Source organism: Aeromonas sp. 600948, from assembly GCF_049174875.1.
GTDB lineage: Bacteria > Pseudomonadota > Gammaproteobacteria > Enterobacterales > Aeromonadaceae > Aeromonas > Aeromonas veronii_A.
On the sequence record NZ_JAAKTY010000014.1, the window covers coordinates 1 to 108,789 of the forward strand.

The 108,789-nt window shown below is 59.0% G+C and carries 96 protein-coding genes, 1 tRNA gene and 1 riboswitch; of the genes, 57 read left to right on the forward strand and 40 right to left on the reverse strand.

The window, feature by feature from the left end; translation table 11 throughout:
• Nucleotides 1-198 precede the first annotated feature (198 nt).
• Nucleotides 199-708 (forward strand): VC2046/SO_2500 family protein, encoded by a 510-nt coding sequence (locus tag G5182_RS12915; RefSeq protein WP_216977409.1) that lies wholly within the window; start codon nt 199-201, stop codon nt 706-708.
• A 111-nt stretch (nt 709-819) separates the two neighbouring features.
• On the opposite strand, the gene hpf is transcribed toward G5182_RS12915, so the two are convergent.
• Nucleotides 820-1,158 (reverse strand): ribosome hibernation-promoting factor, HPF/YfiA family, encoded by a 339-nt coding sequence (gene hpf / locus G5182_RS12920; protein WP_005334257.1) that lies wholly within the window; start codon nt 1,156-1,158, stop codon nt 820-822.
• A 368-nt stretch (nt 1,159-1,526) separates the two neighbouring features.
• Here hpf and G5182_RS12925 point away from each other — a divergent pair, with 368 nt between their 5' ends.
• The 3 genes from G5182_RS12925 (at nt 1,527) to G5182_RS12935 (ending at nt 7,208) form a co-directional block, all read left to right on the forward strand.
• Complete coding sequence (locus G5182_RS12925; RefSeq protein ID WP_199415888.1) at nt 1,527-4,031, forward strand: putative bifunctional diguanylate cyclase/phosphodiesterase; 2,505 nt, start codon at nt 1,527-1,529, stop codon at nt 4,029-4,031.
• A 99-nt stretch (nt 4,032-4,130) separates the two neighbouring features.
• Nucleotides 4,131-6,032, forward strand: coding sequence for a transglycosylase SLT domain-containing protein (locus G5182_RS12930; protein ID WP_058058058.1), 1,902 nt, complete (start codon nt 4,131-4,133; stop codon nt 6,030-6,032).
• Nucleotides 6,033-6,209: 177 nt separating this feature from the next.
• Nucleotides 6,210-7,208, forward strand: a complete 999-nt coding sequence (locus tag G5182_RS12935; protein WP_164537168.1) for a LacI family DNA-binding transcriptional regulator — start codon at nt 6,210-6,212, stop codon at nt 7,206-7,208.
• A gap of 77 nt (nt 7,209-7,285) precedes the next feature.
• On the opposite strand, the gene G5182_RS12940 is transcribed toward G5182_RS12935, so the two are convergent.
• Together G5182_RS12940 and G5182_RS12945 are read right to left on the reverse strand one after the other, a co-directional pair.
• Entirely contained in the window at nt 7,286-8,350 is a 1,065-nt protein-coding gene (locus tag G5182_RS12940) for a 3-deoxy-7-phosphoheptulonate synthase (RefSeq protein WP_421231555.1), read from the reverse strand.
• A gap of 125 nt (nt 8,351-8,475) precedes the next feature.
• A complete protein-coding gene (locus G5182_RS12945) occupies nt 8,476-10,428 on the reverse strand; it encodes a TonB-dependent receptor domain-containing protein (protein WP_421254430.1) in 1,953 nt (650 codons plus the stop codon).
• A 266-nt stretch (nt 10,429-10,694) separates the two neighbouring features.
• Between G5182_RS12945 and G5182_RS12950 the strand changes: the two genes are divergently transcribed.
• From G5182_RS12950 to G5182_RS13000, 11 genes are all read left to right on the forward strand, one after another.
• On the forward strand, nt 10,695-11,843 hold the full coding sequence (locus G5182_RS12950; RefSeq protein ID WP_216979091.1) for an isochorismate synthase: 1,149 nt from the start codon (nt 10,695-10,697) through the stop codon (nt 11,841-11,843).
• Nucleotides 11,840-13,486 (forward strand): (2,3-dihydroxybenzoyl)adenylate synthase, encoded by a 1,647-nt coding sequence (locus G5182_RS12955; RefSeq protein WP_421254431.1) that lies wholly within the window; start codon nt 11,840-11,842, stop codon nt 13,484-13,486. Before G5182_RS12950 ends, G5182_RS12955 begins: the two co-directional genes overlap by 4 nt.
• Entirely contained in the window at nt 13,483-14,415 is a 933-nt protein-coding gene (locus G5182_RS12960; RefSeq protein WP_227340858.1) for an isochorismatase family protein, read from the forward strand. The genes G5182_RS12955 and G5182_RS12960 overlap by 4 nt, the downstream gene beginning before the upstream one ends.
• Nucleotides 14,412-15,179, forward strand: coding sequence for a 2,3-dihydro-2,3-dihydroxybenzoate dehydrogenase (gene dhbA, locus G5182_RS12965; RefSeq protein ID WP_227340857.1), 768 nt, complete (start codon nt 14,412-14,414; stop codon nt 15,177-15,179). Before G5182_RS12960 ends, dhbA begins: the two co-directional genes overlap by 4 nt.
• Nucleotides 15,180-15,305: 126 nt before the next feature.
• Nucleotides 15,306-19,295: an amino acid adenylation domain-containing protein gene (locus G5182_RS12970; protein WP_421254432.1), complete on the forward strand. Its 3,990-nt coding sequence runs from the start codon at nt 15,306-15,308 to the stop codon at nt 19,293-19,295.
• Nucleotides 19,292-20,161: a hypothetical protein gene (locus tag G5182_RS12975; protein ID WP_227340855.1), complete on the forward strand. Its 870-nt coding sequence runs from the start codon at nt 19,292-19,294 to the stop codon at nt 20,159-20,161. The genes G5182_RS12970 and G5182_RS12975 overlap by 4 nt, the downstream gene beginning before the upstream one ends.
• A gap of 269 nt (nt 20,162-20,430) precedes the next feature.
• On the forward strand, nt 20,431-21,519 hold the full coding sequence (gene pdhA / locus G5182_RS12980; protein WP_041209832.1) for a pyruvate dehydrogenase (acetyl-transferring) E1 component subunit alpha: 1,089 nt from the start codon (nt 20,431-20,433) through the stop codon (nt 21,517-21,519).
• Complete coding sequence (locus tag G5182_RS12985) at nt 21,512-22,498, forward strand: alpha-ketoacid dehydrogenase subunit beta (protein WP_227340854.1); 987 nt, start codon at nt 21,512-21,514, stop codon at nt 22,496-22,498. Before pdhA ends, G5182_RS12985 begins: the two co-directional genes overlap by 8 nt.
• Nucleotides 22,495-23,595, forward strand: a complete 1,101-nt coding sequence (locus G5182_RS12990) for a dihydrolipoamide acetyltransferase family protein (protein ID WP_227340853.1) — start codon at nt 22,495-22,497, stop codon at nt 23,593-23,595. Before G5182_RS12985 ends, G5182_RS12990 begins: the two co-directional genes overlap by 4 nt.
• A 208-nt stretch (nt 23,596-23,803) precedes the next feature.
• The gene (locus G5182_RS12995; RefSeq protein WP_005302803.1) at nt 23,804-24,013 is read left to right on the forward strand and encodes a cold-shock protein; all 210 of its coding nucleotides are present in this window, start codon (nt 23,804-23,806) and stop codon (nt 24,011-24,013) included.
• Nucleotides 24,014-24,103: 90 nt separating this feature from the next.
• Nucleotides 24,104-24,409, forward strand: coding sequence for a hypothetical protein (locus G5182_RS13000; protein WP_227340852.1), 306 nt, complete (start codon nt 24,104-24,106; stop codon nt 24,407-24,409).
• Here the strand turns inward: G5182_RS13000 and G5182_RS13005 are convergent.
• Entirely contained in the window at nt 24,396-24,644 is a 249-nt protein-coding gene (locus tag G5182_RS13005; RefSeq protein ID WP_005334209.1) for a TIGR02647 family protein, read from the reverse strand. The genes G5182_RS13000 and G5182_RS13005 overlap by 14 nt on opposite strands.
• A gap of 245 nt (nt 24,645-24,889) precedes the next feature.
• Here G5182_RS13005 and G5182_RS13010 point away from each other — a divergent pair, with 245 nt between their 5' ends.
• Together G5182_RS13010 and G5182_RS13015 are read left to right on the forward strand one after the other, a co-directional pair.
• Nucleotides 24,890-25,444 carry a hypothetical protein gene (locus G5182_RS13010; protein WP_227340850.1) on the forward strand — a complete coding sequence of 185 codons (555 nt, stop codon included), beginning with the start codon at nt 24,890-24,892 and terminating at the stop codon, nt 25,442-25,444.
• 156 nt (nt 25,445-25,600) lie between these two features.
• Nucleotides 25,601-25,993 (forward strand): DUF2750 domain-containing protein, encoded by a 393-nt coding sequence (locus G5182_RS13015; RefSeq protein ID WP_227340849.1) that lies wholly within the window; start codon nt 25,601-25,603, stop codon nt 25,991-25,993.
• A 94-nt stretch (nt 25,994-26,087) separates the two neighbouring features.
• On the opposite strand, the gene G5182_RS13020 is transcribed toward G5182_RS13015, so the two are convergent.
• From G5182_RS13020 to G5182_RS13040, 5 genes are all read right to left on the reverse strand, one after another.
• Nucleotides 26,088-27,938: an extracellular solute-binding protein gene (locus tag G5182_RS13020; protein ID WP_227340848.1), complete on the reverse strand. Its 1,851-nt coding sequence runs from the start codon at nt 27,936-27,938 to the stop codon at nt 26,088-26,090.
• A 129-nt stretch (nt 27,939-28,067) separates the two neighbouring features.
• Nucleotides 28,068-28,961, reverse strand: coding sequence for an EamA family transporter (locus tag G5182_RS13025; protein ID WP_216954125.1), 894 nt, complete (start codon nt 28,959-28,961; stop codon nt 28,068-28,070).
• A gap of 126 nt (nt 28,962-29,087) precedes the next feature.
• Nucleotides 29,088-29,834 carry a DNA-binding transcriptional regulator YciT gene (locus G5182_RS13030; protein WP_005344496.1) on the reverse strand — a complete coding sequence of 249 codons (747 nt, stop codon included), beginning with the start codon at nt 29,832-29,834 and terminating at the stop codon, nt 29,088-29,090.
• 94 nt (nt 29,835-29,928) lie between these two features.
• The gene (locus G5182_RS13035) at nt 29,929-32,361 is read right to left on the reverse strand and encodes a formate C-acetyltransferase/glycerol dehydratase family glycyl radical enzyme (RefSeq protein WP_227340847.1); all 2,433 of its coding nucleotides are present in this window, start codon (nt 32,359-32,361) and stop codon (nt 29,929-29,931) included.
• Between the two features lie 4 nt (nt 32,362-32,365).
• Nucleotides 32,366-33,262, reverse strand: a complete 897-nt coding sequence (locus G5182_RS13040) for a glycyl-radical enzyme activating protein (protein ID WP_216954122.1) — start codon at nt 33,260-33,262, stop codon at nt 32,366-32,368.
• Between the two features lie 128 nt (nt 33,263-33,390).
• Here G5182_RS13040 and fsa point away from each other — a divergent pair, with 128 nt between their 5' ends.
• Nucleotides 33,391-34,044, forward strand: coding sequence for a fructose-6-phosphate aldolase (fsa, locus tag G5182_RS13045; protein ID WP_421173088.1), 654 nt, complete (start codon nt 33,391-33,393; stop codon nt 34,042-34,044).
• A 125-nt stretch (nt 34,045-34,169) separates the two neighbouring features.
• Nucleotides 34,170-34,349 carry a hypothetical protein gene (locus G5182_RS13050; protein WP_216954119.1) on the forward strand — a complete coding sequence of 60 codons (180 nt, stop codon included), beginning with the start codon at nt 34,170-34,172 and terminating at the stop codon, nt 34,347-34,349.
• Between the two features lie 8 nt (nt 34,350-34,357).
• Here G5182_RS13050 and G5182_RS13055 read toward each other — a convergent pair whose 3' ends face one another.
• Entirely contained in the window at nt 34,358-35,557 is a 1,200-nt protein-coding gene (locus G5182_RS13055) for an HD-GYP domain-containing protein (protein WP_421254433.1), read from the reverse strand.
• 168 nt (nt 35,558-35,725) lie between these two features.
• Between G5182_RS13055 and rsuA the strand changes: the two genes are divergently transcribed.
• A complete protein-coding gene (rsuA, locus tag G5182_RS13060) occupies nt 35,726-36,418 on the forward strand; it encodes a 16S rRNA pseudouridine(516) synthase RsuA (protein ID WP_108542280.1) in 693 nt (230 codons plus the stop codon).
• A 17-nt stretch (nt 36,419-36,435) separates the two neighbouring features.
• Here rsuA and G5182_RS13065 read toward each other — a convergent pair whose 3' ends face one another.
• Nucleotides 36,436-37,335, reverse strand: a complete 900-nt coding sequence (locus G5182_RS13065; protein WP_108542279.1) for a DMT family transporter — start codon at nt 37,333-37,335, stop codon at nt 36,436-36,438.
• A gap of 156 nt (nt 37,336-37,491) precedes the next feature.
• Here G5182_RS13065 and G5182_RS13070 point away from each other — a divergent pair, with 156 nt between their 5' ends.
• Nucleotides 37,492-39,129, forward strand: a complete 1,638-nt coding sequence (locus G5182_RS13070; RefSeq protein ID WP_421173086.1) for a peptide ABC transporter substrate-binding protein — start codon at nt 37,492-37,494, stop codon at nt 39,127-39,129.
• A gap of 10 nt (nt 39,130-39,139) precedes the next feature.
• A complete protein-coding gene (yfcE, locus tag G5182_RS13075; protein WP_421173085.1) occupies nt 39,140-39,682 on the forward strand; it encodes a phosphodiesterase in 543 nt (180 codons plus the stop codon).
• Between the two features lie 36 nt (nt 39,683-39,718).
• On the opposite strand, the gene G5182_RS13080 is transcribed toward yfcE, so the two are convergent.
• The 3 genes from G5182_RS13080 to flgA form a co-directional block, all read right to left on the reverse strand.
• Nucleotides 39,719-40,135: a flagella synthesis protein FlgN gene (locus G5182_RS13080; RefSeq protein ID WP_040066163.1), complete on the reverse strand. Its 417-nt coding sequence runs from the start codon at nt 40,133-40,135 to the stop codon at nt 39,719-39,721.
• Nucleotides 40,132-40,452: a flagellar biosynthesis anti-sigma factor FlgM gene (gene flgM, locus G5182_RS13085; protein ID WP_005344518.1), complete on the reverse strand. Its 321-nt coding sequence runs from the start codon at nt 40,450-40,452 to the stop codon at nt 40,132-40,134. Before flgM ends, G5182_RS13080 begins: the two co-directional genes overlap by 4 nt.
• 92 nt (nt 40,453-40,544) lie before the next feature.
• On the reverse strand, nt 40,545-41,228 hold the full coding sequence (gene flgA / locus G5182_RS13090; protein ID WP_216954405.1) for a flagellar basal body P-ring formation chaperone FlgA: 684 nt from the start codon (nt 41,226-41,228) through the stop codon (nt 40,545-40,547).
• Between the two features lie 144 nt (nt 41,229-41,372).
• On the opposite strand from flgA, the gene G5182_RS13095 reads away from it, so the two are divergent.
• From G5182_RS13095 to mgtE, 14 genes are all read left to right on the forward strand, one after another.
• A complete protein-coding gene (locus tag G5182_RS13095) occupies nt 41,373-42,284 on the forward strand; it encodes a chemotaxis protein CheV (protein ID WP_005344523.1) in 912 nt (303 codons plus the stop codon).
• Nucleotides 42,285-42,303: 19 nt separating this feature from the next.
• Nucleotides 42,304-43,128, forward strand: coding sequence for a CheR family methyltransferase (locus tag G5182_RS13100; RefSeq protein ID WP_005344525.1), 825 nt, complete (start codon nt 42,304-42,306; stop codon nt 43,126-43,128).
• A 260-nt stretch (nt 43,129-43,388) separates the two neighbouring features.
• Nucleotides 43,389-43,787 carry a flagellar basal body rod protein FlgB gene (flgB, locus tag G5182_RS13105; RefSeq protein WP_005344526.1) on the forward strand — a complete coding sequence of 133 codons (399 nt, stop codon included), beginning with the start codon at nt 43,389-43,391 and terminating at the stop codon, nt 43,785-43,787.
• A complete protein-coding gene (flgC, locus tag G5182_RS13110) occupies nt 43,787-44,206 on the forward strand; it encodes a flagellar basal body rod protein FlgC (protein WP_005344527.1) in 420 nt (139 codons plus the stop codon). Before flgB ends, flgC begins: the two co-directional genes overlap by 1 nt.
• A gap of 15 nt (nt 44,207-44,221) precedes the next feature.
• Nucleotides 44,222-44,962 (forward strand): flagellar hook assembly protein FlgD, encoded by a 741-nt coding sequence (locus G5182_RS13115; protein ID WP_216954111.1) that lies wholly within the window; start codon nt 44,222-44,224, stop codon nt 44,960-44,962.
• A 10-nt stretch (nt 44,963-44,972) separates the two neighbouring features.
• A complete protein-coding gene (gene flgE / locus G5182_RS13120; RefSeq protein ID WP_421173084.1) occupies nt 44,973-46,331 on the forward strand; it encodes a flagellar hook protein FlgE in 1,359 nt (452 codons plus the stop codon).
• Between the two features lie 137 nt (nt 46,332-46,468).
• The gene (flgF, locus tag G5182_RS13125; RefSeq protein ID WP_005344530.1) at nt 46,469-47,215 is read left to right on the forward strand and encodes a flagellar basal-body rod protein FlgF; all 747 of its coding nucleotides are present in this window, start codon (nt 46,469-46,471) and stop codon (nt 47,213-47,215) included.
• Nucleotides 47,216-47,229: 14 nt separating this feature from the next.
• On the forward strand, nt 47,230-48,018 hold the full coding sequence (gene flgG / locus G5182_RS13130) for a flagellar basal-body rod protein FlgG (protein ID WP_216954109.1): 789 nt from the start codon (nt 47,230-47,232) through the stop codon (nt 48,016-48,018).
• 14 nt (nt 48,019-48,032) lie between these two features.
• Nucleotides 48,033-48,704: a flagellar basal body L-ring protein FlgH gene (gene flgH / locus G5182_RS13135; protein WP_421173102.1), complete on the forward strand. Its 672-nt coding sequence runs from the start codon at nt 48,033-48,035 to the stop codon at nt 48,702-48,704.
• A gap of 8 nt (nt 48,705-48,712) precedes the next feature.
• Nucleotides 48,713-49,810, forward strand: a complete 1,098-nt coding sequence (locus tag G5182_RS13140; RefSeq protein WP_227340838.1) for a flagellar basal body P-ring protein FlgI — start codon at nt 48,713-48,715, stop codon at nt 49,808-49,810.
• Nucleotides 49,811-49,853: 43 nt separating this feature from the next.
• Nucleotides 49,854-50,927, forward strand: coding sequence for a flagellar assembly peptidoglycan hydrolase FlgJ (gene flgJ, locus G5182_RS13145; protein WP_227340837.1), 1,074 nt, complete (start codon nt 49,854-49,856; stop codon nt 50,925-50,927).
• 3 nt (nt 50,928-50,930) lie between these two features.
• Nucleotides 50,931-52,934, forward strand: a complete 2,004-nt coding sequence (locus G5182_RS13150) for a FlgK family flagellar hook-associated protein (protein WP_337072996.1) — start codon at nt 50,931-50,933, stop codon at nt 52,932-52,934.
• A 4-nt stretch (nt 52,935-52,938) separates the two neighbouring features.
• Nucleotides 52,939-54,147 (forward strand): flagellar hook-associated protein FlgL, encoded by a 1,209-nt coding sequence (gene flgL, locus G5182_RS13155; protein WP_216954104.1) that lies wholly within the window; start codon nt 52,939-52,941, stop codon nt 54,145-54,147.
• Nucleotides 54,148-54,323: 176 nt separating this feature from the next.
• Nucleotides 54,324-54,493: riboswitch (M-box (ykoK) riboswitch) on the forward strand.
• A gap of 120 nt (nt 54,494-54,613) precedes the next feature.
• Nucleotides 54,614-55,957 carry a magnesium transporter gene (gene mgtE, locus G5182_RS13160; RefSeq protein WP_216954102.1) on the forward strand — a complete coding sequence of 448 codons (1,344 nt, stop codon included), beginning with the start codon at nt 54,614-54,616 and terminating at the stop codon, nt 55,955-55,957.
• A 62-nt stretch (nt 55,958-56,019) separates the two neighbouring features.
• On the opposite strand, the gene ppx is transcribed toward mgtE, so the two are convergent.
• The 3 genes from ppx to G5182_RS13175 form a co-directional block, all read right to left on the reverse strand.
• Entirely contained in the window at nt 56,020-57,510 is a 1,491-nt protein-coding gene (ppx, locus tag G5182_RS13165; protein ID WP_184232281.1) for an exopolyphosphatase, read from the reverse strand.
• Entirely contained in the window at nt 57,500-59,569 is a 2,070-nt protein-coding gene (gene ppk1, locus G5182_RS13170) for a polyphosphate kinase 1 (protein WP_139734028.1), read from the reverse strand. The genes ppx and ppk1 overlap by 11 nt, the downstream gene beginning before the upstream one ends.
• A gap of 74 nt (nt 59,570-59,643) precedes the next feature.
• Nucleotides 59,644-60,159, reverse strand: coding sequence for a glycine cleavage system protein R (locus G5182_RS13175; protein ID WP_227340834.1), 516 nt, complete (start codon nt 60,157-60,159; stop codon nt 59,644-59,646).
• Nucleotides 60,160-60,355: 196 nt separating this feature from the next.
• Here G5182_RS13175 and G5182_RS13180 point away from each other — a divergent pair, with 196 nt between their 5' ends.
• The 5 genes from G5182_RS13180 to G5182_RS13200 all read left to right on the forward strand — a co-directional run bounded on the left by G5182_RS13180 (nt 60,356) and on the right by G5182_RS13200 (nt 66,391).
• Entirely contained in the window at nt 60,356-61,234 is an 879-nt protein-coding gene (locus G5182_RS13180) for a DUF2726 domain-containing protein (protein WP_227340833.1), read from the forward strand.
• 268 nt (nt 61,235-61,502) lie between these two features.
• Nucleotides 61,503-62,924, forward strand: a complete 1,422-nt coding sequence (locus tag G5182_RS13185) for a sigma-54 dependent transcriptional regulator (protein ID WP_216954401.1) — start codon at nt 61,503-61,505, stop codon at nt 62,922-62,924.
• A 106-nt stretch (nt 62,925-63,030) separates the two neighbouring features.
• Complete coding sequence (locus G5182_RS13190) at nt 63,031-64,065, forward strand: sensor histidine kinase (protein WP_216954098.1); 1,035 nt, start codon at nt 63,031-63,033, stop codon at nt 64,063-64,065.
• 76 nt (nt 64,066-64,141) lie between these two features.
• On the forward strand, nt 64,142-65,485 hold the full coding sequence (locus G5182_RS13195) for a sigma-54-dependent transcriptional regulator (protein ID WP_227340832.1): 1,344 nt from the start codon (nt 64,142-64,144) through the stop codon (nt 65,483-65,485).
• A gap of 144 nt (nt 65,486-65,629) precedes the next feature.
• The gene (locus G5182_RS13200; protein ID WP_139472862.1) at nt 65,630-66,391 is read left to right on the forward strand and encodes a Nif3-like dinuclear metal center hexameric protein; all 762 of its coding nucleotides are present in this window, start codon (nt 65,630-65,632) and stop codon (nt 66,389-66,391) included.
• 109 nt (nt 66,392-66,500) lie between these two features.
• Here G5182_RS13200 and purN read toward each other — a convergent pair whose 3' ends face one another.
• Together purN and purM are read right to left on the reverse strand one after the other, a co-directional pair.
• A complete protein-coding gene (gene purN / locus G5182_RS13205; protein WP_227340831.1) occupies nt 66,501-67,139 on the reverse strand; it encodes a phosphoribosylglycinamide formyltransferase in 639 nt (212 codons plus the stop codon).
• Nucleotides 67,136-68,173: a phosphoribosylformylglycinamidine cyclo-ligase gene (gene purM, locus G5182_RS13210; RefSeq protein WP_227340830.1), complete on the reverse strand. Its 1,038-nt coding sequence runs from the start codon at nt 68,171-68,173 to the stop codon at nt 67,136-67,138. Before purM ends, purN begins: the two co-directional genes overlap by 4 nt.
• 176 nt (nt 68,174-68,349) lie before the next feature.
• Here purM and upp point away from each other — a divergent pair, with 176 nt between their 5' ends.
• The 3 genes from upp (at nt 68,350) to hda (ending at nt 70,950) form a co-directional block, all read left to right on the forward strand.
• Entirely contained in the window at nt 68,350-68,976 is a 627-nt protein-coding gene (upp, locus tag G5182_RS13215) for a uracil phosphoribosyltransferase (protein ID WP_005334115.1), read from the forward strand.
• Between the two features lie 150 nt (nt 68,977-69,126).
• A complete protein-coding gene (locus G5182_RS13220; RefSeq protein WP_040066189.1) occupies nt 69,127-70,146 on the forward strand; it encodes a DUF2066 domain-containing protein in 1,020 nt (339 codons plus the stop codon).
• Between the two features lie 102 nt (nt 70,147-70,248).
• Nucleotides 70,249-70,950, forward strand: coding sequence for a DnaA inactivator Hda (gene hda / locus G5182_RS13225; protein ID WP_013723920.1), 702 nt, complete (start codon nt 70,249-70,251; stop codon nt 70,948-70,950).
• A 105-nt stretch (nt 70,951-71,055) separates the two neighbouring features.
• Here the strand turns inward: hda and aceA are convergent, their stop codons facing one another.
• The 4 genes from aceA to G5182_RS13245 all read right to left on the reverse strand — a co-directional run bounded on the left by aceA (nt 71,056) and on the right by G5182_RS13245 (nt 75,179).
• Nucleotides 71,056-72,369 carry an isocitrate lyase gene (aceA, locus tag G5182_RS13230; protein WP_005344572.1) on the reverse strand — a complete coding sequence of 438 codons (1,314 nt, stop codon included), beginning with the start codon at nt 72,367-72,369 and terminating at the stop codon, nt 71,056-71,058.
• 73 nt (nt 72,370-72,442) lie between these two features.
• A complete protein-coding gene (aceB, locus tag G5182_RS13235; protein ID WP_227340829.1) occupies nt 72,443-74,050 on the reverse strand; it encodes a malate synthase A in 1,608 nt (535 codons plus the stop codon).
• A gap of 688 nt (nt 74,051-74,738) precedes the next feature.
• Nucleotides 74,739-74,879, reverse strand: a complete 141-nt coding sequence (locus G5182_RS13240) for a hypothetical protein (protein ID WP_005334106.1) — start codon at nt 74,877-74,879, stop codon at nt 74,739-74,741.
• A gap of 223 nt (nt 74,880-75,102) precedes the next feature.
• Nucleotides 75,103-75,179 (reverse strand) — tRNA-Pro (locus G5182_RS13245).
• A gap of 249 nt (nt 75,180-75,428) precedes the next feature.
• On the opposite strand from G5182_RS13245, the gene tadA reads away from it, so the two are divergent.
• The 9 genes from tadA (at nt 75,429) to G5182_RS13290 (ending at nt 86,551) form a co-directional block, all read left to right on the forward strand.
• Nucleotides 75,429-75,986 carry a tRNA adenosine(34) deaminase TadA gene (tadA, locus tag G5182_RS13250; RefSeq protein WP_408082950.1) on the forward strand — a complete coding sequence of 186 codons (558 nt, stop codon included), beginning with the start codon at nt 75,429-75,431 and terminating at the stop codon, nt 75,984-75,986.
• Nucleotides 75,987-76,190: 204 nt separating this feature from the next.
• On the forward strand, nt 76,191-78,428 hold the full coding sequence (locus tag G5182_RS13255; RefSeq protein WP_227340827.1) for an ABC transporter permease subunit: 2,238 nt from the start codon (nt 76,191-76,193) through the stop codon (nt 78,426-78,428).
• Nucleotides 78,429-78,460: 32 nt separating this feature from the next.
• Nucleotides 78,461-80,110 carry a phosphate ABC transporter permease PstA gene (gene pstA / locus G5182_RS13260; RefSeq protein ID WP_042012620.1) on the forward strand — a complete coding sequence of 550 codons (1,650 nt, stop codon included), beginning with the start codon at nt 78,461-78,463 and terminating at the stop codon, nt 80,108-80,110.
• A gap of 133 nt (nt 80,111-80,243) precedes the next feature.
• Nucleotides 80,244-81,062 carry a phosphate ABC transporter ATP-binding protein PstB gene (gene pstB, locus G5182_RS13265; RefSeq protein ID WP_005334102.1) on the forward strand — a complete coding sequence of 273 codons (819 nt, stop codon included), beginning with the start codon at nt 80,244-80,246 and terminating at the stop codon, nt 81,060-81,062.
• 85 nt (nt 81,063-81,147) lie between these two features.
• Nucleotides 81,148-81,858 (forward strand): phosphate signaling complex protein PhoU, encoded by a 711-nt coding sequence (gene phoU / locus G5182_RS13270; RefSeq protein WP_005334097.1) that lies wholly within the window; start codon nt 81,148-81,150, stop codon nt 81,856-81,858.
• Nucleotides 81,859-82,048: 190 nt separating this feature from the next.
• A complete protein-coding gene (locus G5182_RS13275; protein ID WP_216954078.1) occupies nt 82,049-83,368 on the forward strand; it encodes a hemolysin family protein in 1,320 nt (439 codons plus the stop codon).
• A gap of 19 nt (nt 83,369-83,387) precedes the next feature.
• Complete coding sequence (locus G5182_RS13280; RefSeq protein WP_069555291.1) at nt 83,388-83,930, forward strand: hypothetical protein; 543 nt, start codon at nt 83,388-83,390, stop codon at nt 83,928-83,930.
• A gap of 293 nt (nt 83,931-84,223) precedes the next feature.
• Nucleotides 84,224-85,126, forward strand: coding sequence for a homocysteine S-methyltransferase family protein (locus G5182_RS13285; RefSeq protein ID WP_227340826.1), 903 nt, complete (start codon nt 84,224-84,226; stop codon nt 85,124-85,126).
• 9 nt (nt 85,127-85,135) lie between these two features.
• A complete protein-coding gene (locus tag G5182_RS13290; protein ID WP_227340825.1) occupies nt 85,136-86,551 on the forward strand; it encodes a basic amino acid/polyamine antiporter in 1,416 nt (471 codons plus the stop codon).
• Between the two features lie 109 nt (nt 86,552-86,660).
• Here the strand turns inward: G5182_RS13290 and G5182_RS13295 are convergent, their stop codons facing one another.
• A complete protein-coding gene (locus G5182_RS13295; protein ID WP_216954072.1) occupies nt 86,661-87,500 on the reverse strand; it encodes a sterol desaturase family protein in 840 nt (279 codons plus the stop codon).
• A 168-nt stretch (nt 87,501-87,668) separates the two neighbouring features.
• Here G5182_RS13295 and G5182_RS13300 point away from each other — a divergent pair, with 168 nt between their 5' ends.
• The gene (locus G5182_RS13300; protein ID WP_216979056.1) at nt 87,669-88,460 is read left to right on the forward strand and encodes a substrate-binding periplasmic protein; all 792 of its coding nucleotides are present in this window, start codon (nt 87,669-87,671) and stop codon (nt 88,458-88,460) included.
• A 107-nt stretch (nt 88,461-88,567) separates the two neighbouring features.
• On the opposite strand, the gene G5182_RS13305 is transcribed toward G5182_RS13300, so the two are convergent.
• The 5 genes from G5182_RS13305 to G5182_RS13325 all read right to left on the reverse strand — a co-directional run bounded on the left by G5182_RS13305 (nt 88,568) and on the right by G5182_RS13325 (nt 91,366).
• The gene (locus G5182_RS13305; RefSeq protein WP_120414562.1) at nt 88,568-89,311 is read right to left on the reverse strand and encodes an amino acid ABC transporter ATP-binding protein; all 744 of its coding nucleotides are present in this window, start codon (nt 89,309-89,311) and stop codon (nt 88,568-88,570) included.
• Complete coding sequence (locus G5182_RS13310; RefSeq protein ID WP_265177235.1) at nt 89,295-89,417, reverse strand: hypothetical protein; 123 nt, start codon at nt 89,415-89,417, stop codon at nt 89,295-89,297. Before G5182_RS13310 ends, G5182_RS13305 begins: the two co-directional genes overlap by 17 nt.
• Nucleotides 89,401-89,523 (reverse strand): hypothetical protein, encoded by a 123-nt coding sequence (locus G5182_RS13315; protein WP_265328643.1) that lies wholly within the window; start codon nt 89,521-89,523, stop codon nt 89,401-89,403. The genes G5182_RS13310 and G5182_RS13315 overlap by 17 nt, the downstream gene beginning before the upstream one ends.
• The gene (locus tag G5182_RS13320) at nt 89,507-90,466 is read right to left on the reverse strand and encodes an amino acid ABC transporter permease (protein WP_019445267.1); all 960 of its coding nucleotides are present in this window, start codon (nt 90,464-90,466) and stop codon (nt 89,507-89,509) included. Before G5182_RS13320 ends, G5182_RS13315 begins: the two co-directional genes overlap by 17 nt.
• A gap of 99 nt (nt 90,467-90,565) precedes the next feature.
• Nucleotides 90,566-91,366: a transporter substrate-binding domain-containing protein gene (locus tag G5182_RS13325; protein ID WP_005334079.1), complete on the reverse strand. Its 801-nt coding sequence runs from the start codon at nt 91,364-91,366 to the stop codon at nt 90,566-90,568.
• Between the two features lie 520 nt (nt 91,367-91,886).
• Here G5182_RS13325 and G5182_RS13330 point away from each other — a divergent pair.
• Nucleotides 91,887-93,020: a GGDEF domain-containing protein gene (locus tag G5182_RS13330; RefSeq protein ID WP_227340823.1), complete on the forward strand. Its 1,134-nt coding sequence runs from the start codon at nt 91,887-91,889 to the stop codon at nt 93,018-93,020.
• 92 nt (nt 93,021-93,112) lie between these two features.
• Here the strand turns inward: G5182_RS13330 and G5182_RS13335 are convergent, their stop codons facing one another.
• From G5182_RS13335 to G5182_RS13370, 8 genes are all read right to left on the reverse strand, one after another.
• Entirely contained in the window at nt 93,113-94,447 is a 1,335-nt protein-coding gene (locus G5182_RS13335) for an MFS transporter (RefSeq protein WP_227340822.1), read from the reverse strand.
• 27 nt (nt 94,448-94,474) lie between these two features.
• Entirely contained in the window at nt 94,475-95,995 is a 1,521-nt protein-coding gene (uhpB, locus tag G5182_RS13340) for a signal transduction histidine-protein kinase/phosphatase UhpB (protein WP_227340821.1), read from the reverse strand.
• On the reverse strand, nt 95,992-96,582 hold the full coding sequence (gene uhpA, locus G5182_RS13345) for a transcriptional regulator UhpA (protein WP_005334071.1): 591 nt from the start codon (nt 96,580-96,582) through the stop codon (nt 95,992-95,994). The genes uhpB and uhpA overlap by 4 nt, the downstream gene beginning before the upstream one ends.
• A gap of 192 nt (nt 96,583-96,774) precedes the next feature.
• On the reverse strand, nt 96,775-97,170 hold the full coding sequence (gene rnk, locus G5182_RS13350) for a nucleoside diphosphate kinase regulator (RefSeq protein ID WP_005334070.1): 396 nt from the start codon (nt 97,168-97,170) through the stop codon (nt 96,775-96,777).
• Nucleotides 97,171-97,415: 245 nt separating this feature from the next.
• A complete protein-coding gene (locus G5182_RS13355) occupies nt 97,416-98,153 on the reverse strand; it encodes a substrate-binding periplasmic protein (RefSeq protein WP_158111102.1) in 738 nt (245 codons plus the stop codon).
• Between the two features lie 82 nt (nt 98,154-98,235).
• A complete protein-coding gene (locus tag G5182_RS13360; protein WP_227343074.1) occupies nt 98,236-98,922 on the reverse strand; it encodes a hypothetical protein in 687 nt (228 codons plus the stop codon).
• A gap of 72 nt (nt 98,923-98,994) precedes the next feature.
• Nucleotides 98,995-100,386 carry an alkaline phosphatase gene (locus G5182_RS13365; protein WP_127006774.1) on the reverse strand — a complete coding sequence of 464 codons (1,392 nt, stop codon included), beginning with the start codon at nt 100,384-100,386 and terminating at the stop codon, nt 98,995-98,997.
• 11 nt (nt 100,387-100,397) lie between these two features.
• Nucleotides 100,398-101,795, reverse strand: a complete 1,398-nt coding sequence (locus G5182_RS13370) for an alkaline phosphatase (protein WP_005334065.1) — start codon at nt 101,793-101,795, stop codon at nt 100,398-100,400.
• 323 nt (nt 101,796-102,118) lie between these two features.
• Between G5182_RS13370 and ylqF the strand changes: the two genes are divergently transcribed.
• Entirely contained in the window at nt 102,119-103,069 is a 951-nt protein-coding gene (gene ylqF, locus G5182_RS13375; protein WP_005334061.1) for a ribosome biogenesis GTPase YlqF, read from the forward strand.
• Nucleotides 103,070-103,228: 159 nt separating this feature from the next.
• On the opposite strand, the gene G5182_RS13380 is transcribed toward ylqF, so the two are convergent.
• The 3 genes from G5182_RS13380 to dinG form a co-directional block, all read right to left on the reverse strand.
• Nucleotides 103,229-104,125, reverse strand: a complete 897-nt coding sequence (locus G5182_RS13380; protein ID WP_227340820.1) for a histone deacetylase — start codon at nt 104,123-104,125, stop codon at nt 103,229-103,231.
• Between the two features lie 99 nt (nt 104,126-104,224).
• Nucleotides 104,225-104,884, reverse strand: a complete 660-nt coding sequence (locus tag G5182_RS13385; RefSeq protein WP_216954052.1) for a DUF2057 domain-containing protein — start codon at nt 104,882-104,884, stop codon at nt 104,225-104,227.
• 142 nt (nt 104,885-105,026) lie between these two features.
• A complete protein-coding gene (gene dinG / locus G5182_RS13390) occupies nt 105,027-107,099 on the reverse strand; it encodes an ATP-dependent DNA helicase DinG (protein WP_421254434.1) in 2,073 nt (690 codons plus the stop codon).
• Nucleotides 107,100-107,493: 394 nt separating this feature from the next.
• Here dinG and G5182_RS13395 point away from each other — a divergent pair, with 394 nt between their 5' ends.
• On the forward strand, nt 107,494-108,543 hold the full coding sequence (locus G5182_RS13395) for a porin (RefSeq protein WP_088869706.1): 1,050 nt from the start codon (nt 107,494-107,496) through the stop codon (nt 108,541-108,543).
• Nucleotides 108,544-108,789: the final 246 nt, after the last annotated feature.

Genomic DNA, 108,789 nt, shown 5'->3' on the forward strand with positions numbered 1-108,789 from the left:
GAAGGATTCGAACCTTCGAAGGCAGAGCCGTCAGATTTACAGTCTGATCCCTTTGGCCGCTCGGGAACCCCTCCACAAGTGCGAGGCGCATACTAACAGATCTTCCGGTTTTGTGAACCCCCAAGCAGGATTTTTCCATTAAAAGAATTGGATTTGTGGCCGATAACCAGTGAAATCGCCATTTTCGAGAGTTATCTCATGCTGCCCAGTTCAATCCGTAATCACCTGCTCGTCGATGAGGGCCAGTTGGGGCAGCGCCTCAACCGTGACCTGCAACATGGCGATCGGGCGGATTTCCGGTTGCATCTGGCCCTGCTGACCGACGCGGTGGAGGAGCAGCCCTGGTTTGATGCCAAACCGGCGGCCACTTCCCAGAGCCGTGACTGGCGTATGCACTTTGACCTGAGACCGGCAGAGGTGCTGGTGGCTGAAGGGGCTGGGAGTGACTGCAGTGCCATCAATGAGCGGTTGCAACAGGGGGGAAGCATGGTGGATGTGCGGCTCTGGCTGGCGCTGCAAACGCCGCCGCTGGCGGTCAAGCAATCCTTGCTGGATGAGGCTGTCTACGACAACCTGTCACCGCTGGCGCGGGAGCGGTTGCAAGGAAAGCTGGCCGATGTGCCGAGGCAGGAGGATCCGCTGGTATTGCTGCCGATCCTCGATCGTTTGCAAGAGGGGGTGGATACCCGGTTGCACTGGCTTAGTTGATGGCGCCTGTTCACTGGTGTAACGCGATGCTTGTCGGAAAATCACAGGCAACAAAAAGGCGGGTAACCCCGCCTTTATGCTCTTTGGAATTTTTAGCCTTGCGGCATGCTATCAAGCGTCAGCTTCATCCGGTTGCGGCTGCTCTTTGAGCGCTGCATTGGCACGACGGGCAATCGGCTTTTCGGTGTGACGGTTGAGTTGGCGCTCCAGTTTTTGCCCCAGTTCGTTGATGGCGGCGTAGAGATCCTCATGCTCTGCTTGGGCAAACAGTTTGCCGTTGGGGATGCCAGCACTGGCTTCGACAGTGAACATCAGACGCTCTTTGGAAACAATCACATGGGGTGTGATGAGAGGCACCTGAAGACGTTCGAGCTTTTCAAAACGGGATTCGATGCGCTCGCGGATAGCCGGGGTGATGTCGATGATTTTGCTGGTAATTTCGATTTTCATATTGGCCCCCTTCGGGTCGTCTTGCTTGTGTCTTCACCTTCAGATTACTCATTGGCAAAGATTGAAATGTGAGCCGTGTCACATAACCTTCCCTTGGCTATTCAGCAACTTATAAATTGTGATCTTTTCCGGTTTCGTGCCAAAAACAGCTTGAGCTCCATGAAACTGGCAGGCAGTATGACAGGAATAGGATCGTTTCTGTCCCTTCTTGGCAGCACTTCGTGTCGACCTCATGTCCGGTTTCCACTGCTTGATATCGCATGTTTGTACTCTTCCCTCGCAACCTCTGATCTGATGAGCGGATGCAGGGGGCGTTGCTATGCCTGATTGGACATCAAACGTGGTTGGTTGTTGTGTTGGAGTGGTAAATGAAGCAGCAGGCCACGCAAGTCATGTGGTTTTTCGATCGGCAACATGATCAGTGGAGTCTCTCTGATCAGGGGGCCTACCAGCAGTGGCAAGGGGAGGGCAATCATCCTTGGGCCGCTCGCCTGTTACCGGAAGATGAGGCAGGCTTTGCCGACTTTCTCGTCCGGCTTCATGAATCACATCTGCCTGAACAGTTTATTGGTCATCTGAAAGATGATCAGGGGCAGCTCAACCATGTGCTCTGGAGCGGTCAGTTTGTGCCTACCCAGCAGATCTGCTGTGGCTGGCTGGCCCCTCTTGATACCGCCAACAGTGCGGTCTCCTCTCTCAACCTCTCTTTGCCGTTGCTGCAAACCACCCTGCTCACCCAGTTGGCGCAGGCGCTCTCTGCCCGCACCGGGCTCGATTTCTTCAATACCCTGGTCAGCCAGCTGGCTCATATTCTCAAGGTGGATGCGGTCTGGGTGGGGGAGTTGTGCGGTGCCGACCGGGTCAAAGTGCTGGCTGCCGATGGGTTGTCGCTTAAAGACTACCCGCTGGCGGGCTCCCCCTGTCAGGAGCTCTACAAGCAAGGGGCCATCTGTTTCGAGGTGATCGACGAGTCGCAGGAGTATCAACCCTGGCTGGCGGCCGGGCAGACTTATTATGGTCAGCCGCTGTTTGATGCCAGAGGCCAACTTCTGGGCCATCTGGCGCTGCTCTATTCGGCCCCGGCAGATACCAGCAATCTCACCTCGGTGCTCAATACCTTCTCGGTACGGATGGTGGCCGAGCTGGAGCGCCTGCAATCCGATGCCCAGATGCGCCTCTCTGCCGTCGCATTCGAGACCCACGAAGGGATCATCATCACGGATCCGGGGTTCAAGATCCTGCGGGTCAACAACGCCTTCAGCCAGATCACCGGCTTTGACAGCCAGTCGGTGCTGGGCCTGCATCTGGAAGAGGATCTCTGGCCAAATCTGGGAGGGCTCGGTTACGAGCTCAACACCCTCAGCCGCTGGCAGGGGGAGACCCAGCGTCGCCATGTCGATGGTCACACCTATCCCCAGTGGGAGATAGTGACGCCGGTGCAGGATGAGAAGGGGGTGATCAGCCACTTTGTCATCTGCTTCGAGGATATCTCCGAGCGCAAGGCGGCCGAGCGGCGCATCCAGGATCTCGCCTATTACGACGAGCTGACCGGATTGCCCAATCGCCGTCAGCTCCACGAGACCCTGGTGCAGACCTTCAACGAGGCGACCCGCGACGGTCTGATTGGCGCGCTGCTCTTTATCGATCTCGACCACTTCAAGACCATCAACGACTCCCTCGGCCACGCCACCGGTGACTGGCTGCTCAAGGAGGTCGCCGCCCGTCTCAAACGGTTGGTGCGGCAAGGAGATTGCCTGGCCCGCCTCGGCGGTGACGAGTTTGTGTTGCTGTTGCCATCGCTCTCGGCCAGCCCGCCCCAGGCGGAGATGCAGGCCGATATCATTGCCGAGCGGCTCATCACCGAGATTGCCGCTCCTTATACCTATGTGGGGCAAGTGCTGCACATCGGCGCCAGCGTTGGCATTACCCTGTTTCCGGATCGGGAGCAGGGGGTCGATGACCTGCTCAAGCAGGCGGATACCGCCATGTATCAGGCCAAGTCCGCTGGCCGCAAGACCCGTCGCTTCTTCGATGCCTCGATGCAGCAGCAGGCGGATCGCCGTTTGCTCATTCACAACGAATTGCGCAACGCCCTCAGCCAGCAAGAGCTGACCCTCTACTATCAGCCCCAGCATATGGTCGATGGCGGCGATATCATTGGTGTCGAGGCGCTGATCCGCTGGCAGCCAGCCGGTCGCTCGCTGGTCTCGCCGGCCGAATTTATCCCCATCGCCGAGGAGACGGACCTGATTGTCGATATCGGCAACTGGGTGCTGCACGAGGCGTGCGCCCAGTATGTGCTGTGGGAGGAAAACGGCATCCACATTCCGCAGATCTCGGTCAACGTTAGTGCCAAGCAGTTCCATGCCACCGATTTTGTCGAGCGGATCCACGATGTGTTGGCGCAAACCGGCATGGATCCGGCCTGCCTCAATCTGGAGATCACCGAGTCCGTGGTGCTGGGTCATGCCGAGGACACCATCAGCAAGATGACCGAGCTCAAGGAGCTCGGCATCAGCTTTGCCATCGACGATTTTGGCGCCGGTTACTCCTCCCTGAGCTACCTCAAGCGGCTGCCTGCCGATGAGCTCAAGATCGACCGCTCCTTCATTCAGGACATCCCGAAAGATGGCGACAACATGGCCATCGTCGAGGCGGTGATCGCCATGGCGCGCCATATGGGGTTCAACGTCACGGCGGAAGGGGTGGAATCCCGCCAGCAACTGGAGTTTCTCAAGGCGCAGGGGTGCAGTTTCTATCAGGGCTATCTCGCCTCCAAGCCGCTGCCGGTGCCCTATCTGGAGAAATATGTACAGCGGCTGACCAGACCGGAGCAACTGCGTGAAATGCAGCTGAGCGAGGCAGAAAAATAGTCCTTGCTCCCCGCTGTAGCGCTGCCCGGCAACGGGTAGAATGAGAGGCAGTAGACCCACCGCCACCGGGCGGTGTATTGCCCTCAATGGAGATGCTCAGTGAAAGCTGTATGGGGAATTGTTTTGTCGGCGCTGTTCGTGCCGACCCTGATGGCGCAGACTGCCGACCAGACGCTCTACCGTCAGGCGTATGACGCCGTACGGGCCAATGATCAGGCCCGTTTCCAGCAAATTCGTGCCCGGTTGACCCATTACCCCCTGCTCCCTTACCTCGATTACTATCAGCTCGCCTTTCGTCCGGGGGCGGCGGATTACAACGATGTGACCCGCTTTATCCGCCAGCATGGAGATACCCCCCAGTCCAACCGGCTGGAGCGCAGCTATCTGACCTATCTGGCCCAGAGCCAGCAGTGGTCGCAGTTCCTGCGCTTCTATCCGGCCAAGCCGAGCTCCACCGATCTGCTCTGCATGCACTATCAGGCGCTCTATTACACCGGCAAGCAGAAAGAGGCGTTGCAGGGGGCGGGCAAGATCTGGATGAGCGGTCAATCCCGTCCCGATGCCTGCTCCCCGCTGTTCCAGCTGTGGCAGGCATCCGGTCAGCGAACCCAGGAGAAGATCTGGCAGCGGATGACGCTGGCGTTCGAGGCGGAAAACCCCAACCTGATCCGCCACCTTGGCGCGACCCTGGGTAGTGGCTTGCAGAGCTATGGCGATCAGATGGTGACCCTGTTCGAGCAGCCTGCCAAGGCGATGAACCCGGCCTATTTCAGCAGCAATCCCTACTCCCGTAAGCTGCTCTCCCTCGGTTTGACCCGCTATGCCAATCAGGAGCCGGAGTCGGTGCTGCGCCAGCTTGCGCTGTTTCGCAGCCGTTTCGGCCTGACCCAGGCCGAGGTGAAACCGGTAGAGCGTGCCATTGCCCGCCGCCTGCTGCTGGATCGCTCCATAGCCCAGCGCAGCTGGGTCGACAGCACGGTGAAAAAGCTGGCGGATCCCGACATTACCGAGCTGCGGGCGCGACTGGCCATCTGGGAGCAGGATTGGCGTGGCCTCTCCGGCTGGGTGAAGATGATGCCGATGGCCCGTCAGAAAGAGGATCGCTGGCGCTACTGGATGGCGCGCTCCCTTGAGGTGCAGGGGCAGCAAAAACCGGCGCGGGATCTCTATCTGGAGACCGCCAACCTGCGCGGTTTCTACGGCTTTATGGCCGCCCAGCGCACCGGCGTGCCCTATCGCATCAAGAACCAGAGCGTCAAGCATGTACCGGACTGGCGCACGGCCAGCCAGCGCTGGCCCTTCCTGTTGCGGGTGCGCGAATTGCTCTCGATGAACGAGATTGCGGCGGCCCGCTCGGAGTGGATCCACAACATGGATCGCAATCCGGTGGCCCAGCGCATCGAGTTTGGTCATATCGCCCTCAATCAGGGGTGGCACGAGCTGGCCATTCTCGCCAGCATTCGCGCCGAAGCGTGGGATGCTCTCGACCTGCGCTTCCCGCTGCCGCTCAAACGCACCTTCTCCCAGATGGCGCAAGAGCGCACCATGAACACCAGTTTGCTCTATGCCATCTCCCGTCAGGAGAGTGCCCTCTATCCGCTGGCCCAGTCGCCGGTGGGGGCGCGCGGTCTGATGCAACTGATGCCTGCTACTGCCAAAGAGACTGCCGGCAAGCTGGGGGTGCCCTATCGCAACGAGCAGCAACTGTTTGATCCGACGATGAATATTCGTCTGGGGAGCGCTTATCTCAAGCGCTTGCTGGATGTCTATGACGGCAACCGGATCCTGGCGGCGGCCGCCTACAACGCCGGGCCGGGACGGGTAAAACGCTGGCGAGAGCAGAGTGACAACAAGCCGATGGACGTGTGGGTCGAGAGTATTCCCTACAAGGAGACCCGCAACTACGTACAAAACGTGTTGTCGTTCGATCTCATTTATCAGCACAAGCTGCAGCAGCCGCTGCGCTTCATGTCAGAGCGGGAGCTCAATCACGCTTATTGAGTCGGGGGCCGCCAGCCGGCCCCTGTTTTCAAATTTCCCTGCTGCCGGGTATCATCGGGTAAGGTTTTGTTACCAAAGGAAACATGCCTGGTGACCTGGCTCCGGGAATTGCATCAGGCCGCAGGGTATACTCGGGCGTCGGCATCGACAGGTTCCCCCACAATAAAGGAATGGATAGTGGCAACGATTAAAGACGTTTCTCAGCTGGCAAATGTGTCTATCTCCACCGTGTCGCGGGTTATCAACAACACGGCACAGGTAGCACCGGAAAAGCGTGAGGCCGTACTGGCGGCCATGAAGGAACTGAATTTTCGACCCAACAGTTTTGCCCAGGCACTGGTCAGCAAGCGTTCCAACTGCATTGGCGTGCTGGTTGGCGACCTCTGCGGCGGCCCCTTCTTTGCCCAGATGATGCGTGGCATCGAAGCCATGGTCGATCAGGCCAACAAGTTCACCATCGTCATGTCTGGCAACCATGATATCGCCCGCGAGCGTCACGCCATTCAGGCGCTGCTGCAGCGCCAGTGCGATGCGCTGATCCTCCACAGCAAGGCGCTTCCGGACGAGGAGCTGAGCGAGCTGGCGGCAGGCTCTACCCCCATCGTGTTTATCAACCGTCAGGTGCCGGGCTTTGAGGATCGCTGCGTCTGGCTCGATAACCAGGCGGGGATCACCACCGCGTGCCAGCACTTGTTGGATGCCGGTCATCGCAACATCGCCTTTATCACCTCCGATGATGAAGAGTTTGTAGATGGTCAGCAGCGGATGGCCGGTTACACCCAGACCCTGGCCAGAGCCGGGATCGCCTTTGATCCTGCACTCGTCAGCCGCGCCTTTGCCGACGAAAATGGCGGCTATGTGGCGATGAGTGAACTGCTGGCCCGTGGTGTCGAGTTCACGGCCGTGCTCGGTTTCAACGACGGCATGGTGGCGGGGGCGATCTCTTGCCTGCTGGAGCGGGGTTACAAGATCCCGCAGCAGGTGTCGGTGGTGGGGTTCGACGATATCCCCTACGCCCGCTACATCTATCCCAAGCTCACCACAGTGCGCTACCCCATCGAGGAGATGGGCAGCCGCGCTGCTGAACTGGCGCTGCGCCTGCTCGATCACAAGCCGGTAGACGGCCTGGCGCTCAAGTTTGAAGCCCAGCTGGTGGAGCGTGAGTCAGTCGCCTGACGTGCGTCAAACAGTGAACAACAGTGTGGCCCCATCGGGGCCACACTGTTTTCTGCGTTATCTGAATAATCCGCCATTTATCCTGCCAGGGCGATCCGCTGCTGGCGGCGCGCCTCCACCCCTTCTGCCACCATATCGAGCAGTTGCCTTGTCTGTTCCCAGCCGATGCAGCTATCGGTGATCGACAGGCCGTAGCGCAGCGGTTTGCTGCCGATATCCTGACGCCCTTCACAGATAGAACTTTCCACCATGATGGCGGCGATGGCATGGCTACCAGCACCCAGCTGGTCGGCAATGTCACGGGCAACCAGCAGCTGGCGGGCATGTTGTTTCTGGCTGTTGCCGTGGCTGCAATCGATCATCAGGCGAGGGGAGAGATGATGCTGGCGCAGCAGCTCGCCAGCCTCTGCCACATGACTGCTCTGATAGTTTGGCTGGCGGCCACCGCGCAGGATCAGGTGGCAGTCGGGGTTGCCATGGCTGCGCACCAGTGCCAGCTGGCCATCACCGGAAGGCTGGGTATAGAGGTGGGCCGCCCGGCTGGCGAGGATCGCCTCGACTGCGATCCGGATATTGCCATCGGTGCCGTTTTTAAAGCCGATGGGGCAGGGAAGGGCCGAGGCCAGCTGGCGGTGGAGCTGGGATTCGGTGGTGCGAGCGCCAATGGCACCCCAGCTGATGAGATCCCCCAGATAGAGCATGCTGGTGAGATCGAGAAATTCGGTGGCACAGGCGAGCCCTTCCTGTCCAAGTGCAAGCAGTAACTCCCGAGCGTGGCATAGTCCCTTTTCAAGTTGATCGCTGCCATCGAGGTCGGGATCGAAGATAAATCCTTTCCAGCCGAGCGTCGTGCGCGGCTTTTCGAAATAGGTGCGCATCACCAGTTGCAGCTGCTCCCCGTATTGGCCCTGCAGTTCAGCGAGCTGGCCACCATAGTCGCGGGCGGCGGCCGGATCGTGAATGGAGCAGGGGCCGATCACCAGCAGCAGGCGGTCGTCCTCTCCCTGCAGAATATGGCGGGCTTGCTGGCGGCTGTGTGCGATTTGGCGAGCGAGCCGTGCCGGACAGGGTCTGGCCTTTAACATCTCGTCAGGGGTGGGCAGGGTGGCAAGGGGTGAAGCATTCAGAAGTGAGGTGAACATGAGCGATCCTGATGAAAATGGAAATCTGCATGCTCTTTGCTGTCCAGTGGGGATCTTCCCCTTATTCTCTTGGTTAACAGAGCGCGGGCATGGGCCCGCGCTCTGTTATATCAGTCTTGGCTACCTTAGAAGCGGGCTGAGCCGCTGACGTAGTAACTGCGACCCGGTTCGACGTTCTGGAAGACGGTGTCTTTCTCTTGCAGGCGCACGTCGGTCAGGTTGTTGATCCCCAGTCGCAGGTCAAAGTTCTCGGTGACCTTGAAGCCGGTGCCGAGATCGAAGGTCTGATAGCTGGGCAGCTTGTGCAGTACGACAACCTTGTTGACGGTCTGCTCGGCAAACTGGGTGCCGGTGTAGGTGGTGCCGACAAAGGCATTGACCCGCTCGGTGGCCTGCCAGGTGATCTTGGCATTGGCCTTGTGCTCAGGCCGCTCGGGCAGAGCCTGGCCCTGATCGCCTTCAGCCTTGAGGTAGGTGTAGTTGGCGCCGAGGTTGATATCGTCGGTCAGATTGAGCTTGCCGGTCAGTTCCAGCCCCTTGGTGGTGGCTTTCTCCAGGTTGTACCAGGTGCGGTCAGTGGAGTTCGGCAGCTGTTTGAAGGTGAGCATGTCGTCGATATCGGAGTAGAAAAGGGTGGCGCTGGTCTCCCAGATCCCTTGCCCTGCGATGACGCCCAGCTCGTAGTTGGTGCTGGTTTCCGGCTTGACCTTGTCGCTGCCATAGATGCGGCAACTGCCGCCGCAGCTCTCGATGCTGTAGCCATTGGAGTACTGGTGCGGTGCCGGCGCCTTGAAGGCCTGGCTGACACCGCCTTTGACGGTCACCACATCGTTCAGCTCGTACACCAGATAGCCGCGCGGGGTGAAGTGACTGCCGTAGATCTCGTGGTGATCGTAACGGCCGCCCAGAGTCAGGGTCAGGCTGTCGGTCAGGCCGATCTCGTCCTGAGCAAACAGTGCCTCTTGGGAGTGACTCTCTTTACCGCCGATATCCTTGTAGCTCACCGCATCCACCAGCTCCCGATCCAGATATTCACCACCCAGGGTCAGGTAGTGGTTGGCCAGCGCCAGGTTGGTGTAGCCCTTGAGGGTGAAGGTGTTCTCCTCCAGTTCGCGATGCTGCGGGGCCGAGTAGCTGGTATTGAAATCATCGATCTGGGAGCTTTCATAGTTGGCCATGACGGTGGTGTCACCCCAGCTCCAGTTCCCCTTGTGAGTCAGGCCAAACAGGTTGCGATCGTTCTGCTGCTGGCGGCTGTGCACCTTGTTGCCGGTCTTGCGGAAGATATCGAGGGGGCGCTCATCCTGGTTGTAGAGATAGTCAAACTCGAAGCGCTGCTGCTCATCCACCAGCCAGCTCAGGGTGGAGGCAAAGTTGCGGGTCTGCTTGGCTTCGATGAGCGGAATGCCATCGGCCGCTTCGGTGGGGGTCCAGGCTTGACGGTCATACACCTCGCCGTTCATCCGGATCAGCAGGTTGTCGGTCAGCGGGCCGGTAAAGCCCAGGTTGGTTCTGTGCTGATCGCCGCCATCCTTGCCCTCGATGGCTTTGAAGTCGGCATCGGCTGCCCCTTGCCAGGTTTTGCCCGGCTGCTTGGTGATGATGTTAATGACACCGCCGATGGCATCGGAGCCGTAAAGTGCTGACATGGGGCCGCGGATCACCTCGACCCGCTGGATCATGCCGAGGGGCACCGGGGTGTTGTCGAAGTTGCCGCCGCGCCACAGGGCATTGGAGGAGGAGAGGCGTTTGCCATCCACCAGCACCAGGGTGTACTTGCCGGACATGCCGCGAATGCCGATATCGCTGCGGCCATTGGTGTCAGCTTCAGCCTGAATGCCCACTTCGTGGCGCAGCAGATCTGCAAGGTCATTGACTGGCGCGGCGGCGATCTGTTCGGCCGTGATGACAGAGATAGAGGCGGGTGCCGATCGAGTATTGTGCGCCGTGGTGGTGACGGTGATCACCTCATCGGCTTGAGGGGGGTTGCTGGCGGCGATCGCTTGCTGGGTCAGCAGAGTGACGATGGTGGTGGCCAGCAGGCTGGGAGCAATAAAACGGGAGGTTGAGGATTTCATTATTTACATCTTCCATAACATACAAATGATAAGCGTTATCATTATCAAATTGAATTTGCTCCGATCGCAACTCTTTTTTATCGGCGAAGTTCAGTTTCGTTCGTCACCCGCTTTTGACTAAAAAGAAGTTAATGAAATTGATTCTCATTTGTATTGATCGTTTTTTCGCTCCTTGTTAGGATGCCGTTCACTCTGATATCTGGTGAGTCAAATGACTCACCTTAAGTCGTGTCAGGCAGTGATTCATTCCAAGGAGTAGCACCGTCATGTGTGACCATGCACTGGAAGGAGAGTGGCCCGCCACAGCGGTCGGGCTGGATAAAGTGTGCTGTTTTGCCAGCGGTGACAGGGTACTGGTCGCCTCCGGTATCCACGACAGTTTTACCGGCATCCCGCCGGAGAAGCTGCTCGCCCATCTGCGTCAGTTGCGCCAGCAGGGGATGGACAATCCCATCGCCATCGGCGCCATCCCTTTTGATACCCAATCCCCCTGGCATCTGGTGATCTCGGCGCAATCGCAGTGGGTCGCAAGGGATGCGCTGTTGCCCGCCCGCTGTTGTCAGCTTCGTGGTGAGGTGAGTGAAGTGACCGGCGCTGCCCACTATCAGGGAGCGGTGCGGGCGGCACTGCAGCAGTTCAGCGAGGGGCAGCTCGAGAAGGTGGTGCTGTCGCGCGCCATCGATGTGCAGAGCGCAGAGCAGACCTCCCCCGCACACGCCTATGGCTCTCTGTTGGCCCAGAATCCGGGCGCCTATGTGTTCCAGATCCCGCTGCCGGAGGGGGAGACCCTGCTTGGTGCGAGCCCCGAGCTGCTGGTATCGCGCAGCGAGATGGCGGTGGTGAGCAATCCGCTGGCGGGCTCCCGTCCGCGCCACGCGTTTTCCGATCAACAGGCGGCCAGTGCCGAACTGCTGGGGGCGCAGAAGGATCGCTATGAACATGCGCTGGTGGCCGATGCAGTCGCTGCGGCCCTCGCTCCCTTCTGCCGCGAGCTGGACGTCCCTCTGGAGCCGCAGGTGATCGCCACTCCTACCATGTGGCACCTCTCGACCCGCATCGCCGGACGGCTCCATGAACCCTCTCCCGTGCTGGCTCTGGCGCTGGCACTGCACCCGACACCGGCGGTGTGCGGCACGCCGCTCTCGGCAGCGCGTCAGGCCATCGCCCGGCTTGAGGGGTACGATCGCCGCTTCTACTGCGGCGCCGTTGGTTGGATGGATGCCGACGGCAATGGCGAGTGGGTAGTCACCATTCGCTGTGGCGTGCTTGCCGGCAGACAGCTGCGGCTCTATGCTGGCGCCGGGGTGGTGGTGGGCTCTTCGCCGGAAGCGGAGTGGCAGGAGACCGCCGCCAAGCTCGGCACCATGTTGCGTGCCTTCGGCCTCGAAAGCCGGGAGCCGGAGGTAACCGCATGAAGCCGCTGGTGCCCTTTACCCCCTGGCCCGCCGAGCTGGCAGCCCACTACCGGGCACAAGGGTGGTGGCGCGGACAACCGCTCATCGCCCTGCTCGATGAATCTGCAGAACGGTATCCCGAGCGCACGGCCCTGATCTGTGGCGAGCGCACCCTCAGTTATGGCCGGTTAAAGCGTGAGGTTGATGCGCTGGCGGCGCGGCTGGCGGCGCGCGGGCTGGGCCACGGCGATACCGCGCTGGTGCAGTTGCCCAACTGCGCCGAGTTCTATATCTGCTGGTTTGCCCTGATCCGCTGCGGCGTAGTGGCGGTGCATGCCCTCTACAGCCATCAGCGGCGCGAGCTGGTGGCCTTTGCCCGCCAGATTGAGCCCGCCTTGCTGGTACTCAGCCCCTCCCATCCCGGCTTTGCCGGTGAAGCGGGGAGCCTCGCGGCCCTTGATGAGCTGGTATATCCCCCCTGCCAGACACTGCTGTTCGAGCAGGCTGAAGGCTCCGATCTTCTGTCAGGATTTGCATGGCTTCAGCCTGAAACCGTGGCTCGTGCTGATGGTTCGCCCCTGACGGCCACTGCGCCGACTCCTACTCCGGCCGATCAGGTCGCCTTTTTCCAGCTCTCCGGCGGCAGCACCGGCACTCCCAAACTGATCCCCCGTACCCACGATGACTATGGCTACAGCGTGCGCCAGAGCGTAGCGGTGTGCGGTTGGGATGAGCGGGTGATCTATCTATGCGCTCTGCCAGCGCCCCACAACTTTCCCCTGAGCTCCCCCGGCGCACTCGGAGTGTTTTATGCCGGTGGCTGCGTGGTGCTGGCAAAGGATCCCTCTGCAGCAACCTGTCTGCCGCTGGTGCAGCGCCATCAGGTCAACTGGGCGGCATTGGTGCCACCGGCTCTGGCGCTCTGGCTGGAGGCGGCCAGCCACTATTCGCAGACCTCTCTGGAGTGTGTGCAGGTGGGAGGTGCGCGCCTCAGCCCGGCTCACGCCGAGGCGGTGGCGAGCCGCCTTGGTTGCCGTTTGCAGCAGGTGTTCGGCATGGCCGAGGGGCTGGTCAACTACACCCGCATCGAGGATAACCAGTGGCACATCGTCAATACCCAGGGCCGCCCGATGAGTCCGGGCGACGAGGTCGAGGTGCGGGGCAGCGACGGACGCCCCTTGCCAGATGGCGAGTGCGGCGAGCTCTGGACGCGTGGCCCCTACACCTTTCGCGGCTACTTCAAGGCTGGTGCCCACAATCAGCGGGCTTTTGATCGGGACGGTTTCTACTGCACCGGCGATCTGGTCTGCCGCTTGCCCGGCGGTCATCTGATGGTGGTGGGGCGCAACAAGGATCAGATCAACCGGGGTGGGGAGAAGATCGACGCCCTCGAGATTGAAGAGCTGTTGCTGACCCACCCGGAGGTGCGGCAGGCGGTACTGGTTGCCATGCCCGATCCCATGCTCGGGGAGCGCAGCTGCGCCTTTCTGATGTGCCGCGAGCCCCTCAATCTGCCCCGCTTGCGCCGTTTCCTGCGCGAGCAGGGGGTGGCCGATTACAAACTGCCCGATCGCCTGGTGCTGGTGGAGCAACTGCCCCACACCCCGGTCGGCAAGATAGACAAACAGAGGCTGCGCGAGCAGCTCGCCAAGGAGTGTGCATGACCATTCAATCCCTCGCCGCCTATCCGCTGCCTATCGCAGAGGAGCTGCCCACCGGGCGGGTGAACTGGCCCTTCGAACCGGGCCGGGCCGCCTTGCTGGTCCACGATATGCAGTACTATTTCGTCGATTTCTACGGGCCAGACAATCCGCTGATCAATCAGGTCATCGACCATATCGCCACCCTGATCCGTCAGGCGCGTGCTCTCGGCATGCCAGTGGTCTATACCGCCCAGCCCGCCGAACAGAGTCAGGCAGATCGGGCGCTGCTCAATGACATGTGGGGGCCGGGGCTGACCCGGGCGCCGGAGCGTCAACCCATCGTTCCGGCGCTGGCACCCGAGCCGCAGGATACGGTGCTGACCAAGTGGCGCTACAGCGCTTTTTGCCGCTCGCCGCTGGCAGAGCTGATGGCCGAATGGGGGCGAGATCAGCTGGTGATCTGCGGCATCTACGGCCATATCGGGGTGATGCAGACGGCGGTCGATGCTTTTATGCGCGATATCCGCCCCTTCCTGGTGGCAGATGCCATCGCCGACTTCTCCCGCGAGGATCATCTGTTGGCGCTCTCCTACGTCAGCCGCAATGCGGGTCGGGTGATTACCGTGGCCGAGGTGATGGCGGCCAGCAAACGCCCCCTGACTCGGGAGTCGCTACGTGCTCAGGTGTTGGTGCGGCTGCCCGCCGAGATGCAGCAGGAGCAGCCCACCGAGGATGACAACTTGCTCGACTACGGTCTCGACTCGCTGGCGGTGATGGGGCTGGTGGAAGAGTGGCGTCAGCAGGGGCTGGTGGTGGAGCTGGCCGAGCTGGCCCGCACGCCGACCCTGGCTCACTGGTGGGGGCTCCTCTCCCGTCAGCTTAATGTCAGTCAGGCCACGGCTTATCAGGTCAACGAAGATCACGTCAGCGAACCGGAGTGCACCCCATGAGCGAGTGGCAAGGCAGAACCGTCTGGGTAACCGGTGCGGCACAGGGAATTGGCCATGCGGTGGCACGTACCTTTGCCGAGGTGGGAGCCAGCGTGGTGGCGTTCGATTTGCAACTGGTCGAGGCGCTGCCCGGCAACGTGAAGGGAGTGGTAATCGATGTCAGCGACAGCGAGGCCGTGACCCGCTGCTGCGAACAGCTGCTGGACGAGGGGCTGGGACCCGATGTGCTGGTCAATGTCGCCGGCGTACTGGCGACCGGCAGGATCGATGAGGTAGATGACGCCCTCTTGCAGCGCACCTTCGCCATCAACACCTTCGCTCCTTTCTACCTGATGCGGGCTCTGACCCCCTGGTTTCAGGGACGGCGCAGGGGCGCCATCGTCAATGTCTCTTCCAATGCCGGTCGGGTACCGCGAGTGGGGATGGGCATCTATGGCGCCTCCAAGGCGGCGCTGACCAGCCTCACCCAAACGGCTGGGTTGGAGCTTGCCCCCTATGGGGTGCGCTGCAATCTGGTGTCGCCGGGCTCGACCCGTACCCCCATGCTGTACGGCATGTGGCAGGAGGGGGAGGCGGCGCAGCAGGAAGGAGAGCTGCGTACCATCGCGGGTCTGCCCGGGCAGTTCAAGCTGGGGATCCCCCTTGGCAAACTTGGGACCCCCGACGAGGTTGCCGCCAGCGTGCTGTTTCTCGCCTCCGATGCCGCCAGCCATATCACCCTGCAGGATCTGGTGGTTGATGGCGGTGCCACTCTGGGGGTCTAGCCCGCGCGCAGCCGATCTGGCAGGTGTGACACTCTACTTTATGGAGGAGGCCTGGCCTCCTCGCTTTTCAGCCATGCGGGCAGGAGCAACTCACTGCCCGCTCGATGTTTGCGCAAGGACATTTCCATGGAACAGACAATGGCGATGCGCGCCACCCATCAGCGTGGGGAGCCGCCGCGCTGGTCGCTTACCACCGCTCAGGCGGGCATATGGTTTGCCCAGCAAAAATATCCGCAGAGCCCCGCCTGCAATACCGGCGAGTACTGGCTGCTGGAGGGGGCGCTGGCTCCCCATCACTTCACCCGCGCGGTGCGCCAGACTATCGACGAGATCCCCGGTCTGCACTGCGCATTTGTGGCTACTGCCGATGGCCCGCAGATGGTGGCCAACCCCGCTTGCTGGCAGCTGGCAGAGCGGGATCTGCGTAGCGAAGCCGACCCGCTTGCGGCCGCGCAGGCCGAGATGCGTGCGCAGTTGGCCGCCCCCTTCAATCTGGCCGAGGGGCCGCTGTTTGCCACCACCCTCTATCGCCTTGGCGAGGGGCGGTGGGCCTGGTTTATCGCCGTGCACCATATCGCCATCGACGGCTTTGGCCTGAGCCTGCTCTGCCAGCGGGTGGCAAATTGGTATGAGGCGCTCTGTGCCGGCGAGCAGCCAGCCCCCTGCCGTTATGCGACCCAGCAGCAGCTGCTGGCCGAGGAGGTGGCCTATCAGGATTCGCCGCGCGCCGCGCGGGATCGCGATTTCTTCACCCAACAGCTAGCTGGGGTGGAGAATCCTGCGTCGCTCTCCCGCCGCTCGGCGCAAGGGCCGGGCCCCACATATCGTCTTGAGCAGCGGCTGGCTGGCCGCCAGTGGCAGGCACTGGTAGAGCGGGCGAGTCGCTCGGCCTGTCACCCCTACAGCTTGCTGCTGGCGGCAGTGGCCAGCTATGTGCAGCGAATGAGCGGCGCTGGCGAGGTGGTGCTGGGTATTCCGCTGATGGGGCGGCTGGGCTCAGCGGCGGCCGATACCCCTTGCATGAAGGTCAATGTGGTGCCCCTGCGCATCGAGCTGAGCGGCACCAGCCGGGTAGGGGAGTTGCAGGCACAGGTCGAGCGGCAATTTGCCGCCCTGCGTCGTCATCAGGGCTGCCGTCAGGAGTGGTTGCAACAGCGTCAGCCGGGCCAGCCGCTGTTTGGCCCTCAGGTCAATCTGATGCCCTTTGCCCGTACCCTCAGCGTTGGTGAAGGACACAACCAGGTTCGTGGCGAGGTGCAGGTGCTGGCGGCGGGGCCGGTGGAGGAGTGCGCCTTCTATTTTGCCGAGGAGGCAGGCGCGATGACCCTGACCCTAGAAGCACATCAGGGGCGCTTCAGCCAACAGGAGAGCGAACGTCATCTGGCCCGGCTAGTAGCCTATCTGGCGGCCTGGAGTGAGGCGGATGATGAGGCCCTGGCGGTGCGCTTGCCGCTGTTGCTGCCCTGTGAGCAGGTTGAGCTGGCGCGCTGGAACCAAACCGACCATCCGTTGCCGACCACCACCCTGAGCGCACTACTGGCCGAGGGGCTGGCGGCGGCAGATCAGAGCGTCATCGCGCTGGAGTGTGGCGCCGAGCGCTGGAGTGTGGCCGAGCTGCGCCAGCGTACCCGCCAGCTGGCCAGCTATCTGGCGGGGAGGGGCGTGGGCCCCGGTTGCCGGGTGGCGGTGGTGATCCCGCGCTCTCCCGAGCTTATTCTCGCCCAGCAGGCTATCATGGCGGCGGGGGCCGTCTATGTACCCGTTGATCCGGACTATCCGGCGGAGCGGATTGGCTACATTCTCGCCAGCAGCGATCCTGCGCTGGTGCTGACCAGTCGCACCTTGCGGATGCCGCTCGATGTGGTCGCGCCACTTGTCTGCCTCGATGCCCCCGGTGTGGCAGAGCAGCTGGCGACGCTAGACGTGGCGGCGATAGCACCTTGTGAGCTGCCAGCCCCCAAGCCGGAAGATGCGGCCTACATCATCTACACCTCCGGCTCGACCGGTCGGCCCAAAGGGGTGGTGGTGAGCCATGGCGCCATCGTCAACCGACTGCTCTGGATGCAGCACATGTATCCCATCGGCCCGGCGGATCGGGTGCTGCAAAAGACCCCGGCCGGTTTCGATGTCTCCATCTGGGAGTTTTTCTGGCCCTTTATGACCGGGGCGCGGCTGGTGCTCGCCAAACCGGGCGGCCACAAGGATCCCGCCTACCTTGCCGAGCTGATTGAGCAGGCCGGGATCACCACCTTGCACTTTGTCCCCTCCATGCTGCAGATTTTTGTCACTCAGGCCGAGCCTGCTCGTTGCCGCGCCCTGCGGCAGGTATTTTGCTCCGGCGAGGCGCTGCCCGCGGATCTGGTGCAGCGCTGGTATGGGATATTCTCAGCCCCCCTGCACAACCTCTATGGCCCGACCGAGGCGGCGGTGGATGTCACCTGGTATCCCTGCCGGGCAGACGAGGCGGTGACCAGCGTGCCCATCGGCTATCCGGTCTGGAATACCAGCATCCACATTCTCGACCCCTGGTTGCAGCCGGTGCCCCCCGGGGTGGCAGGCGAGCTCTGGATCGGCGGCGTGCAGGTGGCAGAGGGCTACTTTGGCCAGCCCGAGCTCACCGCCGAGCGCTTTATTGCCAACCCCTTCGGAGCGGGACGGCTCTATCGCAGCGGCGATCTGGCCGCCTGGCGCGAGGATGGCGCCATCGAGTATCTGGGGCGCCTCGATTTTCAGGTGAAGATCCGTGGCCAGCGCATCGAACTGGAGGAGATCGAGCAGGTGCTGCTGCGCCATCCCCGGGTGGCGCAGGCGGTGGTGCTGGCCCCTGAATTTGCCCCCGGCGATCGCCGTCTGGTGGCCTATGTGGTGACCGCAGATAGCAGAGAGCTGACGCTGGCCGAGCTGGCACCCGCCCTTGGCGCGGCGTTGCCCGACTACATGGTACCGGGGCTCCTGGTAAACCTGGCCAAGCTGCCGCTTACCCCCAATGGCAAGCTGGATCGCAAGGGGCTGCCGCTGCCCGATATGGCGTCGGCGGTCGGTCAGTCGCTGCCGAAAACCCTGCTGGAGGAGCGTCTCTGTCGCCTCTTCGCCGAGGTACTGGGGCTGGCGCGGGTCGGCGCCGACGATAACTTCTTTGCCCTCGGCGGCCACTCCCTGCTGGCGGCACAGCTGGTGGTGCGCATTGAAGAGTCGACCGGACAGACTCTCACTCTGGCCAGCCTGTTCGAAGCACCTAGCCCCGCCCAGCTGGCGCGCCGTCTTGGCGGTGAGCGGGAGGCCATGCCCATGCTGTTGCCCCTGCGGGCGCATGGTACGCAGTCTGGCACATCGTGCCCCACCCTCTTTTGCGTCCACCCCGCAGGGGGGCTCGGCTGGTGTTATGCGCCACTGGTGCCCCATCTGCCGACCGACATGGCGGTCTATGCCCTGCAGGCGCGGGCGCTCTGCCAACCGGATGCGCCGCTGCCCGCCAGTTTCGACGAGCTGGCGCTCGATTATGTGACCGAGCTGCGTCGTCAACAGAGCGAGGGACCCTACTGGCTGCTCGGCTGGTCCCTCGGGGGCATGCTGGTGCACCGGATGGCCGCCATGCTGCAAGAGCAGGGACAAGAGGTGGCCATGGTGCTGCTGCTCGATGCCTACCCCTGTCAGCAGTGGCAAACCCAGCCGTTGCCCGACGAGCAGCGGATGCTCGATGCGCTGCTGCGGATGGGAGGCATTGCGGTTGCGGACGATGCGCTCGATTCCCTTACTCGTGACGAGGTGGTGGCCCGGCTGGGGGCAGAGGGGAGTGCGTTGGCCATGCTCGACGAGCAGGTGGTGAGCGCCATGATTGAGCTGGTGGGCCACAACAACCGGCTAATCCGTCAGCCGGTCGACTACTGCTACCACGGGGAGGTGATCTTTATCGAGGCGTCAGCCTCCCGCCAGCCCTGGCTGGATGGACGCGGTTGGGAGTCGCTGACAAAAGGGGAGATCCGCTATGAGCGCTTCCCCTGTCTGCATCAGGAGATGGTGCATCCCGACTGGCTGGCGAAGATCGGCGCCCTTATTTGTGAGCGGGTCGATGGGGTCGGGCAACAACCGCACATCCGGCAGGAGGGGGACGAATGACCCCGGTTGCCGCCATCCGGGAAGCTTTGTTGGCGGGCAAACTGGTGGGGCTGGGGGAACCGCATTGGCACCCAGATTTTATCCGGCGCCAGCACGCCTGGCTCTGCGATCCGGCGCTCTGGGGAGTCATGACCGATCTGGTGCTGGAGTGCGGCAACCGCCGCCATCAGGGCTTGCTCGATGCCTGGCTGACGGGGCAGGAGAGCTGGCAGGGTGAGCCGCTGACGCTGGCACGGCTCTATCCGGTCTGGCTTGACTCCTGCGCCTTTCCCGCCTGGATGGCCCCCGAGTTTCCGGCTCTCTTTTCCGCTCTGCGCCAGAGCAATCTGGCGCGCCCCGAACATGTGCGGCTGCGGGTGCATCTCTGCGAGCCTTCATTCGAGTGGCAGGAGATGAGTCCGGAGCGATGGCAGCAACACAACAGTGGGCGGGATCAGGCGCTGGCCGACGATCTTCTTGCACTTCCCGCCCGCGGCGTGGTGGTGCTGGCGGGGGCGCGCCATCTGCTCAAAGTCGCAGGGGATCCCCACTTTGCGCAGCCGACGCTGGGCCAGTTGCTGGAGGCCGCTCGGCCGGGTTGGCTGCAGGTGCTTCACCCCTGGCCAATGGCTGATGGAAAGGGAGATGAGAAAGAGGAGCGAGTGTGCGAGCTGGCCGGGATCGCGACTGCCGACCTCTATCCCCACTGGCCGACGCATCCGCCGCTGGAGACTCTTATCGACAGGTTGGTGCGCGTGGCTGACCGGGGACGGGAGATGCGAATTTGCCCGACCTTGCTGGCCGAGCCCTGGTGCAGCCACTTGCTGAGTCGCGCTCACTTGCTGCCAGTTGGCATGGCCCGCCAACTGCAACAGTGGTTGGCGTAACTGCTGGTTGGAGTAACGGCTGACTGAAGTAACTCAATGGGGGAGCAAGGCTCCCCTTTTTCACATTTGGCATCCTGCGTTCAGTGCTGCAAAGTTGCACCATTTACGGCATACCTTGCCACTCATCGCCGAAAATTCAGCTCCTTCGCTACTTTAAAGAAGTTTCTACTGGTCTTACCTGAGTAAATCCCTTTGCTTTTTATTTAACAAGGTATTTACATCTAGGTGTCACCAGCATCGGTGACGCTCACAACGGCAAGGAGCCAGTTATGACCCATGTCGACATCCCTTTCCTTCGTTACCTCGATGCGGAAGGGTGCCCGGTCGCCACCTTACCGACCTGGCTGGACAAGGCGATACTGCACACCTTCTACCGCAATATGGTGATGGTGCGCAGCTATGACAAAAAAGCGATTGCGCTGCAACGAACCGGCAAACTCGGTACTTTTCCCTCCCATCTCGGCGCAGAAGCCGTGGGGATTGGCATTGGTCTCGCCATGCAGCCGCAGGATGTCTACGTTCCCTACTATCGAGACATGCCCACCCTCTATGTGCGGGGCGTGCCGATGGAGAAAAACCTGCAATATTGGGGGGGGGACGAGCGGGGCAGTTATTTTCTCAAACCCGATGGGACTCCCTCTGAAGATCTCCCCATCTGCGTCCCCATCGCCACCCAGATCACCCACGCCTGCGGTATTGCCTCGGCCTTCAAACTGCGTAATCAACCGCGGGTTGCCGTAGTCACCATCGGCGATGGCGGTACCTCCAAGGGGGATTTTCTGGAGGGGCTCAACTGCGCCGGTGTCTGGCACCTGCCGATGGTCATCATCGTCAACAACAACCAGTGGGCCATCTCGGTGCCACGCAAACTGCAATCGAGCGCTCCTACGCTGGCCCAGAAGGGGATTGGCGCCGGGGTGCGCAGTCTGCAGGTGGATGGCAATGATGTGGTGGCGGTCTACGATGCCGCCCGCAGTGCCGTCGAACGGGCCCGCAGCGGCAAGGGGCCGACCCTGATAGAAGCGGTCAGTTATCGCCTCGGCGATCACACCACGGCCGACGATGCCACTCGTTATCGCGATGGGGCCGAGGTCGAGGCCGCCTGGGCGAAAGAGCCGGTCAAGCGGCTACGCCAGTTTATGCATAGCAAAGGGTGGTGGGATGAGGAGCAGGAGCAGAGCCTGCTGGCGGAGGCTACCCGAGAGGTAGAGCAGGCGGTCGCCCGTTATGAGGCGATGGCGCCCCAGCCGCCGGAGGCGATGCTCGATTATCACTACGCCAGCCTGCCCGCCGAACTCGTGCCCCAGCGCGAGCGAGTGATTGCCAAGGGGATGAAGCAGGAGGTTGGCCATGAGTGAGATCAGTTTGCTGGAAGCGGTCAACATGGCCCTTCACTACGAGATGGAGCACGACCCGGATGTGGTGGTGCTCGGCGAGGATGTGGGGGTCAACGGCGGGGTGTTTCGCGCCACCGTGGGCCTGCGCGACAAGTTCGGTTTCAAGCGGGTGATCGACACGCCGCTGGCCGAGGGATTAATCGCCGGGGTGGCGGTCGGCATGGCGACCCAGGGGCTCAAGCCGGTGGCTGAGTTCCAGTTTCAGGGTTTCATCTTCCCTGGGATGGAGCAGATCATCTGTCAGGCGGCGCGGATGCGAAACCGCACCCGTGGCCGCCTCTCCTGTCCCCTTGTCTATCGCTCCCCGTATGGCGCGGGCATTCACTCGCCAGAACACCACAGCGAGAGTGTCGAGGCGCTGTTTGCCCATATTCCGGGGCTACGGGTGGTGATCCCCTCCAGCCCGAGACGTGCTTATGGCCTGCTGCTCTCCGCCATCCGCGATCCGGATCCCGTGATGTTTTTTGAACCTGACCGCATCTATCGCTCGATGAAATCCGAGGTGGTGGATGACGGTGTCGGCTTGCCGCTGGATGTCTGTTTCACCCTGCGCCCGGGCCGGGATATCACGGTAGTGGCCTGGGGGGCCTGCATTCAGGAGGTGATGCGGGCGGCGAACCTGCTGGCCGAGCAGGATATCCAGTGCGAGGTGCTGGATCTGGCCACCATCAAGCCGCTGGATATGGAGACCATCCTCACCTCGGTACGCAAGACCGGCCGTTTACTGGTGGTACACGAGGCGTGCGGCAGCTTCGGGGTCGGGGCCGAAATCGTGGCGCGGGTGACCGAGCAGACACTTCCCAGCCTCAAGGCGCCACCCAAACGGTTGACCGGGGTGGATGCAGCTGTTCCCTACTATCGCAACGAAGCGTATTACCTCATCACCGAGCAGGATATCGCCGATGCGGCTCACCAGCTGATGGAGAACCAGTGGCTATGAAATTTTTCAAATTACCGGATCTGGGTGAAGGGTTGGCCGAAGCCGAGATCGTCGAATGGAAGGTGAGTGCCGGTGATACCGTTGCGGTCGATCAGGTGCTCTTGTCGGTGGAAACGGCCAAGGCGCTGGTGGATGTACCCTCTCCGGTAGCCGGGGTGATTGCCCGTCTCTGCGGCGCCGAGGGGGATATCCTCCATATCGGTGCGCCGCTGGTGGAGTTCGAGGGGGGCGAAGATGATGGCACTGTGGTGGGCAAGGTGAGCGCCCATCAGCAGCATATCGAGGATCACTTCGTGGTGGGGGCCATTGCCCCGGGGGGAGCGCTGGTGCAAGCCATGCCAGCGGTGCGACTGCTGGCACAAAAACTGGGTCTGGATATCGACCGGCTCAAGGGAAGTGGCAGCGGCGGCATGGTGACCGAGCTGGATGTGCAGCAGGCATTCGAGTCACAGCAGAGCAGTGGCAACGAATTCCTCAAAGGGTCACGGCGTGCCATGGCCAAGGCGATGGAGCTCTCTCATCAGACTGTGGTGCCGGTCAGCATCACCGATGAGGTGGATTTGCGTCACTGGCGGCCTGATGAGGATGTGACGGTGCGCCTTATCAAGGCCATTGGCGTGGCGTGCCGCGCCGAGCCCTCGATGAATGCCTGGTTTGATGGCGACACCCTGTCACGGCGGCTGTTCAAAGAGGTCAATGTGGCCATCGCGGTGGATTCAAAGCATGGCCTTTATGTGCCGGTGATGGAGAACGTGGCCGAGCGGGAGGGGGCGGATATCCGGCAGGGGCTGGATCGGATGATCGCCGATGTGAAGGCGCGCGCCGTGCCGCGCGAGATGTTGCAGGGGGCGACCATTACGCTCACCAACTTCGGCGCCATCGCAGGCCGCTATGCCAGCCCCATCGTGACGCCGCCGCAGGTGGCCATCATAGGGGCAGGCAAACTGTTCGAAAAAGTGGTGTTCATCCATGGTGAAGCGCGTCCCGTCAGAGCATTGCCGCTGTCGATGACATTTGACCACAGAGCCTGTACTGGCGGGGAGGCGGCTCGTTTTCTCAAAGCGCTGGTCGAAGCGTTGGAAGCAGCGACCTTATAACAGTTTGTGCCCTGCCGTTGGCAGGGCACAAATTTGTTTGCGTAATCTACAAAGCCACGTATAATCCAAACCAGCTTGAAAGGGCGATAGTTATGTCAATGAATACGATGTTTCACATCTTGTCCTGTTGTTCATAAGTTAATCCCGTTTTTTGAGCTTTACCCGCTGAAAAGCATAAGTAATTATTTTGAATACAGGTTTAAAAGATATGTCTAACATGATCACCGGTACCGTTAAGTTTTTCAACGAAACCAAAGGTTTTGGCTTCATCCAGCAAGAAAACGGCCCGGACGTTTTCGTTCACTTCAGCGCCATTCAAGGTAACGGTTTCCGTACCCTGGCTGAAGGTCAGCGCGTACAGTTCTCTGTGACCCAAGGTCAGAAAGGCCCGCAGGCTGAGAACGTAACCGCTCTGTAATTCTTACAGAATTTAAGAAAGCCGTGGTACCTCTGGTGCCACGGCTTTTTGTTTATCTGGCTTCTGCTACTGACTCCCATGTGCTGAATCATGCTGCTATCGCTCTTGCTTGCTGCCACCTTGACTCCGACTTCAGATACGCCGGTACCGGTTCAATCCGCGATGGAAGCGCAGGTGATCTGCCAGCAATTTGTCCAGATCCGGATGGGTGCCGCACAGCAACCTGATGAGGTGAATGCGCGACTGGTCCCTGAAAGGGAGGGGGAGTGGCTGGTGGATGGTAAAGTAAAAGGACCCGAAGGTCCTTTGCTGTTTGCCTGTCATCTTCACCAAGGGGAGCGCTGGGAGCTACTCAACTTTTCACTTTGGGCACCACAGCCGATCAAAGTGGTTTGAGTGCGACCAGTAGATGTTGCAGGTGTTCAACCATGGTCATGCCAAACGGGGTGAGATAGCCGCCATCTTCTGCGCTGATGAGCCCCTGTTGATGCAGACGGGCTGCCGCCTGGCACAACTCTTCAGACATATCGCTGCGTAATTTAATCCCCAAGCTCATGTTGGCCGGATCAAAGCATGCCAGTATTTTCAAATCGTTCACGAATTCGTTAGAAACCTGGTCGATCCCAATCATGGATTTACTCCTTACGCTAAAGATGTATGCAAACTAGCATCCCCGGATCCACTTTAGTGGGGGCTGGCTCAAATTATTGATCTTTGGCTGGATGCTGCGTTTCAAATGCTGTTTTTTTCGGCGTAATCAGATGGTTGGCTGACAGCTTCGCCAAGGGCCGAGCCGGGCCAAACGTGGTAGGATAGGGGAATTCTTTATATCGGACGGTCCATTGGCGGCTGTTCGCCCAGTCCAAGGTATTGCTCATGGTCAAGATCACGCTGGTATCCCTGCTGCATTCACACACCGCCACTTTCCCTGTTTACCCAGTCTCCTTGCTGACCTCCTTGTTGGAGGGCCATGAGGGAGAGGTGTGGCTACCTGCCCGCAAGGGGGGCGACATTACCCATCTTCGCAAACATGCTAAAGGGGCTCGCGCCCGCGAGCTGGCAAATCTCGATGCCGGTTGGTGCGATTTTATATCTGGTCAGGAAGGGGCGACTGCGGAGCTGGATGCGCTGGCCAACTACGACACCGAGATGATGGACAACTTGCAGATGTACTGGCATAGCGCGGGCAAGATCAACAGCCCGATCACAGATAATTTGTTCGAACTTCGTCGCGAAGTGGTGGATGAGGCCCATGGCGAAAAGCTTGCCGCTCTCTGGGAGCAACAACAACAGCAGCGATTTGAGCAGTTGATGAAAAGTGCGGCTGACGGTCGGGATCAACTCTGTTTCGTCGAAGTAGAGTCTGCCTACTGGCTGCGACAGAAGTTGAGCGAGCAACCTGATGTAGAGCTGATCACCCCGACCTTTTAATCAGGTCTGGAAGGTGGGTGAGACGTTTTATTCGCCGCCCTGCTCTATCCTTATGAGCGTTGCTGTTTCCCCGACGGGAGTCAGGAGGCGGCAAGCTGGACAAGCTGACCACAAGATGTGAACATGGCGCCCTTTATCGAGAGAGAGACTTGGCCAATGAGCTATGAACTGAGCGACACCGAGCGCAATGCCGCGCTGCAACTGAACGCTGACTACCGTTACGATCACTTCATCAGCAAGCTGGTCGAGCATGAAGAGCTGTTCGTCCTCACTGACGAGCATGGCGTCATGATGCTGACCACCGATGATGAAGATTGCATCCCGGTATGGCCGCACCCGGAGTACGCCAAGGCGTGGGCCGAAGGCGAGTGGGCCGATTGCAAACCACAGTCCATCACCCTCAAGGTGTGGCTGGAGCGGTGGATTGACGGCATGGAGCAGGACGAGCTGTGTGTTGCCGTGTTCCCGACCCCGGATCAGGAAGGCATCGTACTGGAGCCGGCTGACGTGGCTGACGCCATTGCCGAGAAGCAGGCCAAACGCGGCTGATCACCGAGCTATTCGCAACACCGGTTGCCAACAAAGACCCCGCTATCTGGCGGGGTCTTTGTTTTAGGTCTGTTTGCCAAACGAGTTGTGGCTATCAGGGCTGGCGATAGGTGGTGTCGATGATGGGCTCGGCCGGGAAAGTCTTGCCACTCTTGATGGCTGCCCTGGTCTCGGATTTTAGCTCTTCATCAATCCACAGCAGACCGCCATAGCTGTAACCGCTGTTGTCGCCACCGAGTGGCCAATAGAGCTGCTCGCTCTTGGGCGTTGCTGGTACTTTTGGCAGTTTGATCCAGCGCCATGCCCCTTCCCGGGTGTAGGGCACCTGATACGCAGGCACGAAGCTGGCCAGCTCATAGAGCCGCTGCTGGATCTGCCGTGACAGGGCCGCTTTTTTGGCAAAGTCGAACTCCTTGTCATACTGCTCCACCAAGGCTGTGATGGCGTCGTCATCGATGTTCATGATGTTGTTGGTCTGGGGCTTGTTGGCGTTGACCTTGTGGAAGAACTCCCAATAGGCGGGATAGCGGCTACCCGCCCAGGCCATCAAGGCGCTCTGGTGCTTTTTCTCCAGCATCGATTTGAAACCGGCCGATGCATCCATCAGGTTGAGCTCCAGATTAAGCCCCGCCTTTTTGGCCTCTTCCCGCAGCAGTGTGAGCCGCTGGGCGTGCTCTGCGGTGGTGTAGGTGATGGCGAGGGTCAGTGACTGCCCCTTGTCGTTTTGCAAAATCCCCTGCGGCCCCACTTTGTTAAAGCCTGCCTTGGCAAAGTATTCCCGTGCCAGTTGGGGATCGAACGGACGGGCCTTGATCTCGCTGTTGGTAAATTCACCCTGACCTGAGCCATAGCTGTTGAGGCGTTGGTAATCCCCCCGCAGTAGGGTAGCGAGCATTCTGTCGAAATTGAGGGCATGCTGGATGCCGAGGCGAACATCGAGATTGCGCAGCAGCGGATCGGCGGTGTTGAGATAGAGCCCCATCGGCGGTTGCGGGGTCTGGTTGTAGAACCAGCGCCGCTCGATATACCCCTTCTCGAACTCGGCGGTGTTGGTCTTGTCGTGCCACCAGTTGGGGATCACCAGCGGGAAGCTGTCGAGATCGCCGCGCAGGAAGTGCTGCCAGGCGATGTTCAGATCCCTGAGCACCTTGATCTCGATCCGCGCAGGATTGAAGCGATGCTGGAAGTAGCGCTCGTCATCCCCCCACCAGTTTTCAATCCGCTTGAAGGTGACCGATTTGCCCTTTTTCACCTGATCGATCTGATAGGGACCGGTGACCGGCAACACCTTCCAGTTGTACTCCTTGACCCAGTTGGCGGTGAGCTTGATGGCGTGGCTCGGCTCCGGGCTGATGGGCAGCGATTCGAGCAGATCCTGGCGGCTCTTTTCGGTGCCGCTGGTGATGGCCAGGGTGTGATCATCAAACTTGGTTATGTCTGCTATCTGGGTGCTGTAGTAGTTGTTGTACCAGGGGTCGTTGATCTCCTTGCTGCGCATCATCTTGAGGGTAAAGAGCCAGTCATCGGCGGTGACCGGTTGGCCATCTGACCAGCGTGCCTTGGGATTGATGCGAAAATAGAGGGTCTTGTTGTCGGCGCCGAAGGCCCACTCGTTTGCCAGCATCGGCATGGGGTTGCCGGTGACGGGATGAGTGCTCAGCAGTGGCAGGTTGGTTTCCCGCACGTAACCGGCAAAGCCGCCGTTGGAGTCGGGGCCATATTTGCGCAGGGTCAGGGGGAAGCTGGTCATAAAGGTGCGAAAGGTGCCGCCGCGTTTGGCGGCCGGATCGGCATAGAGAGGGTCCTGGTTGTTGCTCTCCCACTTCAAGTCAGCGGGCAGTGTGGCACTCCAGCCAAACGGGCTCCAGCACAGGGTCAGGGTGATGGCGGTGGCGCGAATGATAGGGGGGAGGCGGCGCCCCCCGGCGGTGATGGTCGATGGCATGTCCTTGCTCTCCTGAAGTCTGCTTCCTGCAGATCACACACTGGTGATGTCAGTCCCGATGGGGACTGGCTCATCATGAAAATTTTATCCTGTCAGGTCAATGAAATAGCGTAAATGGGCAGGCGCTCATCATGTCGCTCTCTGTGGTTTGAACCAGCGCAGTCGGCTACCCAGCAGATGGACCACAAAGCCGAGCAGCACCAGAGCTGAGCCCAGCCACTGCAAGGGTGTTGGATGTTCATCGAGCAGCAGCGCTGCCGTGACCATGCCGACACAGGGGATCAGCAGGGAGAGCGGTGCCACCTGCGCCACCGGATAGCGCATCAGCAGTCGTCCCCACAGGCCGTAACCCAGCCAGGTCGCGACATACGAGAGATAGAGCACGCACAGCAATCCCTGCCAGCTGAAGTCGCGCAGGCTGCTGGCCATCAGCTCCGGCCCTTCGAACAGCCAGGAGAGGGCGAAAAATGGCAGGATGGGCACCAGACCGCCCCAGGCGATCAGGCTCGGCAGCGTGGTCTGGTAGCGCAGACCAATCTGGCGATTGATGACGTTGCCAAGGCCCCAACAGGCGGCGGCACACAGCGTCAGGATAAACCCGAGCAAGGTCAGGTTGCCTTCACCGTGAGTGGCGATGAGATAGAGGCCGAATCCCGCCAAGGGCAGCGCCACCCAGTGGTGGGATTGCCAGCGCTCCCCCAGCCAGATCATTGCAAAAAGCAGGGTGAACACCACCTGGGATTGCAGCACCAGCGAGGCCATACCTGCGGGCATGCCGAATTTCATGGCACTGAACAAAAATGCGAATTGACCGAGGCTGATGGCGCCGCCATAGGCCAGCAGCCAGCGCCAGGGCATGGCGGGTTTGGGTACCAGCAAGATGGCGGGGAAGACCACGCCGATAAAGCGCAGCGCACCCAGCAGCAGTGGGGGGATCCCCTCCAGCCCCCACTTGATGGCCACGAAGTTAAGCCCCCAGCAGAGGATGACCAGAGCGGCCAGAAACTTGTCTTTGGTGTGCATGCGGTGTCCTTCGGTCTGTGGCCTCTGCCATGAGAGGCCAAAAGAGGACGAGCATACCCCCGCCAGGGTGGGCGCCGTCAAGCCGACCGGCGGGGGAGCAACCCGGCAACGGGGGCCAGGTGCGATTCAGGCAGAGACGCAGTGCACTGTGATGCCGCGTGCGGCCAGGGTGGCCCGCATGGGGGCGGGCAGGGCATCGTCGGTAACCAGCACCTTGATCTGGCCCGGCGCGCCAAGCTGGCTCGGGTGGATGGCGCCAAATTTGCTGCTGTCGGTGATCACCACATTGGTCATCCCCTTGGCCAGCACGCTGTTGACCACGTCGGCCCGCATCATGTCGCGGCCGGTAAAGCCCATCTCGGGATGAAAACCGTCGACCCCGATAAAGGCCTTGGAGAAGTGCACCTGCTCGATGCAGAGGCGCGTGAGCGGCCCCACCACGCTCTCGCTCTGATGCTGGAACAGCCCGCCGAGCAGCACCACCTGAGCCGGGGTATCTTTGAGCAGATGGGCGATATAGCTGCTGATGGTGATGATGGTGACCCGTTTGTGCAGGGCCAGATGGCGCGCCAGCATGGCGTTGGCACTGCCCCCTTCGATAAAGACCGTTTCGCCATCTTCCACCAGCTGGGCGGCCCGCTCGGCGAGGCGCTCCTTGAGCAGGTAGTTGATGTTCATCCGGGCATCGGGGTCATCGGTCTCCAGCGCCATGGCCGAGCCGTGTACCCGTCTGAGCAGTCCCTGTTTCTCCAGCGCGGTGAGGTCGTTGCGCACCGTCACCTCAGACACACCTGTGTGTCGGGAGAGTTCACTCACGCTCATCTTGCGAGCCTGATGGACCAGAGTGAGGATCAGTTGGTGGCGTGGATTCATGGTGCGCTCGCATGCAAGGTGGTGGATAGCGGCAAGCCACCCGAGGGTGGCTTGCCAATCATATGACGTCACAGGCGCCATGGGGAGCGCCCCGTCAGAGACTGTGCTCGGTGCGGGCGATGATATCATCTTGCGCATCCGGGGATAAGGCGGTGAAGAAGGCTGAATAGCCCGCCACCCGTACCACCAGATCCCGGTATTGATCCGGATTGGCCTTGGCTGCCAGCAGGGTTTCCCGCGAGACGATGTTGTACTGCACGTGCCACCCCTTGTGCACCTCGAAGAAGGTGCGCAGCAGGCTCATCAGCTTGGCCTTGTCCCGCTCGTTCTCAAGGCTCGCCGGACTCAGCTTCTGGTTGAGCAGCACCCCGCCGAGGATGGCCGCCGTGGGCAGCTTGCCGATGGAGTTGAACACCGCCGTCGGGCCGAGACGATCCGAACCCGACGAGGGGCTGGCCCCTTCCGCCAGCGGCGTGCGGGCGTGGCGGCCATCCGGGGTGGCCATGGTGGCGGCACCGAACGGCACGTTGGCGGAGATGGAGGAGGTGCCCGCATAGTAGGTACCGCCGATGGGGCCGCGGCCGAAGCGGGTGTTGTGCAGCCCCTTGAGCTCGTCGATGTAGCTCTGGTAAGCCTTTACCAGCAGCATGTCTACCTCATCCAGATCGTTGCCATATTTGGGGGCGGCATTGGTGAGGCGCTGGCGCAGCTGCTCCCCCGCCAGTCCTGAAAAATCTTGCTCGAGTGCTTCGGCCAGCTCTTGCTGATCCACTATCCCCTGTTCGAACACCAGTTTCTTTAGGGCAGCCAGGCTGTTACCAAGGTTGGCGATCCCCACCTGCAGACCTGAGACCCAGTCATAGACGGCGCCCCCCTCCTTGATGGTCTTGCCGCGTTCGATGCAGTCATCCACCAACGTGCTGCAGAGGATGTCATGGGCTTGAGCCTCCAGCACGCTGTCGACCACGCAGTCGATCTCGATGGATTTGCGGGTGAAGTAGCGCACCTGCTCATCCCAACGGGCCATCACCTCGTCAAAGTTGCCAAAGGTCCCTTCCCGCAGCGACTGGGATTGGGGCAGGAAGACCTTGCCGGTGGTGGCATCGCGGCCACCATCAAGGGAGGCCAGCAGGATGCGGGCGAAGTTGATAAAGCTCATGCCGGTGCAGCGGTAGCCCCACTTGCCGGGCACGGCGGTCTCGATGCAGCCGATGGCGGCGTAGTGGTGGGCATCCTCCACGCTCACCCCGAGCTTGATGAACTCGGGGATCACCACCTCGTCGTTGTTGAAGGCGGGCATGCCAAAGCCGCAGCGGATCACTTGAATGCAGGCGTCGAGGAAATCCTCGCTCATCCCGGCGTGGTAGCGCACCGAGAGGTTGGGCTGGGTGGAGCGCAGCTGGCCACAGGACTCCAGAATCGCGTAGGAGAGGCCATTGACCGCGTCATGGGCTGCACCATCCCGCCAGTTCTGGCCGCCGATGGTGACGTTCTGATAGAGCGGGCTGCCGGCGGATGCCTTGGAGTGGGTGCCGGAGCGGATCTTGTTCACCTCCAGCAACTTGAGCCAGCACCCTTGCAGCAGCTCGATGGCGCGCGTCCGAGGCAGGGATTCCGACAATTCCACCTCGCGGCGATACCAGGGGTAGAGGTACTGATCCATCCGGCCAAACGACACCGAGTGACCGTTGGATTCGATCTGCAGGATGAGCTGGATAAAGTAGCAGAGCTGCAGCGCCTGCCAGAAGGTCTCGGGGGGCTGGTGGGCGATGTGGGCGCAGTTGAGCGCGATGGTCTCAAGCTCGTTTCGGCGCTCGGGGCGAGATTCTTGTGCTGCCATATCATGGGCAAGTGCGGCGTAGCGCGAGATGTGAGCGCTGACCGCATCCAGAGTGATGGCGACGGCGTGCAGGAACTGCTCGCGCTGCAGATCGGCCCAATCCGCCAAATCCAGCCGACTGCGGCGCTCGGCCACCTTGGCCTTGAAGCCATCGAGCCCCAGCGTGAGCAGCTCCTCATAGTTGACCGCGAGGTGGGCATCCCCCGAGGTCATGTTGCCCTCGGCCTTGATGATGCCGCTCTCCAGCAGCGCTTTCTGCTCGTCGGTAAAGAGGCCGAAGCAGCGATCCTGCACCGTCTGGCCGCGCCAGAAGGGGGTGAGGGCGTGGATGATCGCCTTGTCGGTTTCGCTGACTGCAAAACCGGCGCCGGGGCGATCTGCCAGCTCGTCGACCTCCTTCTCAATCCAGCTCACCGTGTATTCGGGAAAGAGCGGCGCCGCCCGTACCTGACTGGCCTGATTGCCGACGATCAGCTCGTCGTGCTTGATCCAGATGGTGCGTTCCTTGAGGTGATGGGCCAGAGCCAGGGCGCGGCGCACCGGCAGCGGCCGGGCGAGATGAGTCTGATAGGCCTCGGTATAGTGGCGGGCCCGCTCGGTACAGACCGGCGGCTGAACGATGTGGATCAGGCTCTCTTTGTGGGCGCGGATCCGCGGGCTCAGGGTATTGAGGTCGAGCTGGGTCATGATCTTATCCTCTGGTCACAGGGGTCAGCCCCTGACGTTGGGCGTATGCGTGGGCAAAGTGGAGTAAATCGGGGTCGTCAAACGGTGTCTCAGGCGCCTGATAGGGCAGATCCAGCAGGGCATATTTGCCCATCCCCAGCGTGTGGTAGGGGAGGAAGTGGATCTCCTGCACCGTGCCGAGGCTGGCAGCGGTGTCGGTGATGGCTTCGATCGATGCGTGGTCGGCATTGAAGCCGGGAATGAGTGGCACCCGGATCTGCATCGGCACGCCGCGCTCGGCGAGGCGCTTGAGGTTCGCGATGGGCAACTCCACCTTGCCGCGGGTCCAGTGGAAGAAACGTTCTTTATCCACGTGTTTGAGGTCCGCCAGCAGCAGATCCAGTGAGGGAAGGCTTTGCTCAATCTGGTGCCAGGGCACATGCAGGCAGCTCTCGACCGCGGTGTGCAGCCCTTCGGCCTTGCAGCGGGCCAGCAGGTTGGCAGCAAATTCGGGCTGCATAAACGGTTCGCCACCTGAGAGGGTGACGCCACCGCCGCTGCGCTCGAAGAAGGGGCGATCCCGCAAGATGGTGTCCATCAGGGTATCCAGGGTTTCATCGCGGCCGCACACCTGCAGCGCTTCGCTTGGGCAGAGGCCGCGCAGCCGTTCCATATCATCGGCCTTGAGGGCAGAACGGCTGAGCTGGATGCCCTCGCTGTCACGCAAGATTGCCGGACAAGCCTGGCTGCAGAGCTGGCATCCCTCGATGCACTGGCGCCGGTCGAGTAGTATGTCCGGCTTGGGAGAGCGGCTTTCCGGGTTTTGACACCAGCGACAGGCCAGCGAGCACCCCTTGAGAAACACCAGGGTGCGAATGCCGGGGCCATCGTGAGTTGAATATCGTTGCAGGTCGAAAATCATACCGCCTCCTTTTGTATTTGCATTCTATTTGCTTTCATTCGAAAGTTGATTTGATTTCGATCAAGCTGTTTGCAGATGTTTTCTCGCTAGAATGGCGACATATTGAACATCCCGTTAAGGAGTTAGAGATGGAGCTGTATCTCGATACCGCCGATGTGGCGGCAGTGCGTCGCTGGTCACGGATCCTGCCGTTGGCCGGTGTCACCACCAATCCTTCCATTACCGCCGCCGGGGGATTGCCGCTCTGTGAGCTGCTGCCCGCCTTGCGCGATGTGCTGGGGCCCAAGGCGCGCCTGTTTGCCCAGGTGATGGCCAAAACCGAAACCGAGATGGTGCGCGAGGCGTTCGCTCTGCGTGAGCTGGACCCGGATCTGGTGATCAAAATCCCGGTATGCGCAGAGGGGCTGGCGGCCATCAAGAGCCTGACCGCCAACGGTGTGCCGACTTTGGGCACCGCTGTCTATACCCCGCTGCAGGGTTGGCTGGCGGCGGTGGCGGGGGCAGAGTACGTGGCGCCCTACGTCAACCGGCTGGATGCCCAGGGGGGTGACGGCATCGCCACCGTGCAGGAGCTGCAACAGCTGCTTGCGCTGCACGCGCCGAACAGCAAGGTGCTGGCGGCATCGTTCCGTACCCCGCGCCAGGCGCTCGACTGCCTGCTGGTGGGTTGCCAGTCCATCACTCTGCCGCTCGATGTGGCGGAGCAGCTGATGAACGTGCCAGCGGTGGATGCGGCGCTGGTGAAGTTCGATCAGGATTGGCAGCGCGCTTTCGGTCGCTGATTGCCTGATTGCAGTGACAGATGGGGGAGGGTGAGGAGACGCAGGAGGGGATTGGGATTGACCGACTAGACTTGTAATAGGCAGTCAGATGCGCTGGCTGCCTTGCGATCTACCGGAGGTATCCCATGAGCGACCATCTGCTGCTCCCCCATGGTGAAGATCTGCGACGTGCGGTGCGCTGGCTCAGTGAGCACCACCAGTACGATATCGCCGCCATCGAAGAGGCCAGCCTGCGTTTCGATCTCTCGCCGTTGGATGAGGAGTTTCTGATCCGGCACTGGCTCGATAGCCAGCGCCAGTCGTGAGGACAGAGTTAGAAGAAGTTGGTGAGGTTGATGCCAAACTCTTTGGGGTCGACCGTGCACTCGATGCTCTCCTTCACACTCGATCTGGCCAGATCCAGCCACTGCACATCGAGGTAGTGGCGCTGGGAAGCGTGATAGATCACCTTGACCACCGGCTTGAGCGGCTGCTGCTCGTTGCGCTGCATCACGATGGCCAACCGCTGGTTTGAAAGCTGTACCAGCGTTCCCACCGGATAGACCCCCATGCACTTGATGAACTTGGTGACCAGTTCGGCATCGAAGTGCTGGTTGACTCCCTTTAGCAGAATGCGAAAGGCCTGGGTGGGTTGCATGCCAGCCTTGTAGACTCTGTCGGCAGTTACTGCGTCATAGACATCGACAACACCGCTCATGCGGGTATAGAGGGAGAGTTCATCCCCCTTCAGCCGCTGCGGGTAGCCAGTACCATCGAGCCGCTCGTGGTGGTTGGCGGCTACTTCCAGCATGGTTGGGGTGATGCCGGGGGTATTGCGGAGAATGTCGTAGCTATGCACCACATGCTGGCGCATGATGGCAAACTCCTCGTCGGTCAGCTTGCCCGGTTTGTTGAGCACCTCGTCCGGCGTCATGATCTTGCCCACGTCGTGCAACAGCCCTCCCAGAGTCAACTCCTTGAGCACGCTGCGCTCCAGCCCCAGATAACGGCCGAAGTTGGCCAGCAGGATGGCCACGTTCATGGAGTGCTCCATCAGATAGGCATCCTTGGCACGAATACGGGCCAGGCAGAGCATGGCATCGCCATGGGTGAACATGGTGTCCACCATCTCCTCGGCGACTTTGGCGAGCGGAGTGATGTCGATGGGCTCACCCGCTTTGAGGTGGCGAATGAACTTGCCTTGCAGCTCGCGCGCTTCCTGATAGAGGCGGCGGATTTTAAGCTCCCGTCCTTCGCCGTTGGCACTGGCCCGGCGCCCTACCTGGGCGCTGTTGGCATTGAGATCGGGGGAGGTAACGGCGTCACTCTCGGTACTGCCCAGCTTGCTGCGGGCCAGATCGATGCGTACCGTGAGCACCCCCTGACGCACCAGATTGGCAATTTGCGCCACGCTGGTCACCAAGCCCATCTGGGCGATCTCCATCCCACCTGTCTGGCTGGCGATAGCAATGACATACATGCCGGGTTTCAGCTGGTTGACGGGAATGACGGGATAGGATGCTTGAGACTTCATGAGGGCTTCCTGACTCTTATTATTATGAGTATCGTGCGGATGGATCACACCGGAGAAGTGTAACATCGGATGACCAGTTCGTCATAATTGGCAACCCCTTAACAGTGGCGTTGTCGCCCCCGCCCGATATAATGACGCCCCTTTACTTGTTGGACTCCGAGGTTGTGAATGCGGCTTGATAAATTTCTGTGCGATTGTTCCGATTTGACCCGCTCGCTGGCAGGCAAACTGATCCGTCAGGGCGAGGTCATGGTGGATGGTATTGTGGTCAAGCAGCCCGCCTTCCATATCAATGAGCAGAGCCAGATCGAGTTTGACGGCGTGCTGCTGACGCTGGAGCAGCGCAACCGCTATTTCATGCTGCACAAGCCGGAAGGGTATGTCTGCTCCAACGAGGATCCGGATCACCCGACCGTCTTCTTCCTGATGGATGAACCGGCGATGGGCAAGCTGCACGTAGTGGGTCGCCTCGACCTCGATACCACGGGTCTGGTGCTGGTGACCGATGACGGTCAATGGTCCCACCGCATCACCTCGCCGCGCCACGAGTGTGCCAAGACCTATCACGTCTGGCTGGCCGATCCGGTGAGCCCGGATGCAATCGAGCTGTTCGCCGAAGGGGTCTACCTGCGTAACGAGACCGATAAAACCCGTCCTGCCCAGCTGGAAATTCTCGGCGAGTGCGAGGCCCGCCTGACCATCCACGAAGGCAAGTACCATCAGGTCAAGCGGATGTTTGCCTCCATCGGCAACAAGGTCGTTGGCTTGCATCGCGAGCGGGTGGGCGGTTTGACGCTGGATGAAGATCTGGCACCCGGTGAATACCGCGAGCTGACCGCTGAGGAGATTGCCCTGTTCTGATCAGGGGGGGCCGGGTGTCAGTGAGTGCTGAAACCCAGCACCAGCGCGGTGCCCAGGGTGGCAATCAGTGCCCCCGCCCAGGCGGCAATGGATGGCCGCTCCCCCGAGTGCCACCACAACAGCGGCAGCAGCAGTACCGGTGTGGTAGAGGAGAGAATGGCCACCATGCCCACCTCGCCCTGCCGCAGCGCCATCAGGATCAGCGTCATCCCCAGCCCCATCGCCAGAAAACCGTTGGTGGCAATCATGGCGAGGATCTGGCGATTGACCGGTTTGAGCGGCATGGCCAGCGGCAAGCGCCCAAGCCGCAGGACGCAGTGGGCCAGCAGGGCACTGCCCATTCGGATACCCGATGCACTCACCGCATCCACCTCACCACTCATCATCACCGGCTTGGCGATGATGGCCCCCACGCTCTGACACAGTGCCGCCGTCAGGCCAAGGCCAATCCCCAGCGCCAGATTGCCACGGATCTGCTCCCACTCGTTGCTGCTACTGCGTCTGCCAAACAGGATCGCCAGCATCACGCCAGCAAAGACCAGCATGGCCCCCAGCAGTCGCCAGCCTGTCAGCTGTTCATTAAAGAGCCACAGCCCAAGCAGGGCGGAAAACAGCGCATGGCAGGAGAAGAGCAGGGCACTGCGTCTTGGCCCCAGCCGGTTCATGCAGGCAAACAGCGCCGTATCGCCCACGAAGATGCCGACCAGCCCCGAGATGGCGAGCAGGGGCAGGGCGCTTGCGGTGAGGGTTTGCCAGCCACCGGTGAGCAGACTCATGGTGCCGAGCATCAGGCTGACCAGAAACATGCGCCAGCGGCTGTAGGCAAATGCGCCGAGATGACGGGCCGGTTTGACCGAAATTAGCGCTGCAATTGCCCATAAACTGGCCGACGCGAGGGCCAGCCACTCATAACCCATAAAAACTCCTGAAAAAATTAACCCGAAAGACTCCATCTCCCGGGCAAGCCCGATACAATACGGGGCGTTTTCGGGGATAACAAGAGCGGTATCAGGCATTCATCAGGCGCGCCGTCGGCCTTCCCCTCCTGCAGTGGTTTTATTCGAGGTTTTGTCATGAGGTATGGTTTCTTCCCCAAGCTGGCGCAACGCTGGCTCTCCCCGCTATTGCTTGCCGTGCTGGCAGGGCCCCTGGCCCATGCCACCACCGTTGAGCAGCAGCCTTTGCTTGCCGATCGGCAAACCCTGGTCAAGGGCAACGGTGCCGAGCCGGAGTCGCTGGATCCTGCGCTGGTGCGCTCCGGTTTTCCGGGTGAGGCGGTACTGGTCGATCTGTTTGAAGGGCTGGTCAGCGAAGATGAGCAGGGGCATATCGTCCCCGCTCAGGCCCAGCGCTGGGAGGTGAGTGAAGATGGGCTGGAGTGGCGATTCTTCCTGCGCCCCCAACTGAAGTGGTCCAATGGCGAGCCGCTGGTGGCCGCTGATTTTGTCTATGCCTGGCGCCGTCTGCTCGATCCGGCCATCAACTCTCCCTCTGCCGGATTGCTGCTGGCCACGGGGATCAACAATGCGCAATCCATCTATGCCGGCGCGCTGGAGCTCGGCAATCTGGGCATTGAAGCGCAAAGCGATCAGATCCTGAAAATCACCCTGGAGCGGCCGGCTCCCTATTTCCTGCAGCTCATCAGTCAGCGCCCCTTTGTGCCGGTCAATCAGAAGGCGATTGCCAAATTCGGCAAACAGTGGACCGAGCCCGGCAAGCTGGTGAGCAATGGTGCCTACCGGCTGGCAAGCTGGACGCCAAACGAGCGGATCGAAGCCGAGCGCAATATCCACTACTGGGATGACTTTCACACCCGTATCGGGCGTGTCACCTACCTGCCGATCACCTCGCAACATGCCGAACGGCTGCGCTATGAGGCTGGTGAAATCCAGCTTACCAACAAGGTCTCCCTCGGCTATTACCAGAAGATGAAGCGCGAATATCCGGAGCGGCTCTGGGGCTTGCCGCTGTTTGGCACCTATCTCTATGCGTTCAATTTGAAGCGCCCCGAACTGCAGGATGTGCGGGTGCGTCAGGCGCTCTCCATGGCGGTTGATCGACAGCAGCTCATTGAATCAGTGAGCGGGCAGGATGAACAGGCGGCATGGTCGCTGTTGCCGGAGATGCCGGGTTACCCCCGGGTGATATTGCCTGTGGCGCTTGAAGATATGCCAACCCGCCAGGCCAAAGCGGCAGCGCTGCTGTCAGCGGCCGGGTATAACAGTGCGAATCCACTCAAGCTGAGCATTACCTACAACAGCGCAGAAACCCACAAGCAGATGGCGATGGCCATTGCCGCCATGTGGCAGAAGCTGGGGGTACAGGTCACCCTCAGCAGTCTGGAGTGGGGCGCCTATCAGGTGGCCAAGGATAGCGGTGATTTCCAGGTGGCCAGAAGCTTCCTGTTTGGCGATTACGTGGAGCCATCAGCCATGCTGGGCAGCTTCCGTTGTCAGGATCTGCGCAACGAGAGCGGCTACTGCAATCCCGACTTTGATCTGATGCTGGAGCAGGCAGCCAATACGCTGGACAGCGCGAGCCGGGTTGAACTCTACCGGCATGCCGAACAGTTGCTGCTTGAGGAGGCGCCGATCCTCCCCGTGTATCATTACAATCAGATGAGACTGGTCGATCCCGCGCTGCGAGGGCTGCCCAGCCAGAATTTGAAAGGGACGATTGCCACCAAGGATCTCTATTTCAGCCCGCAGTGAGGAGCATTTCATGAAACTTGCCATCATTTCCGACATCCACGGCAGCATCATTGCGTTGGAGCGGGTGCTGACCCAACTTGACTCCTGGCAGCCGGATCACTATCTGCTGCTCGGCGATCTGCTCAACCATGGCCCGCGTAATCCTCTGCCGGAAGGGTATAACCCGGCGGCAGTGGCTGACAGGCTCAACGAGCTTGCGCCACAGATCATCGCGGTGCGGGGCAATTGCGATTCCGAAGTGGATCAGATGCTGTTGCGCTTTCCCATCACCGCCCCCTACAACCAGTTGCTGATCGATGAGCGGCGCTGGTTTGTCAGCCACGGTCATCTTTATCGCCCGGACGAGGTACAGCTACCGGCGGGTAGTCTGTTCATGAGCGGCCACACCCATGTACCTGTGCTGGAGTGGCAGGGGGAGCGGGTATTGATGAACCCGGGGTCGATCTGTTTCCCGCGCGGCGAGTTGCCTGCCAGTTACGGGAGCTATGAGGACGGGGTACTGCGCGTCAATGCGTGTGAGGACGGGCGAGAGTTGTTGCGACTGGTGCTTTAAAACGGAGTGCAAAAATGCAAGGCCTGATAAGAGATGTCAGGCCTTGATACCGTAAGAGCGGGTGCCAGAGCGAGTGTTACCCTTGGCGTCATAGGTCAGGCTGTTGCGATCACGCAACTGACTCAGAAAGGTTGCCAGACGACGGTTGGAGACGATGCTCAATTCAAGCAAGCGACCGTTGATATCATTTTGTGCCTGGCAGGCATCCAGTTTTGCGCGAAGCTGCGCCATCTCGTCGGGATAGGCTGCTAGCTGCAGTGCCAGTTCCGGCATCTCTGCCAGTGTCTTGTCCAGAGTTTCTATCGCAGCAAGCAATTGCTGTTTGCGCTCGGTCAGTGCAGGCAGGGCCAGTGCCTGATGCTGCTCGAGCAAGCTGAACTCCTCTTCCAGAATGCCTTGCATCTGGCTAAGGTAATCATCTTGGGTGTGCAGTAACGAAGGTAAGTCCATCATCCCAGAACTTTGTCCAGATTGGCCTCGAAACTGAACATCTTCTTGGCTACAGCGTCGCTGTTAACCTGATATTCGCCACTCGCGACGGCTTTTTTCAGTCGTTCAACCTTGCTCTCGTTGCCGGTTGAGGCGGTATTGAGGTTCTGTTGCATTTTTTGCAATTGTTGCGCCTCACTGGTCAAGGAGACGGAGTCCAGCTTGACAGTGGTCGCTTTGTTTTCGGGCGATGAGGTGACTGACTTGCTGCCTGTCCCTTGGCTATTAGCGGTATTTTGCAACCGATTATTCGCCAAGTTGTTGATATTGTTGATGGCCATTTTAGTTACCTTCGTCTGCTTTAAGATTTGCTTACCTGTTTATCGGTGCGGCAGGTCAAAACTTTAGAAAAAAAATTGTCAGGCTCCAGATATCAAAAAGTGACTGATGCGGCACCGACTGCTGTGACTTTACCTTCCACCGTTTTGCCGGAGCGAATATTGACGAGTTTGATGATCTCTCCGAAACTGCCATCTTGCAAGGCTCGGGCCATGGTTTTGATCTGGAAGTTGCTGTTTTCGGCTGTCAGGGTGACCTGATCCCCTTTACATATCACGCAAACCTGGCTCAAGCGGATGGGCTGTCCCGGTTTGATCTCCCGCTTGCTGCGTACCCCAATCAAAGGGGCCGGGTTGGTCAGATAGTCACCACGGATCAGGGTTTGATCCTGAAACGCCACTACCAGCTTGCTTTCATTCAGCAGATCCCCTTTGGCAATGGGGTCGGTGACAGTAACAAAGGGTTTTTGAATACTGACCCTTACCGGTAAGTAGACATCCCAGGGTTTTTCTTCCTCACACTTCATGTAAACAGTTGTATTACGACGAATTTCCATTTTTGCTGGCAAGCTGATGGTCAACAGATCATCGCAACGGGTTAGCGGGAGTCTCTCATCAAGGGTCGCGGCAGTGACCTCTGCTCTGGCATCCAGCGGCAGATCGAGTTGACCATAAACGAACTCTTGTGCCTGCTCTCTCAGATAGGTTGTGACATCCGAGGCATGGCTCGAGGATATGCTGCCAAAAAAGAGGCTGATGAGTAAAAGTCGGTTAATCATTTTCGCTCGTCGGTCGATAAGTTGTTCACGCATATCACCATATTTAACTATGATTGCTTCAGAATCTGTTTGTTGTCACATCGATAGTCTGACGCAATCCATCACGCATGCATGATTAATGCCAAGCGTTTTTAGGGAGTGTTTATGGCCAGTATCCTGGACTCGGTCAACCAACGTACCCAGCTAGTGGGGCAAAACCGGCTGGAATTGTTGTTGTTTCGTCTCAATGGACGTCAAAGATTTGGCATCAACGTATTCAAAGTGCGTGAAGTGTTGCAGTGCCCCCCCTTGACCGTGATGCCCAAGTTGAACTCCTGTATTCGCGGAGTGGCTCATATTCGTGGCCAGACTATCTCGGTCATCGATCTCAGCATGGCAATGGGCAAGCGCCCCATTGAAGATTTGAGCAAGTGCTTCATTATCATCTCCGAGTACAACCGCTCCATTCAGGGTTTTTTGGTGCACTCGGTCGAGCGCATCATCAATATGAACTGGGAATCTATCCTTCCTCCCCCCAAGGGGGCTGGTCGCATCAACTATATGACGGCGGTTACCGAGGTTGATGGCGAGTTGGTCGAGATCCTCGACGTTGAACGTATTCTCAACGAAATATCTCCGGTTTCTACTGAGGTCAGCCAGGAGCTGGTGGAGGCCAGTGTCGAGCATCCGACCTTGGGACGTCCCGTATTGGTTGCTGACGACTCTTCGGTTGCGCGCAAACAGGTACAGCGTGCGCTGGAGGCGATCGGAGTTGAATGCGTGCTGGCAAAAGATGGCCGCGAAGCATTGAACATGCTGCTGGAGATGACCAAAAATGGCCCTATCAAGGATCAGATTGCGCTGGTGATTTCCGATATCGAAATGCCCGAGATGGATGGCTATACATTCACTGCCGAGATCCGGAATAATCCCAATCTCAAAGATTTGCATGTTATTCTGCATACCTCGCTCAGTGGTGTATTTAACCAGGCTATGGTGCAAAAAGTTGGTGCAAACAACTTTATTGCCAAGTTCCAGCCTGATGAATTGGCCAAAGCCGTACAAAACGCACTCTAATTTAAAGAAGAACAGCTGCATGAAGACACTTTCGGATGACTTATACAAACAGTTCAGCAACTTTCTTGCGGTTCAGAGCGGGATCGTGCTGGGTGATAACAAACAGTATCTGGTGAAGAGCCGTCTTTCACCTTTGATGGCACAGTTTGGCATCGAGAGTCTGTCTGAACTGGTCACCCGTGCAATGAGTGTACGAGAGCGTGACCTGAAAATGGCGGTTGTTGATGCGATGACCACTAACGAGACCCTCTGGTTTCGTGATACATATCCGTTCCAGCTGCTGACCGACAAGATTTTTCCTGAATTGGGCAAAAGTGGTCGCCCTGTCAAGATTTGGTCTGCTGCCTCATCTTCGGGACAGGAGCCATATTCTATCGCCATGACGGCGCTGGAGCAGCAGATGAAGAAGCCGGGTACCTTGCCCGGTGGAGTGCAGATTGTCGGGACAGACATATCGACTACCATGCTGAATCAGTGCAAGGAAGGGGTATATGACAGTCTGGCTTTGGCACGCGGATTGTCGCCAGAGCGCAAGAAGATGTTTTTTGAGCCCTATGGTGACAACAAAATGCGGGTGGTAGAGCGAGTCAGAAAATTGACCACCTTTCGGCCGCTCAATCTGCTGGAGAGTTATAGTCTGCTCGGTAAATTTGACATCATTTTTTGCCGTAACGTGCTTATCTACTTTGCACCGGAAGTGAAGTCAAAAATCCTCAACCAGTTTGCATCCAGCCTCAATCCTGGTGGATACCTGATGCTGGGAGCGTCGGAATCGCTGGCGGGTTTGACTGACCGATTCGAGATGATTCGGTGCAATCCCGGAATTGTTTACAAGGTCAAATAACGTTGCAGCCCATGGTATTCAATGAGTTGTGATTGGTGACATTGTTATAAGAGAAGGAGGCACAGTGCCTCCTTCTCTCTTTATGGCTCCATTCTTATAGCTCCATTCGTGATGGCATTGCACCATGTTCCTATCTATCGCGCAGCAGATCCTTGCACTCCGTTTAAAGGCTTTTATAGCTAGGCTCGACGGCCCGCAGCATTTTGAAAATCGTCTGGCACATCTCTTGCAGGCAAAATATACCAAGCAGGAGGTGTGCTATGGCTTTTTCATTCGACAAGGCATTTGGTATCCATCAATACACGCTGGGTGTTCGCGCCAAGCGTGCCGAGGTGTTGTCCAGCAATATTGCCAATGCGGACACGCCAGGTTTTAAAGCAAGGGATATCAACTTTGCACAGGCATTGCAGGATGCCCAGCATAAACAGGGTTTTGGCCTGGTAACAACCAGTGAAAAGCACTTTGCCTTGAATATGGATGCCCCCGGTACTGTTCAATACCGCAATCCGTTGCAGCCTGATACGGGTGATGGCAACACGGTGGATGTGCAGCAGGAGCGGAGCGAGTTCTTGCGCAACAGTCTGGAGTACCAAACCTCCCTGGAATTTATGAATCGCAAGATCAGTGGCCTGCTTAAAGCCCTGAAAGGAGAGCAGTGATGAGTTTGTTCAAGGTCTTTGATATTGCCGGCTCGGCCATGAGTGCGCAGTCCGTGCGTCTCAATACGGTTGCCAGCAATATGGCCAACGCGGACAGCGTAAGCTCCAGCGTGGAAAACACTTACCACGCAAGGCGGCCAATTTTTGCCGCTCAGCTCGATCAGGCCATGTCAGATAAGCAGGGATCGGTCGGCGTTGAGGTGAAGGGCATTGTCGAGAGCAAGGCTCCACTGCTCAAGGAGTACAACCCTAACCACCCGATGGCGGACAAGGATGGCTTTATCTTCAAACCGAACGTCAACATGGTTGAAGAGATGGCTGACATGATCAATGCCTCGCGCAGCTACCAGACCAATGTACAGGTTGCAGATTCGGCCAAGAAGATGCTGCAGCAGACGCTCCAGCTTGGCAAATCCTGATAGGAGGGATGCAACATGGTCGACACCACAAACAGTGTGAACGGCATTGGCCGTACCACGACCCAGACCACAGGCACCACAACGACGCCGAAGAAAGAGCTGGATCAGGCTTCGTTTATGAAACTGCTGACCATGCAACTATCATATCAGGATCCCTTCAAGCCGGTGGACAATGCCCAGATGCTCTCCCAGATGGCTTCCATGTCTACCTCGGAGGGGATCAGCAGTCTGTCTACCCAGATGGGCAAGCTCAATGAGCAGATGATCTCCAGCCAGGCTCTGCAAGCATCTTCTCTGGTTGGCCAGAATGTACTCTTGCCCAGCAATGTGGGCTATCTGGACAAGGAGGGCCCTGTTTCCGGTGTCGTTCAGGTTGGCACGACCAATCAATACGCGGGTGTCAAGATTATCGTTGAAGACGAGGCGGGTCAGGTCATCAAGGAATTTAGCCTGGAAGGAGAACAGAAGGGCAATGTGGAGATCGCCTGGGATGGCACTGACAAGGCGGGCAACCGGGTCAAGCCAGGCAAATACGTGATCAAGGCCAGTGGCAGTGTGGATGGCAAGGCAGAAACTATTCCCACATACGCTTATGGCAAGGTCGACAGCGTTGCCCTGGGGAATGCAACAAATCCCACAATGCTTAATTTGAAGGGACTGGGGAGCACCCTGCTGAGTTCCGTCCTGCAAATATCAGGCACCAATCCAAACCAGACGGCTACTCCGTCAAAAACCACGTCGACAGCATCGATCTAAGGAGCTGGATATGTCATTTAACAATGCCTTGAGCGGTGTCAACGCGGCACAAAAAGACTTGAACGTCACCGCTAACAACATTGCGAACGTCAATACAATGGGCTTTAAAGAGTCCCGTGCCGAGTTTGCGGATGTCTACGCCAACTCCATCTTTGTCAATGCCAAGACTCAGGTCGGTAACGGTGTGGCGACCGGTGCTGTTGCCCAGCAGTTCCATCAGGGTGCGCTGCAATTTACCAATAACGCACTGGATTTGGCCATTCAGGGGAACGGCTTCTTTGTCACCTCTGATGGTTTGACCAACCTGGATCGCACCTACACCCGTGCCGGTGCATTCAAGCTCAATGAAAACAGCTATATGGTCAACAATCAGGGCCACTATCTGCAAGGCTACGAGATCAACGCCGATGGCACACCCAAGGCGGTCAGTATCAATGCGACCAAGCCGATCCAGATCCCTGATCGGGCGGGTGAGCCGATCAAAACCAGCAAGATTGATGCAAGTTTCAACTTGCCTTCCACCGCATCGCCCCTGCCTGCAGGTAATGGTGCGGGGGATGCCTCCACCTTTGACCCTAAGGATTCCAAAACCTACTCCTCATCCACCTCAGTGGTGATTTATGACTCGCTCGGTGAACCTCACACTATCACCCAGTATTTTGTCAAAGAAGCAGATCCAGCAGACCTGACCAAGCCAGCTAGCCCGACAGCTTGGCGCATGTATCTTTATCAAGGTGATAAGCCGGTCGATATCGTCGGAGGGGTGACGCCAACAATGGCCACAGGGTTGAATCCTGCACCTGCCGGTGCCCGAATTACCTTTGGTGCCGATGGTAAAATGATTACTCCGACCACACCGGCAAACATCCAAACGGAGCAGTTGGGGGCAGCAGGAGCGGGAATTATTACCAATGGTGCGGATCCTACCCAGCAGGTAGATATCACTTTCGGCACTGTGACCCAATATGCCTCACCGTTTGAAGTCAACAAGTTGTCACAGGATGGTTCCACTGTCGGCCGTTTGACCAAGGTCGAGATCACGCCGGATGGGATTGTCTCTGCAACCTACAGCAATGCCACCACCATCAAGGTAGCCATGGTGGCCATGGCCAAATTTGCCAACTCGCAAGGGCTGACCCAGGTGGGTGATACTTCCTGGCGGCAATCCCTGCTCTCCGGCGATGCTTTGCCGGGAACGCCCAATTCAGGCACCTTCGGTACCATCAAATCGTCGGCGCTGGAGCAATCCAACGTAGATTTGACCTCCGAACTGGTTGATCTGATCACTGCCCAGCGTAACTTCCAGGCGAACTCCCGCTCTCTGGAGGTCAACAGTTCGCTGCAGCAGACCATCTTGCAGATCCGTTAATTCCTCTCAGGCGACGGGGCACCTTGGGTGCCCCGTTTTTTTATCGTTCTCTACTGTCGAATGGCGTGGCATTCCCCTTCTGTTGGCATCCAAATTGCAGTTCTGCTGTCAGAGTCATCTGTTTGACGGAGAATCCCATGGATCACCTGCTTTATATCGCCATGTCCGGGGCCAAAGAGAACATGAACAGCCTGGCTGTTCGCGGTAATAACCTCGCCAATGCCAATACCACCGGCTTTAAATCCGATTTCGAGCAGGCCCGCAGCATGCAGGCCTTTGGTGAGGGGCTGCCCAGTCGGGTATTTGCCATGACGGAACGTCCCGGCCAGAACCTGCAGCATGGCATGTTGATGACCACGGGGAGGGATCTTGACGTGGCGGTGGATGGTCCCGGCTGGATTGCGGTGCAAGATCCGAAGGGGGGGGAGGCCTATACCCGTATGGGAAATCTGCAGGTCAATGCGACTGGCAACCTGCAGACCTCTACCGGCTTGAACGTCGTGGATGACGGTGGTCAACCCATCGTGCTGCCAATGCCGATGGAGAAGCTGGAGATTAACCGGGATGGCACCATCAGTGGCCGTCCTGAAGGGGCCGCCGCGAATTTGTCGGAAGATTTTCAGCGGATCAAACTGGTTAACCCGGCCGCCGATGCGGTAGAGAAGGGCCAGGATGGGCTTTTTCGGCGCAAAGATGGCCAGAATGAGCCTGCCTCTGCCAACGTTGGCCTGATCGCCGGCTCCCTGGAGGGGAGCAATGTCAATGTGGTGGATGAGATGACCAACCTGATCCGGTTACAACGACAGTTTGAAACCCAGGTCAAGATGATGAAAACGGCCGAAGAGAATGACGAGGCCCAAACCCAGTTGCTGCGTATCAGCTAATCAAGGAGTTACCTATGAATCCTGCACTCTGGATCAGCAAGACCGGGTTGGATGCTCAGCAGACCAATATTTCGGTCACCTCGAACAACCTGGCGAACGCCAGCACCGTTGGTTTCAAGAAATCGCGGGCCATTTTCGAGGATCTGCTCTATCAAAACATCAATCAGCCCGGCGGCCGTTCGTCGGCGGATACCGAGTTGCCCTCCGGCTTGATGCTTGGCGCGGGCGCCAAGGTGGTGGCTACCCAGAAAAACCACAGTCAGGGCAACGTACAGACTACGGATAATTCGCTGGATCTGATGATCAGTGGCCGTGGCTACTTTGAAATTCAATTGCCCGACGGCAGCCTGGCCTATACCCGTAATGGGCAATTCACCCTTAACAGCGAAGGCACCATAGTGACGCCGGGTAACGGTTATCCCCTGCAGCCAGAAATCCAGATCCCGGAAAATGCCCAGAGTGTCACTGTCGGCACTGATGGTCAGGTCTCGGTACAGCTGAAGGGGGATGGTGCTTCTCAAGTGGTCGGACAGATCACCCTGTCAGATTTTGTCAATGCCAGTGGTCTGCAGCCGATGGGTGAGAACATGTTTCTGGAAACCCAGTCCAGCGGTGCAGCCATTCAGGGAACTGCAGGGGCGGATGGCATGGGGGTCTTGAAGCAAGGGATGCTGGAAAGCTCCAACGTTAACGTCACCGAAGAGCTGGTGAATCTGATCCAGGCTCAGCGGGTCTACGAGATGAACTCTAAAGTCCTCTCTGCGGTGGATGGCATGATGTCCTTCCTGATCCAGCGGACCTAATGGGGAGAGCCATGATGAAAAGCGTATGGATGCTGGGGTTGCTGGTGTTGGGGGGGTGTAGCAGTACTCCCAATACACCCAGGCCTGATGACCCCGAGTTTTCCCCCGTATACGGGGAGTCGGAGCCAGTCTCGGTGAGACCGACAGGTGCTATTTTTCAGCCGGATCAGGTTAATGGCATCTATTCGGATATCAAGGCGCACAAGGTGGGTGACATCATCACCATCGAGCTGGCCGAGTCCACTTCCGCCTCGAAGAAGGCAAATACCCAGAGTGGCAAGGATAACAAGTTCAATCTGGATCCGGTGACGCTGGGGGGCGTGCCTGTCACTGCCAGCCCCTATGATCTCTCCGCATCCATCGCTCAAAGCAGTGCCTTCAAGGGGCAGGCCAAGGCGGATCAGAGCAACAGCCTGCAAGGCAATATTTCGGTCAGTGTGGCCAAGGTACTGCCCAATGGCAATCTGCTGGTACGGGGCGAGAAGTGGATCATGCTCAACAATGGCAATGAGTATATCCGTATCACAGGTCTGATTAGACCGGAGGATGTCACCTCGGATAACAGCGTGTCATCCCAGAAAGTGGCGAATGCCCGTATCTACTATGGTGGTACCGGCGATCTTGCCAATACCCAGGAACAGGGATGGCTTACCAGCTTTTTCAATGGTCCCTGGTGGCCGCTCTAGGAGATGTTATGAAGTCACTCCGTTTGGTTACTCTGCTCTGCTGTCTGCTGCCTTTGGGGATGGCTAATGCCGCCCGGATAAAGGACATCAGCTCGGTAGAGGGGGTGCGTAGCAACCAGTTGATCGGTTACGGTCTGGTCGTGGGTCTGCCAGGTACCGGCGAGAAGAACAACGCCTTTACCGAGCAGACCTTCCGCACCATGCTCAACAACTTCGGCATCAAGGTCCCGGACAACATCAAACCCAAGATCAAGGATGTGGCGCCGGTGGCGATCCATGCGGATTTGCCGCCGTTTGCCAAGCCGGGCCAGACTATCGACGTCACTGTCTCTGCCATCGGTGAGGCCAAGAGCCTGCGCGGTGGTACGCTGCTGCAGAGTTTCCTGAAAGGGCTGGATGGGCGGGTCTATGCAGTCGCACAGGGCAGCCTGGTGGTAGGCGGGCTGGGTGCCGAGGGGGCTGATGGCTCCAAGGTAGTGGTCAATACTCCGACCGTCGGCCGGATTGCCAATGGTGCAACCGTAGAGCGAGAGGTGCCCAACTCATTTAGTCAGGGAGATACGATTACCTTCAACCTCAACCGCCCCGACTTTACTACTGCGCGTCGGCTGGCTGACGTAGTCAACGATCTGGTGGGGCCCAATACCGCTCAGGCTCTGGATGCCACCTCGGTCAAGGTCTATGCCCCGCGGGATCCGGGCCAGCGAGTCTCCTATCTGGCGACTATCGAGAACCTGGAGGTGGACCCGGCCAACGAGGCGGCCAAGATCATCGTCAACTCCCGCACCGGCACCATCGTTATCGGCAGTCAGGTGAAGCTCAAACCGGCGGCCATCAGCCACGGAGGCCTGACGGTGACCATAGCCGAAAACCAGCAGGTCTCTCAACCCAACCCGCTGGCAGGGGGCGAGACCACGGTCACCAACAACTCGACCATCAATGTCCAGCAGGAGCCCGGGCGGATGTTCAAGTTTGATACCGGTGCGACTCTGGACGATCTGGTCCGAGCGGTCAATCAGGTCGGGGTCGCCCCCGGTGATTTGATGGCTATCCTTGAGGCGCTGCAGCAGGCAGGTGCCATCGAGGGGCAACTGGTCATATTGTAACTGGCGGCAAGTGATTGCCACGGGTGGCAATGAGGTAAGCAAAATGGCGGAGTTTGACACCAACAGCGGCATGAATCTCGGGGTGGTGCAGGATATCAAGAACCTGGACCGTCTGCGCCAGATGAGCCACAGCAAAGAGGGACAGGCCGGGGCACTGCAGGGGGCTGCGCGCCAGTTCGAGTCAATCTTTACCCAGATGTTGTTTCAGAGCATGCGTCAGGCCAACGGGGTGTTGACTCAGGACAACCCGATGAACAGCAGCTATACCCAGTTCTATGAAGGGATGCTGGATGAACAGCGAGTGGCAGACATGTCCAGCAAGGGGGGGCTTGGATTGGCTGATATGGTGGCTAGGCAGCTCTCACCGGCGACATTTGTCCATCAGGATGGCCGGGTGCTCAAGATGCCGCAACGGACGGAACGGGTCTATAAACCCTACGAGCCACCCAAGACGGCTGCCACTGATTTGATCTCGGCATCAAAAGTTGGCAAAGATTTTGCTGAAAAAGAGATGACCGAGGGGGTCAAGGAGAGCCACGCACTCACTATGCCCCGTCGACCGCACCGCAGCATTCCGCCCATGGGACGCATGGCCAGCGAAGAGGGCAGTGCCGCCAGTAGTGGGGGCAAAGAGTTCGATACGCCGGAAGAGTTCGTTAATCGCCTGATGCCGCTGGCCAAGAAAGCGGCCGACAAGTTGGGGTTAAGCCCGGCGGTACTGGTCGCTCAGGCGGCATTGGAGAGCGGCTGGGGCAAACGGGTGATCAAGGATGGTGAAGGGCAGATGACCCATAACCTGTTTGGCATCAAGGCCGATCCTCGCTGGGAAGGGCCCAAGGCGGTAGTCAGCACCCTGGAATATGAAGAGGGAGTGGCGTCCCGCCAGAAAGCGGCGTTTCGTTCCTATGGCTCGTTTGAAGAGAGCTTCAACGACTATGTGGACTTTCTCACCTCCGGTTCCCGCTACAAGGGGGCCCTGGCCAGAGTGGACAGTCCGGATCGCTACTTCGAGGCGCTGCAACAGGCGGGTTATGCCACCGACCCGCACTATGCCAGAAAACTGAAACAGGTATTGCGCAGTGATGCCATTGCCCGATACAACGAGATGGAGCTGTAACATATGGCAAGCGATCTGCTTGGAATTGGTACATCGGGCGTGCTGGCACAGCAGCGCCTGCTGCAGAGCACCAGTAACAATATCGTAAACGTCAATAGCCAGGGCTATGTGCGTGAGCGTACGCTGGTGTATACCAATGCCATCGGTCTTGGCACAGGTGACATCAGGACCGAGCGGGTAATCAACAGCTATATGCAGGGAGAAGTGCGTCGCGATACCTCTGCCTTTTACGCATCCCTGACTCATTACGAGCAGCTGGCCGGCGTGGATCGCCTGCTGGGAGACACCAGCAATAGCGTAGGGGAGACCATCACCTCTTATTTCAAGTCCTTTCATTCGGCAAATGAATCACCCGCCGAGATCGGTGGCCGCAAGGTAGTGATGACGGAGCTGAGCGGTATGGTGAACCGCTTTCACACACTCTCGGCCCAGCTCGACAAGCAGAGCGATACCCTCAACACCCGTATTGAAGATGAGACCAAGCAGGTCAACAGTCTGCTCACCAGCATCAATGATCTCAACCAGGCGATCATCCGTACTCAGGGGTCTCCCGAAGAGAACCTGATGCTGTTTGATCAGCGTGACGAGGCGATCAGGCAGCTCTCCGAGAAGATGGATATCCGTACCGTAACCCAGGCTAACGGCAGCGTATTGGTCAATATGAGCACTGGTCATTCGCTGATCCTGGATGGGGGCGTTGCCCAGTTCAAGGTGGTGGCGGGCGATCCCGATTCCCGTGATCAGGAGTTGCAGCTGACTCTTGGCGACAATCAGGCTCTCATCGATCACGATACCTTCGGGGGGGCCATGGGAGGGCTGTTCAAGGCGCGTACCGACCTGGAGCCGACCAAGCGTGAACTGGGCCAGCTGGCCGTTGCGATGGCGGATGCCATGAACCAGCAAAACCGTCTCGGGATGGATCTGGACAACGAGTTGGGCAGCGATATTTTCACCCTGCCAACCAGCAAGGGATTGCCTTATGGCGACAACACAGGGTCGGTCGGAGCGAATGTCAGCTTTGTACCCGGCAAAGGAAGCTCTGTAACCCCCTTCGACTATGAAGTGCGCTTTAGCAGTGCGACCGGATATGAAGTGTTCTCGCTGGACAAATCTGGTAATCGCACCTCTGTGGCGACGGGCACCACGCCGCCAGCAACGTTTGAACTGGCTGGCCACGGGATCTCGATCGATCTCACCGGTACGCCAGCGGCAGGAGACAAGCTGCTGCTGCAACCAACCAAGGGGGCTGCTGCCGGGCTGGCTCAGCAGATCAACCGGCCGGAAGACCTGGCCTTGGCTGCACCTCTTAAAGTACAGAAGACTACCAACAACATCGGCAGTGCAGACATCAAGCTCGATGGCATCTTCAATACCGGAACGGGTTCCGGTTTTGGTACCAACAGCCTGGATCCCGCCGCTCCCCAGATCGTCAAGATCGGCAATAACGGCAATTATGAGGTGTATGCCGGTGATGGCACTACCTTGATCGGTGTCGCGCCGGCAGCCAGCAAAGGGCAGAATTTGATGGCCTCGATAGTAAACCCCTTTCCGGGTGGGCCTGCGGTCTACAGCAACCCGAAACAGAGCCCGGGCTACGAGTTCAGCATTACCGGCACGGTAGAACAAACCGACAGCTTCCAGCTTAGTTACAACACCAATGGTTTTGCTGATAACAGCAATGGTCTGGCAATGGCTGAGTTGCAGAACAAGGATCTGGTACGCAAAAGCACCAATGGTGGGACGACCAACGACAAGATGACCTTTAACCAGGCTTACTCCGGGTTGGTGATGGAAGTGGGTAACAATACCAGTCAGGCAAAAACCCTGCTCAAGGCTAATGAATCCAAGCTGATCCAGAGTACCGGGATCTACGAGAGCGTCTCCGGGGTCAATCTGGAGGAGGAAGCGGCCAATCTGATCCGTTTCCAGCAATCTTACGCGGCATCCGCGCAGGTGGTCAGTACGGCCAAAACCATCTTCGATACACTGCTTTCGTCCGTGAGGTAACGTCATGCGCATCACTACAAACATGATCTACGATCGGAATCTTTACTCCCTCACCAATACCAACGAGCGACTGGACAAGGCCTATCAGCAGCTGCAAACCGGCAACAAGTTTCAGAGCGCCGGTGAGGATCCGGCAGGCATGAGCCAGAAGATGGCGCTGACCAAAGAGATTGAACTGTTTAAACAGTACGGGGTGAATGGCAGTTTGCTGCAGAACAGTCTGGGGCATGAAGAGACGGTATTGGACTCTCTCAATACTGCGATGCTCAGTGCCCAGACCCTGATCCAGAAATCCAATAATGGTGCCATTAGCCTGGATGACCGAAAGGCCATTGCCAGTGAACTGGAAGGGTTGCAGCAGCAAATGTTTGACCTGATGAACAGCAAGAACTCATCGGGTGAATTTATTTTCGGGGGCAATCAGAGCAAGACCCAGCCCTATGTGAAAGATGCCAACGGTAAATACATTTATCAGGGAGATCCTGGCCAGCGAAATATTCAGGTATCGCCCACAGTGCAAATTGCTGCCAATGACTCCGGACAGGATCTGTTTGAAATCGTAGCAACCAGAAGAACCGCCAGTGCCACCAGTGCGAATATCAAGGTAGGGGTCGGGGATCAGGGGGATTTTGATAATTTCTATAAATCCAGTTACGACCCGGCACTGCCCAGCAACACCTACACAGTCTCCACCACAATTGGCCCGCCCGATACCTATGATATCAAGGATGCGGGTGGCAATACCCTGCAGACAGGTAATTACACTCCCGGTACCAAAATACCGTTCAATGGTCTCGAACTGACACTGGATCAGCCTGCAGGTGGTGCAGCACAGCAGTTTGCTCTCAATCCTCCCAAGAATGACAACGTGTTGAACGGGATGTCAGACTTCATTACGGCTCTGCGTGATCCCAATATTTCAGCCGAGAGTTTTGAGCAAAAAGTGGCCGATGCCACCGTTCATATGAAAAATGCCCGTTTGAACATTGATCATGGGCTGGGTGAATTGGGTGGCCGGATGAACAGTCTGGAGCAGGTGATGGGTTCCAACGAGGGGTTGAGCACCCTCAATGCCGAGGCGAGAGCCAAGGTGTCGGAAGCCGATCTCTATGAGGTAATTTCAGCACTGTCAAAAGAGGATGCGGCATTGAGTGCCTCGCAGCTCTCGTTCAGCAAAATAAGTCGTCTGACGCTATTTGACTATATTCGCTAAGAAAAGGCCCCTATGGGGCCTTTTTGCTATGCATCCCCGGCAGAGTTCCCCTGATATGTTCCGACAATTGTAACAAGCTGTTGCCATACCCTGTTTCCTGGTTGAGGCGGGGTTGACCTCCCTGTGGGATTGGATAATCATGCCGCCCGCACAACAGAGGGTTGTGCATATTATTTGCAGCATCTCGTTAGGCGAGGCTCCTGTATAAACACAGGCCACTGATCTCACGACGTCCAGAGACGCCCAAGATCAGGACAGTTTTCATCGGATTAAGGTGTAAACCCAAGTGGCTTCCGGCATGCCGGATACGTTATGCAGTGCTAAAGCTGGTACGTGGGGATGATGACACGCCGAACGGCGTCATTTCCTGCCTATTACTCGTCAATCAAATTGCTGTTTTCTTTCAGACAGCGAACGGTCTCCGCTCGCGCTCAGGCTTGCCTGAAATCACATGAGGTTCTTTGTGATGAAGAAAACACACACCATTCTCAACCGTCATCAACTGCTCGATCTCGCCAGCCTGCAAGGCTGGCTGGAACACAATCTGGATCCGGTTCAGCGCGCCGATCAGCTGCTGACCCTGCGTCCGGAAGAGCTCAACTGCATCTTTGACACCTTGCCTGCGTCAGAAGGGGCAGAACTGATCGCTTCTCTCTCCGCAGAGAGTGCCGGTCGCCTTTTGCTGCGGCTCCATGGCAGCATCGTCAGCGTGTTGCAGGAGGCTATTCCCCGTCGCGAAATGGTGGCTATCCTGCGCAAACTGAGTCGTCAGGATCGCACCATGTTGCTGGCTCGCTTCCCGACCCAGGCGCAGGCCATCTACTACTCACTGCTGGATTGGCCGCCTGAGTCCGTCGGGGCCAATATGCGCCACGAGTATCTGGCAGTGAGCGAACAGGATTCCGTCGGCAAGGCCAAGCAGCTGATCCACGATGCCTGGGACAATGCCCAGCTGTTCCGCCACATCTATGTGGTCAACGTGGATGGCCGTCTACAGGGGAGTATCTCGCTCAAGAGCTTGCTGATTGCTGACCCCGAGGCCAGTGTCGCTAACCTGATGGACCGAGAGACGGTGCGGATCAACGCTCGGGCTGATCAGGAGCTGGCGGCGCGCCTGCTGATCGACCGCGACCTGTCGGTATTGCCGGTCGAGGATCAGGGGCGACTGGTCGGTATTTTCCACGTCGATGATGCCGCCGACATCCTGGAGCTTGAATCTACCGAGGATGCCGAGATGCAGGGTGGCTCATCACCGCTCGATACCCCTTACTTGCAGGCGACCCCCTGGCAGTTGTGGCGCAAACGGGTGGGCTGGCTGCTTATCCTGTTCGTGGCGGAAGCTTACACCGGCACCGTGCTGCGGGCATTCGAGGAGCAGCTGGAAGCCGCCATCGCGCTGGCCTTCTTCATTCCGCTCCTGATCGGTACTGGCGGTAACAGCGGCACCCAGATCACCACCACCATAGTACGTGCCATGGCGGTCGGGGAGGTGAGTCTGCGCAATCTCGGCACCGTGCTGAAAAAGGAGCTCTCCACCGGTCTGCTCATCTCGGGGGCCATTGCCATGGCGGCCTGGGTACGGGCATGGAGTCTCGGCGTCGGTCCCCAGATTGGCATGGTGGTGACCTTTACTATCATCGCCATCGTGCTCTGGAGTGCCACGGTCGCATCCATTATTCCCATGGTGCTGCGTCGTTTCCGCATCGATCCGGCGGTGGTCTCTGCACCCTTCATCGCGACGCTGGTGGATGGTACCGGCCTTATCATCTACTTCGAGATGGCCAAGCTGTTGCTGCCCGAGTTGCAGTAACCGGGAGATTGAGATGCAAAAGGCAGCCATTGGGCTGCCTTTTGCATTTATCTTTTTCCGGTTTAGCCGAGCTGGAACAACAGTGGCCAGCCCTGCTCCTGGCAATAACGATGCTCCTTCTCCAGATTCTGCATCAGGAGACGGTTCTCCTCGCACCAGTCGATCGGCAGGGTCACGACCAGCTGATCCCCTTGCACTGCGACTTTCCACTCAGGCAGCAGGTTGTCCTGACGCTTGTGGTGAGCGGCGACTGCGAGGCGCAGGATGCGGATGCAGCGCAGCACCGTCTGCATGTCGTGGTTGGGTAGGGGCGGCAGCTCGGAGAGCTTGAGCCCCTTGCGCTGAAAGCGTACCAGCGCAGCCAGCAGCGCCTGATCGTCCTGGTTGAAGCCAGGCAGGTCGGTGTGTTGCAGGATATAGGCGGAGTGGCGATGAATGCCGCTGTAGTTGATGGCAAGGCCAATTTCGTGAAGCCGGGCCGCCCAGCCGAGGATGGCTCGATAGGGCTCTACTTCCATCTGCCAGGGCTCTTGCAAGGCATCAAACAGGGTCAGTACGCTCTGCTCCACCCGGGCTGCCTGTTTTTTGTCCATCCGGTAGTGGGTACCGAGCGCCTGTGCGGTACGCTCGCGAATATCGTGGTGCTGCAAGCGCTCCTCGAATTCATAAAGCAACCCTTCACGCAGCGCACCGTCGGAGTAGTCGAGCCGCTCGATGGGCAGCGAGGTAAACAGCCCGAGCAGGATGGCGACCGCAGCGGCAAACACCTCCTGACGCTCCTCGGTAAGCCCGACCAGTTTGAGGTTATCGACTCGCTTGCGCTCAATCATCAGCGCCTTGAGCCGCTCCAGCCCCTCCAGCGTAATGCTGCCGTCAGTCAGCCCTTCGCCTTGCAGTACATCCCGTACCGTACGAATGGAGCCTGAGCTGCCAAGGCAGCTCTGCCAGCCCAGCTTGCGGTACTGGTTGACGATGGGGGCGAGCTGGTGCTGCGCCTCCAGCACGGCATTGGTGAAGTGCTTGTCGCTCAGCTTGCCGCTGGCGAAGAAGCTTTGGGTAAAGCTGACGCAGCCCATCTTGCGACTGGTGAGGGCCTTGTGTTCAAACCCTTCACCGATGATGAGTTCGGTGCTGCCGCCGCCGATATCGATCACCAGTACCTGGCCCTCGATATGCTGGGTATGGGCAACCCCCTGATAGATGAGCCGTGCTTCTTCCTGCCCGCTGATGATCTCGATGGGGTGGTTGAGCACCTTGGCTGCTTCACTCACAAATTCGCGCGCGTTGCTGGCACGGCGCAATGTGTAGGTACCGGCGATGCGGATCTGATCCGGTTTGATGTTGGTGAGCCGCTCGGCAAACAGCGACAGGCAGGCGAGGCCGCGTTCCATCGCCTCCGGGCTCATCCGCTTTTGCTCATCCATCCCTTCCGCCAGCCGCACCCGCTCCTTAATGCGATCGACGATGCGAAAACGCCCTTCGCTCAGATGGGCGATCACCATATGAAAACTGTTGGAGCCGAGATCCACGGCGGCATAGAGACTATTGTCCATTGTTTGACTCGATACGTTTGAGATAGTCGTAAATAGCCACCTGAGAGCGGATCTTGCGGCGGTTGCCCCGCTTCACATATTCGTTCTGCTGGTCGGCATCGATGACCCGCGCCTTGCAGGTATCACTCAGTTGTAGCTCGAGAATGTCCATGATGCGCTGCTTGAGCCGCTCGTCATAAATGGGGGTGCCCACCTCGATCCGGCCGTCGATATTGCGGCTCATCCAGTCGGCGCTGGAGATATAGAGCTGGGGGTTGCCCTTGTTGTGGAACACCATCACCCGCGGGTGCTCGAGGAAGCGGTCGATGATGCTGATCACCTTGATGTTGTCACTGAGGCCCGGTACGCCCGGACGCAGGGCGCACATGCCACGGATGATCATCTGGATCGGTACTCCCGCCTGACCGGCGGCATAGAGGCGGTTGATGAGATCCTTGTCCACCAGATTGTTGATCTTGAGGATGATGCCGCTCGGCTGGCCCGCCTTGGCGTTGGAGAGCTCGTTGTCGATGAGGCGATAGAGCTGACGGCGGCTGTTGATGGGGGAGACCAGCAGGTGGTTGAACTTGTAGCGCCGATAGGGGTACTCGATGTATTCAAACACCCCTTCCACTTCGGCGGTGATATCCGGATTGCGGGTGAGCAGCGAGAAGTCGGTGTAGATCTTGGCGGTCTTCTCGTTGAAGTTTCCGGTGCCGATATGGGCATAGCGCACCGCCTCGCCATTTTCGTGACGGGTGATGAGGCAGAGCTTGGAGTGGATCTTGAGGCTCGGTACCCCGAACACCACCTTGACTCCGGCATCGGTAAGGATGTTGGCCCAGTCGATGTTGGCCGCCTCGTCGAAACGGGCGCGCAGCTCGACCACCACGGTCACCTTCTTGCCGTTGTTGGCGGCATCGATAAGGGAGTGGATGATCCGCGACTTCTTGGCCACCCGATAAATGTTGATGCGAATGGCGCTGACCGCCGGATCGAACGCCGCCTGGCGCACTAGCTCGGTGAAGTGGTGGAACTTGTGATACGGGTAGTAGAGCAGAATATCCTGCTTGGTGATGGCATCGAAGGCGTTGACGAAGCCGTCAAAATCGCGGCAATCGAGGGCCGGCAGTTTGGGGTTTTCCAGATAGTCACGACCCACGTTGGGGAAGCCGATGAAATCCTTGAAGTTGTGATAGCGCCCACCCGGCATGATGGCGTCGTAGGAGCTGATCTGCAGCTTGAGTTTCAGGAAGCTTATCATGGCGGCGGGCATCTCCCGCTCGTAGACGAAGCGCACCGGCATGGCGGTGAGGCGCTGCTTCAAGCCGTCACTCATCTTGTCCACCAGGCTCAAGTCCAGCTGGTCGGAGAGATCATATTCGGCATCCCGGGTCAGCTTCACCGCATAAGCGGCAATCTCGTCGTAGTCGAAGAAGCCTTTGAAGATCTCGTCGAGGCAGAAGCGGATGACGTTATCAAGAATGATGATCTGCTTCTTGCGGCGGGTCCCTTCCGGCGGCAGCTGGAAGAAGCGGGGCAGGTCGTCGGTCGGCACTTCCACCAGAGCGTACTGGATCACCTGACCGTTCTTCTTCATCTCGATGGCCAGATAGGTGTACTCATCCTTGAGGAATTTGACCGGATTAACCTCTTTGTTGAGCAGGATCGGGATGATGTGGCGCAGCACCTTCTCCTTGAAGAAGACCCGCAGCCATTTCTGAATGGCATCGGAGAGCTGGTTCTCGTTGACCAGAAAGATGTTGTGGCGGGCCAGCGCAATCAACAGCTCCTTATAGGTGTTGTCGAACGCTTCACCGAGCGCCATCACTTTTTGCTGGATGGCGCGCAGCAGCACTTTCGCTTCATCGTCGCCACCATGTACTTCATTGATGAGGATGCGACGCTTGACGTCCGATACCCGTACCTTGAAGAACTCATCCTGGTTGGAGGAGAAGATCCCCAGAAAACGAACCCGCTCGATGAGGGGCACCGTCTTGTCCATTGCCTCTTGCAACACCCGTTCATTGAATGAGAGCCAGCTTAGCTCTTTCTCTTCATACTGCTTGTCGGTGCTCATCTTGTGCCTCTGTTTCAGGTCGCGTCTGCGCGGCAGTTATGGCGTTAATATATGACAAATAAATGACAGTATTGTTACTGCTCGCTGAACGCTTCGTCGATGTCGACCACCAGATCGTCGGAGAGGGATTCCAGCGCGGTGATCAGCTTATCCATCGCGAGCCCGTCGGGCAGGGCAACCAGCGCATGGGCATAGAAGAGCGGGGCGCCGGAGTGGGGAGCCGGTTCACAGCCGGTGGTGAGATCGGCCACGTTGATCTCGAGCTGGCGCAGGATGCTGGCTACTTCATGGACGATGCCGGGGCGGTCGTTGCCGGTCACTGTCATCATGACTTGATGGGCTGGCTCGGCGGTAGGTGTCCCTTCGGCAAAGCTGATGGTCAGACCCGGTAGCAGGGCCAGTGCTTCGCACAGGCTGCGATAGTGCTCATCGGGGACAGAGACATGGAGAATACCGGCAAACTGGCCCGCCAGTTCGCTCATGGCGCTGCCCAGCCAGTTGCCCTGCTCGCGGCTGATGACTGCTGCCAGACTCTCGACGATCCCGGGTTTGTCTGCACCGATCACGGTGACCACCAATTGCTTTTGCATCCTGCTCTCCTTGAAATGGGATTTCTCGCTCTATCCCTATTGTGCCTGCTGGGGCTGGTCATATGAACCCCCGCCTGCTGACAAATAGATAAAAAGACGGGACTTTTCACTTTCTATACACGGGTCTGCTGCCTTGCTCCGTGGCGGCTGTGGTAAAGTAATTCCCCTTTCGTGTCGTGAAATGGATCGTGCTCTCATGAATACCCTTGTCCTATCGGGATTGTTGTTGCTGGCGCTGCTTGTGCTGGCGATCTTCTGGAGCAGAGGCAGACAGCAAAAGCGCCTGCCCTATGATATGCAGGAGACCCTGTTCAGTCCCGCCGAGCGCTCCTTTCTCGGGGTGCTGGATCTGGCGGTGGGTGACAAGGCCCGGGTCTTTGCCAAGGTGCGGGTGGCTGATGTGCTGACGCCGCAGGCCGGGATCGGCAAAAGCAAATGGCAGCAGTACTTCAACAAGATCAGCGCCAAGCATTTCGACTATCTGCTTTGCCACCCCGCTGATCTCTCCTTTATCTGTGCCATCGAACTCGATGACAGCTCCCACCGTCACCAGAAGCGCAAGGCGCGGGATCTCTTTCTGAAAACCGCCTGCGACAGCGCCGGACTGCCGTTGCTGCAGATCCCGGCAAGTGCCAGCTATCTGGTGGAAGAGCTGCGCGAACAGATCCTGCCACTGCTGGTCAAAACCAGCGAACCATTGATCGATGATCTGCCGCACGGGGCGCGGCGCGAGCCGACGTTCAATCCTCTGTTGCTGGACGGCGTGGATGTCGGTGCCGGGATGCGTGGCCGCAATGCCCATGCCGAGGCCATCTCGCCTGCGTCGCTCCACGAGCCCGCCATCCAGGTCAAGGGGATGGTGGAGGCGCCACAGAGTGAGGGGGAGTTGGTCGATAGCCTGTTCGCCGATGTGGAAGATGATGAAGAGCACGAGGTACACCACTGCCCTCGTTGTGATGCACCTCTGGTGGAGCGGGAGGCGAAAAAAGGCCCCCACGCCGGTCGACTCTTCCTGGCCTGTAGTCGTTTTCCCGCGTGTCGTTATGCGGCGCCGCATCACCACCACAGCCACTGAGTTCATCTGACCGTATTGCATGCTGCCCTCTGACGAGGGCAGTTTTCTTTCCGCCATTGGCGGCGTTTGCTAGCGGCGCCAATGCAGAAAATTCCTCGGCAAAATTTATCTAATCTCCCGTTTCTATCGATACACTTAGCCTGAATACGACAATTTTTGACAATGTGTCGGTTTTTTGGCACTTTGTGTGCCTGCAAAAAGACAGTCAGTAGCTGTTTTATTACTAAATAAAACAATAAGTTAGTTCAGGATATCGCGAGGGATGGATATGGTGGAGATGGGCGTGTTGATTGTTGATGCCGATGCGCAGCGGCGCCAGCAGTTGGGAACCGTGCTCACGTTTATGGGGATCCTGTGGCAGGATGTCGCAGAAGGGGACCTGGATGTCGCCATCGAATCTTCTGGCCCACTGCAAGGGGTGCTGGTGGGTGAACTGGCAGGTCGCACCTTGCCCGAGTTACTTGCCGCTTTCCCTCGTACCCCCTTTATCTCGCTGGTTGAGGCGGAACTGCCCAACAGCAACTTTATCGGTGTTGCCCAGGCTCCCTTTACCTATGAGTCGCTGACTCGTCACCTGCACTTCTGTCAGGCTTTTGTCTCTCTCCATCCCCGTCAACAGACCCACGACAAGGGGCAGACGTTGCTGCGTTTGCTGGTGGGCAAAGGGAAGGGGATCCAGGAGGTTCGCCGCCTCATCAGCCAGGTGGCCGAGACCGATGCCAACGTGCTGATCCTTGGTGAATCGGGAACCGGCAAAGAAGTGGTGGCCCGTGCCATTCACGAACTCTCGGCCCGCAGTAGTGGCCCCTTTGTGCCTATCAACTGTGGTGCCATTCCTGCCGAGTTGCTTGAGAGCGAACTGTTCGGTCACGAGAAGGGAGCCTTTACCGGCGCCATCGCAGCTCGTCGCGGTCGTTTCGAGCTGGCGCAGGGGGGCACTCTGTTCCTCGACGAGATTGGCGACATGCCGATGCCGATGCAGGTCAAACTGCTGCGGGTATTGCAGGAGCGGCTGTTCGACAGGGTCGGTGGCGGCAAACCCATTCAGGCCGATGTGCGCATCATTGCGGCGACCCATCGGGATCTGGAGGCATTGATCCGCAGTCAGGGTTTTCGTGAAGATCTCTACTACCGCCTCAACGTCTTCCCCATTGAGACCCCGCCACTGCGGGATCGCATCGATGACATTCCGCTGCTGCTGCAGGAGTTGCTCAACCGTCACGCGGAGCAGCACCACAGTGTGATCCGTCTGACCCAGCGGGCGCTGGAGTCGCTGATGCAGTACCCCTGGCCGGGCAATGTGCGCGAGCTTTCCAACCTGCTGGAGCGGCTGCTTATCCTCTACCCGCAACAGATCGTCGATGTGGCGGATCTGCCGAGTCGTTATCGTCTGTTGCCGAGCGAGCCGCGGGATGAGCGGCTGACCGAGATGGATGAGCGGGATGCGCTGGCGGCGGTGTTCCAGGAGCCGCCGGAGCTGGATCACCCCCTCGCCTCTGCCCGCACCATGCAACTGCCGGAGGAGGGGGTCAATCTCAAGGAGATGCTGGCCGACCTTGAAGTCGAGCTGATCCGCCAGGCGCTGGAGTCGCAGGACGGGGTGGTGGCCCGCGCCGCCGATCTGCTCGGCATGCGCCGTACCACCCTGGTAGAGAAGATGAAAAAGTACGGGATGAGCAAGGACGTTTAAGGGTCAAAGCCTTGACGTTAACATGCAATCTATTGTTTTAATTAACATATTTTAGTGGCATGGAAATTGAATGACCTGACCCAATAGCCAGTTTGAGGTCAGGTTTATGACGATCCAGCAGCAGGACATGCCACTCCAGTCCCACGAAGTGAGCCAGCTCTATGCCATCTTCAAGGCGCTCCCCACCGGGGTGTTGCTGCTTGACGGGGCTGGGGTGGTCACCCGCGCGAATCCGGCAGCCATCTCCCTGCTGGGGGAGCCGTTGGAAGGAGAGCTCTGGCGCCGCATCATTGCCCGCTGTTTTGAACCACGTGAGGATGATGGCCACGAGATCTCCCTGCGCGATGGACGACGGGTCCAGCTTTCTACCCAGCCGCTGCCGGATCAGAGCGGCCAGCTGGTCTTTATCAATGACCTCACTGAAACCCGCAAGCTTCAGGATCGCATCAACCACATGAAGCGGCTGTCGGCGCTGGGCAATATGGCGGCTTCGCTCGCCCACCAGATCCGCACTCCGCTCTCCGCCGCCATGCTCTATGCCGCCAACCTGGCCAACCGTACCCTCAAGCCGGAGTCCCGCAGCCAGTTTCAGCAAAAGCTGATGGCCCGCCTCCAGGATCTGGAGAAGCAGATCAACGACATCCTGCTGTTTGCCCGCAATGGCGACAATCAGGTGGTCACCCCCATCTCGGTACAGGGCTTGCTGGCTGAAGTGCAGGCTGGTGCCGAGGCTTTCTGTCAGCAACAGGGCTGCGAACTGCACATAGAGGCGCCGGAGCCCGATCTCTGCCTGCTGGCCAACAGCAGCGCACTGGCGGGCGCCATCAACAACCTGATCGCCAATGCCCAGCAGGCGGGGGCCACGTCACTCTTGGTCAGCGCGGTGCGCAGTGGTGTCCGGGTGGAGATGCGTGTCATCGACAATGGCAAGGGGATCCCTTCTCACCTGCTTGGTCAGGTATTCGAACCCTTCTTTACCACCCGCTCCCAAGGCACTGGCCTCGGGCTGGCGGTGGTGCAATCCGTCGTGCGTGCCCATCAGGGGGAGGTCGGTGTGGCCTCGGTTCCCGGTGAAGGCACCTGTTTTACTCTGTCGTTCCCCCTGCATCAGCAGCAGGTGCAACTTGGAGGTGCAGCATGAGCCTTGTTAAGGAGCTGTGCCTGCCGAGAGGGAGCCATATCAATGCGGCCAGGTTGGCTGTCGTGGGAGGTGTAGCATGACTCAGGCCCGGATCCTGGTTGTAGAAGATGACAATGGCCTGCGCGAAGCGCTGGTGGATACCCTTTTGCTCGGCGGTTATGAGTGCCGCGAAGCGGACAGCGGCGAGCGTGCTCTGCTGGCCCTCTCCCGTCAGCCGTTTGACATGGTGATCTCCGATATCCAGATGGGGGGAATGGACGGCCTCACCCTGCTGGCTACCATCCGCCAGCAATATCCGCAGATACCTGTGTTGCTGATGACCGCCTACGCCAATATCGACGGCGCGGTGCGCGCCATGCGCGAAGGGGCCATCGACTATCTGGCCAAGCCCTTTTCGCCGGAGGTGCTGCTCAATCAGGTCAGCCGCTATGTGCCTGCTCAGAAGGTGGAAAAACGTGCCGTGGTCTACGGGGATCCCAAAACTGCCGAGCTGTTCCAGCTGGCGACCCGGGTGGCCAGAAGCGAAGCGACCGTGATGGTGACCGGCCCGAGCGGGACGGGTAAAGAGGTGCTGGCCCGTTACATTCACGACAACTCCAGCCGCGCCGAGCAGCCTTTCGTCGCCATCAACTGCGCCGCCATTCCGGAAAACATGCTGGAGGCAACCCTGTTTGGCTACGAGAAGGGAGCCTTCACTGGTGCGGTACAGGGGTGCCCGGGCAAGTTCGAGCAGGCGCAGGGGGGCACCCTGCTGCTTGACGAGATCACCGAGATGGATCAGGGGCTGCAAGCCAAATTGCTGCGGGTGTTGCAGGAGAAAGAGGTGGAGCGGCTCGGCAGTCGCAAGATGATCCCGCTGGATGTGCGAGTTATCGCCACCAGCAACCGGGATTTGAAAAAAGCGGTGCAGGATGGCCTGTTCCGCGAAGATCTCTACTATCGCCTCAACGTCTTCCCGCTGCGATGGTCTGCCCTGAGTGAGCGGCCCGGCGACATTCTGCCGCTGGCGGAGCACCTGCTGGCCCTGCATGCCAGCCAGCAAGGGCTGCCCACCCCGCAGCTGGAGCCGCAGGCGCGCGAGCGGCTGCTCTCTCATCCCTGGCCCGGCAATGTGCGGGAGCTGGATAACGTGGTACAGCGTGCCCTGATCCTTAGCCCCGACGGGGTCATTGATTGTGACCACCTCATTCTGGAAGAGCTGGACGAGCAGGAGATGGAGTTTGTCAGCGTGGAGCGCAGCTATGGCGGCGATCGCCTCGGCAGCGAGCTCAAGCAGCAGGAGCACCAGATCATTCTCGACACCCTGCAAGAGTGCAATGGCAGTCGCAAGGATGTGGCCGACCGGCTCGGGATCAGCCCGCGCACTCTGCGCTACAAGCTGGCCCAGATGCGTGAGGCGGGGATCGACCTGCCAGCCTGAGTCAGCGGCAAGAGAACCGTCATGGTGTGGGGGCTGTCATGGTCTTGACGGCCCGGCTCGATTATCATGGGGCCCTTGGCGCTTTGAGCCTGGGCCCTGTTTTTATTGGTAAAACAGGGGACCGAGCCTTAATAAGGGACCCCTATGATCTCTCATCGAAAACTCGAAACCGTACTGAACCATCTGCTCGAACCGCACGCCATCAAGGATTACTGCCCCAACGGCTTGCAAGTGGAGGGGCGCGAGCGCATTCGCAAGGTGGTGACCGGTGTCACCGCCAGTCAGGCGCTCATCGACGCGGCGGTGGCTGCCGATGCCGATGCCATTCTGGTCCATCACGGCTACTTCTGGAGCGGTGAACCGGCCCAGATCACCGGTATGAAGCAGCGTCGGCTCAAGACCCTGCTGACCCACGATATCAACCTGTTTGCCTACCATTTGCCGCTGGATGTCCATCCCGAGGTGGGTAACAACGCCCAGCTCGCCAAGCTGCTCGACATCAAGGTGCGTCGCGGTCTGGAGCCGTGGAACAGCAAGAGCGTCGCCATGGTGGGCAAGCTGGAAGAGCCGATGAGCGGCGCCGACTTTGCCAAACTGATTGCCGAACGCCTTGGCCGCGAACCACTCTATTGTGGCGACAGCGGCCCCGAGCTTATCCGTTCCGTGGCCTGGTGCACCGGTGGCGGTCAGAGCTACATCAATCTGGCGGCGGAGCAGGGCATCGATGCCTTTATCTCCGGTGAAGCCTCCGAGCAGACCATTCACACCGCTCGCGAGATGGGGATGCACTTCTACGCTGCTGGCCATCACGCCACCGAGCGTTACGGCGTCAAGGCGCTGGGGGAGTGGCTGGCGACCGTGCACGGGCTGGATGTCACCTTTATCGATATCGACAATCCGGTGTAGGGTCGCTTGGCCGAGTAATCCGACCTAACCGCTGCTATCGTGCGGTAGGTAGAAATGACAAGGGAGGCTTAAGCCTCCCTTGTTGTATCTGACATGCAGTTGTTAGCGGTTACTCGCAGGCGTAACCCGCGGGGCCCAGCAGGGCGCCATCCAGTTGCACGGCGCCGTCTACCATTTGCAGCCTGCCTTCGCAGAACCAGCGTACCACCAGCGGGTAGATGCTGTGCTCCTGCGCCTGTACCCGTGCCGCTACCTCCTCCGCCGTGTCCCCTTCAAAGATGGGCACGCGGGCCTGCAGGATCACCGGGCCCCCGTCCAGCTCTTCGGTCACGAAGTGGACGCTGGCGCCGTGTTCACTGTCACCGGCATCTATGGCGCGCTGGTGGGTGTGCAGGCCCTGATACTTGGGCAGCAGGGAGGGGTGAATATTGATCATCCGCCCGGCGAAATGGCGCACCAGATCGCCGCTCAATATCCGCATAAACCCGGCCAGCACCACCAAGTCCGGCTGATAGTCTGCCATCAGCGCCAGCAGGGCGGCGTCGTACTCCTCCCGGCTGGCAAACTGCTGCTGGGCCAGAATGGAGGTCGCCACCCCCGCTTCTTTGGCGCGAACCAGACCATAGGCATCGGCCTTGTTGCTGATGACGCCGACCACTTCACCGACAATCTTACCGCTTGCGCAGTGGTCGAGGATCGCCTGCAGATTGCTACCGCTGCCGGAGATTAGGACGAGGATCCGCATCATTTGATGACGACCTGCTCCTCACCGTCTGCTGCCTTGGCGATATGACCGATGTGCCATGCGTTCTCGCCTTCCGCTTTGAGCAGGGTCAGCGCCTTCTCCAGCTGATTGGCGGGCAGGGCGATGATCATGCCGACACCGCAGTTGAAGGTGCGATACATCTCGTGACGGGTGACGTTGCCAGCCTGCTGCAGCCAGCTGAACACAGCCGGCCACTGCCAGCTCTGCTCGTCGATCACCGCTTGAGTATTGGCAGGCAATACGCGGGGGATATTCTCCCAGAAGCCGCCACCTGTGATGTGGGAGAGGGCGTGGATCTCGCACTCCTTGATGAGCTTGAGCACAGGTTTCACATAGATGCGGGTCGGCTCCAGCAAGGCATCTGCGAGGGTGCGGTCACCCAGCGGCTGATGCACGTCGGCTTTGGAGACTTCCAGAATTTTACGGATCAGGGAGAAGCCGTTGGAGTGAGGGCCGCTGGCGGCCAGGGCGATCAGGGTATCCCCTTCACCGACCTTGCTACCGTCGATGATTTCGCTCTTCTCCACCACACCGACGCAGAAACCGGCGATGTCGTAGTCTTCCCCTTCATACATACCCGGCATCTCGGCGGTCTCGCCGCCCACCAGGGCACAGCCTGACTGCTCGCAACCGGCACCGATCCCGGTGACCACCGCGGCTGCGGTGTCCACGTCCAGCTTGCCGGTTGCATAGTAGTCGAGGAAGAACAGCGGCTCGGCGCCCTGTACGATCAGGTCATTGACGCACATGGCCACCAGATCGATGCCCACGGTGTCGTGCTTCTTCAGGTCGATGGCCAGCCGCAGCTTGGTGCCCACACCATCGGTACCGGAGACCAGTACCGGCTCCTTGTAGCCCGCAGGGATTTGACACAAGGCCCCAAAGCCGCCAAGACCACCAAGGACTTCAGGACGACGAGTGCGCTTTGACACGCCCTTGATACGTTCAACCAGTGCATTGCCGGCATCGATATCTACGCCAGCATCCTTGTAGCTCAGTGAGGTTTTGTCAGTCACGAGTATTCCCCGTCATGTAAAGAAGTGGAGGGTAAAATTCGGGGCGTATTCTAACAGTGGCGGTGAAAAACCAGAAAGGAAATCGTTTGCGCGTTTTTGCGCGGAAATGCTCTACAAGCGGTGGCTTTTGTTGTATGATTCCGCGATTTTTTTGCGGCAGGTTAGAGGAGATAATAATGAAAGTCGTTGAAGTCAAACACCCCCTGGTCAAACACAAGATCGGTCTGATGCGTGAAGGCGATATCAGCACCAAGCGTTTCCGTGAACTGGCCAAAGAAGTGGGCAGTTTGTTGACCTATGAAGCGACCTCTGACTTCGAAACCGAGAAGGTTATCATCGATGGCTGGAATGGGCCAGTAGAAGTTGACCAGATCAAAGGCAAGAAGGTAACCGTCGTACCTATCCTGCGTGCCGGCCTTGGCATGATGGATGGCGTGCTGGAGCACATGCCGAGCGCCCGCGTCAGCGTGGTCGGTATCTACCGCGATGAAGAGACCCTGCAACCGGTTCCCTATTTCGAGAAGATCGTCAGCAACATCGAAGAGCGTCTGGCGCTGGTCATCGATCCGATGCTGGCCACCGGTGGTTCCATGATCGCTACCATCGATCTGCTGAAGAAGAAAGGCTGCCAATCCATCAAGGTGCTGGTACTGGTTGCCGCGCCGGAAGGGATCAAGGCGCTGGAAGCCGCTCACCCCGACGTAGAGCTCTACTGCGCTTCTGTCGACCAGGGGCTGAACGAGAAAGGCTACATCGTGCCGGGTCTGGGCGATGCAGGCGACAAGATCTTCGGTACCAAATAAGTTTATGCCTTGACCTTCTTCCCATGTGGAAGGGGTGATCGGAGCCGGCGCATCGCCGGCTCTGCTGTTTGTGGCCGCTTGTGCCAGCCTTGCCGCAGGATGCGCCTTGCCGCTACCATAAGCACACTCTCCCATTTCGAGACTCTGTTCATGTTCAAACGTGTTGTGACCGCCCTCTGCTGCGGCTTGTCATTCATGGCCTCGGCCGCTCAGGTGACCGACCTCTATCAGGGCAAGGCCCCGACCAGTGGCGACATGGTGGCCGCTCAAGGGCAGGCACTGGGTCAGGTGCTGATCAAGGTCACCGGCAAGCGCGACATCCTCACCCAGCCGGTGGTGGTCAAGGCGCTGGCGGCCCCGGGCGACTATGTCAAAAGCTATGGCTATCAGGATCAGGACTCCGTCAAGTATCTGAAAGCCGAGTTCAAGAGTGACAAGGTCAACAGCCTGGTCTCCGAGAGCCAGTTTGCCCTGCTTGGCCCGGCTCGTCCCCAAATGGCCATCTGGCTGGTGGTGGATCAGGGGGAGCGCCGTCTGCTGGCGGATCAATCCAGCGATGGTTGGGCGCAAGCCTTGCGCGAGCAGGCCCAGACGCTGGGGCTACCCATCAGCATTCCGCTGATGGATCTCGATGACAACATGGCGGTCAGTGCCACCGATGTCTGGGGCCGCTTTGCCGACCCGATTTTGCAGGCAAGCCAGCGCTATGGCGCCGAGATGGTGGTGTTGGGCAAGCTGACACCGGAAGGTGACAAGTGGAGCATCGATTGGGGACTCTACGGCCCCAAAGCGGCCGGTGAAGTGACCGAGCTGACCCGTGGCAATAGCACCGGCACTCAGGCCGAAGTGGCGCAAGGGTTTGCCGATACCCTGGCGGCCTGGCTGGTGAAAAACTACGGTGCCCGCATTTCTGGTCCGGCAACCAGCCAGACCCTGGTGGTAGATGGCCTCTCCGAAGTGGACAGCATGATCGCCGTGCAGAAGATGCTGCAGGGGATGGCCAACGTCAGCAAGGTGGCGATCGGCAAGCTGGAGGGGGACCAGGTCACCTTCAACTTCACCCTGCAAGGGGAGCAGGCCGAGCTGGTACGGGCGCTGCAGCTTGAGAGTCGTTTGCGCAAGGTTGACGATAATGGCAGCGGTTTGCGTTACCAATGGTCGCAGCCCTGATGTTATAAGGCTTTTGTCTACCGCCCGGCTTGTCCGGGCGGTTCTCTATCTGCCATTGCGATGGTACACTTAGCCACAAATGTCACAGTCAAAGCCCAACGAGTGAAGCAACCGGCCCAACTGTCTTTAGCCGTACAACTACCGGATGATGAAACCTTCGTCAGTTTTTATCCCGGCAACAATGCTCATCTGATCACCGCCCTCAAAAACGCGGCCATCGGTCAGGGATCACCTTTCCTCTATTTCTGGGGAGCCAAGGGATCCGGACGCTCTCATCTGCTCCACGCCACCTGTGCCGAGGTCAACGCCCGCGATGCGGCGGCGGCCTATCTCTCCCTCGATCAATTTGAACAGCTCGATCCCAGCATGCTCGATGCCCTCGAAAGCCTGCCGCTGGTCTGTCTCGACAGTCTCGAGGCGATCGCCGGCAATGCCGTGTGGGAGCGGGCGCTGTTCGACTTCTACAATCGCTGGCAGGAGAAGGGCGAGGGGACGTTGGTTGTCACAGGTTGCAGCGCACCGCGCAAACTGGGGCTGCAACTGCCGGATCTCGCCTCGCGCTTGGATTGGGGGGTGAGTTTCCATCTCGAAGAGCTGGATGATGAAGGCAAGCTCAGTGCCCTGCAGCTGCGTGCCGAGCTGCGGGGCTTCAAATTGCCCATCGATGTGGGCCGCTTCCTGCTCAACCGACTCTCCCGCGATATGCGCACCCTGCTCACCACCCTCAATCAGCTCGACAACGCCTCATTTCGCGCCAAGCGCAAGCTGACCATTCCCTTTGTCAAAGAGATCCTCGAGCTCTGATCCTCTCTGCGGTGTGCGGTTGTGGCCTGACTTTCGTTTGAATGGCAGATAAAAAGAAACCCCGGCATCAGGCCGGGGTTTTGCTATTTCAAGGCAGCTCTCTTATTAGTGGAACTGATCTTCTTCGGTGGAGCCGGTCAGTGCGGTCACCGAGGATTGGCCACCCTGAATGACGGTGGTCACCTTGTCGAAGTAACCGGTACCAACCTCCTGCTGGTGTGCCACGAAGGTGTAGCCACGGCTGGCGGCGGCAAATTCCGGCTCCTGCACCATCTCGACGTAGTGCTTCATCCCTTCGCCACGGGCGTACTGGTAGGCCAGCTCGTACATGTGGAACCACATGTTGTGGATACCCGCGAGGGTGATGAACTGGTACTTGTAGCCCATGTCGGAGAGCTCCTGCTGGAAGCGGGCGATGGTGGCATCGTCCAGATTCTTCTTCCAGTTGAAGCTCGGGGAGCAGTTGTAGGCCAGGATGCGGTCCGGGAACTTGGCCTTGATTGCTTCGGCAAATTTACGCGCTTCGTCCAGATCCGGCTTGGCGGTTTCACACCACACCATGTCGGCGTAGGGGGCGTAAGCCAGACCGCGAGCGATGGCCTGATCGATACCGGCACGCACCTTGTAGAACCCTTCGGCAGTGCGCTCGCCAGTCAGGAAGTCTGCATCGTATGGGTCGGCGTCGGTGGTCAACAGGTCAGCGGCATTGGCGTCGGTACGGGCGATCACCAGGGTGGTGGTGCCGCACACATCGGCTGCCAGACGGGCTGCAACCAGCTTCTGCACCGCTTCCTGAGTCGGTACCAGCACCTTGCCGCCCATATGGCCGCATTTTTTCACCGATGCCAGCTGATCTTCGAAGTGCACGCCAGCGGCGCCGGCTTCAATCATCCCCTTCATCAGTTCGAAGGCGTTAAGCACGCCACCGAAACCGGCTTCCGCATCGGCCACGATCGGCAGGAAGTAGTCGATAAAGCCCTCATCCTGCGGCCCAACCTTGTTGGCCCACTGGATCTGGTCGGCGCGGGCGAAGGAGTTGTTGATGCGCTCCACCACGGACGGTACCGAGTTGGCCGGGTAGAGGGACTGATCCGGATACATGGTGGAGGACAAGTTGTTGTCCGCCGCCACCTGCCAGCCGGAGAGGTAGATCGCCTCGATCCCCGCCTTGGCTTGCTGTACTGCCTGACCACCGGTCAGGGCACCGAGGCAGTTGACATAACCTTTCTTGGCGTCGCCGTGGATCAGACCCCACAGCTTGTCGGCACCACGCTGGGCCAGGGTGTGCACCGGCTGCAAGCTGCCGCGCAGATTCACCACATCTTCGGCGCTGTAGCCGCGCTTGATCCCTTTCCAGCGGGGGTTTTCCGCCCAGTCTTTCTCGATAGCCTGGATCTGTTGCTCACGGGTCAGTGCCATATCAGTTCCCTCTTTCATTGATTTCACGTTTCCATTGACTTGTTATTGGCGAGCCCCGCCCGGGGCCCGGAGTTCAGAGCCGCTCGTAACCGGGCAGCGTCAGAAAATCGATCAGGGTATCGGCGCAGGTGATCTCTTCCATCAGCTCGCTCGCCTCGGCAAAGCGCCCCGCCTGCCAGCGCTCGGCACCCACCTCGGCTTTGACCACCTCCTGCTCCTCGGCCAGCATCTGGCGGAACAGCGCCTTGGTCACCACCTTGCCGTTGGCGAGGCTCTTGCCGTGGCGGATCCACTGCCAGATGGAGGTGCGGGAGATCTCGGCAGTGGCGGCATCTTCCATCAGACCGTAGATGGGCACGCAGCCGTTGCCGTTGATCCAGGCCTCCAGATATTGCAGGGCAACCCGGATATTGGTGCGCATCCCCGCCTCGGTCCGTTTGCCCTCACAGGGGGCCAGCAGGTCGGCGGCAGTGATGGGGGCATCCTGCTCGCGCAGTACGCCGATCTGGTTCTTGGCGCCAGCCTTAATGGTGGCGTTGAACACCGCCATGGCGATATCAGCGAGGCCAGGGTGGGCGACCCAGGTACCGTCGTGGCCGTTGTTGGCTTCGCGCTCCTTGTCGGCCTTGACCTTGGCGAAGACCTGCTCGTTGACGGCCGCGTCCTTGGCCGGAATAAAGGCTGCCATACCGCCCATCGCCAGCGCACCGCGCTTGTGACAGGTCTTGATCAGCAGCCGCGAGTAGGCGGAGAGGAACGGCTTGTCCATGGTCACCACCTGACGATCAGGCAGTACCCGATCCGGATGGTTCTTCAAGGTTTTGATATAGCTGAAGATGTAGTCCCAGCGGCCGCAGTTCAGCGCAACGATGTGATCCTTCATCTGATAGAGCAGCTCATCCATCTCGAATACGGCTGGCAGGGTTTCAATCAGCACGGTGGCCTTGATGGTGCCACGTGGCAGACCGAACTTGTCCTCGGTCCAGGCGAACACCTCGCTCCACCAGCGCCCTTCCAGATGGCTCTGCAGCTTGGGTACGTAGAAGTAGGGGCCGGAGCCTTTGGCCAACAACGCCTGATAGTTGTGCAGGAAGTAGAGAGCAAAATCGAACAGGCCGCCGGGAATGGGCTCGCCATCGAAGGTGACATGTTTTTCTGGCAGGTGCAGACCGCGAACCCGGCAGATGAGGACGGCCGGATCGGCGTTCAGGGTATAAGCCTTTCCTTCCGGACTGGTGTAAGAGATGGTGCCGTTGACCGCATCGCGCAGGTTGATTTGGCCCTCGATCACCTTATTCCAGGCGGGAGCTAGTGAATCCTCGAAATCCGCCATGAACACCTTGACGTTGGCGTTGAGGGCGTTGATCACCATCTTGCGCTCGACCGGGCCGGTGATCTCCACACGGCGGTCTTGCAGGTCGGCAGGAATGCCGCGAATGGTCCAGTCACCTTCACGGATGTGGGCGGTTTCCGGCAGGAAGTCCGGCAGCTCGCCGCCATCGATACGGGCCTGGCGTGCCACACGTTGTTTCAGCAATTCCCCTCTTTGGGGAGCAAAACGTTCCACCAGTTCGGAGACCAGAGCCACCGCGTCCGGCGTCAGAATTTGCGCGTATTCGGGCAGCATCTCGCCCTGGATGCGAAGGCGGGCGCTGCAGTGGGTCTGAGCCGGTGCCGACATAAGTTTCACTCCTTTGAGAATTACATTTTGAACTTACTAACTACGACTAAAGTCGAATCCCTGTTCCTGAAACGTTCCCGCAACAACGGGGTAACACGATTGATAAGGTGCGAAATATTGTTGAGTGCGTCAACAGTTTTTTTTAAACACCTGTTTTTTGGATATGGTTAAGTTGATGTTTTTTATTGTTTTATTGGGTTGGTGTAAAAGCTCTACACAGATGGTTATGCTCCTGCTTTTTCCCTTCGGACAACGGCTAATTTGGGCCGTTACCCTGACCCTCATTTTGTAACTTATTACGTAATAAAATTACAAATGCAAAAACAAATCCCGACCTAACTCCAGGCTTTGCCAAAACAGCCGTATAAAGCGCGTTTGAATGTGGCAATGAATGTTTTGCTAATGCTAGACCTAATTGGTGAACGTTCGTTTTAAACTTGGTGTGGTGATGCAGGCTCTGTTGGCACCAGCGGTTGCAGCGATGGAAAGTGAAGCGCAATAACGTAGGTTTGTATCAGTTGTCGGGGGCAATGCCGGAGAGAGAAGGGGGAGACACATCAGTCAATAATACTGCCATCCTTGATAGAATTAGCAGTTTGTCGTTTTTTGCAGATTTCTCGCCAAGGGCCTGAAACGGAGAGCGTTGAACAGGCGATGTGCCGGTGATTGAACAGCCATCTGACCGTGCTCAATAGTCATCATCCGGTTCGGCCAGATCGATCACATCCAGCTGGATGACCTGTTCATTTTCGCTTTCGGTGTGGCAAGGGGTGTCGTGAGGAACGGAATAAAGCGTAATGGCGGGTGCGAAATCGGTGTTCTGGTTCATGCCTGGTCCTGTGTTGCACGCAAGCCGGACAGTGATCCCTTCACTCGTGTTTCCACCTCCCTGTGTTGTCTACCGGCGGAAAGTTGCGCATCTTAATGAGTTCGGCAAAAAGATTCAAGTGGTTCTGAGTGTTTTTTGTGCTTGATAGGTAGGCATCGTCAGGAAGATAAATCGGAGGCAAAAAAATAGCCCAGTCGTTTGACTGGGCTATTCTCGGGGAAAATGGTCGGTGTGAGAGGATTCGAACCTCCGACCCTCTACACCCCATGCAGATGCGCTACCTGGCTGCGCTACACACCGACGGAGTCAGACTCGGCTGACGGGGAGGAAGTCTAATAGCATGGCCAAACGGGTGCAACTCCTTTTTTATCATAGAGATGCCGATTGCTTCTTTATTGCTCAGTCGGGATGCGGCTTGGGTCTGACGTGCAGATTTGGCATAATCGCCGCCCTGTCAGCGATGCTAATCATGCCTGCTATCTATGGAATTATCTGACAGGTGTGGGTCGCGGGAATGCAAACGGCACAATTGAACAATATAAAGAGGGGATGGGCGTGAAACCATCAGAGGTCCCAGAAATACCGAGTCAGGCACAGAGTCAGATCGAGCAGGACGAACAGTGGATGCGCCATGCCATGGCATTGGCCGCTCGGGCCGAAGGGATTGGCGAGATCCCGGTCGGTGCCGTACTGGTGCTGGATGGTCAGGTGGTGGGAGAGGGGTGGAACCGCTCCATCAGCGAACACGATGCCTGTGCCCATGCCGAGGTGATGGCAATTCGGGCGGCGGGCCAGCAGCTGGCGAACTACCGCCTGCTCGACACCACACTTTATGTGACGCTGGAACCCTGCTGCATGTGTGCCGGTGCGCTGATCCATAGCCGGGTCAAGCGGGTGGTTTACGGCGCACGTGATCTCAAGACCGGTGCTGCGGGGTCTGTGTTCGAGATCTTGCAGGACCCGCGCCACAACCACAGTGTCGAGCTGACCGGCGGTGTGCTGGCCGATGCCTGCTCGGCCCAGTTGTCGGCCTTCTTCAAGCGTCGCCGCGCCGAGAAAAAGGCGGCCAAACTGGCGCTGCAACAATCAAACGATGCCCTTTCCTGAATCATTTGGGGGCAGCACAGGCTGCCCTTGCTGATTATTCTCACAAATATCTCTTTATAAACAATATATTGTGTTCACTTTCCCTCGAAAGGACCCCCGCCCATTTTTCCACTAGCAACCTCGGTTAAAGCGCTCTCGATGTAACAAAACTGTCATGCAACCGCCATATAATGCCGCCAAGCCTAGCTTACATTGAGGTCTTGCATGTCATCGGAATCGTTAAACCTGGTCATGGCGGGCAGTAGAAAACGCCGGATCAAGGATAAATTGGCCAAATATGGCGTCACCACAGGCGGAGCCCTGGTACTGGTGGCGCTGCTGCTTATCTTCTTTTATCTGCTCTATGTGGTGAAACCCATCTTCAATGGCGCCTCCATGGAGCCAACTGCCTCATTTACTCTGCCTGCAGCAGGGAAGACCGCCTGGCTCGGCGTGGAAGAGCAGAACGAGATCGGCTATCGCTTCAGCGATAAAGGACTGGTCAACTTCTTCGCGGTGCAGGGAGATGACAAGATCAAGGTCGGGCAATCCCTTGGTCATGCTGAGGTCACCGGTGATGTCACTGCGGTGGCGCCACCGTCCCCTGGTCAGAAGCTGATCGCCTACGGTTTCGCCGATGGCAAGGCGCAGGTCGTCCAGCCTGCGTTCAAGGTCTCCTATCCCAACGATGTGCGGGTGATCGAACCCAGTCTGCAATATCCCTTTGGCGAGGAGCCGGTAGTGGTCGATCCGCAGGGCAAAGCGCTCAGTGCCATGGTGTTTGAGGCCACCAAGGACAAGATGGCGACCGCCGCCGTGACCGAAGATGGTCGTGGCGTACTGATGGTGATGAGCGGTGAGGAGAACTTCCTCTCCGGCGAGATTGAGTGGAGCAGTGAGAACTACACCATTCCGTCCCTGCCGCGCCATGTGGATCAGATGCTTTTGACCCCCAATCTGCGGATCCTCTTTGTGCGGGAAGGCAATCGTCTCTCTGTCTATGACATTCATGACCTGAGCAATATATCCGTGCGCAACGTGCTGGAGATCAATGCGCCAGATGCCAACGTGACCCGGGTCGAGCTGCTCTCCGGTGCCTCCTCCCTGCTGGTGGGCAACGACAACGGCATCATCTCCCAGTGGTTTGAAGTGGCAAAAGATGGCAAACGCCAGTTCACTCAGATCCGTGACTTCAAGGGCGATGGCGCGGTGGATCTTCTGACCCCCGAGCACTATCGCAAAGCCTTCATCAGTGCCGACAAGGACGGCATCATCAGCTTCTTCCACGCCACTGGCGAGACCAAGCTGCTGACCGAGACGGTGGAAGGGGGTGAACTCTCTGCTCTGGCCATCTCCCCCCGTCACAACCTGTTGCTGATGCAGCAAGGGGAGACCTTCAAGCTTTTCTCGGTGGAGAACGATCACCCCGAGGTGACCTGGTCGGCCCTGTGGCAAAAGGTATGGTATGAAGGGTATCCGGAGCCCCAGTATGTGTGGCAATCCACCTCCGCCAGCAACGACTTTGAAGCCAAGCTGAGCCTGGTGCCACTGGTATTCGGTACGCTGAAAGCCTCTTTCTACGCCATGGTGTTTGCGGTGCCGCTCGGTGTCGCCGGTGCTATCTATACCGCCTACTTCATGTCGGCGGGGCTGCGCAAATACGTCAAACCGACGGTGGAGATCATGGCGGCGTTGCCGACCGTTATCCTGGGCTTCCTGGCGGGTCTGTGGCTGGCGCCCATCATAGAGGGGGCGCTGCCCGGGGTGATCCTGCTGTTGATCCTGCTGCCGATGGGGATGCTGTTGACCGCACTGGTCTGGAACTACCTGCCGGAGCGTGGCAAGTCCTGGCTGCCGGAGGGATGGCACGCCATCCTGCTTATTCCAGTGCTGCTGCTGATTGGCTGGGGGGCCTTCGCCCTGAGTCCGCTCATCGAGAATGCCTTTATGCACGGTGATTCGCGCATCTGGCTGACCCACGAAATGGGTATCAAGTTTGACCAGCGCAATTCGCTGGTGGTCGGTATCGCCATGGGCTTTGCGGTCATCCCCACCATCTTCTCCATCGCCGAAGATGCGGTCTTCTCGGTGCCCAAGCACCTGACCCAGGGCTCGCTGGCGTTGGGGGCTACCCCGTGGCAGACCCTGAGCCGAGTGGTGATCCTCACTGCCAGCCCGGGCATCTTCTCGGCGGTGATGATGGGCCTTGGCCGTGCCGTGGGCGAAACCATGATCGTACTGATGGCTACCGGCAACACCCCCATCATGGACTTCTCCATGTTCCAGGGGCTGCGTACTCTGGCCGCCAACATTGCGGTGGAGATGCCGGAGTCGGAAGTGGGCAGCTCCCACTATCGGGTATTGTTCCTCGCGGCCTTCGTCCTGTTTGTGTTCACCTTTATGTTCAACACCCTGGCCGAGTTTGTCCGTCAGCGGTTGCGTGAAAAATACAGCTCGATGTAAGGGGCGGCTCTGTAATGGACAAGGAATCGACAATGGGTAAGTGGTTTAAATCAGGGGCCCCCTGGATCTGGATGACCGGCGGAGCCGTCAGCCTGAGTCTGGTGGCGGTACTGGGTCTGCTGCTGCTGATCGGATGGCGTGGTCTGGTCTACTTCTGGCCGCACCCCATCTATGAGTGGCAGCTGGAGGACGCCAGCGGCAACAAGAGCGTGCTGATCGGCGAGATCAACGATCGCGAGCTGGTGCCGGTGGAGCGACTGCGCGCCGCAGGTCTGCCGCTGGAGGGGGAAGAGCGCGAGCTGCTGACCCGCTATCTGGTCAAGACCGGCAACCGTGAGTTCGTCGACCTCGATTTTCGCTGGGTATTGGAGACGGACATCAAGTCCCAGAGCCAGCCAGCCGAGCTGGCCATGGTTGAGCGTGCCACCAACGGTAACTTCTACGGTTATATCGTCGGGGTAAAAGAGGATGGCCGCGAGCTGACTTCGGATCTGCATCCTGCCCTGCAGCGGGTGCTGGCGAGAGCCAATGCCCTCTCCGAACAGGCCAACGATCTGCAAAAAGGGGACATCGGCAGCATCAACTATCAGCTGGAGCGGCTGCGCCTGAAAGAGCGCAAGGCCGAGCTGGAAGAGAAGCTGACCGATCAGCTGAAAGCTCAGCTGGAGCGTGAACGTCAGGCCCTTAACGATCGTTATCAGGTGCTGGAAAAAGAGCTCTTCTCACTGCGCAGTCAGGCTGACCGGGACAGCATCACCGTCAAGGATATGCGTGGCGAGCTGGTGACCATGCCCATGTCCAGGGTACTGGATGTGGTATGGCCCAACGACATGAGCCTGCTGGCCAAGGTGGGTCACTGGTTCCACCAGATCGGCAAGTTTGTATCCGACGATCCCCGTGAGGCGAACACCGAGGGCGGCGTCTTCCCGGCCATCTTCGGCACCGTCTTCATGGTGTTCCTGATGGCGATCATCGTGACCCCGCTCGGCGTGGTGGCGGCGGTCTACCTGCACGAGTACGCAGGCAAGAACAGCCTGACCAAGATCATCCGCATCGCGGTGATCAATCTGGCGGGCGTGCCCTCCATCGTCTACGGCGTGTTTGGTCTGGGCTTCTTCGTCTACACGCTCGGTGGCTCGCTGGATCAGCTGTTCTACCCGGAAGCGCTGCCGAGCCCGACCTTTGGTTCACCTGGCGTGATCTGGTCGGCGCTGACCCTGGCCATCCTGACCCTGCCGGTGGTGATCGTCTCCACCGAAGAGGGGCTGGCGCGGATCCCGAGCACCATCCGTCAGGGCTCGTTGGCACTGGGCGCCACCCAGGCCGAGACCCTGTGGCGCATCGTGCTGCCGATGGCGAGCCCGGCCATCATGACCGGCCTTATTCTGGCGATCGCCCGTGCAGCCGGTGAAGTGGCGCCGCTGATGCTGGTGGGGGTGGTGAAACTGGCACCGACTCTGCCGATGGATGGCAACTTCCCGTATCTGCATGTGGAGCGCAAGTTCATGCACCTGGGCTTCCACATCTATGACGTCGGCTTCCAGAGCCCCAACGTCGAGGCGGCCCGCCCGCTGGTCTACGCCACCTCCTTCCTGCTGGTGACGGTGATCGTGGGTCTGAACCTGACCGCTATCGGTATTCGTAACCACTTGCGCGAGAAATTCCGGTCGCTGGAGCATTAATCCGGCGCCGCATGAGTGATACAAGAGTGAGATAACAAAGGGGCGGCCGAGCGCGAGCCGCCATCTCTCTGCACCAATACGTGGGGGGCGCCGGCAGCAGTCCGGCCACTCCAGATAGATTTTGAGGTAACAGATGATCAACGTAACGACCACGTCTACCCAGCACACCGCGCTGGACCTGCTCAACCTGACCCCGGAGCAGACCGCGCTGGAGGTGAAGGATCTCAACCTGTACTACGGCAGCAAGCAGGCGCTGTTCAACGTCAACATGAAGATCCCCAAAGGGCAGGTAACCGCCTTCATCGGCCCGTCAGGCTGTGGCAAATCGACCCTGCTGCGCTGCATCAACCGGATGAACGATCTGGTGGAGATCTGCCGCATCGAGGGGGAAATCCAACTGCACGGCCACAACATCTATGACAAGAGCGTTGATGTTTCCGCCCTGCGCCGTCAGGTGGGCATGGTGTTCCAGCGCCCGAACCCGTTCCCCAAGTCCATCTACGAGAACGTGGTCTATGGTCTGCGCCTGCAGGGGATCAACGATCGTCGCACTCTGGATGAAGCTGCCGAGCGCTCCCTGCGCGGTGCGGCCCTGTGGGACGAGGTGAAGGATCGTCTGCACGACAACGCCTTCGGTCTCTCCGGTGGTCAGCAGCAGCGTCTGGTGATTGCCCGTGCCATTGCCATCGAGCCGGAAGTGTTGCTGCTCGATGAACCGACCTCGGCGCTCGACCCCATCTCCACCCTCACCATCGAGGAGCTGATCAACGAGCTCAAGAGCCAGTTCACCGTGGTGATCGTGACCCACAACATGCAACAGGCTGCGCGCGTGTCGGATCAGACCGCCTTCATGTATATGGGCGAGCTTATCGAGTACTCGGATACCAACACCATTTTCACCACCCCGGCCAAGAAAAAGACTGAAGATTACATTACCGGTCGTTACGGCTAAGGAGAGGAGAGGATGAATCTCAGCAAACAGATTGGCAGTCGGTTCAACGGCTAAGGCATAATCGGAGCAATCAAGGATTATTTGTATGGACAATATGAACCTCAATAAACACATCTCCGGTCAATTCAATGCCGAGCTAGAGAGCGTGCGCAACCAGGTGCTGGTGATGGGCGGTCTGGTAGAGCAGCAGCTCACCGACGCCATTGCGGCGATCCACGATCAGGATCTCGATGCGGCGCGCAAGATCGTGGCCAACGACCACAAGGTCAACGCGATGGAAGTGGCGATCGACGAGGAGTGCACCCGCATCATCGCCAAGCGTCAGCCGACAGCCTCCGACCTGCGACTGGTGATGGCCATCATCAAGACCATCACCGATCTGGAGCGCATTGGCGACGTGGCCGACAAGATCGCCCGCATGCTGACCGACAACGCCAACAAGCCGCAGCCGCCGCTGGTGTCGCTGGAGAACATGGGCCGTCGTACCATCAAGATGCTGCACGATGTGCTCGACGCTTTCGCCCGCATGGATCTGGATGCGGCGCTGGCGGTCTACAAGGAAGATGACAAGGTAGACCGCGAGTACGAGTCCATCATCCGCGAGCTGATGACCTATATGATGGAAGATCCCCGCACCATCCCCCAGGTGCTCAACGTCCTGTGGGCGGCGCGTGCCATCGAGCGGGTCGGCGATCGCTGCCAGCACATCTGCGAGTACATCGTCTACTACGTGAAAGGCAAGGATGTACGCCACACCAAGGCGGACGATCTGGGCACCTTGCTGGGCAAGGGCTAACCGGAAGTGAATAAAAAGGCGCGTGAAGCGCCTTTTTTGTTGCATAACTGGTCGGAGTAAGATAAAGCCCCCAACTGGCTGTTTTCTGATAGAATACTCCCCCTGTGTGAGTCCCGGATGGGCTCACGGTCCGGTCTCCCGGGCCCAGTTTGCCGTCTTGTGCTAAGGCGGGTGTAGCAATAGGTTAATCATGAGTTTTGCCGATAGTTTGTTCTTTTTAATGCTGCTGGTTGGCGGCAGTGTGTTCTTCTCCCTCTCCGAGATCTCTCTCGCCGCGTCTCGCAAAATCAAATTGCAGGTGATGGCGGATGAAGGTAATCGCCAGGCCGAAAAGGTGCTGGCCCTGCAGGCCCAGCCGGGCAACTTTTTCACCGTGGTGCAGATTGGCCTCAATACCGTCGCCATTCTGGGTGGTATCCTGGGTGAGTCTGCCCTCAACCCCGCCATCAAGGGGATTGTCTCCCAGTTCTACCAGGGACCCTGGCTTGGCGAGATCAGCTCTGGTGCGTCCTTCGTGTTCGTCACCGGTATGTTTATCCTGATCGCCGATCTGATGCCCAAGCGTCTGGCCATGATCATGCCCGAGCAGATTGCCGTGGTGGTGGTGCGCCCCATGCTCTTCTTCGTCACCCTGCTGATGCCGCTGGTATGGATTTTCAATGGTCTGGCCAATACCCTGTTTCGCCTGATGCGCATTTCTACAGAGCGCAACGACGAGATCACCTCCGATGATATCTATGCGGTAATGGATGCCGGTGCCGAGGCTGGAGTTATCCAGCGCGAGGAGCATCAACTCATCGAGAACGTGTTCGAACTGCAGTCACTCTGCGTCACCTCCGCCATGACGGCTCGCGAGAGCCTCATCTACTTCACCCTGCAAGAGGATGAAGAGGACATCAAGGCGAAGATCGCCGAACACCCCCACAACAAGTTTCTGGTCTGTGACCACAACCTCGACAGCATCAAGGGCTTTGTCGATGCCAAGGAGCTGCTGATCCGCGTCATCAGCGGCCAGAGCATCGATCTCAACAGCGGCTCGCTGGTACAAAACGTCATCATCATTCCCGATACCCTGAACCTCTATGAGGCGATGGAGTACTTCAAAAATCATCGTGGCGACTTTGCCGTGGTGATGAACGAGTACGCGCTGGTGGTGGGGATCGTCACCATGAACGACCTGATGAGCACCGTCATGGGCGAGTGGGCGACCCACGTGGTGGAAGAGCAGATCGTCCAGCGGGACGAGAACTCCTGGCTGGTGGACGGGGTGACCCCGATCTCAGACGTGATGCGCGCCTTCGATATAGAAGAGTTTCCGGACGATCAGAACTACGAGACCATCGCCGGTTTCATCATGTATATGCTGCGCAAGATCCCCAAGCGCACTGACTCGGTCAAATATGCCGGTTACAAGTTCGAAGTGGTGGATATCGACAGTTACAAGATCGATCAGCTGCTGGTTACCCGGGTCGAGCCGGTGGTGGCCGAGAAGCCAGCTCAGGAATCGTAAAAGGAGCGACATAAAAGTCATGAAGATGCAGTCTCATTCCCGTGCGCTGGCCTGTGTCGCGCTCGCCCTGGCACTGGGTGCCTGTAGCCAGAGCGCGCCGCGCAAAGCCACAGTGGCAGCCAAGCCGGTTGCCCCCAAGCCCGCGGTGGTCGTGCCGCAGCCGGATCCCGATGCGGTGGTGCAAAGCGGCATGGCCGAGCCGAGCCCGGTCTTTGATGAGCAGTACCATGGCCCGGATCAGGGGTCGCTGGAGTCGGTGACCGCCCTGTTTGCCCGTGGCTACATCGAGTCGGCTATGCGCGAGACCATGCTGGCGGCGGTGCACAACGACTATCCGCTGCTCGGCATGCGGGATGTGCGGTTGACCGATCCGGTCTCCAAATTCCTCACCTCCGAGCATGCGGCCACCACGGCCCATGACTACCTATATGCAGGCGTACAGCGTCGCCTCGGTCGTCCGCTCAGCCCTGCCCAGTGGGAGCAGATCTGGCGCGGTTTGCCGCAGCAGGGTCGGGTCTCCGACTGGGTCAAACAGATTAAGCGAGTGCTGGCCGGGCGTTAAGTCGCCAGCGGATCAAGATAGTGATGAGGCCACCTTTGGGTGGCCTCTTGCATTTCTGCGTTTGCCTCGCCGTTTGCACGCTGATTTCTGCTGATACTGATTGCCGCCCGTGGCACTTTGTTTTATCTTACTTTGGCCATCTAAACATCTATATGTTTGGATGGCTGCATAATAAAAGGGCTTCCCAGGATGAAGCGGGACGATCTGCAGCGATTCGATGCGAAACCGCAGATCAACAAAACAAACAGATAAATACGCAAATAAACAACGCACATAACTAAGAGACACGACAGATGGAAACCAGGGAATTGTGGGTGCTGGATGGGGGTATGGGGCGCGAGCTGGCACGGCGGGGTGCACCGTTTCGTCAGCCGGAGTGGTCGGCGCTGGCCCTGATGGAGGCGCCAGAGACGGTGCGCGACGTGCATCAGGCCTATGTGGCGAGCGGAGCCCGGGTCATTACTACCAATAGCTATGCGCTGGTGCCGTTTCATATCGGCGATGAGCGTTTCTTTGCCGACGGGGAGGGGCTGGCAGCGCTGGCCGGACAACTGGCCCGTGAGGTGGCTGACGCGCAGAAGGGCGCCGTGCAGGTGGCGGGCTCTCTGCCGCCGCTGTTTGGCTCCTACCGTGCCGACCTGTTCAAGGCGGACAAGGTGAGCGAGCTGGCGACGCCGCTTATCCGCGCGCTATCCCCTTATGTGGATATCTGGTTGGCCGAGACCATGAGCCTGATTGCCGAGCCACTGGCCCTGAAAGCGCTGCTGCCTGACGATGGCAAGCCGTTCTGGGCCTCCTTCACGCTGGAAGATGAGGCGCCGGGCAACGAGCCGCGACTGCGTTCCGGCGAGCGGGTGGCTGATGCGGTTACCGCACTGGTGGCGGCCGGAGTCGATGCCATCCTGTTCAATTGCTGTCAGCCCGAGGTGATCGAGGGGGCTCTCGAGGTTGCTCGCGCCCGATTGCAGGCGCTGGGCCGCGCTGACATTCGCCTCGGTGCCTATGCCAACGCCTTCCCGCCGCAACCCAAGGAGGCCACCGCCAACGACGGGCTGGACGAGATCCGCGCCGATCTGGGGCCGCTGGATTATCTCGGCTGGGCCGAGCGCTGGCGTGCGGCCGGGGCGAATTTGATCGGCGGTTGCTGCGGTATCGGCCCCGAGCATATTCAGGCGCTGAGCAGCCGGCTGCGCTAAGGAGTCCCCATGAAAGAGAACAAGATTGGGCTCTGGTCTCTCACCGCGCTGGTGTTCAGCTCCATGGTGGGGGCGGGGATTTTTAGCCTGCCCCAGAACATGGCCGAGGTGGCTGGCGCCCGCGCCGTGCTGATCGGCTGGGGCGTGACGGGTGTGGGCATCCTGGCGCTCGCCATGAGTTTTCTCTATCTGTCGCGACTCAGACCCGATCTCGACGGCGGCATCTACAGCTATGCCCGCGCCGGTTTTGGCGAGCTGGTGGGCTTCTTCTCCGCCTGGGGCTATTGGCTCTGCGCCACCATCGGCGTGGTGGGCTATCTGGTGATCGCCTTTGCGGCGCTGGGCAGCTTCGTCGATACGCCGGAGCAGGTCTGGTTTGGTGAGGGCAACACTCTGGCGGCGTTTGTCGGCGAGTCCTGCATCCTCTGGGCGGTGCATCTGCTGGTGGCCCGCGGCGTGCAGCAGGCGGCACTGTTCAATCTGGTGGCGACCCTGGCCAAGAGCCTGCCGCTGCTGCTGTTTATCCTGTTCGCCTGCTACTGGTTCGATCCGGTCACCTTCGCGGCGGATCAGCAGGGCAGCACCCTGGCGGTGCCGGTCTCCGAGCAGGTGCGCAATACCATGCTCATCACTCTCTGGGTCTTCACCGGTATCGAGGGGGCAGCGGTGTTGTCGGCCCGCGCCAGAAACCGGCGGGATGTGGGTACGGCCACTGTGCTCGGCGTGGTACTAGCGCTGCTGCTCTATGTGCTTATCTCGGTGCTGGCGCTGGGAATATTGAGTCGGCCTGAGCTGGCTGCGCAGCCCAACCCCTCCATGGCAGGGCTGATGGCCCAGATGACCGGCTCCTGGGGTAAGCTGCTCATCAGCGTCGGCCTGATCGTCTCGGTGCTTGCCTCCTACGTGAGCTGGACCCTCTTCTCGGCCGAGGTGCCGTTCAGCGCGGCCCGCCACGGCGCGTTTCCCGCCATCTTCCGGCGCCAGAACCGCAACGGCACACCCATCGCATCGCTCTGGCTCACCAGCTTGACGGTGCAGACTTGCCTGCTGCTGGTGTGGTTGCTCGGCAAGGGCTACACCAGCCTGCTGCTTATCTCCACCTCGATGATCCTGGTGCCCTACCTGCTGATCGGCCTGTTCTTGCTCAAGCTCTCGTTCAGCAAGAAGGGTGAGGGCGGGCAGGGCCGCGGTCTGATGCGGGCGGTGGCACTGGTGTCGAGCGGTTACGGCTTCTGGCTGCTCTATGCTGCCGGGGTGGAGTATCTGCTGCTCTCCTTGCTGCTCTACGGGCCGGGTCTGCTGCTGTTTCTCTACAGCCGTCGTCAGCTGGGCACAGATCTTTGTCTGAGCGGCCGTGAACGGCTGTTGGCTGGAGTGACCTTGCTGAGCCTGATCCCCGCCGTCTGGTCGTTCGCCCATCTCTGACATCAAAGATGTGACTGACCATAAGAGAGCGCCACTGTGGCGCTCTCTTGTTATCAGGGACTGGTTATCAGGGGCTTGCTATCCGGGAGTTGTGACCTGGGGAGAAGGCTTAGCGGCTGGCAGGTCCGGCCGGTTTGCCAAACAGCACCGCGAGTTTTTGTCGCCAAGGCAGGCCACGGGCGTCGCGCAGCATGTCGCGCCACTCGTGGAAGGTGAGGGTGAGGGGATTGAAGCTGTGGATCGGCTTGGTGATGCCGAAGCGGCACGGCTCGGCAGGGTCTTCTTCCACAAAGGTGCCGAACAGTCTATCCCAGATGATCAGCATCCCGGCGAAGTTGCGGTCTATGTACTTGGCGTTGCTGGCGTGATGCACCCTGTGGTGGGAGGGGGTGTTGAAGACCCACTCAAGCCAGCCGAGTTTGCCCACCACCTGGGTGTGGACGAAGAACTGGAAGCCCAGACTCAGCAGCACGGTGGCGACCACCGCCTCAGGCGGGAAGCCGATGACAATCATCGGGATCCAGAACAGCCACATGCCGGAGATCGGGTACATCAGGCTCTGGCGAAAAGCGGTGGAGAGGTTGAGCCGCTCCGAGCTGTGGTGCACCACGTGGGAGGCCCACAGCCAGCGAACATGGTGGCTGGTGAAGTGGAACAGCCAGTAACAGAGATCCTGCAACAGGAACAGCAGTAGCACACTCCAGAGATTCAGCTCGATATCGAACAGTCGCCAGCCCCAGAGGGTGTCATACAGATAAGCAATGGCGATGGCCGCCAGCGCATCGCCACCCTGATGCATCAGGGCCAGGGCGGCGTTGGCGAACAGATCCCGCCACTGGTAGGTGGCGGTGGGAAAGGCCGCGCCATGTTTGCGCAGGTAGAGCATCTCCCAGCCGATAAAGGCCAGAAAAACCGGGGAGAGGTAGAGCAGAAGCAGTTGCACATCCATATGCGGCCATCCATTCAGAGCAATTGCTCTCCAGCATAAAGGATGGCTTTAATATTTCATTAACATTTTTCTGCCAACGAAGAGATGGCATGAAATATGGCGCGGCAGCAGAGGAAGGTGCGGCGGATGGCTATGCTTGATGCAGGCTTTTTCAGGAGGTGCTGGCTTATGCGCGTCTGGTGTTGCTTGTTGCTGGGGTTGTGCATGATGGCCCAGGCCAAAACCCGTGTTGAAATTTTGGCCGATGCCAACTATCCCCCCTACTCCTGGCAGGAGGGGGAGGAGGTCAGGGGGATCTATGCCGATATTATCCGCGAGGTGACCTCTGCCATGCCTGACTATGAGGTGGTGCTCAAGCCGATGCCGTGGCGGCGCGGTCTGAGCATGGTGGAGCAGGGCAGCGCCTTCGCCATCTTTCCGCCTTACTACCAGCCCGACAGTCGCCCCTGGATGTGGCCCTACTCCCAGCCGATGCTGGATGAAGAGCTGGTGGTGATGTGCGGCGCCAGTGTGGCGGCCAATACTCCGCAGGCCAGGTTTCCGCTCGACTATCATGGTTTGCGCTTTGGCATGAACGCCGGTTTTGCCGTCGGCGGTGATGCCTTTTGGCAGGCGGTAAAAGAGAAGCAGATCGACGTGGAGGAGGTGAAAAGCAATCGGGAGAACTTGCTCAAGATTGTCCGCGGCCGGGTCGATTGCACCATCAATGATCGCCTCTCCCTGCTCTATGAGTTGCTCAACATGATAAAGGCCGATCAGCTGGCGGTGGCCGATATGTCCTTGCTCAAACAGGGGCCGGTGCTCAGCAAGGAGCAGGGGTTTCTCGGCTACAGCCGCAAGGGGGAGTACCCCTACAAACAGGCCTTTATCGACCAGTTTGACAAGGAGCTCTATCAGCTCAAAAAACGTGACGGGGTGAAAGTGATCGTGGAGCGCTATTTGGGAAAGTCCCCGCGCTGAGCCGATGAGATGGGCACTCGGGTTCAGCTGGGTTAAGCCTGCTCAGCGTGACACACAAGAAGAGGGACCTTGCGGTCCCTCTTCATTTATCCAGCAGAGCATGTTGGCTACAGCACCTGACTCAGGAACTGGCGCAGGCGTGGGGAGGGAGGATTGTCGAAGAAATCGGCCGGTTTTTCATCCACCAGCAGTTCGCCACTCTCCATAAAGAGCACCCGATCCGCTACCTCGCGGGCAAAGCCCATCTCGTGTGTCACCACCACCATGGTCATCCCTTCGCGGGCCAGCCCCTTCATCACATCCAGCACTTCCCCCACCATTTCGGGGTCCAGCGCACTGGTGGGCTCGTCAAACAGCATGATGCGCGGCTGCATGGCGAGCGCCCGGGCAATGGCTACCCGCTGTTGCTGACCACCGGAGAGTTGGGAGGGATAGCTGGCTGCTTTCACCGACAGCCCCACTTTCAGCAGCAGCGCCTTGGCTCTGTCTTCGGCCTCACGGCGCGACAGGCCACGCACCTTCTGCGGAGCGAGGCAGATATTATCCAGCACCGTCAGGTGGGGAAAGAGGTTGAAGGACTGGAACACCATGCCCACCTCTTCCCGCAGCTTGTTGACATCGCCCGGCTCGGTCAGGCTGATGCCGTCGACTACTATGTTGCCGTCGTTGATGGTCTCCAGCTGGTTGAGGGTGCGCAGGAAGGTGGACTTGCCCGAGCCACTGGGGCCGACGATCACCACCACTTCCCCTTCGGCGACCTGGGTGCTGACATTTTTCAGGGCATGCACTTCGCTGCCGTAAAACTTCTCGACACCGGTCGCTTTGATGATGGGATCAGTTGCTGCGCGCATATTTCGCCTCCAGAAAACGAACCGGGAAGGCGAAGGGGGTGCCGGTGATGGCTGCACTTCTCGACGCCCGTTGCACCTTGATGATGGGATCAGTTACTGCGTGCATATTTCACCTCCAGAAAACGAACCGGGAAGGCGAAGAGGGGGGCGGTGATGGCTGCACTTCTCGATGCCTGTGGCACCTTGATGATGGGATCAGTTGCTGCGTGCATATTTCACCTCGAGACGGCGTACCAAGAAAGAGAGGGTGCCGGTCAGCACCAGATAGAGCAAGGCGACGGTAAACCATACCTCGAACGGACTGAAGGTGGAGCTGACTACCTCGCGACCGGCCTTGGTCAGATCGGTGATGGAGATGACCGAGACCAGCGAGGAGTCCTTGATCAGGTTGATGAATTGGCCTGCCAGCGGTGGCAGTACCCGCTTGAACGCCTGCGGCAGGATGACATAGCGCATGGTCTGGGCCGAGGTCATACCCAGGCTGCGACCCGCCTCCATCTGCCCCTTGTGGATGGAGCTGATACCGGCGCGGACGATCTCCGCCACATAGGCACCGGTAAAGACCGCCAGCGCGGCGACCCCGGCGGTGAAGCGGTCGAGGTTCAGCACGGTGCCGATAAAGAAGTAGACGATGAAGATCTGCACCAGCAGCGGCGTGCCGCGGATGAGCTCAACGTAGGTGACCGCCAGATTGCGCAGGGCCGGATTGGGGGAGAGACGCGCCAGCCCGGCCAGGGTTCCGAGCAGGATGGCGAAGATGCCCGCCACCAGCGAGAGTTTGACGGTGACCCAGACGCCCCAGGCAATGGGGCCTGCAGTCCAGCTCAGTTGGGTGTCGAGGGTATCGCCACGAAAAACGGTATCCCCTTCGGCGACTTGTACGCCGGTACTGGCAATGGCTTGCCGCACATTGGGGTCGAGATCGTCTTGCAGGAACAGCTTGCCCTTCTCGGCCTCGCTGGTGCCCGCCATCACGGTGCCGTCAAATTCGGCGAGATTCTTCTGCTCCGCCTGATAGGCGATGTATTGGGGAATGCGTTCCCAGCGCCAGGTGTAATCCACTGACTGGACAGCCTTGTAGATGCCGAATACGGCAACCAGCAGCATCAGCAGGAAAACCCCATGCCAGAGCAGCTGATTGGGTTGTTTTTCCATCTGTCTTGTCGGTTTGGGTGTGTGCACAGTCACAACCTCTTCTCGTTATTGTGTGGGGAGCTGCGTGGTGCAGGGGCGGCATGTGCCGCCCCCCGGAGGTTATTTGAGCTGATTCAGCCAGGCGTTGGATTCGAACCACTTCTTGTAGAGACGGTCGTAGCTGCCATCGCCCTTGATCTGGCGCAGGTAGTTGTTGAACCAGTTGAGGGTGTCCTGATCCCCTTTGCGGATGGCCCAAGCCAGCGGCTCGAAGGTGAACGGCTTGTCGAGGTGCACCACGGCGCCCTGATTCTGGGAGGCGAAAATAGCGTTGTAGGGCAGGTCATAGACGAACGCATCGACCTTGCCGTTGATCACTTCCAGCTTGGCGTCATCCTGGGTTTCAAACTGCAGCAGGGTGGCTTTGGGGATCAGGCGCTTGACTGCCTGCTCGCCGGTGGTGCCGAGCTTGACCGCGATCTTGTATTTCGGGTCGTTGAGGTCGGTGAAGGATTTGATTTCGCCCGCCTTCTCTTTGCGCAGGACGATGGTCTGGCCGACCACGATGTAAGGATCGGCAAAGTTGACCCGCAGGTTGCGCTGGGGAGTGACGGTCATGCCGCCCATGATGACGTCGAACTTGTTGGTCAGGAGTGCCGGAATGATGCCATCCCAGGCGGTGTTGACGAACTCGACCTTCACGCCCATCTCTTTGGCGACCATCTTGGCGAGATCCACATCAAAGCCGATGTATTGGCCCTGCTTGTTGGTCATCTCGAAGGGTTGATAGCCGGCGTCGAAGCCGACTCGCAGCACGCCGCGTTCGAGCACGGCATCCAGGGTGGACGTGGGGGCAGGTGTCGGGGCCGCCGTGGCGATCCCGCAAAACAGCAGGGTAGAAAGAATCAGTTTTTTGATCATAAGTGACGTCTCTGTCGGTGGTGTGTTCGGCCTTGAACCTGATCCCGTGCGACTCCGTGGCACAAGAGACTGCTGCATCCGGCAACAGGCAAGACAGGATGAATGTCTTGAGCGGGACAAAAGCCCCATATGAGATGCTATGAATAGTGGTTGAGTGAAAAATGTACCAAAAACAGATTGTGTCAGAAGACTCAACAGGTTAGAGACATTTATTGCTCATGGCTTCATTCATAAAATCACACGAAAACAACATATCTATCTAATTGAGTGGGTTCAAGCCCAAATTATCCCCAAGACATTTTGTTACAAAGCCAGGGCGCCGCTTGCGGCTCTTATTGTGCTATCGGGCTCCGTAAGAGGCTTTTTATGGGGCTGATACAAATACGCATTGGTGGGATATCACGCTCATTGCGCTGTTTGTCAGCAAACGAACGGGCTTTATTATGAAAACCATCAAGTCCCACTGGGTCTTGGCAAACGCTTCTCATATACTCAGTTACCCTCTCTGCATGGCTTTGGTATGGACGCCTCACTACTGCTTAAGCTGGATATTTTTACCTTGATGATCATGGCCTTGTGTGGCTATTGTCTCGGTTTCCTGACTCTTACCATCATTCGTGTTACCCACAACGATATTCCCGGTGTCGGGGTCTGGTGGTGGTCCAGTCTGTTTGCCATGCTGGGTCAGGCTGGATTTGCCAGCTTGCTGCTGACCCCCACCCCCTATGGCTCCTGGGTTGGCAATGTCTTCCTGATTTTTCATGTGTCGCTGCTGCTGGTTGCCCAGCGCTGTTTCTTCCGGCAATCGCCAGGCTGGCCTGCCTGCTGGGGATTCATCCTGCTGTTTGCCGCCATCATGACCTGGTCGGTCGCCATCGATGGCCGGATTGCTGTGCGGGTGATGATCAGCAGCGCCACCTTCCTCATGCTCAGTACGCTCATCATCTGGCAGCTCTGGCGTCACGGCCGACCCGATTATCAGGTGGCGGTCTGGGTGCTGATTGGCCTCAATCTGGTGCTGATTGCCATGACATTGATGCGGATGTTTACCGTGTGGGGCGAGGTGATCGAAAGCCCGTTCCAGCGTCAGTTGTTCAACGTGTTGCCCTATGTCTCCATGCTGGTGGGTAGCTCCATGCTTACCTTCGGGGTGCTGCTGCTCTGCAACCAGCACCGGGCGCTGGAGCTGCGCTATCAGGCCAGTCATGACCCGCTGACCGGCTTGTTCAATCGCCGTGGTTTTATGGAGCGTCTGGCCCGGGGACGCCCTGCACAACAGGGGGCGTTGGTGGTGCTCGATCTGGATGACTTCAAGCAGATCAACGATCGGCATGGTCATGAGGTGGGTGATCGGGTGCTGGAGCGGGTCGGGTTGGCACTGCGCGAGCTGGAGGGGGTATTGGCGGGCCGCTTTGGGGGTGAGGAGTTTGTGCTGCTGTTTCGCCATGTCGCCGCAGACGAGGCCATCGCCCGTTGCCAGTCACTGCTGGTTCAGCTTGCGGCCAGCGAGGTGGAGGGGATTCATATCACCGTCAGCATGGGTATTGCTTACTGGCAGGGGGAGTGGCACTTTGACAGCCTGTTCAGCCGTGCGGATGACGCTCTCTATCGGGCCAAGCGGGAAGGAAAGAACCGGGTCTGTCAGGCTGCCTGATGCAGGAATAGGTTCAGGAATAAAATCAGGGCGCGGTGATCCGCGCCCTGATTGTTTCTGTTTGCCGGATATAGCTCGTCAGCTGCCGTCCATTACTCTGACGCAGCTTGAGCTGTTCTCGGTGCCTGCGCCTTGAGGAAGGGGAGCAGCAACAGGGCCGAGACGCCCGCTGCCACCGAGATCACCACGAAGAAGCCGTTCCAGTGCCAGATCTCCATCACCTTGGCCAGCGGATAGCCTGACAGCGCCGCCCCCATGTAGGCAAACAGGCCGACAAAGCCGGTGGCGGCCCCCGCCGAGTTTTTGTGGGAGCACTCCGCTGCCGCCATGCCGATCAGCATCTGGGGGCCGAACACGAAAAAGCCGATGGTGAAGAAGCAGGCCGCCTGCATCACGTAGCTGAAGAAGGGCATTAGCCAGAGCGATCCCACCGCCAGCAGGATCCCCACCGCAAAGATGAGGTTCATCGGGCCACGGTTGCCGTTGAACAGCTTGTCCGATCCCCAGCCCGCCACCAGGGCGCCGATAAAACCCCCTACCTCGAACATGGAGATGGCCGAGTTGGCGCTCATCAGATTGAAGCCGCGCTGCTCGGTCATGTAGAGGTTGCCCCAGTCGTTGATGGCGGTGCGCACCACATAGACCAGCACGTAACAGCAGGCCAGCAGCCAGATATAGGGGTTGCCGAGCACATATTTGCGCAGGATCTGGCGATGGGAGAGCCCCGCATCCTGAGTCTGCTGGGCCAGCTCCATGGCATCCTTGCGCCACTTGCCCACCGACGGCAGTCCCATGGCCGCCGGGGTATCCCGCAGCCGCCAGCAGAGCAGCAGACCGGCTGCAATGGCGATAAGGCCGGGCACTATCATGCCGTAGCGCCAGCCATGCTGCAGGGCCAGGGTGCTGACGATAAGGGGGATGAGCGCCCCGCCGGCGTTGTGGGCTGTGTTCCAGGCCGACCACCAGACGCCCCGCTCGCTGCGCGAATACCAGCTGGTGAGCAGTTTGGAGCAGGGTGGCCAACCCCAGCCCTGAAAGAAGGCGTTGGCCACCCAGAGGGCAGCAAACATCCAGAGAGCGGACGAGAGGCCGAACAGGATATTGATGACGCCGGTGGCCATCAGCCCGATCCCCATGAAGTAGCGCGGGTTGGCGCGGTCGCTGATGATGCCGGAGAAGAACTTGGAGCAGCCGTAGGTGATGTAGAACAGGGTCCAGAGCATGCCGATGTCTGACTTGTCCAGCATGTCGCTCGCCAGCATGTCCGGCATGGCGAAGTTGAAACTCTTGCGGGTGAAGTAGAAGACCGCATAGCCCAGATACATGGTCAGCAGCAGATGCAGCCGCCAGTGACGATAGGTGGCGTCGATCTCGGCCTGCTCGCGGATCGGCGGTTGCGCCGGTGCGCTTCTCATAAAGCTCAGCATGGGGCTCCTCCCTGATGAAGGGCGAGGTTACTCATGGCTCTCCTCCCGCTTGCGGCAGGGGAGATTGACCGTCAACTGGGTGCCGTGGACGCAGGAGAGCTGCAAGGTGCCTCCCAGCGCCTGCACCCGCTCGCGAATACCGAGCAGACCATAGCCCTGCGCCGCGCGGCTTTGCGGCAAGCCGCGACCATCATCCTCCAGCACCAGCTGCAGCTGTTCTTCACCGTGCCGCGTCCGGATTGTCACCGAGTGGGCGTTGGCATGCTTGACCACGTTGTTGAGCCCCTCCTGACAGACCCGAAACAGGGTGACCCGCTGGGCATCAGAGAGATCGCTGTCCGCCAGCTGCCACTCCAGCCGGGTGACGATGCCGTGGCGCTCCAGCTCCAGCTCTCTGAGCAGTGCCCGTACCGCTTGCTCCAGGGTCATGTCGTCGAGCTGGCGCGGGCGCAGGCGACCGAGCAGACCGCGCACCGCGTCGTAGATGCCAAGGGAGAGGGTATCGATCAGGGCGCTGCTCTGGCCCACACCCGCATTGTCGGGGGCGAGGCGGCGAACAATACCGGCCTGGGTACGAATGGCTGTGATGGTCTGGCCGATGTCGTCGTGCAGCTCGCGCGCCACCTCCTTGCGGATGCTCTCCTCGGTCTCCAGCAGCCGCTCGGTGAGTTGGCGATTGTGGGCAAGCTGGCGGGTCAGCGCCTGATTGAGCTCGCGCTGGCGCTGGATCCCGGCGCCCAGCAGCAGGCCGGTGAGACTCTGGGCCAGCAGGGAGAGCAGCAGATCGAGGGGGTGATCGTGCCAGGCCTGGCTCGCCAGCAGGGCGATGGTGTTCATCAGGGTTGCGAGCAGCGCCCCCTGCCAGCCGTAGCGCCACGCCATGGCGATGATAGGGATGGCCAGACAAAACGGGGTAAATCGCACCAGCGAGTTGGGCAGTCCCAGCTGAAGCCAGAGGCTCAGCACGAATAACAGCAGATACCAGACCAGATGGCGAAAGCGCCAGTCTACCGGCTGATCCACCAGTGCAGGACCGAGCGGCACCCAGGTGGCGCGGGTAAGGTAGTGCCAGATCAGCATGCAGGTGGAGGTGAGGGTGAGCCCGCCGGTGAGGGTGAGCAGCAGGGCCGAGAGGCCATCTTCTCCCGCCAGATGCCAGAGCAGGGATTGCAGCAGGGCTGCCACCGAGACGGTGGCGAGCAGCAACAGCAGTTGCTGCCAGTCGTTGCGCACCGGCTGGCGGCGGGCAATCAGCAGGGGGAGCAGGGTGAGCAGGCTGCCGGTCAGCAACCACTGCCAGTGGGGCAGCCCAACCTCCAGATTGATCCAGTAGAGCAGCCCCCCTTCACAGAGCAGCAGCGGCAGCCAGTAGCGACCGGGACTTTGCAACAGCAGGCCGAGACGCAGGCCGAAGGGGAACAGCAGCACCGCCAGTGCCGGGCCGCCCGCCAGATGCAGGCTGATGCTCCACAGGCAAAACCAGCCGGCGGCAAAGATGAAGCAGGCCGCCAGCGCGATGGCGACATAGCTGGCAAAACGGGAGATCACCAGCTATCCAGCATGCGGTGGGCCAGCTCGACGTTGTTGCTGACCTTGAGCTTGTCCATCAGGTTGGCGCGATGGACGTGAACCGTCTTGGGGGAGAGTCCAAGCTGCTCGGCAATGGCCTTCACCTCCAGCCCCTGTGCCAGCAACTGGGCAATCTCCCGCTCCCGATTGGTGAGGGGATCCCGGCTGCTGCTGGCCAGTTTCTGGGCGATGTCCGGCGTCAGATAACACCCCCCCTGGGCGGCGGTACGCACCGCGGCGATCAGCTCGTCCGGACTGCAGCGTTTGGAGAGAAATCCCTTGGCGCCGGTTTGCAGTGCCTGCTCGATGAGGGCCGGGCTGTCGTGCACCGAGAGCATCACCACGGCCAGACCGGAGGGGAGCTGCTTGAGCAGATCCAGCCCCGATTGGTCGGGCATCGAGATGTCGCAGACGCAGACGCGCGCCCCGCTGCCGGGCAGGCCGGCAAGGGCATCGCTGGCGGAGCCGAATTCGGCGACCACCTGCAGGTCGGGCTCCAGATTGAGCAGTTGGGCAAAACCGGATCGGACGATCTGGTGATCGTCGATAAGGGCAATTTTTATCATGATGTCAGCCTGAAATTCGGTGCGTCATGACCATGACGCGGCCAACAAGATACCTGCCCCTCGAGTCAGGCTCAAGCAGCAGCAGGAAAAGGGGCTAAAAACCGGGGAGCAAGGTGAACAAAGCTTGATCGGGATCAGCTGGCAAGGGCGAGCAAGCGGGCTGATCAACAGGGGATGACCAGCCCGTGGGACTCAGCGGTGCAGCTCGCCGGCGCGCTCCGGCTGATAGACCACTTCCAGAATTTCGACCTCGATGGTGCGACCGGCCGGGCCCGGCCAGGCGATGCTGTCGCCCACTTTCAGACCGAGCAGGGCGCTGCCCACCGGCGCCAGTACCGAGATGTTGCTCTCGTCGCCCTTGGCATCGCGCGGGTAGACCAGGGTGAGGCAGAACTCGTTGCCGCTGCTCTGCATCTTGAAGCGTACCTTGCTGTTCATGGTGACCACGTCCGGCGGCATGTCGGCCGGTTCGCGGATCTCGGCGCGGTCCAGCTCCTCTTGCAGGGCGAGATGCTGCGGGTGGTTGCCGAGCAGTTGTTCGATACGGTCCAGATCAAGGCTGGAGATAACCAGATGAGGTTGTTTCATAAGATATTCCTTATCAATAGCGGATAGGCCCATACCGGCGGGTGCAGGTTGGCCATCACGCAAAGTGTTACAAAAATGGATTCAACAGGTTCAATCGATTGAAAATGCCATGCCCCCAAGCGACTCGCGGCCGAAGGAGCGAGGCGGGGGCTCAGCAGGGTGTGAGCAAATGCGAGGAAATAGCTAGTATTTTCATGGGGCTACCATAACCATTCTGGCCGGCCTTGGCAACCGTGATTGAGTGACTACTCAGGAACCTGATAGTTGTACTGACGGATGATCCGCGCCAGTGTGCCATCATGGCGCATCTCGTCAATCACGGCTTGCCAGCGACGCCCTTCGGTGAAGGGAAAATCCTTGCTGGCCGCGATAAATAACTGGGTACGCATCAAGGATTCGCCTTTTACTATCTCATCGATGGAAAATCCGCCCGTCTGCTGGTTGTAGAGGATGACGTTCCAGGCTGCGACCCAGGCATCGATGCGTCCTCGTTGCAGTTTGAGGGCATTGAGGTCTTCGGTGGCGACGGTTTGGCTGGCGAGATTCAGCCTCTGCTTGAGCAGATACTGGCCGAAGGAGTGACGCAAGGTGCCCACCTTGAGTGAAGGAAGCGCGTTTATCATGAGCGGGGTGGGATGCTTGTGGCGATTGCTGACAATGAGGAACTCTTCATCAAGGATGGGGGAAACCCAGTAGTAGAGATGCTCCCGTTGAGAGCTGCGTACTGGCGGTATCAGCAGTACATCCTTGCGATGGGCGGTTTGGGTGAGGGCTCGGGCCAGCGGCATCAACTCGATGGTGAGCGGTTCTTTAAGGCGTCGCGCGGCCTCTTCCATGATCTCGATGGCGACACCGCTTGGTTTGCCGTGAGAGGAGCGAATGACGTAAGGGGGCAGCTCGGCCGCCACCAGCACAATAGCCTGGGCACCGGTGTGTACCAGCAACAACAGCAGTGCAAAAAAGGGCAGGCAGAGAGCGCGCATCAAGGTCGTGAGCCAGAGTCGAATATGCAGAGTGTAACATTCCTGCCTGCGTTGTCGTTGGGCTCGCTGAGGGGTTGGGATCTCAGTCGAAGAAATCGCGCAGATCGCGCACTTCGTAATCAGCGAGTTGCTGCCAGGGGAGCTGAGCAGGCAGCTTGCGCAAGGTCACCTCCATCCGGTAGCTGCGATAGCCGTCGAGACTGGCCGACTCGACCACCAGCGGGAGCTGCCACTGACTCGACCAGAGAATGCGGGTTCGTTGCTGCCCTTCGCGATTCTCATACCAGCGGGCCTGCTCGGGGGCGGCCTCATCCAGCGGGGTCATCCCCTCGATCAGCGCCGGGTTGACGAGATGGCGGATCCGTGGCCAGTCGGGTTTGAAGGCCACCTGGCCATACTCTTCCACCGGCACCTCAACCAGCTGGTTGTGCCAGCTGTCGGCATAACGCAGTTGCAACTCACCTTCATCACTGCGACTGACCCAGCGGGCTGCCATCTGGTGGGTAAAGTGCTTGTGGCCGGGGGTGGCATCGTGAGTGGCGTGATAGGCACGGGCAAGGGGGAGGGGAATGAGCCGCTGGCTCCACACCTGATTGCCCACCCGCAGCCACTTCTCTTGCCAGACACTCTCTCTGGCGATGCCATCGCTGCCGGTGTTCCGGTCGTGATAGCTGATCCGGGCGGCGAGATCCGGGGGCGTGTCGTCAGCATGCAGGGGGAAGGCGAGGGTGCTGCCAAGCAGCCATAACGAAAGCAAAAGTCGCATCATCATCTGTCGCTCGAAAGAGCCGGGGCCCGGGCCGCTGAGTCCATTGCTCAGATGCACCCGGGCCCCTGCTGCTTACAGGCCGAGCGCCTCCCGCAGTTTGCCAAACACCTTGGTGTTATCCAGCGTGCCTTTGAAGCGGTTGCTGCCGGCGCCATCGGCAAACAGCATCACATCGCCGCCGCCGTGGGTTTCCGATGTCAGTTTGACGCCGGTCTCCTGCAGATAGTCATTGGCCATCACCTGATCGCTGGTGAGGACGGGACGCACATCGGGGCGGTTGGGGCCGTTACCGAACACCAGGGTGGTGAAGGGCTTGCCATCCACGTCGTTCTGGGTCGAGCCATCGCCATTTTTCACCAGATCCAGCACCGGATTGCCCTTGGCGGAGTAGCCGTTAATGGTCATGGTGTGGTCATGGTCGGCGGTGACCACGATCAGGGTATTGTTGAGATCCACTTTACCCAGCGCCGTCTTGACCGCCTCATCCAGTGCCACCGCGTCGGTGAGCGAGCGCTTGGCGTTGGTGCCGTGCAGGGCATGATCGATCCGGCCGCCTTCTACCATCAGGAAGTAACCCTGACTGTTCTTGCTCAGCAGGTCGATCGCTTTGGCGGTCATTTCGGAGAGGGACGGCTGGGTATTGGCTGCCCCCTTGGCGACCCGATCCAGCTCGTAGTCGAGGTGGGATTTGCTGCTGAACAGACCGAGCACCTTGCCACTGGTGACCTTGGCCAGTTCACTTTGGGTAGTGACATAGCTGTATCCCTGCGCCTTCATCTCGGCGGTCAGGTCGCGGTTGTCATTGCGACCGCCCTTGTTGCTGGCGCTGTAGGGGGTCCAGTGGTTGGCACCACCCCCCATCAGCACATCGACCCCATCCTTGAGGGCACTGTTATAGCCAGCGCCCCCAGGAACGGCCTGTGCGGCGATGTCATAAGCGGCATCCCGATGGCAGATGTGGGCGTAGGTGGCCGCCGGGGTCGCGTGGGTCAGCTCGGTAGTGGTGACGGCCCCGACCGATTTGCCTGCCGCCTTGGCCAGCTCCAGGATGGTGGGCACCGGCTTGCCGTTATCGCTGCTGCAATTGTTGACGGTTTTGTTGCCATTGACGTCTTTGCCGGGGGCGACGGCTTTGGTGTCGCTGCTCATGGCGATCACCTCGTTGTTCATCTTGACCCCGGTGGTGTAGGCCGCCATGGAGGGGGCCGAGTCGGTGGTCTGGGCATCGTTGGAGAAGGTCTTGATGCGGGCACTGCGCGGCAGTTTCATCATCTCCAGATTGCCCTCTTCTCCCACCTTGAACAGGCGGGTGGCGGTGAGCACGGTGGGCCCCATGCCATCACCGATAAAGAGAATGACGTTTTTGGCATCAGCGGCCTGTGCCTGGGAGGTTGCGCCCAGCGCACTGAACAGGGCTGCGCAGACCAGCGTGTGCTTGATGGATGTGTTCATCTGTTTGCTCATGAAAGTGCTCCTTACAGCTTGGCCGCAGCCTTGATCTTGCCGAACACGGCGGTGTTATCGAGTGAGCCATGGAAGCTGTCAGCCCCCTTGCCGATGGCGCCGAGGAAGACATCTGTGCCGCCGTGGGTCTCGTTGCCGATCTCGCCTACCTTGACCACCACTTCCTGGTGGTAGTCATTGGCGGAGACGGTGGCATCGTCGAGTGGGGCGACGCTGCTGCGCGGGCCATCCACCCGGTTGTAGCCGTTGCCAAAACCTATGATGGTGTAGGGCATGCCCTCGCTATCCTTGCTTGGCTCGCCAGTCTCGTAGTTCTTCACCAGCCCGAGTACGCCGGGGTTGTCGGCGGTGGTCTTGCCGGTGCGCTTGGCATAGCCGTTGAGCACTAGCGTGTGGTCGTGATCGGCGGTGACCACGATCAGGGTGTTTTTCAGCTCGGGGTCGCTCTTTTTCACCTCGTCGATGGCGGCTTTGATGGCGTTGTCGAAGGCGATGGTGTCCTGCAGCGCCCGCTTGGCGTTGGTGTCGTGCAGGGCGTGGTCGATGCGGCCCCCTTCCACCATCAGGAAGTAACCCTTCTCTTTGCCCTTGAGCTGCTTGATGGCGGCCAGGGTCATCTGGGCCAGTGACGGCTCGCTGGCAGGGCGGTCCAGGTCATATTTCATGTGGCTGGAACCAAACAGACCCAGCAGCGGCTTGCCCGCATCGGCCTTGTTCAGCTCATCCAGATTGCTGGCAAACTGGTAGCCCTTGGCCTGCATTTCGCTGATGAGGTTGCGGCCATCCTCCCGCTTGCCCTTGTCGGCTTTGGGCAGGAAGAAACTGCTGCCGCCACCGAGCACCACATCCAGCCCCTCCTTGAGGGCGCTGTTGTAGCCTTTGCCGCCCGGTACCAGCTGGACGGCGATATCTGCCTCCAGATCCCGGTTGCAGATATGGGCATAGGTAGCCGCCGGGGTGGCGTGGGTCACCCGGGTACTGGTTACCACGCCGGTACCGCGGCCATCGGCTTTGGCCAGCTCTAGCAGGGTAGTCACCGGCTTGCCGGCGCTCTTGCTGCAGTCGCTCTCATAGGTGGCGTCGCCGTCCATGCTGATGACGCCGTTGTTGCTCTTGACCCCGGTCATGTAGGCCGCCATGGAGGGGGCCGAGTCAGTGACCTGGGCATCGTGGGAGAAGGTCTTGATAAAGGCCGTCTCTGGCAGGGTATCGATGGTGAGATCACCCTCTTCGCCGACACCGTAGATGCGGGCTGCCGTCAGGGTGTTGAGGCCCATGCCGTCACCGAGGAAGAAGATGACGTTGGTGGGTTGGGCTGCGGGCTTGGTCGCCACCGTGTCATTGTCTGATTTGCAGCCGGCAGCCAGGGCGGCGCCGATCATCACTGCAAGTCCTGCCATTTTTCTCATTGGGGTTCGCTCCTTGTAAAACCTGAGCGCAGCCTAGAGGGGGCAGATGACACTTTTACTGACTATCGGTGACGGTTGTGTGAAAAAGTGATGAAAATGTTACACTATATCAATGTGTTATCTGTCAATTGAGCCAGTTGGTCCGGTCGCTTCCGGCAAGGTCGCTCCGCCTCGGCGGTTTGCTGATTTGATGAGGTGATGGTTAGAATGACCTGTCAAAAGAGGCCCGCAGCAGGTAAAATGCGCCCCCTTCGTTCGATGCCCGCGGCAGAGCGCCTGTTGTTCCATGCGCCCGCCCGCAGCCCCCACAGAGAGTAACGGATATGTCCATCAACTGGTTCCCCGGTCACATGCACAAGGCCCGCAAAGAGATTGCCGAGGTCATGCCCCAGGTCGATGTGATCATCGAGATGCTCGATGCCCGCATCCCCTTCTCCAGCGAAAACCCGCTGGTGCCCGAGCTGCGTGGTGATACCCCGGTGATCAAGGTGCTGAACAAGGCGGACCTGGCCGATCCGGCGATCACCGATCTGTGGGTGGCGCACATGGAAAAAGAGAAGGGGATCAAGGCGCTGCCGCTGACGCAACAAGAGCCGGAGAAGATCAAGCAACTGCTGACTCTCTGCCACGAGATGCTGCCGGAGCGCAATTTTGAGCTGCGCGGCGTGCGGGCGATGATCATGGGGATCCCCAACGTGGGCAAGTCCACCCTGATCAATACCCTGGCGGGGCGCATCATCGCCCGTACTGGCAACGAGGCGGGGGTGACCAAGTCCCAGCAGCGGATCAAGCTGGATAACAACGTCATCCTGACCGATACCCCGGGTTTCCTCTGGCCCAAGCTCAATCCGCCCTCCTGCGGTTATCGTCTGGCCATCACAGCGGCCATCAAGGACACGGTGTTCGACTATGCCGATATCGCCATGTTCGCCGCTGACTACTTCATCAAGGCCTATCCGGAGCGGATCAAGGCGCGCTACCAGATTGACGAGTTGCCCGAGACCGAGATCGAGCTGCTGGAGATGATCGCCCGCCAGCGGGCGTTTATGCGCAAAGGGGGGCTGGCCGACCTGCACAAGGCGTCCGAGATCCTGATCAACGAGTTCCGCTCCGGCTTGCTTGGCCGCATCTCGCTGGAGACGCCGGAGATGGTGAGCGTCGAGATTGTCGAAGCCGCGGCAGAAGCCGAGCAAAAAGCCAAAGAGAAGGCCGAGCGGGAAGAGGAGCGTCAGGCCCGCGCCCGTCGCAAGTACGCCCGCAAGCGTCAGAAATAATTATCCTCAGATGTCCCGAGCTTGCCTGACAACGAGCGAGCTTGTGTGACCGAGATGACGGAACACGAAGAGGCGACCCCAGGGGTCGCCTCTTCTGTTTTATCTAGAGAAATCTCCTCCCACTCTGATGGCGTGTCCGCGCCATATAAAGCCATGCCATCAGCCAAAACGATGGCGCGCCGTCTCAAACAGCGACATATGAAGCGGGATCAGCTGTCGCCAGTCGCGGCGATAGCCGCCACCGGGCACCGCCGCGATGGGCAACCCATGCTTGATTGCACAGCCAAATACCATGGCATCGCGCAGGCGAACCCCTGCATCGCTCAAGGAGAGATAACCAAGCTCGTCGGCATGATGCACATCGACGCCCGCCTGATAGAGGATGAGATCCGGCGAATAGAGCCGCAGTGCCAGCGAGAGTGCCTGTTGCAGTGTGGTGAGATAGGCATCGTCCGTCATGCCGCTTGGCAGCGGAAAGTCGAGGTGAGAGGCGGCTTTGTGATGGGGAAAGTTGTGCTCCCCATGAAGGGATAGGGTGATGATATCGCGCCGTCCGGCGCACAGGGCTGCACTGCCATCTCCTTGATGCACATCGAGATCGACGATCAGCACCTGTTCGCAGCGCCCCTCGTCGAGGCAAGCCTGCGCCGCAATCACCAGATCGTTGAACAGGCAAAAACCGCTGCCGTGATCGCGATGGGCGTGGTGATAGCCGCCGGAGATCTGCAAGCCGCATCCCTGCTCAAGAGCATGGCGGCTGGCGGCAACGGTGGCACCCACCGAGCGCAAGGTGCGCTCTATCAGAATGGGTGACCAGGGAAAACCGATCTTGCGGATGGCGCGATCTTCCAGCTGGCCGCTCAGGGCCGCCGCGACATAATCAGCATCGTGAATGCGACAGATTTGCTCCCGGGTGGCCGACGGCGCTTCGCCAAGGGGGTAACCCTGCACCTGCAAGCGCTCAAACAGCCCCTGATACTTGGCCAGCGGGAAGCGATGGCGTTCGGGCAGGGCCAGGGAGGAGTAGAGGGGGTGATAGAAAATATGCAGTGACATCAGGGCATTGTTCCATCGATGCAGAGATGAACCTGGATATGAAAAAGGGGAGCCAAGCTCCCCTTGTCATTCCCGACGGGTCAGGATGATGTTTCCGGATTACTGCTGCTGGATAACCCAGATCTGGAAGGCTTTGCGGGTTTCCGCATCGGCCTTGTTGTACCAGTTTTGCAGTTGGGTCAGGGCTTCCGGATTGCTTTGCGCCTTGCTGGGCGCGGCTTGGGCCGGTGCGCTGGCGGCAGCCATCACGGCAGCAGAGGAGACGGCAACGGTTTTGGGCTGGTTGAAAGCTTTGCCCATGTTGATCAGCTCTTGCTGATAGTCACGGGTCAGCTGGAAGCCCTCTACTTTCGGCATTACGAACTGTTCACTGCTCACTTGCTGTCCTGTGACCTTGTCTTTCAGCGCCACTTTCTGATCTTTCAGGAACTGTTTGGCTTCTGCTTCATTGCGGGGCTTTTTATAGTCCAGCACCAGCTGCTGATTGTCGGCTGCAGTGAAGTTCAGCACCAGCGGCTCGGCGGTCACCAGCTTGATTTCGTTACGGCTGGAGTAGTTGCCTTCAAAGGCGACGACCAACTGGTGCTTGCCGGCAGAGAGGGGGAAGGTGCTGGTTTTGTCGAGCAGCTGGGGGTTGATGGATTGGCCATCAATCAACTGCACGATGTAAGGGGTGGATACTTCCAGTTTGGCATCAGCCAAGGCGCTACCGGCCCACAACAGACCAGCCAGCGCCGGTACCAGAACAGTCAGTTTCATTTCATCTCCTTGAACAGTCAGGCGATTGCCCACTGAAAACAGGGGCTCATTTTTACAGGTTTGGTCTACTGCGGCAATGGCTCTTTCTGGAGGTGTATGTTCGTGCAGTTGTCAGTTCATTTATCAATAACGGCATGCTTATTTATTCGAACCGCCGTGTAAACGGGGGGAGGGCATCAAGTAACCCCTTGCCATAACGTTTGGTCAGTAGACGCCGGTCCAGAATGGTGACCCGTCCCCGATCGGCCTCTTTGCGGATGAGGCGGCCACAGGCCTGGATCAGTTTGCGCGATGCCTCCGGCACCGTCAGTTGCAGAAAGGGGTTGCCTCCTCGCTGCTCCACCCACTCGGCGGTAGCCTCCTCGACCGGTGAGTTGGGCACCGCAAAGGGGAGTTTGGTGATCACCAGATTGGTGAGGTAGTGACCCGGCAGATCCAGCCCCTCCGAGAAGCTGCCGGTACCAAACAGGATGCTGGCTTGACCGCCATCGCATTTCTGCTTGTGCAGGGTGAGCAGGGCATTGCGGGAGGCTTCCCCCTGCACCAGCAGTGACAGCCCCTTGGCTCGCAAGCCAACGGCCACCTCATTCATCTGGCGGTAGGAGGAGAAGAGCACCAGACTCGCCTCCTTGCCCGCCAGAATACGTGGCAGCACGCTGATGAGTTCATTGGTAAAGGCTGGTGAGTTGGGTTCGTGCTCCATCTTGGGCAGATAGAGCTCGGCTTTCTGGTAGTCAAAGGGGGAGCGCAGGCGCAGATAGCGGGTACCGTCGTGCTCCTTGAGCCCCACCTGATGGCGAAAATAACTAAAGGAAGAGAGTGCTGTGAGAGTCGCGGAGACCAGCACGGCCCCCAAACATTTCGACCAGAGCCACTCCTCCAGCAGATAGCCCACCTCTATCGGTGAAGCGTGCAGCCAGATATCGCCGTCATCGCTCTTGGCTATCCAGCGGGCGAGCGGGGTTTTGCCGGTCGGCACATGGCGCCCCAGCATCTCCCACAGGGCGCAGAAACTCTCCAGCCGTTGCAGATGAAAACCGCTCTCGGCCAGCAGGGGTTCGGCCTCCTTGCGGCGGATCTCGCCATCTTTCAGCGCTTCACCTATGGCCCCTTGCATCCGATCCAGCGCTCGCAGCGCCTTCTTGCTCGACTCCTTGAGATTCTCCGCCAGCATGGGCAGGGGATCCGGCAATACCCCTTCGACGAAGCGGTAGTGGGGTTCCGTGCCAAACAGCCGATCGTTGGCGCTGAGCCACTGCTCGACCGCCTTCAGATCAGGCTGGATGGTGGCCAGTGCATCCTGCAGTTTGAGTTGGGGGTCGAGCAGGCTTTCCTTATTAAGAGTCCGCGCCAGCTTGCCTGCACTTTGTACCAGCTTCTCCAGCCAGCGACGCGAGCCTTTGACGCTGGCCGACGCTGCGCCGTGATCCCGGGCGATGGTGGGCAGGTGATGGGCCTCATCCAGCACATAGATGCACTCATCAGGGGGCGGCAGAATGATGCCGCCGCCCATGGTGAGATCGGAGAGCAGTAGCGCATGGTTGACGACCAGCACATCGGCGCTCTCCATGTCGTTGCGGGCGCGATGAAAGGGGCAGTGCTGGTGATGGCTCAGCGCCTTGTTGCAGGTGTGGCGGTCTGCGGCGATGCGATCCCAGCAAGTGTCGGGAATGGGCTCCGGCCAGTTGTCCCGATCCCCGTCCCACTTGCCATTGGTGTAGGCCTGCCACAGCGCCTGGTAGCGATCCTTGTCGCTGTCCGATGGTTTGGATTTGCTCAAACTGCCAAAGTCGAGCTCGAAGTTGGCCATCTCGGCGCCACTGGCTGCCTGCTCCAGCAGATGCTCGCAACAGTAGCGTTGACGCCCCTTGACCAGCATAAAGCGAAACGGAAGCTCGCTGTGGCGGTGGTAAAAAGGAAGGTCTTTGTGGATCAGCTGCTCTTGCAGGGCCACTGTGGCGGTGGAGATCACCAGCTTCTTCTGGGTGAGTCGCGCCACCGGAATGGCGCCCTGCGCATAGGAGAGGGATTTGCCGATACCGGTACCCGCTTCGGCAACCAGAATACGGCGTTGTTTGTCGTACTCGCCGGTCAGGGTTTTGGCTATCTCGGCCACCAGAAAGTTCTGCTCTTTGCGCGGCACAAAACCGGGTAATCCATCCGAAATCTGGCGATAGGTTTGACGAATGGTTGCTTTGAGGCGAGTAGAGAGCATGAAGAGAAGGCCAGTTAGGGGTTAATCGAAGGACAAGGATACCCGCAACCCCTCGGTGAGGTCGAGGCAACAGCCATTATCACGGAGTTTTACGCTGATCAGACCACTTTGGTTGTTTATCAGGTAGTTAGCGTCATTTGCATGCAAAATAGACTATTTGAGTCCAAATAATCAGCAGGATTCATTGTAAACGTTTTCCTTTTACCTTGCCGTCAGGTGAGACTTGGCTCACATTTTTGCCTCCATGACTATGGTTTCCGTAAAAAGTTCCAAGTTTTTTCATTGCGGTTCAAAAAATCCGGTGCTAGTCTCGGCGGCATAGTGATGCAAAGAACATCGCTAACACAGGGAATAACAACAACTTAGTGTTTAATTACAGTAGGCATTGGAAACTATGAAAAAGACAATTCTGGCTATTGCCATTCCGGCTCTGTTTGCATCCGCCGCTAACGCCGCGGTGATCTATGACAAAGACGGTACCACTTTCGACGTATACGGCCGTGTACAGGCTAACTACTACGGTGAGCACGATGATACCGATGGCGAGCTGATTGGTTCTTCCCGTCTGGGCTGGTCCGGTAAAGTTGCTCTGAACAACACCTGGTCCGGTATCGCCAAGACCGAGTGGCAAGTTGCTGCTGAAAACTCCGACAAGGGCAGTGACGGTAAGTCTAGCAAGTTCGATGCTCGTCATATCTATGCAGGCTTTGACGGCACCCAGTACGGTAAAATCATCTTCGGTCAGACCGACACTGCTTTCTACGACGTACTCGAGCCGACCGATATTTTCAACGAGTGGGGCGATGCGGGTAACTTCTATGACGGTCGTCAGGAAGGCCAGGTTATCTACTCCAACACCTTCGGTGGTTTCAAAGGTAAAGTTTCCTACCAAACCAATGACGACGTAGCGGTCAAGATCACTGACGTTGGTCAGAAGGTCAAAGAAGATGCCATCTTTGGTTCCGACGTTAAGCGTAAGAAAGCTTATGCCGTTGCCGCCGGTTACGATTTTGACTTCGGCCTGGGCTTCAACGCCGGTTATGCCTACTCCGACCTGCAAAACAAAGTTAACGGTCAGACTGGTAAGAAAGACGAGTGGGCTATTGGCGCGCACTACGCTATCAATGGCTTCTATTTTGCCGGTGTTTACACTGAAGGCGAAGTGAAGAACAAGAGCCTGGGTCTGAAAGATGACGGCCGTGGTTACGAGCTGGCTGCTTCTTACAACGTAGATGCTTGGACCTTCCTGGCTGGTTACAACTTCAAAGAAGGCAAGGCCAACGCTCAAGCTGCCGGTTCTACTTACAAGGATCTGGTTGACGAGACCCTGCTGGGTGTTCAGTACGCTTTCACTCCGAAGCTGAAAGCTTACACCGAGTACAAGATCCAGGGTATCGAGAAGCATGACGACGAGTGGACTGTTGCTCTGCAGTACAACTTCTAATAAGTTGAACAAGAGTAATATCCAGGCTTGAGTCTTTGACCAGGCTACAAATGGCCGAGATAATTTCTCGGCCATTTTCTTTTTTGGCGACAGCGGATTGGCGCCATGATAAATCGCCGGATTGCTGTGTTAAGTGATCTTTGGCAAACCATTTGTCTCGGTTAATCTCTCCTGCTTCCTGCTTCCTGCTTCCTGCTTCCTGCTTCCTGCTTCCTGCTTCCTGCTTCCTGCTTCCTGCTTCCTGCT

Coding starts and splice junctions, on each gene's coding strand:
- G5182_RS12915 (WP_216977409.1), top strand. CDS start 199: ATGCTGCCCAGTTCAATCCGTAATCACCTGCTCGTCGATGAGGGCCAG.
- hpf (WP_005334257.1), bottom strand. CDS start 1,158: ATGAAAATCGAAATTACCAGCAAAATCATCGACATCACCCCGGCTATC.
- G5182_RS12925 (WP_199415888.1), top strand. CDS start 1,527: ATGAAGCAGCAGGCCACGCAAGTCATGTGGTTTTTCGATCGGCAACAT.
- G5182_RS12940 (WP_421231555.1), bottom strand. CDS start 8,350: ATGTTCACCTCACTTCTGAATGCTTCACCCCTTGCCACCCTGCCCACC.
- G5182_RS12945 (WP_421254430.1), bottom strand. CDS start 10,428: ATGAAATCCTCAACCTCCCGTTTTATTGCTCCCAGCCTGCTGGCCACC.
- G5182_RS12950 (WP_216979091.1), top strand. CDS start 10,695: ATGTGTGACCATGCACTGGAAGGAGAGTGGCCCGCCACAGCGGTCGGG.
- G5182_RS12955 (WP_421254431.1), top strand. CDS start 11,840: ATGAAGCCGCTGGTGCCCTTTACCCCCTGGCCCGCCGAGCTGGCAGCC.
- G5182_RS12960 (WP_227340858.1), top strand. CDS start 13,483: ATGACCATTCAATCCCTCGCCGCCTATCCGCTGCCTATCGCAGAGGAG.
- dhbA (WP_227340857.1), top strand. CDS start 14,412: ATGAGCGAGTGGCAAGGCAGAACCGTCTGGGTAACCGGTGCGGCACAG.
- G5182_RS12970 (WP_421254432.1), top strand. CDS start 15,306: ATGGAACAGACAATGGCGATGCGCGCCACCCATCAGCGTGGGGAGCCG.
- G5182_RS12975 (WP_227340855.1), top strand. CDS start 19,292: ATGACCCCGGTTGCCGCCATCCGGGAAGCTTTGTTGGCGGGCAAACTG.
- pdhA (WP_041209832.1), top strand. CDS start 20,431: ATGACCCATGTCGACATCCCTTTCCTTCGTTACCTCGATGCGGAAGGG.
- G5182_RS12985 (WP_227340854.1), top strand. CDS start 21,512: ATGAGTGAGATCAGTTTGCTGGAAGCGGTCAACATGGCCCTTCACTAC.
- G5182_RS12990 (WP_227340853.1), top strand. CDS start 22,495: ATGAAATTTTTCAAATTACCGGATCTGGGTGAAGGGTTGGCCGAAGCC.
- G5182_RS12995 (WP_005302803.1), top strand. CDS start 23,804: ATGTCTAACATGATCACCGGTACCGTTAAGTTTTTCAACGAAACCAAA.
- G5182_RS13000 (WP_227340852.1), top strand. CDS start 24,104: ATGCTGCTATCGCTCTTGCTTGCTGCCACCTTGACTCCGACTTCAGAT.
- G5182_RS13005 (WP_005334209.1), bottom strand. CDS start 24,644: ATGATTGGGATCGACCAGGTTTCTAACGAATTCGTGAACGATTTGAAA.
- G5182_RS13010 (WP_227340850.1), top strand. CDS start 24,890: ATGGTCAAGATCACGCTGGTATCCCTGCTGCATTCACACACCGCCACT.
- G5182_RS13015 (WP_227340849.1), top strand. CDS start 25,601: ATGAGCTATGAACTGAGCGACACCGAGCGCAATGCCGCGCTGCAACTG.
- G5182_RS13020 (WP_227340848.1), bottom strand. CDS start 27,938: ATGCCATCGACCATCACCGCCGGGGGGCGCCGCCTCCCCCCTATCATT.
- G5182_RS13025 (WP_216954125.1), bottom strand. CDS start 28,961: ATGCACACCAAAGACAAGTTTCTGGCCGCTCTGGTCATCCTCTGCTGG.
- G5182_RS13030 (WP_005344496.1), bottom strand. CDS start 29,834: ATGAATCCACGCCACCAACTGATCCTCACTCTGGTCCATCAGGCTCGC.
- G5182_RS13035 (WP_227340847.1), bottom strand. CDS start 32,361: ATGACCCAGCTCGACCTCAATACCCTGAGCCCGCGGATCCGCGCCCAC.
- G5182_RS13040 (WP_216954122.1), bottom strand. CDS start 33,262: ATGATTTTCGACCTGCAACGATATTCAACTCACGATGGCCCCGGCATT.
- fsa (WP_421173088.1), top strand. CDS start 33,391: ATGGAGCTGTATCTCGATACCGCCGATGTGGCGGCAGTGCGTCGCTGG.
- G5182_RS13050 (WP_216954119.1), top strand. CDS start 34,170: ATGAGCGACCATCTGCTGCTCCCCCATGGTGAAGATCTGCGACGTGCG.
- G5182_RS13055 (WP_421254433.1), bottom strand. CDS start 35,557: ATGAAGTCTCAAGCATCCTATCCCGTCATTCCCGTCAACCAGCTGAAA.
- rsuA (WP_108542280.1), top strand. CDS start 35,726: ATGCGGCTTGATAAATTTCTGTGCGATTGTTCCGATTTGACCCGCTCG.
- G5182_RS13065 (WP_108542279.1), bottom strand. CDS start 37,335: ATGGGTTATGAGTGGCTGGCCCTCGCGTCGGCCAGTTTATGGGCAATT.
- G5182_RS13070 (WP_421173086.1), top strand. CDS start 37,492: ATGAGGTATGGTTTCTTCCCCAAGCTGGCGCAACGCTGGCTCTCCCCG.
- yfcE (WP_421173085.1), top strand. CDS start 39,140: ATGAAACTTGCCATCATTTCCGACATCCACGGCAGCATCATTGCGTTG.
- G5182_RS13080 (WP_040066163.1), bottom strand. CDS start 40,135: ATGATGGACTTACCTTCGTTACTGCACACCCAAGATGATTACCTTAGC.
- flgM (WP_005344518.1), bottom strand. CDS start 40,452: ATGGCCATCAACAATATCAACAACTTGGCGAATAATCGGTTGCAAAAT.
- flgA (WP_216954405.1), bottom strand. CDS start 41,228: ATGATTAACCGACTTTTACTCATCAGCCTCTTTTTTGGCAGCATATCC.
- G5182_RS13095 (WP_005344523.1), top strand. CDS start 41,373: ATGGCCAGTATCCTGGACTCGGTCAACCAACGTACCCAGCTAGTGGGG.
- G5182_RS13100 (WP_005344525.1), top strand. CDS start 42,304: ATGAAGACACTTTCGGATGACTTATACAAACAGTTCAGCAACTTTCTT.
- flgB (WP_005344526.1), top strand. CDS start 43,389: ATGGCTTTTTCATTCGACAAGGCATTTGGTATCCATCAATACACGCTG.
- flgC (WP_005344527.1), top strand. CDS start 43,787: ATGAGTTTGTTCAAGGTCTTTGATATTGCCGGCTCGGCCATGAGTGCG.
- G5182_RS13115 (WP_216954111.1), top strand. CDS start 44,222: ATGGTCGACACCACAAACAGTGTGAACGGCATTGGCCGTACCACGACC.
- flgE (WP_421173084.1), top strand. CDS start 44,973: ATGTCATTTAACAATGCCTTGAGCGGTGTCAACGCGGCACAAAAAGAC.
- flgF (WP_005344530.1), top strand. CDS start 46,469: ATGGATCACCTGCTTTATATCGCCATGTCCGGGGCCAAAGAGAACATG.
- flgG (WP_216954109.1), top strand. CDS start 47,230: ATGAATCCTGCACTCTGGATCAGCAAGACCGGGTTGGATGCTCAGCAG.
- flgH (WP_421173102.1), top strand. CDS start 48,033: ATGAAAAGCGTATGGATGCTGGGGTTGCTGGTGTTGGGGGGGTGTAGC.
- G5182_RS13140 (WP_227340838.1), top strand. CDS start 48,713: ATGAAGTCACTCCGTTTGGTTACTCTGCTCTGCTGTCTGCTGCCTTTG.
- flgJ (WP_227340837.1), top strand. CDS start 49,854: ATGGCGGAGTTTGACACCAACAGCGGCATGAATCTCGGGGTGGTGCAG.
- G5182_RS13150 (WP_337072996.1), top strand. CDS start 50,931: ATGGCAAGCGATCTGCTTGGAATTGGTACATCGGGCGTGCTGGCACAG.
- flgL (WP_216954104.1), top strand. CDS start 52,939: ATGCGCATCACTACAAACATGATCTACGATCGGAATCTTTACTCCCTC.
- mgtE (WP_216954102.1), top strand. CDS start 54,614: ATGAAGAAAACACACACCATTCTCAACCGTCATCAACTGCTCGATCTC.
- ppx (WP_184232281.1), bottom strand. CDS start 57,510: ATGGACAATAGTCTCTATGCCGCCGTGGATCTCGGCTCCAACAGTTTT.
- ppk1 (WP_139734028.1), bottom strand. CDS start 59,569: ATGAGCACCGACAAGCAGTATGAAGAGAAAGAGCTAAGCTGGCTCTCA.
- G5182_RS13175 (WP_227340834.1), bottom strand. CDS start 60,159: ATGCAAAAGCAATTGGTGGTCACCGTGATCGGTGCAGACAAACCCGGG.
- G5182_RS13180 (WP_227340833.1), top strand. CDS start 60,356: ATGAATACCCTTGTCCTATCGGGATTGTTGTTGCTGGCGCTGCTTGTG.
- G5182_RS13185 (WP_216954401.1), top strand. CDS start 61,503: ATGGTGGAGATGGGCGTGTTGATTGTTGATGCCGATGCGCAGCGGCGC.
- G5182_RS13190 (WP_216954098.1), top strand. CDS start 63,031: ATGACGATCCAGCAGCAGGACATGCCACTCCAGTCCCACGAAGTGAGC.
- G5182_RS13195 (WP_227340832.1), top strand. CDS start 64,142: ATGACTCAGGCCCGGATCCTGGTTGTAGAAGATGACAATGGCCTGCGC.
- G5182_RS13200 (WP_139472862.1), top strand. CDS start 65,630: ATGATCTCTCATCGAAAACTCGAAACCGTACTGAACCATCTGCTCGAA.
- purN (WP_227340831.1), bottom strand. CDS start 67,139: ATGATGCGGATCCTCGTCCTAATCTCCGGCAGCGGTAGCAATCTGCAG.
- upp (WP_005334115.1), top strand. CDS start 68,350: ATGAAAGTCGTTGAAGTCAAACACCCCCTGGTCAAACACAAGATCGGT.
- G5182_RS13220 (WP_040066189.1), top strand. CDS start 69,127: ATGTTCAAACGTGTTGTGACCGCCCTCTGCTGCGGCTTGTCATTCATG.
- aceA (WP_005344572.1), bottom strand. CDS start 72,369: ATGGCACTGACCCGTGAGCAACAGATCCAGGCTATCGAGAAAGACTGG.
- aceB (WP_227340829.1), bottom strand. CDS start 74,050: ATGTCGGCACCGGCTCAGACCCACTGCAGCGCCCGCCTTCGCATCCAG.
- G5182_RS13240 (WP_005334106.1), bottom strand. CDS start 74,879: ATGAACCAGAACACCGATTTCGCACCCGCCATTACGCTTTATTCCGTT.
- tadA (WP_408082950.1), top strand. CDS start 75,429: ATGGGCGTGAAACCATCAGAGGTCCCAGAAATACCGAGTCAGGCACAG.
- G5182_RS13255 (WP_227340827.1), top strand. CDS start 76,191: ATGTCATCGGAATCGTTAAACCTGGTCATGGCGGGCAGTAGAAAACGC.
- pstA (WP_042012620.1), top strand. CDS start 78,461: ATGGGTAAGTGGTTTAAATCAGGGGCCCCCTGGATCTGGATGACCGGC.
- pstB (WP_005334102.1), top strand. CDS start 80,244: ATGATCAACGTAACGACCACGTCTACCCAGCACACCGCGCTGGACCTG.
- phoU (WP_005334097.1), top strand. CDS start 81,148: ATGGACAATATGAACCTCAATAAACACATCTCCGGTCAATTCAATGCC.
- G5182_RS13275 (WP_216954078.1), top strand. CDS start 82,049: ATGAGTTTTGCCGATAGTTTGTTCTTTTTAATGCTGCTGGTTGGCGGC.
- G5182_RS13280 (WP_069555291.1), top strand. CDS start 83,388: ATGAAGATGCAGTCTCATTCCCGTGCGCTGGCCTGTGTCGCGCTCGCC.
- G5182_RS13285 (WP_227340826.1), top strand. CDS start 84,224: ATGGAAACCAGGGAATTGTGGGTGCTGGATGGGGGTATGGGGCGCGAG.
- G5182_RS13290 (WP_227340825.1), top strand. CDS start 85,136: ATGAAAGAGAACAAGATTGGGCTCTGGTCTCTCACCGCGCTGGTGTTC.
- G5182_RS13295 (WP_216954072.1), bottom strand. CDS start 87,500: ATGGATGTGCAACTGCTTCTGCTCTACCTCTCCCCGGTTTTTCTGGCC.
- G5182_RS13300 (WP_216979056.1), top strand. CDS start 87,669: ATGCGCGTCTGGTGTTGCTTGTTGCTGGGGTTGTGCATGATGGCCCAG.
- G5182_RS13305 (WP_120414562.1), bottom strand. CDS start 89,311: ATGCGCGCAGCAACTGATCCCATCATCAAAGCGACCGGTGTCGAGAAG.
- G5182_RS13310 (WP_265177235.1), bottom strand. CDS start 89,417: ATGCACGCAGTAACTGATCCCATCATCAAGGTGCAACGGGCGTCGAGA.
- G5182_RS13315 (WP_265328643.1), bottom strand. CDS start 89,523: ATGCACGCAGCAACTGATCCCATCATCAAGGTGCCACAGGCATCGAGA.
- G5182_RS13320 (WP_019445267.1), bottom strand. CDS start 90,466: ATGGAAAAACAACCCAATCAGCTGCTCTGGCATGGGGTTTTCCTGCTG.
- G5182_RS13325 (WP_005334079.1), bottom strand. CDS start 91,366: ATGATCAAAAAACTGATTCTTTCTACCCTGCTGTTTTGCGGGATCGCC.
- G5182_RS13330 (WP_227340823.1), top strand. CDS start 91,887: ATGGACGCCTCACTACTGCTTAAGCTGGATATTTTTACCTTGATGATC.
- G5182_RS13335 (WP_227340822.1), bottom strand. CDS start 94,447: ATGCTGAGCTTTATGAGAAGCGCACCGGCGCAACCGCCGATCCGCGAG.
- uhpA (WP_005334071.1), bottom strand. CDS start 96,582: ATGATAAAAATTGCCCTTATCGACGATCACCAGATCGTCCGATCCGGT.
- rnk (WP_005334070.1), bottom strand. CDS start 97,170: ATGAAACAACCTCATCTGGTTATCTCCAGCCTTGATCTGGACCGTATC.
- G5182_RS13355 (WP_158111102.1), bottom strand. CDS start 98,153: ATGCGCGCTCTCTGCCTGCCCTTTTTTGCACTGCTGTTGTTGCTGGTA.
- G5182_RS13360 (WP_227343074.1), bottom strand. CDS start 98,922: ATGATGCGACTTTTGCTTTCGTTATGGCTGCTTGGCAGCACCCTCGCC.
- G5182_RS13365 (WP_127006774.1), bottom strand. CDS start 100,386: ATGAGCAAACAGATGAACACATCCATCAAGCACACGCTGGTCTGCGCA.
- G5182_RS13370 (WP_005334065.1), bottom strand. CDS start 101,795: ATGAGAAAAATGGCAGGACTTGCAGTGATGATCGGCGCCGCCCTGGCT.
- ylqF (WP_005334061.1), top strand. CDS start 102,119: ATGTCCATCAACTGGTTCCCCGGTCACATGCACAAGGCCCGCAAAGAG.
- G5182_RS13380 (WP_227340820.1), bottom strand. CDS start 104,125: ATGTCACTGCATATTTTCTATCACCCCCTCTACTCCTCCCTGGCCCTG.
- G5182_RS13385 (WP_216954052.1), bottom strand. CDS start 104,884: ATGAAACTGACTGTTCTGGTACCGGCGCTGGCTGGTCTGTTGTGGGCC.
- dinG (WP_421254434.1), bottom strand. CDS start 107,099: ATGCTCTCTACTCGCCTCAAAGCAACCATTCGTCAAACCTATCGCCAG.
- G5182_RS13395 (WP_088869706.1), top strand. CDS start 107,494: ATGAAAAAGACAATTCTGGCTATTGCCATTCCGGCTCTGTTTGCATCC.